This is a genomic window from Mesorhizobium sp. M9A.F.Ca.ET.002.03.1.2, from assembly GCF_003952365.1.
Classification (GTDB): Bacteria; Pseudomonadota; Alphaproteobacteria; order Rhizobiales; family Rhizobiaceae; genus Mesorhizobium.
In genome coordinates this window covers 2,246,651-2,360,305 of record NZ_CP034443.1, presented here as the reverse complement: position 1 = coordinate 2,360,305, position 113,655 = coordinate 2,246,651, and the positions used below count along the sequence as shown (strand labels likewise).

The 113,655-nt window shown below is 62.8% G+C and carries 99 protein-coding genes, 1 tRNA gene and 1 riboswitch (2 of these 101 only partly in view); of the genes, 47 read left to right on the top strand and 53 right to left on the bottom strand.

The genetic code is table 11. From position 1 onward, the window contains the following. Positions 1–292 carry the beginning of a gamma-glutamyltransferase gene (ggt, locus tag EJ066_RS11580; protein ID WP_126037944.1) on the bottom strand. It extends 1,448 nt beyond the left edge of the window, so 292 of the gene's 1,740 nt are visible here — the first part of the coding sequence; its start codon is at positions 290–292; its stop codon lies beyond the left edge, outside the window. Between the two features lie 435 nt (positions 293–727). Here ggt and EJ066_RS11575 point away from each other — a divergent pair, with 435 nt between their 5' ends. Then, positions 728–1,726, top strand: coding sequence for a carbon-nitrogen hydrolase family protein (locus EJ066_RS11575; protein ID WP_126037941.1), 999 nt, complete (start codon positions 728–730; stop codon positions 1,724–1,726). Positions 1,727–1,850: 124 nt separating this feature from the next. Here EJ066_RS11575 and rhaI read toward each other — a convergent pair whose 3' ends face one another. Both rhaI and EJ066_RS11565 read right to left on the bottom strand, forming a co-directional pair. Then, on the bottom strand, positions 1,851–3,143 hold the full coding sequence (rhaI, locus tag EJ066_RS11570) for an L-rhamnose catabolism isomerase (RefSeq protein ID WP_126037938.1): 1,293 nt from the start codon (positions 3,141–3,143) through the stop codon (positions 1,851–1,853). Between the two features lie 175 nt (positions 3,144–3,318). Further along, a complete protein-coding gene (locus EJ066_RS11565) occupies positions 3,319–5,421 on the bottom strand; it encodes a bifunctional rhamnulose-1-phosphate aldolase/short-chain dehydrogenase (protein WP_126037935.1) in 2,103 nt (700 codons plus the stop codon). A gap of 214 nt (positions 5,422–5,635) precedes the next feature. Here EJ066_RS11565 and EJ066_RS11560 point away from each other — a divergent pair, with 214 nt between their 5' ends. The 7 genes from EJ066_RS11560 to EJ066_RS11530 all read left to right on the top strand — a co-directional run bounded on the left by EJ066_RS11560 (position 5,636) and on the right by EJ066_RS11530 (position 12,816). Further along, entirely contained in the window at positions 5,636–6,445 is an 810-nt protein-coding gene (locus tag EJ066_RS11560) for a DeoR/GlpR family DNA-binding transcription regulator (protein ID WP_126037931.1), read from the top strand. A 49-nt stretch (positions 6,446–6,494) separates the two neighbouring features. Then, on the top strand, positions 6,495–7,490 hold the full coding sequence (rhaS, locus tag EJ066_RS11555; protein ID WP_126037928.1) for a rhamnose ABC transporter substrate-binding protein: 996 nt from the start codon (positions 6,495–6,497) through the stop codon (positions 7,488–7,490). 188 nt (positions 7,491–7,678) lie between these two features. Next, positions 7,679–9,160, top strand: a complete 1,482-nt coding sequence (locus EJ066_RS11550) for a sugar ABC transporter ATP-binding protein (protein ID WP_126037924.1) — start codon at positions 7,679–7,681, stop codon at positions 9,158–9,160. Further along, the gene (locus tag EJ066_RS11545; protein ID WP_126037921.1) at positions 9,157–10,134 is read left to right on the top strand and encodes an ABC transporter permease; all 978 of its coding nucleotides are present in this window, start codon (positions 9,157–9,159) and stop codon (positions 10,132–10,134) included. The genes EJ066_RS11550 and EJ066_RS11545 overlap by 4 nt, the downstream gene beginning before the upstream one ends. Continuing rightward, positions 10,131–11,132 (top strand): ABC transporter permease, encoded by a 1,002-nt coding sequence (locus EJ066_RS11540; protein WP_126037918.1) that lies wholly within the window; start codon positions 10,131–10,133, stop codon positions 11,130–11,132. The genes EJ066_RS11545 and EJ066_RS11540 overlap by 4 nt, the downstream gene beginning before the upstream one ends. Then, positions 11,132–11,449: an L-rhamnose mutarotase gene (gene rhaM, locus EJ066_RS11535; RefSeq protein ID WP_126037914.1), complete on the top strand. Its 318-nt coding sequence runs from the start codon at positions 11,132–11,134 to the stop codon at positions 11,447–11,449. The genes EJ066_RS11540 and rhaM overlap by 1 nt, the downstream gene beginning before the upstream one ends. After that, complete coding sequence (locus EJ066_RS11530) at positions 11,446–12,816, top strand: FGGY-family carbohydrate kinase (protein ID WP_126037912.1); 1,371 nt, start codon at positions 11,446–11,448, stop codon at positions 12,814–12,816. Before rhaM ends, EJ066_RS11530 begins: the two co-directional genes overlap by 4 nt. Here the strand turns inward: EJ066_RS11530 and EJ066_RS11525 are convergent, their stop codons facing one another. The 3 genes from EJ066_RS11525 to galE all read right to left on the bottom strand — a co-directional run bounded on the left by EJ066_RS11525 (position 12,817) and on the right by galE (position 16,996). Beyond that, complete coding sequence (locus EJ066_RS11525) at positions 12,817–14,643, bottom strand: alanine racemase (protein ID WP_126037909.1); 1,827 nt, start codon at positions 14,641–14,643, stop codon at positions 12,817–12,819. Between the two features lies 1 nt (position 14,644). Beyond that, the gene (locus EJ066_RS11520; RefSeq protein ID WP_126037906.1) at positions 14,645–15,895 is read right to left on the bottom strand and encodes a D-amino acid dehydrogenase; all 1,251 of its coding nucleotides are present in this window, start codon (positions 15,893–15,895) and stop codon (positions 14,645–14,647) included. Between the two features lie 105 nt (positions 15,896–16,000). Continuing rightward, positions 16,001–16,996: a UDP-glucose 4-epimerase GalE gene (galE, locus tag EJ066_RS11515; RefSeq protein ID WP_126037903.1), complete on the bottom strand. Its 996-nt coding sequence runs from the start codon at positions 16,994–16,996 to the stop codon at positions 16,001–16,003. A 267-nt stretch (positions 16,997–17,263) separates the two neighbouring features. Here galE and hemA point away from each other — a divergent pair, with 267 nt between their 5' ends. After that, complete coding sequence (gene hemA / locus EJ066_RS11510) at positions 17,264–18,541, top strand: 5-aminolevulinate synthase (RefSeq protein ID WP_126037900.1); 1,278 nt, start codon at positions 17,264–17,266, stop codon at positions 18,539–18,541. 54 nt (positions 18,542–18,595) lie between these two features. Here the strand turns inward: hemA and EJ066_RS11505 are convergent, their stop codons facing one another. Beyond that, positions 18,596–19,765, bottom strand: a complete 1,170-nt coding sequence (locus EJ066_RS11505) for a pyridoxal phosphate-dependent aminotransferase (protein ID WP_126037897.1) — start codon at positions 19,763–19,765, stop codon at positions 18,596–18,598. Between the two features lie 111 nt (positions 19,766–19,876). Then, entirely contained in the window at positions 19,877–20,296 is a 420-nt protein-coding gene (gene mscL, locus EJ066_RS11500) for a large conductance mechanosensitive channel protein MscL (RefSeq protein ID WP_126037894.1), read from the bottom strand. A gap of 223 nt (positions 20,297–20,519) precedes the next feature. On the opposite strand from mscL, the gene EJ066_RS11495 reads away from it, so the two are divergent. Further along, positions 20,520–24,008 (top strand): PAS domain-containing hybrid sensor histidine kinase/response regulator, encoded by a 3,489-nt coding sequence (locus EJ066_RS11495; RefSeq protein ID WP_126043828.1) that lies wholly within the window; start codon positions 20,520–20,522, stop codon positions 24,006–24,008. A 33-nt stretch (positions 24,009–24,041) separates the two neighbouring features. Here EJ066_RS11495 and EJ066_RS11490 read toward each other — a convergent pair whose 3' ends face one another. Together EJ066_RS11490 and EJ066_RS11485 are read right to left on the bottom strand one after the other, a co-directional pair. Next, a complete protein-coding gene (locus EJ066_RS11490; RefSeq protein WP_126043827.1) occupies positions 24,042–24,701 on the bottom strand; it encodes a response regulator transcription factor in 660 nt (219 codons plus the stop codon). Positions 24,702–24,823: 122 nt separating this feature from the next. Then, positions 24,824–25,261: a hypothetical protein gene (locus EJ066_RS11485; RefSeq protein ID WP_126037891.1), complete on the bottom strand. Its 438-nt coding sequence runs from the start codon at positions 25,259–25,261 to the stop codon at positions 24,824–24,826. A gap of 168 nt (positions 25,262–25,429) precedes the next feature. Between EJ066_RS11485 and EJ066_RS11480 the strand changes: the two genes are divergently transcribed. Together EJ066_RS11480 and EJ066_RS11475 are read left to right on the top strand one after the other, a co-directional pair. Continuing rightward, positions 25,430–25,780 (top strand): DUF952 domain-containing protein, encoded by a 351-nt coding sequence (locus tag EJ066_RS11480; RefSeq protein WP_126037888.1) that lies wholly within the window; start codon positions 25,430–25,432, stop codon positions 25,778–25,780. Further along, positions 25,777–26,853, top strand: a complete 1,077-nt coding sequence (locus EJ066_RS11475) for a quinone-dependent dihydroorotate dehydrogenase (protein ID WP_126037885.1) — start codon at positions 25,777–25,779, stop codon at positions 26,851–26,853. Before EJ066_RS11480 ends, EJ066_RS11475 begins: the two co-directional genes overlap by 4 nt. A 106-nt stretch (positions 26,854–26,959) precedes the next feature. Here EJ066_RS11475 and EJ066_RS31285 read toward each other — a convergent pair whose 3' ends face one another. After that, the gene (locus EJ066_RS31285) at positions 26,960–27,124 is read right to left on the bottom strand and encodes a hypothetical protein (RefSeq protein ID WP_189644477.1); all 165 of its coding nucleotides are present in this window, start codon (positions 27,122–27,124) and stop codon (positions 26,960–26,962) included. Positions 27,125–27,207: 83 nt separating this feature from the next. Beyond that, entirely contained in the window at positions 27,208–28,572 is a 1,365-nt protein-coding gene (locus EJ066_RS11470; RefSeq protein WP_245455119.1) for an MATE family efflux transporter, read from the bottom strand. Positions 28,573–28,684: 112 nt separating this feature from the next. Between EJ066_RS11470 and EJ066_RS11465 the strand changes: the two genes are divergently transcribed. Further along, on the top strand, positions 28,685–29,587 hold the full coding sequence (locus tag EJ066_RS11465) for a histone deacetylase (RefSeq protein WP_126037881.1): 903 nt from the start codon (positions 28,685–28,687) through the stop codon (positions 29,585–29,587). A gap of 111 nt (positions 29,588–29,698) precedes the next feature. Here the strand turns inward: EJ066_RS11465 and EJ066_RS11460 are convergent, their stop codons facing one another. Then, positions 29,699–29,962, bottom strand: a complete 264-nt coding sequence (locus EJ066_RS11460) for a DUF6460 domain-containing protein (RefSeq protein WP_126037878.1) — start codon at positions 29,960–29,962, stop codon at positions 29,699–29,701. 272 nt (positions 29,963–30,234) lie between these two features. On the opposite strand from EJ066_RS11460, the gene EJ066_RS11455 reads away from it, so the two are divergent. Further along, positions 30,235–32,106: an acyltransferase family protein gene (locus EJ066_RS11455; RefSeq protein WP_126037875.1), complete on the top strand. Its 1,872-nt coding sequence runs from the start codon at positions 30,235–30,237 to the stop codon at positions 32,104–32,106. 60 nt (positions 32,107–32,166) lie between these two features. Beyond that, a tRNA-Gly gene (locus tag EJ066_RS11450) sits at positions 32,167–32,240 on the top strand. Between the two features lie 4 nt (positions 32,241–32,244). On the opposite strand, the gene EJ066_RS11445 is transcribed toward EJ066_RS11450, so the two are convergent. Further along, positions 32,245–33,234 carry a LysR family transcriptional regulator gene (locus EJ066_RS11445; protein ID WP_126037872.1) on the bottom strand — a complete coding sequence of 330 codons (990 nt, stop codon included), beginning with the start codon at positions 33,232–33,234 and terminating at the stop codon, positions 32,245–32,247. Positions 33,235–33,551: 317 nt separating this feature from the next. Between EJ066_RS11445 and chvE the strand changes: the two genes are divergently transcribed. The 4 genes from chvE (at position 33,552) to araD1 (ending at position 38,725) form a co-directional block, all read left to right on the top strand. Then, a complete protein-coding gene (gene chvE / locus EJ066_RS11440) occupies positions 33,552–34,616 on the top strand; it encodes a multiple monosaccharide ABC transporter substrate-binding protein (protein ID WP_126037869.1) in 1,065 nt (354 codons plus the stop codon). Between the two features lie 100 nt (positions 34,617–34,716). Beyond that, positions 34,717–36,252 carry a multiple monosaccharide ABC transporter ATP-binding protein gene (mmsA, locus tag EJ066_RS11435; RefSeq protein WP_126037867.1) on the top strand — a complete coding sequence of 512 codons (1,536 nt, stop codon included), beginning with the start codon at positions 34,717–34,719 and terminating at the stop codon, positions 36,250–36,252. Continuing rightward, positions 36,249–37,541, top strand: a complete 1,293-nt coding sequence (gene mmsB / locus EJ066_RS11430; protein ID WP_126037864.1) for a multiple monosaccharide ABC transporter permease — start codon at positions 36,249–36,251, stop codon at positions 37,539–37,541. The genes mmsA and mmsB overlap by 4 nt, the downstream gene beginning before the upstream one ends. A 191-nt stretch (positions 37,542–37,732) precedes the next feature. Beyond that, a complete protein-coding gene (gene araD1, locus EJ066_RS11425) occupies positions 37,733–38,725 on the top strand; it encodes an AraD1 family protein (RefSeq protein ID WP_126037861.1) in 993 nt (330 codons plus the stop codon). Positions 38,726–38,897: 172 nt separating this feature from the next. On the opposite strand, the gene EJ066_RS11420 is transcribed toward araD1, so the two are convergent. Together EJ066_RS11420 and EJ066_RS11415 are read right to left on the bottom strand one after the other, a co-directional pair. Further along, the gene (locus EJ066_RS11420) at positions 38,898–39,671 is read right to left on the bottom strand and encodes an ABC transporter substrate-binding protein (RefSeq protein WP_126037858.1); all 774 of its coding nucleotides are present in this window, start codon (positions 39,669–39,671) and stop codon (positions 38,898–38,900) included. A 91-nt stretch (positions 39,672–39,762) separates the two neighbouring features. After that, a complete protein-coding gene (locus tag EJ066_RS11415; RefSeq protein WP_126037855.1) occupies positions 39,763–40,857 on the bottom strand; it encodes a 2'-deoxycytidine 5'-triphosphate deaminase in 1,095 nt (364 codons plus the stop codon). Between the two features lie 77 nt (positions 40,858–40,934). Beyond that, a riboswitch (SAM riboswitch) is annotated at positions 40,935–41,012 on the top strand. A 57-nt stretch (positions 41,013–41,069) separates the two neighbouring features. Here EJ066_RS11415 and EJ066_RS11410 point away from each other — a divergent pair. Next, positions 41,070–42,260, top strand: coding sequence for an O-succinylhomoserine sulfhydrylase (locus tag EJ066_RS11410; RefSeq protein WP_126037851.1), 1,191 nt, complete (start codon positions 41,070–41,072; stop codon positions 42,258–42,260). 36 nt (positions 42,261–42,296) lie between these two features. Here EJ066_RS11410 and EJ066_RS11405 read toward each other — a convergent pair whose 3' ends face one another. Further along, positions 42,297–43,451, bottom strand: a complete 1,155-nt coding sequence (locus EJ066_RS11405) for a ceramide glucosyltransferase (protein WP_126037847.1) — start codon at positions 43,449–43,451, stop codon at positions 42,297–42,299. 223 nt (positions 43,452–43,674) lie between these two features. Here EJ066_RS11405 and apaG point away from each other — a divergent pair, with 223 nt between their 5' ends. Further along, complete coding sequence (apaG, locus tag EJ066_RS11400; RefSeq protein WP_126037844.1) at positions 43,675–44,067, top strand: Co2+/Mg2+ efflux protein ApaG; 393 nt, start codon at positions 43,675–43,677, stop codon at positions 44,065–44,067. 6 nt (positions 44,068–44,073) lie between these two features. Here apaG and EJ066_RS11395 read toward each other — a convergent pair whose 3' ends face one another. From EJ066_RS11395 to EJ066_RS11385, 3 genes are all read right to left on the bottom strand, one after another. Continuing rightward, complete coding sequence (locus EJ066_RS11395) at positions 44,074–45,108, bottom strand: Hsp33 family molecular chaperone (RefSeq protein ID WP_126037841.1); 1,035 nt, start codon at positions 45,106–45,108, stop codon at positions 44,074–44,076. A 93-nt stretch (positions 45,109–45,201) separates the two neighbouring features. Further along, positions 45,202–46,113, bottom strand: a complete 912-nt coding sequence (gene argF, locus EJ066_RS11390; RefSeq protein WP_126037837.1) for an ornithine carbamoyltransferase — start codon at positions 46,111–46,113, stop codon at positions 45,202–45,204. Positions 46,114–46,130: 17 nt separating this feature from the next. Next, entirely contained in the window at positions 46,131–47,330 is a 1,200-nt protein-coding gene (locus EJ066_RS11385) for an aspartate aminotransferase family protein (RefSeq protein WP_126037834.1), read from the bottom strand. A gap of 354 nt (positions 47,331–47,684) precedes the next feature. On the opposite strand from EJ066_RS11385, the gene EJ066_RS11380 reads away from it, so the two are divergent. Continuing rightward, a complete protein-coding gene (locus EJ066_RS11380) occupies positions 47,685–48,203 on the top strand; it encodes a GcrA family cell cycle regulator (RefSeq protein ID WP_126037832.1) in 519 nt (172 codons plus the stop codon). 82 nt (positions 48,204–48,285) lie between these two features. Here EJ066_RS11380 and EJ066_RS11375 read toward each other — a convergent pair whose 3' ends face one another. From EJ066_RS11375 to EJ066_RS11365, 3 genes are all read right to left on the bottom strand, one after another. Further along, the gene (locus EJ066_RS11375; protein ID WP_126037830.1) at positions 48,286–49,293 is read right to left on the bottom strand and encodes a magnesium and cobalt transport protein CorA; all 1,008 of its coding nucleotides are present in this window, start codon (positions 49,291–49,293) and stop codon (positions 48,286–48,288) included. 110 nt (positions 49,294–49,403) lie between these two features. Further along, a complete protein-coding gene (gene phoU, locus EJ066_RS11370; protein ID WP_126037827.1) occupies positions 49,404–50,129 on the bottom strand; it encodes a phosphate signaling complex protein PhoU in 726 nt (241 codons plus the stop codon). Positions 50,130–50,240: 111 nt separating this feature from the next. Next, a complete protein-coding gene (locus tag EJ066_RS11365) occupies positions 50,241–51,509 on the bottom strand; it encodes an ATP-binding protein (RefSeq protein WP_126037824.1) in 1,269 nt (422 codons plus the stop codon). A 224-nt stretch (positions 51,510–51,733) separates the two neighbouring features. Between EJ066_RS11365 and ppk2 the strand changes: the two genes are divergently transcribed. Beyond that, positions 51,734–52,642, top strand: coding sequence for a polyphosphate kinase 2 (gene ppk2, locus EJ066_RS11360; protein ID WP_126037822.1), 909 nt, complete (start codon positions 51,734–51,736; stop codon positions 52,640–52,642). 68 nt (positions 52,643–52,710) lie between these two features. Here the strand turns inward: ppk2 and EJ066_RS11355 are convergent, their stop codons facing one another. The 3 genes from EJ066_RS11355 to EJ066_RS11345 all read right to left on the bottom strand — a co-directional run bounded on the left by EJ066_RS11355 (position 52,711) and on the right by EJ066_RS11345 (position 54,942). Further along, positions 52,711–53,460, bottom strand: a complete 750-nt coding sequence (locus tag EJ066_RS11355; protein ID WP_126037819.1) for an enoyl-CoA hydratase-related protein — start codon at positions 53,458–53,460, stop codon at positions 52,711–52,713. Between the two features lie 14 nt (positions 53,461–53,474). Then, positions 53,475–54,113 carry an acyl-homoserine-lactone synthase gene (locus tag EJ066_RS11350; protein WP_126037816.1) on the bottom strand — a complete coding sequence of 213 codons (639 nt, stop codon included), beginning with the start codon at positions 54,111–54,113 and terminating at the stop codon, positions 53,475–53,477. Between the two features lie 97 nt (positions 54,114–54,210). Continuing rightward, the gene (locus EJ066_RS11345; RefSeq protein ID WP_126037813.1) at positions 54,211–54,942 is read right to left on the bottom strand and encodes a LuxR family transcriptional regulator; all 732 of its coding nucleotides are present in this window, start codon (positions 54,940–54,942) and stop codon (positions 54,211–54,213) included. Positions 54,943–55,240: 298 nt separating this feature from the next. Between EJ066_RS11345 and EJ066_RS11340 the strand changes: the two genes are divergently transcribed. Continuing rightward, on the top strand, positions 55,241–56,053 hold the full coding sequence (locus EJ066_RS11340; protein WP_189644476.1) for a transporter substrate-binding domain-containing protein: 813 nt from the start codon (positions 55,241–55,243) through the stop codon (positions 56,051–56,053). A gap of 64 nt (positions 56,054–56,117) precedes the next feature. Here the strand turns inward: EJ066_RS11340 and EJ066_RS11335 are convergent, their stop codons facing one another. Continuing rightward, on the bottom strand, positions 56,118–56,528 hold the full coding sequence (locus tag EJ066_RS11335) for a tellurite resistance TerB family protein (protein WP_126037807.1): 411 nt from the start codon (positions 56,526–56,528) through the stop codon (positions 56,118–56,120). A 172-nt stretch (positions 56,529–56,700) separates the two neighbouring features. On the opposite strand from EJ066_RS11335, the gene EJ066_RS11330 reads away from it, so the two are divergent. Next, positions 56,701–58,350: a lysine--tRNA ligase gene (locus tag EJ066_RS11330; RefSeq protein ID WP_126037804.1), complete on the top strand. Its 1,650-nt coding sequence runs from the start codon at positions 56,701–56,703 to the stop codon at positions 58,348–58,350. On the opposite strand, the gene EJ066_RS11325 is transcribed toward EJ066_RS11330, so the two are convergent. From EJ066_RS11325 to EJ066_RS11295, 7 genes are all read right to left on the bottom strand, one after another. Then, a complete protein-coding gene (locus EJ066_RS11325; protein ID WP_126043825.1) occupies positions 58,313–59,143 on the bottom strand; it encodes a thermonuclease family protein in 831 nt (276 codons plus the stop codon). The genes EJ066_RS11330 and EJ066_RS11325 overlap by 38 nt on opposite strands. 8 nt (positions 59,144–59,151) lie before the next feature. Next, the gene (locus EJ066_RS11320) at positions 59,152–59,802 is read right to left on the bottom strand and encodes a helix-turn-helix transcriptional regulator (RefSeq protein WP_126037800.1); all 651 of its coding nucleotides are present in this window, start codon (positions 59,800–59,802) and stop codon (positions 59,152–59,154) included. Between the two features lie 97 nt (positions 59,803–59,899). Further along, on the bottom strand, positions 59,900–62,119 hold the full coding sequence (locus EJ066_RS11315; protein ID WP_126037797.1) for a 3-hydroxyacyl-CoA dehydrogenase NAD-binding domain-containing protein: 2,220 nt from the start codon (positions 62,117–62,119) through the stop codon (positions 59,900–59,902). Between the two features lie 14 nt (positions 62,120–62,133). After that, positions 62,134–63,342 (bottom strand): acetyl-CoA C-acetyltransferase, encoded by a 1,209-nt coding sequence (locus EJ066_RS11310; protein ID WP_126037794.1) that lies wholly within the window; start codon positions 63,340–63,342, stop codon positions 62,134–62,136. Between the two features lie 31 nt (positions 63,343–63,373). After that, entirely contained in the window at positions 63,374–64,543 is a 1,170-nt protein-coding gene (locus tag EJ066_RS11305) for an acyl-CoA dehydrogenase family protein (protein ID WP_126037791.1), read from the bottom strand. Positions 64,544–64,744: 201 nt separating this feature from the next. Further along, positions 64,745–66,544: an acyl-CoA dehydrogenase gene (locus EJ066_RS11300; protein WP_126037788.1), complete on the bottom strand. Its 1,800-nt coding sequence runs from the start codon at positions 66,542–66,544 to the stop codon at positions 64,745–64,747. 313 nt (positions 66,545–66,857) lie between these two features. Then, positions 66,858–67,319 carry a MerR family DNA-binding transcriptional regulator gene (locus tag EJ066_RS11295; protein WP_126043824.1) on the bottom strand — a complete coding sequence of 154 codons (462 nt, stop codon included), beginning with the start codon at positions 67,317–67,319 and terminating at the stop codon, positions 66,858–66,860. A gap of 491 nt (positions 67,320–67,810) precedes the next feature. Here EJ066_RS11295 and EJ066_RS11290 point away from each other — a divergent pair, with 491 nt between their 5' ends. The 4 genes from EJ066_RS11290 to EJ066_RS11275 all read left to right on the top strand — a co-directional run bounded on the left by EJ066_RS11290 (position 67,811) and on the right by EJ066_RS11275 (position 75,006). After that, positions 67,811–71,737 (top strand): peptidoglycan-binding protein, encoded by a 3,927-nt coding sequence (locus EJ066_RS11290; protein WP_126037784.1) that lies wholly within the window; start codon positions 67,811–67,813, stop codon positions 71,735–71,737. A 191-nt stretch (positions 71,738–71,928) separates the two neighbouring features. Further along, on the top strand, positions 71,929–72,852 hold the full coding sequence (locus EJ066_RS11285) for a sulfite exporter TauE/SafE family protein (protein WP_126037781.1): 924 nt from the start codon (positions 71,929–71,931) through the stop codon (positions 72,850–72,852). Further along, positions 72,852–73,643: a TIGR02186 family protein gene (locus EJ066_RS11280; RefSeq protein WP_126037778.1), complete on the top strand. Its 792-nt coding sequence runs from the start codon at positions 72,852–72,854 to the stop codon at positions 73,641–73,643. Before EJ066_RS11285 ends, EJ066_RS11280 begins: the two co-directional genes overlap by 1 nt. A 106-nt stretch (positions 73,644–73,749) precedes the next feature. Beyond that, a complete protein-coding gene (locus EJ066_RS11275) occupies positions 73,750–75,006 on the top strand; it encodes an Hsp70 family protein (protein WP_126037775.1) in 1,257 nt (418 codons plus the stop codon). Between the two features lie 7 nt (positions 75,007–75,013). Here the strand turns inward: EJ066_RS11275 and EJ066_RS11270 are convergent, their stop codons facing one another. Further along, a complete protein-coding gene (locus EJ066_RS11270) occupies positions 75,014–75,916 on the bottom strand; it encodes a LysR family transcriptional regulator (RefSeq protein ID WP_126037772.1) in 903 nt (300 codons plus the stop codon). 277 nt (positions 75,917–76,193) lie between these two features. On the opposite strand from EJ066_RS11270, the gene EJ066_RS11265 reads away from it, so the two are divergent. Genes EJ066_RS11265 through EJ066_RS11255 form a run of 3 tightly spaced genes read left to right on the top strand, consistent with a single transcriptional unit; the run spans position 76,194 to position 80,805 of the window. Further along, positions 76,194–79,124, top strand: a complete 2,931-nt coding sequence (locus EJ066_RS11265) for a molybdopterin oxidoreductase family protein (protein ID WP_126037768.1) — start codon at positions 76,194–76,196, stop codon at positions 79,122–79,124. Beyond that, positions 79,121–79,855, top strand: a complete 735-nt coding sequence (locus EJ066_RS11260) for a 4Fe-4S dicluster domain-containing protein (protein ID WP_126037765.1) — start codon at positions 79,121–79,123, stop codon at positions 79,853–79,855. Before EJ066_RS11265 ends, EJ066_RS11260 begins: the two co-directional genes overlap by 4 nt. A 14-nt stretch (positions 79,856–79,869) precedes the next feature. Next, complete coding sequence (locus tag EJ066_RS11255; protein ID WP_126037763.1) at positions 79,870–80,805, top strand: dimethyl sulfoxide reductase anchor subunit family protein; 936 nt, start codon at positions 79,870–79,872, stop codon at positions 80,803–80,805. A gap of 28 nt (positions 80,806–80,833) precedes the next feature. On the opposite strand, the gene EJ066_RS11250 is transcribed toward EJ066_RS11255, so the two are convergent. Further along, complete coding sequence (locus EJ066_RS11250) at positions 80,834–81,337, bottom strand: LysR substrate-binding domain-containing protein (RefSeq protein WP_348629323.1); 504 nt, start codon at positions 81,335–81,337, stop codon at positions 80,834–80,836. Next, on the bottom strand, positions 81,282–81,704 hold the full coding sequence (locus EJ066_RS32535; protein WP_348629309.1) for a LysR family transcriptional regulator: 423 nt from the start codon (positions 81,702–81,704) through the stop codon (positions 81,282–81,284). Before EJ066_RS32535 ends, EJ066_RS11250 begins: the two co-directional genes overlap by 56 nt. Before the next feature lie 99 nt (positions 81,705–81,803). On the opposite strand from EJ066_RS32535, the gene EJ066_RS11245 reads away from it, so the two are divergent. Next, positions 81,804–82,775, top strand: coding sequence for a quinone oxidoreductase (locus EJ066_RS11245; protein ID WP_126037760.1), 972 nt, complete (start codon positions 81,804–81,806; stop codon positions 82,773–82,775). 51 nt (positions 82,776–82,826) lie between these two features. Here the strand turns inward: EJ066_RS11245 and pdeM are convergent, their stop codons facing one another. The 5 genes from pdeM to EJ066_RS11220 form a co-directional block, all read right to left on the bottom strand. After that, a complete protein-coding gene (gene pdeM / locus EJ066_RS11240; protein ID WP_126037757.1) occupies positions 82,827–83,540 on the bottom strand; it encodes a ligase-associated DNA damage response endonuclease PdeM in 714 nt (237 codons plus the stop codon). A 1-nt stretch (position 83,541) separates the two neighbouring features. Next, positions 83,542–86,088: a ligase-associated DNA damage response DEXH box helicase gene (locus EJ066_RS11235; protein ID WP_126037754.1), complete on the bottom strand. Its 2,547-nt coding sequence runs from the start codon at positions 86,086–86,088 to the stop codon at positions 83,542–83,544. 99 nt (positions 86,089–86,187) lie between these two features. Then, positions 86,188–87,048 (bottom strand): NlpC/P60 family protein, encoded by an 861-nt coding sequence (locus EJ066_RS11230; protein ID WP_189644475.1) that lies wholly within the window; start codon positions 87,046–87,048, stop codon positions 86,188–86,190. Between the two features lie 13 nt (positions 87,049–87,061). Continuing rightward, positions 87,062–87,412, bottom strand: a complete 351-nt coding sequence (locus tag EJ066_RS11225) for a MarR family winged helix-turn-helix transcriptional regulator (RefSeq protein ID WP_123146547.1) — start codon at positions 87,410–87,412, stop codon at positions 87,062–87,064. 57 nt (positions 87,413–87,469) lie between these two features. Then, on the bottom strand, positions 87,470–88,837 hold the full coding sequence (locus EJ066_RS11220; RefSeq protein ID WP_126037748.1) for a leucyl aminopeptidase family protein: 1,368 nt from the start codon (positions 88,835–88,837) through the stop codon (positions 87,470–87,472). A 122-nt stretch (positions 88,838–88,959) separates the two neighbouring features. Between EJ066_RS11220 and EJ066_RS11215 the strand changes: the two genes are divergently transcribed. Further along, positions 88,960–89,781, top strand: coding sequence for a tetratricopeptide repeat protein (locus tag EJ066_RS11215; RefSeq protein WP_126037745.1), 822 nt, complete (start codon positions 88,960–88,962; stop codon positions 89,779–89,781). 119 nt (positions 89,782–89,900) lie between these two features. Here EJ066_RS11215 and EJ066_RS11210 read toward each other — a convergent pair whose 3' ends face one another. The 9 genes from EJ066_RS11210 to EJ066_RS11170 form a co-directional block, all read right to left on the bottom strand. Further along, complete coding sequence (locus EJ066_RS11210) at positions 89,901–90,917, bottom strand: type II secretion system F family protein (protein WP_126037742.1); 1,017 nt, start codon at positions 90,915–90,917, stop codon at positions 89,901–89,903. Between the two features lie 12 nt (positions 90,918–90,929). After that, a complete protein-coding gene (locus tag EJ066_RS11205) occupies positions 90,930–91,943 on the bottom strand; it encodes a type II secretion system F family protein (protein ID WP_126037739.1) in 1,014 nt (337 codons plus the stop codon). Between the two features lie 29 nt (positions 91,944–91,972). Beyond that, positions 91,973–93,478 carry a CpaF family protein gene (locus EJ066_RS11200; RefSeq protein ID WP_126037736.1) on the bottom strand — a complete coding sequence of 502 codons (1,506 nt, stop codon included), beginning with the start codon at positions 93,476–93,478 and terminating at the stop codon, positions 91,973–91,975. A gap of 29 nt (positions 93,479–93,507) precedes the next feature. Then, positions 93,508–94,791: a CpaE family protein gene (locus EJ066_RS11195; protein WP_189644474.1), complete on the bottom strand. Its 1,284-nt coding sequence runs from the start codon at positions 94,789–94,791 to the stop codon at positions 93,508–93,510. A 34-nt stretch (positions 94,792–94,825) separates the two neighbouring features. Then, entirely contained in the window at positions 94,826–95,563 is a 738-nt protein-coding gene (locus tag EJ066_RS11190; RefSeq protein ID WP_126037729.1) for a CpaD family pilus assembly protein, read from the bottom strand. Positions 95,564–95,576: 13 nt separating this feature from the next. Continuing rightward, positions 95,577–97,106 carry a type II and III secretion system protein family protein gene (locus tag EJ066_RS11185; protein WP_126037726.1) on the bottom strand — a complete coding sequence of 510 codons (1,530 nt, stop codon included), beginning with the start codon at positions 97,104–97,106 and terminating at the stop codon, positions 95,577–95,579. Further along, positions 97,103–97,915, bottom strand: a complete 813-nt coding sequence (gene cpaB / locus EJ066_RS11180; protein ID WP_126037723.1) for a Flp pilus assembly protein CpaB — start codon at positions 97,913–97,915, stop codon at positions 97,103–97,105. The genes EJ066_RS11185 and cpaB overlap by 4 nt, the downstream gene beginning before the upstream one ends. A 250-nt stretch (positions 97,916–98,165) precedes the next feature. Next, a complete protein-coding gene (locus EJ066_RS11175; protein WP_126037720.1) occupies positions 98,166–98,684 on the bottom strand; it encodes a prepilin peptidase in 519 nt (172 codons plus the stop codon). A gap of 156 nt (positions 98,685–98,840) precedes the next feature. Beyond that, positions 98,841–99,044, bottom strand: a complete 204-nt coding sequence (locus tag EJ066_RS11170) for a Flp family type IVb pilin (RefSeq protein WP_126037717.1) — start codon at positions 99,042–99,044, stop codon at positions 98,841–98,843. Between the two features lie 355 nt (positions 99,045–99,399). Between EJ066_RS11170 and EJ066_RS11165 the strand changes: the two genes are divergently transcribed. The 3 genes from EJ066_RS11165 to EJ066_RS11155 all read left to right on the top strand — a co-directional run bounded on the left by EJ066_RS11165 (position 99,400) and on the right by EJ066_RS11155 (position 101,184). Then, complete coding sequence (locus EJ066_RS11165; protein ID WP_126037714.1) at positions 99,400–99,822, top strand: pilus assembly protein N-terminal domain-containing protein; 423 nt, start codon at positions 99,400–99,402, stop codon at positions 99,820–99,822. A gap of 225 nt (positions 99,823–100,047) precedes the next feature. Beyond that, on the top strand, positions 100,048–100,527 hold the full coding sequence (locus tag EJ066_RS11160) for a pilus assembly protein (protein WP_245455118.1): 480 nt from the start codon (positions 100,048–100,050) through the stop codon (positions 100,525–100,527). 36 nt (positions 100,528–100,563) lie between these two features. Next, on the top strand, positions 100,564–101,184 hold the full coding sequence (locus EJ066_RS11155) for a TadE/TadG family type IV pilus assembly protein (protein WP_126037708.1): 621 nt from the start codon (positions 100,564–100,566) through the stop codon (positions 101,182–101,184). A 30-nt stretch (positions 101,185–101,214) separates the two neighbouring features. On the opposite strand, the gene EJ066_RS11150 is transcribed toward EJ066_RS11155, so the two are convergent. Then, positions 101,215–102,129: a PhnD/SsuA/transferrin family substrate-binding protein gene (locus tag EJ066_RS11150; protein WP_189644473.1), complete on the bottom strand. Its 915-nt coding sequence runs from the start codon at positions 102,127–102,129 to the stop codon at positions 101,215–101,217. Positions 102,130–102,277: 148 nt separating this feature from the next. On the opposite strand from EJ066_RS11150, the gene EJ066_RS11145 reads away from it, so the two are divergent. The 9 genes from EJ066_RS11145 (at position 102,278) to EJ066_RS11105 (ending at position 112,064) form a co-directional block, all read left to right on the top strand. Continuing rightward, on the top strand, positions 102,278–103,516 hold the full coding sequence (locus EJ066_RS11145) for a phosphopentomutase (protein ID WP_126037701.1): 1,239 nt from the start codon (positions 102,278–102,280) through the stop codon (positions 103,514–103,516). Continuing rightward, positions 103,509–104,417: a bifunctional DNA-formamidopyrimidine glycosylase/DNA-(apurinic or apyrimidinic site) lyase gene (gene mutM / locus EJ066_RS11140; RefSeq protein WP_126037699.1), complete on the top strand. Its 909-nt coding sequence runs from the start codon at positions 103,509–103,511 to the stop codon at positions 104,415–104,417. Before EJ066_RS11145 ends, mutM begins: the two co-directional genes overlap by 8 nt. 63 nt (positions 104,418–104,480) lie before the next feature. After that, positions 104,481–105,254 (top strand): enoyl-CoA hydratase, encoded by a 774-nt coding sequence (locus tag EJ066_RS11135; protein ID WP_126037696.1) that lies wholly within the window; start codon positions 104,481–104,483, stop codon positions 105,252–105,254. Positions 105,255–105,436: 182 nt separating this feature from the next. Continuing rightward, entirely contained in the window at positions 105,437–105,703 is a 267-nt protein-coding gene (gene rpsT / locus EJ066_RS11130) for a 30S ribosomal protein S20 (protein ID WP_126037692.1), read from the top strand. An 845-nt stretch (positions 105,704–106,548) separates the two neighbouring features. Further along, positions 106,549–108,093, top strand: a complete 1,545-nt coding sequence (dnaA, locus tag EJ066_RS11125; protein ID WP_126037689.1) for a chromosomal replication initiator protein DnaA — start codon at positions 106,549–106,551, stop codon at positions 108,091–108,093. 300 nt (positions 108,094–108,393) lie between these two features. After that, entirely contained in the window at positions 108,394–109,512 is a 1,119-nt protein-coding gene (gene dnaN / locus EJ066_RS11120; RefSeq protein ID WP_126037686.1) for a DNA polymerase III subunit beta, read from the top strand. A 27-nt stretch (positions 109,513–109,539) separates the two neighbouring features. Then, positions 109,540–110,709, top strand: coding sequence for a DNA replication/repair protein RecF (gene recF / locus EJ066_RS11115; protein WP_126037683.1), 1,170 nt, complete (start codon positions 109,540–109,542; stop codon positions 110,707–110,709). Positions 110,710–110,829: 120 nt separating this feature from the next. After that, the gene (locus tag EJ066_RS11110; protein WP_126037681.1) at positions 110,830–111,579 is read left to right on the top strand and encodes a molybdopterin-synthase adenylyltransferase MoeB; all 750 of its coding nucleotides are present in this window, start codon (positions 110,830–110,832) and stop codon (positions 111,577–111,579) included. 92 nt (positions 111,580–111,671) lie between these two features. Next, complete coding sequence (locus EJ066_RS11105) at positions 111,672–112,064, top strand: GNAT family N-acetyltransferase (RefSeq protein WP_126037678.1); 393 nt, start codon at positions 111,672–111,674, stop codon at positions 112,062–112,064. Positions 112,065–112,082: 18 nt separating this feature from the next. Here the strand turns inward: EJ066_RS11105 and EJ066_RS11100 are convergent, their stop codons facing one another. Then, positions 112,083–113,084 carry a D-glycerate dehydrogenase gene (locus EJ066_RS11100; RefSeq protein ID WP_126037676.1) on the bottom strand — a complete coding sequence of 334 codons (1,002 nt, stop codon included), beginning with the start codon at positions 113,082–113,084 and terminating at the stop codon, positions 112,083–112,085. Between the two features lie 158 nt (positions 113,085–113,242). Here EJ066_RS11100 and EJ066_RS11095 point away from each other — a divergent pair, with 158 nt between their 5' ends. Continuing rightward, positions 113,243–113,655 carry the 5' portion of an SH3 domain-containing protein gene (locus EJ066_RS11095; RefSeq protein ID WP_126037672.1) on the top strand. 145 nt of this gene lie beyond the right edge of the window, so 413 of the gene's 558 nt are visible here — the first part of the coding sequence; its start codon is at positions 113,243–113,245; its stop codon lies beyond the right edge, outside the window.

The window sequence follows — 113,655 nt, the reverse complement described above, 5'->3', positions numbered from 1 at the left end:
TCGAGCGGCCGTCCTTGAAGCGGACGGTCATGAAGCCGCCACCGCCGATGTTGCCGGCGTTCGGATAGACCACAGCCAGCGTATAGCCGACGGCGACCGCAGCATCTACGGCGTTGCCGCCCTTCTTCAGCACCTCGACACCGACTTCCGACGCCAGATGCTGGGCGGTCACCACCATGCCACGCTCGCCCTTCGCCGGCTGCGGCGAGGCGGCGAAGGCGGCCGCCAGCGGCGCAAAGGTCAAGGTGAGGGAAAGACTGACGGCGATCAGCGTTCGGCTTGTGTGGTGCATGGCCGTTCTCCGAGGGGCGTTGGATGTGCCTAGAAGACCCCGTCGGAGGGATTGAGTCCATGGCAATGGAACGGAAAGAGATTGGTGCACGCCTCACCGGCCGCTTCGCGTAGCGCGCTTCATCAATCCTATAAGTCTCATTCCGATCGAGGGCATTGCCACGTAGCTTCCGGGATCACCTCGACGAGCTCAGTTGACTAAGCGCCTCGGCAGGTCCGCGGCCCAAAGCAGACCTTCGTTACCCCCGAAGTTGACGAATCAGAGCCGCTTCGGCAGCATTGGTCCCGGCGTGGCCTACCGCCGAACCTCCCAAGACCTTCCTCAGCACGGTCTTAAACGGAGGCAAAGGGACTTAAGTCTCGGGTCGCTGTCTTGGTCCGATCGTTTCGGAAGCGGTTGCTGGGGAACTCCGTCCGAGACGTGAAAGGCCTGACAATGACGAAAAACGGAACCTTCAAACATCGTGTACGTGCCCGTGCCGCTAAAACGGGCGAGTCCTACACCGCCGCTCTCGCGCATGTTCGCCGCAGTTCGCGGCACGACCTGACTCCTGAAGCCAAGTCATTGCGTCTGGCTGTAGCGCAATCCAGCCTCTGCGATGATCCTCGCGACATAGCTGCGCTTCGCGCCAGCGGGCTGGAGATGCGACGCCTGATGCGTCAGGCACATCAGGCGGGAGCGAGAATCGTGCATTTTCCAGAGGGCGCGACCTGCTCCCCGAACAAGCGCATCATGTCGGTCAGCGGGCCCGAAGAAGTCGGTCCTTCCGATTGGGGGCGGTTCGAGTGGGCTGTCCTACGCGAGGAATTGAATGCTGCGAGGACGCTTGCGCGCGAGCTCGGGCTCTGGACGGTCTTCGGTTCAGTGCATCAACTCACCCAGCCCCACCGGCCGCACAACAGCCTGTATATCGTCTCCGATCGTGGGGAACTGGTGACGCGTTACGACGAGCGCATGCTGTCGAACACGAAGATCTCCTTTATGTACACGCCGGGTTCAATCCCGGTGACGTTCGAAGTTGACGGTGTCCGCTTCGGCTGCGCGCTAGGGATGGAAACGCATTTTCCGGAGATTTTCATCGAATACGAGCGGCTTGATGTGGATTGTGTTCTGTTCTCGACCACTGGCGGGGCCTCCCCCAATGACTTGTCGTTCGCTTCCGAGGCGCAGGGGCACGCAGCAAGCAACAGCTACTGGATCAGTTTCTCTGTGCTCGCTCGACATGGCATGACTGCCCCTTCGGGGATCGTTGCTCCTGGCGGCCAATGGGCCGCACAATGTGCAGCGGATGGAATACCCTCAATTGCCGTTGTCGATATCAACAACAATCCGGGAGACCTCGCCCGACCCTGGAGGCGAACGGCTCGGACCGGCATTTACGAATCGCACCTGGTGGACGACGACCCACGAAGCGACAGCCGCGATATATTCTGAGCATCCGCGGATCGACTGGGCAATTTCAACTTGACTGATGACGGCAGCTATGATAGGAATTTATTCATGGTGCTGATTCGCGCCAACGACCCGCCTGAGGCGGGTTTTTTGTTTCAGGCCGATATCAAACGATCCCGCCGCCGCCGCTCGCAACCGCCGGCCGTTCCGCCGCGACCTTGGCCCGGTAACCGGCGGCGCGGTAGGCGGCGACCGGATCGATGGCGCCGCCCGTGTTCAGCCGCGCCATGGCGAGGATCGGCTCGACATCGGTGCGATAGGCTATCTTCAGCGCCTGCGTCGCCATCAAGGCGTCATTGGCGTCCTGGAAGCCTTCCAGCGCCCTGCGGTCGACCAGCAGTGCCTGGGCGTAGGCGCGCTGCACCTCAACCGCCGACAGCATCAGGCTTTCGATCGGGTCGGTGACGTTGTGGCTCTGGTCGAGCATGTGGGCCGGATCGAAGCCGTTGGCGCCGGCAAGCTCGGCATCGACCAGTTCGTTGAAGACGAGGAACAGCCGGTAGGGATCGATCGAGCCGGCATCGAGGTCGTCGTCGCCATATTTGGAATCGTTGAAATGGAAGCCGCCGAGCTTCTTGAACTGGATCAGCCGCGACACGATCATCTCGATATTGACGTTGGGTGCATGATGGCCGAGGTCGACCAGGCAGAACGCCTTGTCGCCGAGCTCGGTGGCGATCATGTAGTTGGTGCCCCAGTCCTGCACGACAGTCGAATAGAAGGCCGGCTCGTACATCTTGTGCTCGGTGAACAGCTTCCAGTCGTCCGGCAGTCCGGCGTAGATCTCCTTCATCGCGTCGAGATAGCGCTCGAACGCCTTGGCGAAATTGACCTGGCCGGGGAAATTCGAGCCGTCGCCGATCCACACCGTCAGCGCCTTGGAGCCGAGCGTCCGGCCGATCTCGATGCATTCGAGATTGTGCTCGACCGCCTGGCGGCGCGTTGCGGCATCGGCATGCGACAGCGAGCCGAACTTATAGGAAAGCTCCTGGTCCCTGGCGTCGGAGAAGGTGTTGGAATTCATGGCGTCGAAGCCGAGGCCGAAGCGGGAGGCCGCCTGTTTCAGCCGCTTCGGATCGGCCTTGTCCCACGGAATGTGCAGCGAGACGGTGGGTGTGGCCTGTGTCAACTGGCGGATGACGGCGCAATCCTCGATCTTGTCGAAGATGTCGCGCGGCTCGCCGGCGCCGGGAAAGCGGGCAAAACGCGTGCCGCCGGTACCGACGCCCCAGGAGGGGATCGCCACGGCGAATTTTTCGACCTTGTCGCGGATGGTGTCGATGGCGATGCCGCGGCGGTCGAGGCGCTCGCCGAGCGATTGGTAGTCGCGCTGGAGATCGGCCTTGCGTGCGGCGTTGCTCTTTTCGACGATGTCGGCGGAGATGATCAATTCGGACACTGCACTTCCTCCCAAATACGTTCGGTCGGCGCTGCCCCTCACCCTTACCCTCTCCCCGTAACAACGGGGAGAGGGGGACGCCGACGCTGGAGCGCTTCCCTTCTCCCCGTCACTATACGGGGAGAAGGTGCCGGCAGGCGGATGAGGGGCAGCGCCGACCTCAAAGTGTGATCACTTATCGCGTAAAGCTCTGGGCGTTGCCCGCGTCGACATTGACGATGTTGCCGGTCGACTTGGCCGACATGCCGGAGGCGAAGAAATAGATCGCCTCGGCGATGTCTTCGGGGAACACCGAACGCTTCAGCATCGAGCGCGAGCGGTAATGTTCCTCGAGATCGTCGGTCGACATCTTGTAGGCGGCGGCGCGCTGTTCCTTCCACTCGCCGGTCCAGATCTTCGAGCCGCGCAGCACGGCGTCGGGATTGACGACATTGACCCTGATCTGCGCTTCCGCGCCCTCCAGCGCCAGGCAGCGCGCCAGGTGGATTTCGGCGGCCTTGGCCGTGCAATAGGCGGCGGCATTGGGCGATGCGGCAAGACCGTTCTTGGAGGCGACAAAGACGACGTTGCCGCCGATTTTTTGCGCGCGGAACAAGCGGAATGCTTCCCGCGAAACGAGGAAATAGCCGGTCGACAAGATGTCCATGTTCTTGTTCCACAGCGCCAGCGTGGTTTCCTCGATCGGCGCCGAGGTTGCCAGGCCGGCATTCGACACCAGGATGTCGATGCCGCCGAACTCGACCGCGGTCTCGGCGAAGCCTGATATCACCTGGTCCTCTGATGTGACATTGATGACCAGCGGCCGCACGAAATCCTTGCCATAGGCTTTCGCCAGTTCGTCATTGGCGCTGGCAAGGGCGGCTTCGTCGATGTCGGCCAGCACGACGCAGGCGCCTTCGCGCAGCAGCCGGTTGGCAGTCGCCCGGCCGATGCCGCCGGCGCCGCCGGTGACCAGCGCGATCTGGCCGGCAAGGGCCTTCGGTTTCGGCAGGCGCTGCAGCTTCGCCTCCTCGAGCAGCCAATATTCGATGTCGAAGGCCTCCTGCTCGGGCAGGCCGACATAGGTCGACACCGTCGAGGCGCCGCGCATAACATTGATGGCGTTGACGTAGAACTCGCCCGAAATGCGCGCCGTCGCCTTGTCGCCCGCGAAGGTGAACATGCCGACGCCGGGCATCAGATAGACCACGGCGTTCGGATCGCGCACCGGTGGCGAATCCGCATGCTTGCAGCGGTCGTAATAAGCCTGATAGCCAACGCGATACTCCGCCACGTCGTCGGCGAGACGAGCGATCACGGCATCGACATCGGGGACCTTGGGATCGAACTCGATGACCAACGGCCGGATCTTGGTGCGCAGGAAATGGTCCGGGCAGGAGGTGCCGAGCGCCGCCAACGGGCGCAAATCCTTCGAATTGACGAATTCGAGCACGGCAGGCGAATCGTCGAAATGGCCAAGCTTGTGGCTCATCTGCGAGATCAGGCCGCGGATCCTCGGCATCAGCTTTGCCGCCACGGCTCGACGCGCCGGCGCGTTGAGCGATTTGACCGCTTCGCCGCCGAAGATCGGCAAACCTTCGGACCGACGCTCGAACCACTCGATCGCCTGATTGATCACCGAGATCGTCGTCTCGTAGCATTCTTTTGGCGTGTCGCCCCAGCTGAACAGGCCATGGCTTTCGAGAATGACGCCCTTGGCCCTTGGATGTTCAAGACAGAATTTTTCCAGCCACAGGCCGAGTTCGAAGCCCGGACGCTTCCATGGCAGCCAGCCGATCGTGTCACCAAAAATCTCCCTGGTCAGCGCCTTCGAATCCTTGGCGGCGGCAATAGCGATGATGGCGTCGGGATGCATGTGGTCGACATAGGGCCTCGGCACGAAGGCGTGCAGCGGCGTGTCGATCGAGGCCGCGCGCGGGTTAAGATTAAATGTGCAATGGGGCAGATAGCCCACCATCTCGTCCTCATGCTCGAGGCCGCGATAGAGACCCTTCAGCGCCCTGAGCTTGTCCATGTAGAGCGTGGCGAAACCGTCGAGCCTGATCGAGGCGCTGTCGCCGCCCGAGCCCTTGACCCACAGCACTTCCACGCTCTCGCCAGTGAGCGGGTCCTTTTGCCAGATCTTGGAGGAGGTGTTGCCGCCGCCATAGTTGGTGACGCGCTTGTCGGAGCCGAGAACATTCGAGCGGTAGACGAGACGTTCCGGCTCGCTCATCGCCTGGGCTTTCGCCTCATCCCAAAGATTGGCAAGGCGCGTGCCGGAGCGCTTGTCGAGCATAGGTAATCCTCCCGTGACGTGAGACGCGCAAAACGATGCGGTCGATTGCCACCGCATAGCGGGTCAGCTTTGGTCGAATGTCCACGGAAGCGACGGCGTTGTCAATCACAAACGATCAAGATTGATCATATTGCACTGCACAATGAAATTATATGATCGGAAATGATTGACACTGCGCGTTTTGGGTGCCTAGATGTGCAGGCAGGGAGGAACCATGCACGAAAAAGAGCGCCACAGGATCATTTTGTCCGCCGTCCAGGAAAAGCCTGTGGTGACGGTGCAGGAAATGGTCGACCTGACGGACTCGTCCGAGGCGACGATCCGGCGCGACATCGCGGCATTGCATGTGCAAAAGCGCCTGCGCCGCGTGCGCGGCGGCGCCGAGGCGATCACCCCACCGCAGTTCATCGGCCTTGCCGGCCGGCCCTTTTCCGTCAACGAGACGATCAACGCTTCGCAGAAGCGGGCGATCGCGCGGGAAGCCGTGGAACTGTGCAAGGACGGCGAGCCGATCATCGTCAATGGTGGCACCACCACCTTCCAGATGGTGCATTTCCTGACCGGACGCCGCATGCCGATCTTCACCAATTCCTTCCCGATCGCCGAGCACCTGCTCAAGCACTCCAAGAACACGGTGATGCTGTCGGGCGGTACCATCTACCGCGAGCAGAACATCATCCTGTCGCCCTTCGACAATGACGTGACGCGCAATTTCTATGCGCGCCGCATGTTCATGGGCGCGCAAGGGCTTGGGCCATTAGGCCTGATGGAAGGCGATCCGCTGCTGATCCAGGCCGAGCAGAAACTGATCGACCAGGCCGACGAGCTGGTGGTGCTGGTCGACTCGTCGAAGTTCCGCAAACGCTCGAGCCTGATCCTGTGTGGTCTCACGCGCATCGCCACGGTCATCACCGACGACGGCATCGAGGATCGCGAGGCCAAGATGCTGGAAACCGCTGGTGTGACGCTGATCGTCGCCCGCACAACGCTTGGCAACAAGGAAGAATCTTCACTGCAGGCCTGAGACGACCCGCAGCGGCGATGGAATGCAACGCTCAAGGGAGGATATTCGAATGAGCATCTTGAAGAAATTGATGGTGACGGCGGCCCTGTCGGCCGCCATGTTCGTGAATGCCGCCTACGCCGAGAACGTCAAGATCGCGCTGGTGGTGAAGTCGCTCGGCAACGGCTTCTTCGATGCCGCCAACAAGGGCGCCGAAGAGGCGGCCAAGGAACTCGGCGACGTCGACATCATCTACACCGGCCCTACCAAGGCCACCGCCGAAGCGCAGATCGAAGTGATCAATTCGCTGATCGCCCAGAAGGTCAACGCCATCGCCATTTCGGCCAATGACGCCGACGCGCTGGTTCCGGCGCTGAAGAAGGCGATGGATCGCGGCATCACCGTTATCTCGTGGGATTCGGGCGTCGCTCCGGAAGGCCGCCAGCTTCACCTCAACCCATCCGACACCGACCTGATCGGCGAGACCATCATCAAGCTCGCCGCCGACTATCTGCCGGAAGGCGGCGATGTCGCCATCCTGTCGGCTTCGTCCACCGCGACCAACCAGAACGCCTGGATCGACGCGGCCAAGAAGGTGCTGCCGGAGAAATTCCCGAAGATCAAACTCGTCGCCACCGTCTATGGCGATGACGACTCCGCCAAGAGCACGGACGAGGCCAAGGGCCTCTTGAAGTCCTATCCGAACCTCAAGGCGATCATCGCGCCGACCACGGTCGGCGTCGTTGCCGCCGCTCAGGTGGTGACCGACGAGAACCTGATCGGCAAGGTCAATGTCACCGGCCTGGCACTGCCGTCGGAGTTCAAGAAGTTCATCGACAACGGCGCCTCGCAAGCCGTCGCGCTGTGGAACCCGATCGACTTGGGCTATTCGGCCGTCTACCTCGCCCATGATCTGGCGGTGAAGAAAGAAGAGGCGAAGCCCGGCGCGACGCTGTCGATCGGCCGCGTCGGCAAGGTCACGCTCGACGACACCAACTCGGCTGCGATGGCTCCGCCCTTCCAGTTCGACAAGACCAACATCGAAGAGTTCTCCAAGATCTATTGATCCTTGGACGCTCTAACCCTCCCCTTGTGGGGAGGGTCGGCGAGGCGGTCTTGCGAAGCAAAACCGGCGAGACGGGGTGGGGGTGGCGACATCTCCACACACCAGGACCTTGATATGCTAGTAGACCCCCATCCCGCTCAAATCGTTCGCGACCCTCCCCACAAGGGGAGGGTAAGGCGGCTCCGCGCCTGACGCTGTCCGGCATCTCGAAGAGTTTTCCCGGCGTGCGCGCGCTGCATGATGTCAGCCTGTCGCTTTATCCCGGCCAGGTGACCGCGCTGATCGGCGAAAACGGCGCCGGCAAGTCGACGCTGGTCAAGATCATGACCGGTATCTACCAGCCCGATGCGGGCACCATCAGCATCGACGGCCAAGCCGTCACACTTCCCAGCGCGCATGCCGCCTTCGGGCACGGCATTACTGCCATCCATCAGGAAACCATGCTGTTCGACGACCTCACGGTTGCCGAGAACATTTTTCTCGGCCACGCGCCGCGCACGCGCTTCGGCACCATCGACTGGCGCACCATGCGCAGACAAGCCCGTGAAGTCCTGAACACAATGGGTGCCGGCCATATCGACGCCGATGCGCGGCTGAAAGATCTCGGCATTGCCAACAAGCACCTCGTGGCCGTCGCCCGCGCAATGTCGATCGACGCGCGGATCGTCATCATGGACGAGCCGACCGCGGCGCTTTCGCTGAAGGAGATCGAGGAGCTCTTCCTGCTGGTCGAGTTCCTGAAGAGCGAAGGCAAGGCGATCCTGTTCATCAGCCACAAGTTCGACGAGATCTACCGCATCGCCGACCGTTACACGGTGTTCCGCGATGGCGAAATGGTCGGCGAAGGCTTGATCAAGGACGCCGGCCAGAGCCAGATCGTGCGCATGATGGTTGGACGTGCCGTCGACCACATCTTTCCGCAGCGCAAGGCCGAGATCGGCGCGCCGGTGCTCACAGTCTCCGGCCTGTCGCACCCGACCGAGTTCGACGATATCGGCTTCGAGCTGCACAGAGGCGAAATCCTCGGCTTCTACGGCCTTGTCGGCGCCGGGCGCAGCGAAGTGATGCAGGCGATATCAGGCATTACCCGCACCAGCGGCGGCACGATCGCGCTGGAAAGCAAGGCGATCGTACCGAAATCGGCGGCGGACTCGATTGATGCCGGCATCGTCTACGTGCCGGAAGAACGCGGCAAGCAGGGCGTGGTGATCGGCCTGCCGATCTTCCAGAATATCTCGCTGCCTTCGCTCAAGCGCACGTCCAAATCCGGCATGTTGCGGCTGGCGGAGGAGTTCGCGCTGGCTCGTTCCTACACCGAGCGGCTGGACCTGCGCGCCTCCTCGCTCAGCCAGGACGTCGGCACTTTGTCGGGCGGCAACCAGCAGAAGATCGTCATCGCCAAATGGCTGGCGACCGCGCCCAAGGTGATCATCCTCGACGAGCCGACCAAGGGCATCGACATCGGCTCCAAGGCCGCCGTGCACGGCTTCATGGCCGAGCTCGTCGCGCAAGGCCTGTCGGTGATCATGGTGTCGTCCGAACTGCCTGAGATCCTCGGCATGTCCGACCGCGTCGTCGTCATGCGCGAAGGCCGCATCGCCTCGGTCTACGACAACAAGGGGCTCGACGCCGAAACGCTGGTCAGGACGGCAGCGGGGATCGCGGCATGAAGATTTTTCTCAAGTACCGCGAAGTCTGGCTGCTTGCCGCCATCGCCGTGCTGATCGGACTGATCTCGATGCGCTTTCCGGGCTTTGCAGCCCCCGGCAATCTGCGCCAGCTGTTCAACGACACCTCGATCCTGATGATCCTGGCGCTGGGGCAGATGGCGGTGATCCTGACCCGCTCGATCGACCTGTCGATGGCGTCCAACCTCTGCTTCACCGGCATGGTGGTGGCGATGCTGAACGCCGCACATCCGGCAATCCCGATCCCGCTGCTGATCGTCATCGCACTTCTGGTCGGCTTGGTGCTCGGCGCGATCAACGGCCTGCTGGTGTGGCGGCTGAACATCCCGTCGATCGTGGTGACGCTCGGCACGCTCACCATCTACCGCGGTGCCACCTTCGTCATATCAGGCGGCGCCTGGGTCAATGCCGATCAGATGAGCCCTGAGTTCATCGGCCTGCAGCGCGCCGCTTTCCTCGGCATTCCGGTGCTGTCATGGATCGCCATACTGGTCATCGCGCTGTTCTTCCTCTTGATGACGCGCACCGCGCTCGGCCGTTCGATCTACGCCATCGGTGTCAATCCGACCGCATCGGTCTATGCCGGCATCGATGTCCGCCGCACCAAGTTCATCGTCTTCTGCATCTCGGGAATGACCGCCGGTCTCTGCGGCTATCTCTGGATCTCGCGCTACGTCATCGCCTCGGTCGAGGTCGCCAATGGCTACGAGCTCAACATCATCGCCGCCTGCGTCATCGGCGGCATCTCGATCGCCGGCGGCATCGGCTCGGTCGGCGGAGCGGTGCTCGGCGCGCTGTTCCTCGGCATCATCTCCAATGCCCTGCCGGTGATCAACATCTCGCCGTTCTGGCAGATGGCGATTTCGGGCAGCGCCATCATTCTTGCCGTGGTGCTCAACGCGCGCGGCGAACGCCGGCAGGGCCGCATCATCCTGAAGAAGGCGGAAGCGGCATGACCGACACCCCTGCACCACGCCACATTCCCGACCGGCTCGACAACCCGCTCAGCTCGGCGATCTTCTCCTGGGAGGCGCTGCTGGTCGCCGTGGCGGTCGCCATCTTTGCCGTCAACAGCTTCGCCTCGCCCTATTTCCTCGACGCGTGGTCGCTGTCGGACCTGACCTTCAACTTCACCGAAAAGGCGCTGATCGCGCTCGCCATGGCGCTGCTGATCATTTCCGGCGAGATCGATCTGTCGGTCGCCGCCATCATTGCGCTGGCTTCGACGATTATGGGCATGGCGGTGCAGGCCGGCGCCGGCACGCCGGTGCTGGTGGCGATCGGCATCCTGGTCGGGCTGGGCTGCGGCGCCTTCAACGGGCTGCTCGTCACCAGGCTGGGCCTGCCGTCGATCGTCGTCACCATCGGCACGATGAGCCTGTTTCGCGGCATCGCCTTCATCGTCCTCGGCGACCGGGCCTACAAGGGTTATCCCTCGAGCTTCGCCTTCTTCGGCCAGGGCTATGTCTGGTGGGTGGTGTCGTTCGAACTGGCGCTGTTCCTCGTCGCGGCGGTCATCTACTGGTTCCTTCTGCACCAGACGAGCTTCGGCCGCCGCATATTCGCCATCGGCAACAACCCGGTCGCGGCGCAGTTTTCCGGCGTGCGTGTCGGCCGCATCAAATTCATCCTATTCTGCCTGACCGGGCTGATGGCAGGCATCGCTTCGGTGCTGATCACCTCGCGGCTCGGCTCGACACGGCCGTCGATCGCGCAAGGCTACGAACTGGAGGTCATCACCATGGTCGTGCTCGGCGGCGTCAGCATCCTGGGCGGCGCCGGCAGCATTCTGGGCGTGGTGCTCGCCGCTTTCATCATGGGGCTGGTGACTTTTGGCTTGGGACTGCTCAACGTGCCCGGCATCGTCATGTCGATCTTCATCGGCCTGTTGCTCATCATCGTCATCGCGTTGCCCATCCTGTGGCGGCGCGTGCGAAGGGAGCGCTTCACCTGATGCCCGAGAAATACGCGTTCAAGATGAAGCTCAATCCGGGCATGAAGGCCGAATACAAAAGGCGCCATGACGAGATCTGGCCGTCGCTGGTGGCGCTGCTCAAACAGGCCGGCGTTTCCGACTATTCGATCCATCTCGACGAGGAGACTAACACCTTGTTCGGCGTGCTGTGGCGGCGTGACGGCCATGGCATGGACGAATTACCGAAGCACCCGGTGATGCAGCGCTGGTGGGCCGAGATGGCCGACATCATGGAGACGGAACCGAACAACGAGCCGGTGGCGGTGCCGCTGGAAACAATGTTCCATATGGAATGACCCGCCACGTCGCCGTCATCGATATCGGCAAGACCAATGCCAAGGTGGCGCTGGTCGATCTCGCCGAGATGCGCGAAGTCGCGCTGCGCCGCGTGGCGAACGCGCCCGTTGCCGACGGCCCCTACCCGCACCACGACGTCGAGCTTCTATGGTCGTTCATCCTCGACAGCCTCGCAGCGATCAACCGCGACCAGCGCATCGGTGCGATATCGATCACCACCCACGGCGCGACGGGCGTGCTGGTTGACGCGGCCGGCAAATTGGCGCTGCCAGTGCTCGACTATGAATTCACCGGGCCAGACGCCGTTGCCGAGGACTATGACGCGATCCGCCCGGCCTTCGCCGAGACGGGCTCGCCGCGCCTGCCGGTCGGCCTCAATCTCGGCGCGCAGCTCTTCTGGCAGCAGAAGCGGTTTCCGGCGGATTTCGCCAGGGCCGCCGCGATCCTGATGTATCCGCAATACTGGACCTTGCGCCTGACCGGCGTCGCCGCCAACGAGGTGACTTCGCTTGGCTGCCACACGGACCTGTGGAACCCGTGGAAGGCGGATTTTTCGTCGCTGGTCGACAAAATGGAATGGCGCCGCCTGATGGCGCCGGTGCGGCCGGCGAAGGATCGCCTGGGCCTAATCCTGCCCGCCCTTGCTGCACGAACCGGTCTCGACCCGCAAACGCCGGTGTTTTGCGGCCTGCACGATTCCAACGCATCGCTGCTGCCGCATCTCCTGTCCGACAGACCGCCCTTCGCCGTCGTCTCGACCGGCACCTGGGTGGTGTCGATGGCCGTCAGCGGCAACACGGTCGCGCTCGACGCGGCGCGCGACACGCTGGTTAATGTCAATGCGCTCGGCGATCCGGTGCCATCGGCGCGCTTCATGGGCGGCCGTGAGTTTTCGCTGCTGACGCAAGGCCAGTCGCAAGACTGGACCGGAGAGGATGTGGAGGCGGTGTTCACCAGGACAGCTCTGCTGCTGCCGGCAACGCAACAGGGTTCGGGGCCGTTTGCGCACCACACCGCCGCATGGCTCAACGCCGGAGGCTTGAGCAACGGCCAGCGCTTTGCCGCTGTCTCTTTCTACCTGGCGCTGATGACGGCGACCAGCCTCGAACTGATCGGCGCCGATGGTCCTGCCATCGTCGAGGGCCCGTTCGCCCGCAACCGGCTTTTCACGCAGATGCTGGCGGCAGCAACGGCGCGCGCCGTCGTTGCGTCCGAGGCCGCGACCGGCACCAGCATCGGCGCCGCCTTGCTGGCGTCGCACCAAAGAACGATCCAAGGCAAAGGCGACAGGATCGAACCGCCGATTGAGCCAGCCTGGGCGGACTATGCGCGCTCGTGGCGTGCGGCAGTCGACGCGTGTCGCTGACTACAAAATCCGCTTACCAAAAGCCGACATGACGAAATTGACCGTTTCCGTCGCCAATCGCGGTTCGAAACCTGACGTCAGGCCGGAGACGTCCATCGACAATAGCCCGCCGGAGAGCGCGATAGCCTCCATCGCCTGATGCGTTTCGCGCACCGTGAGGCCGCCGGAACCAGCCGCCCAGCCGGCGAATTCGGTCACATCAGGGGAATAGCTGACATGGAAGCCCTGCGTGCCGGAGGTGGCGATGCGGATCGCCTCGTGCATCAGGTCGCGCATGCCCATGGCGTCGATGTCGGTCATGGTGAAGGCTGTGACGCGCGAATCCTTCAGCACCCGCACCTCGGCCGGATCGGCATGGCGCAGCCCAACGATGACGACGTTTTCCGGCGACAGCTGCGGCAGCAAGGCGCCGGGCTTGTGGTCGAGGCCGAGCGCACGCGCCAGCACCGAGCCTTCCGGCAGATCGATGCTGTCTTCGCCTTCCGGCATGAGTGCTGCGATGGAATCGATCCAGATCAGGCCGAAGGAGTGTGTGGCCCGCGCGGTCGCTGTCAGCGCCTTGTGGGCGATGCGCCGGTCGCTCCCGGCGGTGAGCCGGATCAGGCCGGAGGGTGGCCGCTCGATATCGGCCAGTTCGACGACGTCGAAATTCATCGCCTCCAGCCGGGCGCCGGTCGCCTCCCTGGCGAGGATGCCGGCGGCGGCCGGTTCGGCCGATATCGACACCATCTTGCGGCCGGAAAAATCCTCGACGTCATGCATCGGGGCCTTTTCGACATATTCCGAGGTCATCGCCAGCAGCATGGCGCCATAGCTCATGCGGAAGGCGACGCGGTCGCCGACGGCGGGCGGCGGATCGGCGTCGTGCACGTCGAGCAGCAGATGGTCGCTGGAGGCGCCCAGCACCCGCACGCCCTTGGCGATCGGAATGAGCCCTTCGACCAGCACGTCCTCGCGGCCGATATTGGCGATGGCGCGCAACCTGTCGCCCTCGTCGGGAAACACCGGCTGGTTGCCGAACGCGTCGTAGCCGGATTGGCCGATCGGCCGCGACGGCTTCAGCTTGACCTCGATGAGTTCGCTGGTCAGCCGGCAGGCGTCGGGCTCGAGTTCAGCCCACGGCGTCTCGCGGAAGGTCTCGACGCCACCCTGCAGGATCGCCTCACCGACGCGCAGATTGTTGATGCCGGCGGGCAGCCTGCCTTCGAGCAGCAGCGTCAGCGACGACGACGCTCCGCCCGAGATCCAGTCGAGCCTTGCGCCGGAAAGCCGCTCGGTCTTGTAGGCATGGGCGACGAGTTGCCCGAGATTTTCTTCCGTCGGCATGATGGCGCCGAAGCAGCCGAGATTGGTGCCGATGCCGGCGATGCGCACGCCCTTGAGCGCCAGGATCTGCTCGACAGTCGGCACGAGATCGTTCGGCCAGATACCCTCCCTGAGGTCGCCGAGATCGATCATCAGCAAGATGTCATGGACGCGGCCCATGCGTTCGGCGATGCGCGATAGCTCTCGGATGGTGGCGAGTTCGGATTGCAGGCTGATGTCGACGGTGCGCACCACCTCCTCGATGCGCGCCATCGGCGGGCTGCGCAGCAGCATGATCGGGGCGGTGATGCCGCTGTCGCGCAGCCGGCGGATGTTTTCGAAGCGCGATTCGGCAATGCCGGCGACGCCGCCGCGCAGCATGGCGCGCGCCACTTGGGGCATGCCGCAAGTGCCCTTGGTGACACCGAAGACCTTGATGCCGGACAGGGCACAGCGTTCGACGATCGTGCGCGCATTGCGCTCGATGCGGCCAAGGTCGATGGCGACTTGCGGTCCCGACATTTTAGCCCCTGTAGACCAGCCCTTGCGGATCGATGTCCGGCTTGCGGCCGGCGACCACATCGGCGAGGAATTTTCCCGAGCCGCAGGCCATGGTCCAGCCGACATGACCGTGGCCGGTGTCGAGATAGAGGTTTCTGTAGCGTGCCTGGCCGATGACCGGCACCGAGTTCGGCATCATCGGCCGCAGACCGGCCCAGAGCTCGGCCTTGCTCTCATCGAAGGCGCCGGGAAAAAGCTCCTTGCCGGTCCTGAACATAGCGGCGAAATCGCTCGGCTTGTGGGTGCGGTCGAAACCGGTGAATTCGGCGGTCGACGCGAGCCGCAGCCGGTTGCCGAGCCGCGAATAGGCGATCAGTTGATCCTCGTCGGCGCCGCCCATGGTCGGCCCCTTGCTGTCGTCCTCCAGCGGCACCGTCGCGGTGTAGCCCTTGACCGGATAGACCGGCAGATCGATGGCGTAGCGGCGGCCGAGCAGGCCGCTTTCCGGCCCCATCGAGATGACCACGGCGTCGCCGGCTATCGGGCCGGCCGAGGTCGTCACCGCGCGCACCCGGTCGCCTTCGATGTCGAGGCCTTCGACCGTCGTACCGTAGAGAAACCGAACACCGAGTTTCTCGGCGGCATAGGCAGCGAGGTTCCGGGTGAACTGGTTGGAGTCGCCGGTCTGGTCGATCGGCGAATAGACGCCGCCGGCTATTTTGTCCCTGGCTCCGGCAAGGCCGGGCTCGAGTTCGACCAGCCGGTCGCGGCCGACGATCTCGATCGGCAGACCGTGTTGGGCAAGATAGCGGTAATTGTCGGTGCCGGTATCAAGACTCTGCTGCGAGCGAAAGAAATAGAGGATGCCCTTCTTGCGCTCGTCATAGTGAATGCCGGTGTCGGCGGAGATGGCGTTGATGCAGTCGCGCGAATAGAGCGCCAGGCGCAGCTTGATGTCGGTGTTGGCGCGCAAACGCGCATGCGTGCATTGGCGCAGGAAGCGCAAGCTCCAGGCGAAGAAATAAGGATCGAAGCGCAGCCGCACCTTGATGCCGAGATCGTGATTGTAGAGCGCGCGCAGGAATGTCCTCAATGCGGCGGGCGAAGCCCAGGCGGTGGCGTCGCCCGGCGACACCAGGCCGGCATTCGACTGGCTGGTGCCGCACGCCGCCATCGGATGGCGCTCGATCACCGTGACCTCGTGGCCATCGCTGGCCAGATAATAGGCGGCTGCCGTGCCGACGACACCGGCTCCGAGCACCAATATTCTCATGCCGCCCCCCCAAAAGGTCACACGCGGCCAAATGCGTTCACGCTTCGCCGCGCAGTTCCTTCAATAGCGCTTCTGTGCGGGGCTTTCGAGCCTAAGAACTTGGCCTCAGCTCCGCGCTGAATTCTTACCGGTCAGGATGCGCTCCCAGGCCAGCGCGTCGGCGACGATCAGGTCGAGGTCGTCGCGTTGCGGGGTCCAGCCGAGCTCGCGGCGCGCCAGCTCCGAATTGGCGACTACCGCCGCGGCGTCGCCTGGACGGCGCTCGCCCATCCGCACCTCGAAATCATCGCCGAAGACGCGGCGCACGCTGTCGATCACCTCGAGCACCGAATAGCCGTGGCTGTAGCCGCAATTGGCAACGAGGCTTGCTCCGCCGGCGCGCAGCCGCTCCAGCGCCAGCCGATGCGCCGCCGCCAGGTCGCTGACATGGATGTAGTCGCGCATGCAGGTGCCGTCGGGTGTCGGATAGTCGGTGCCGAACACCTGCATGAAGGGGCGCTTGCCGAGCGCCGTCTCGCTGGCGACCTTGATCAGATGCGTGGCGCCCGGCGTCGACTGACCGGTGCGGCCCTTCGGGTCGGCGCCGGCGACGTTGAAGTAGCGCAGCGCCGTATAGCGCAAGCCATAGGCGGTTGCGGCGTCGCGCAGCATCCATTCGCTCATCAGCTTGGACAGGCCGTAGGGCGATTCCGGTGCAAGGCGGGCATCCTCGCGCACCGGCTCCAGCCCAGCGCCGCCATAGACGGCGGCGGTCGAAGAAAAGATGAAATTGGGCACGCCTTCGCGCACCGCGGTTTCGATCAGCGTGCGCGTCTTGCAGGTGTTGTTCTCGTAATAGCCGAGCGGGTCGGCAACCGATTCGGGAACCACGATGGAGCCGGCGAAATGGATGATCGCGTCGACATGATTGTCGCGGATGATCGAACCGACCAGCTCCTTGTCGGCGACATCGCCGACGACCAGCTTCGCCTCGGGCGCCACCGCCCATTCGAAACCGGTCGAAAGCCGGTCGAGAACGACAACACTGTCGCCAGCATCCAGCAGCTCCCAGACCATGTGACTGCCGATATAGCCGGCACCGCCTGTCACCAAAACCGTCATCCCATGTCCTCGCTATTCCTGATTTATCGGAACTGTCTCAATATCCGCCTTACTGGAAAGCCGGCCGCCAGGCCATTGGTACCTGCGGTAACCAGTCTCATCGGCGCGTGGCATCGTCTTGAAACAAAATTGATCCACATCAAGGGAATAGGCCATGATCCGTGGTCGTTAGGAACAGGCTTGGGGCGTGGCATTTTGACCAAAAAGGCCAGGTGGACGTCGAATAGGGCAGTGATTATGATCCCACGCAAAAATTGGGAAGCCGAAATGAACTATCAGCGGTTCTTCGAAGATGCGATCGACCAGCTCCATGCAGAGCGTCGCTACCGCATCTTCGCCGACCTCGAGCGCATCGTAGGGAAATTCCCGCGCGCGATCTGGCGCGCCAACGGCCGCGCCCAGGAAATCACCGTCTGGTGCTCCAACGACTATCTCGGCATGGGCCAGCATCCCGACGTCATCACGGCAATGCAGAACGCCGCCGGCAAGATGGGATCTGGCGCCGGTGGCACCCGCAACATTTCCGGCACCAGCAACCCGCTGGTCGAGCTCGAACTGGAGCTGGCCGACCTGCACGACAAGGAAGCCGCATTGGTCTTCACCTCCGGCTTCGTCTCCAACGAAGCCTCGATCTCGACCATTGCGCGACTCCTGCCCAACTGCCTGATCATCTCGGACGAACTCAATCACGCCTCGATGATCGAAGGCGTGCGGCGTTCGGGCGCCGAGAAGAAGATCTTCCGCCATAACGACGTTGCGCATCTCGAAAGCCTGCTACAGGCGGCGGGCCGCGAGCGTGCCAAGCTGATCGTCTTCGAGAGCGTCTATTCGATGGATGGCGACATCGCGCCGATCAAGCAGATCGTCGAGCTTGCCGAGCGCTACAACGCCATGACCTATATCGACGAGGTCCATGCCGTCGGCATGTACGGACCGCGCGGTGGCGGTATCACCGAGCGCGAAGGGCTGGCCGGCCGTATCGACATCATCGAAGGTACGCTGGCCAAGGCATTCGGCACACTCGGCGGCTATATCACCGGCACAAGTGCCGTGATCGACGCCGTGCGCTCCTATGCGCCGGGCTTCATCTTCACCACGGCGCTGCCGCCGGCCATCGCCGCCGCCGCGACCACGTCGATCCGCCATCTGAAGCGCTCGCAGGCCGAGCGCGACGCACAGCAGCGCCAGGCCGCGCGGACCAAGCATGTCCTTGCCGCCGCCGGCTTGCCGGTGATGGACTCCGCCACCCACATCGTTCCGCTGCTCGTCGGCGATCCCGAACTCTGCAAGATGGCCAGCGACCGCCTGCTCGGCGTCCACGGCATCTACATCCAGCCGATCAACTACCCGACCGTGCCGCGCGGCACCGAACGGCTGCGCATCACGCCGACGCCGTTCCATTCGGATCAACTGATCGCGGAACTTCAGGACGCGCTGGTCGAGACCTGGGATGCTTTGGGCATCCCTTACGGCTCCGCCGGCCGGCCTTCGGTAGCCGAGAGCGACCGCGTCATTCCGTTGCTGGTGCCGAAGTCCGGCGGCTGAAGCCGTTTGAAACTCTGCTCCGACGGCGACCTTACCCGCCGGAGCGTACTCGCCTCAAGCAGTTCTGATCCACTTCGCCAGCCGGTGCGCCGCTTCCTCGAGCTGGTCGAGACGACGGTGGAAACACAGCCTGAAAAAGGCTTCGCCGCCGGGACCGAATGCGGTTCCGGGTGCCAGGCCGACATTGGCGCGGTCGACAATGTCGAAGGCGGCAGCACGTGAATCGGTGATACCGTCGACCGCGAAGAACAGATAGAACGCGCCCTGCGGTACGGTGAAGCGCGCCCTGCCAGTCTCGGCGAGGATCGCGCAGACCAGGTCGCGCGCTGCCCTTGCCCGCTCCACCTGCTCGACGATGAAGGCGTCGCCTTCATCGAGGGCGACGACCGCGCCACGCTGCATGAACTGGGCGACGCCCGAGGTCGAATACTGGACCAGATTCTCGAACACCTGCTGCAGCGACGGATGGATCTTGATCCAGCCGACCCGCCAGCCGGTCATCGCCCAGTTCTTGGAAAAACTGTTGACGAACAGGATGCGATCCTCGTCGGCCATGATGTCGATGAAGGACGGCGCGCGACTATCGCCGTAGTGGAACAGCGAATAGATCTCGTCGGCGATGATCCACAGGCCCCTTGCGCGGGCAAGGTCGAGGATCGCCTGCAGCGTCTCCCTGTCGGCGGTCCAGCCGGTCGGGTTGGACGGCGTGTTGACGAACAGCGCCTTTGTCCTTGGCGTGATCGCCGCCTCGATCTTGCCGACGTCGCAGGACCAGCCATTGCCTGACTGGTCGAGCGTGACAGCGACCGGGATGGCGCCTGCCAAGCCGGCGGCAGCGGCGAAATTCGGCCAGGCCGGCGACAGATAGACGACCTCGTCGCCCTTGCCGGCGACCGCGTCGAGCGCCAGTTGGATGGCCTGCATGCCCGAACCGGTGACGATGAATTCCTCCTCGACGAAGGATTTGCCGAAATGCCTGACGTAATAGCGGGCGAGCGCCTGTCGCAGTTCGGGAATGCCCCTCTGCCGCCAGGTATAGAAGGTTTCGCCGCCGGCCAGCGCCCGGGCGGCGGCATCGGTGATGAAGGCTGGCGTCGGCAGGTCGCCTTCGCCCGCCCAAAGCGGGATCATGCCGTCGCGCCCGCGGCCGCGGTTCATGACGGCGACAATGCCGCTTTCAGGCGCGGCCCGGGCCTCGGCGCGCAAATTCTCGATCAGGGTCATGGATAAATCCGTTTTCGTCTTCTGGACTGCTAGCGTGTTTTACGACAGGCGAAAACAGAAAACCCCGGCCGAAAACGACCGGGGTTTTGGTCCAGGGACTCTGGCTTCGGACTATTTCCTGGCAAGGAGATCGCGAATTTCGGTAAGCAGCGCAACGTCGGCCGGCGGCGGAGCCGCAGGCGCAGGCGGTTTCTCGGCTTCCAGCCGCTTGCGCAGATTGTTCACCGCCTTGACCATCAGGAAGATGATGAAGGCGAGGATGATGAAATTCAGCGCCACGGTGATGAAGTTACCATAGGCAAACACCGCGCCTTGCTTGCGCGCGTCGACGAGGTTGGTTGCGTTTACCGCGGACGACAGACCTATGAAATAGTTTGAGAAATCGACGCCTCCAAGGGCGCCGATGAAGGGCATGATGATGTCGTTGACCAGCGAATCGACGATTCTGCCGAAGGCAGCGCCGATGATGACGCCGACCGCCAGGTCCATCACATTGCCCCTGGAAATGAACTCCTGGAATTCTTTCAGCATTCGACCCTCCTTCATGACGTGCTACTTCCAGCCGTCCGGCGCCGCCCCAAGGCAAGATAGCAAAAACCTGCGGTTGCAACAGAAGCAAAAGACCGGTTTCCACCGGCCATGGTTGCCCAGCCGCGGCCATCATGCGCCGAAAGCCGCGATGGACTTGATCGCCAAGCTGTGATTGCGTCTCATCAGGCCGGGTGAAAAATCGGCAAGGGAGGATTTCCAGGGCGTGCAGGGCTGGTTCATCGTCATCATCGCGATCGCCTATGTGACGTTGCTGTTCGCCATCGCCAGCCTCGGCGACCGGCGCTCGACGACATCCGGGCCTGGCCAGGCCCGGCCCTTCATCTATGCGCTCAGTCTCGCCATTTACTGCACCTCCTGGACCTTCTTCGGTTCGGTGGGGCTGTCCTCCGAGCGCGGCCTCGAATTCCTCGGCATCTATACCGGACCGGTGCTGGTGTTCGTGTTCGGCTTTCCGCTGCTTCGGCGCATCGTCAGGCTGGCCAAGACCGAGAAGATCACCTCGATCGCGGATTTCCTCGGCGCCCGCTACGGCAAGAGCTTTACCGTTGCGGCGATCGCCACTCTGATCGCGACGATCGGCGCGGTGCCCTATATGGCGCTGCAGCTGAAGGCGATTTCCGGCTCGGTCAGCCTGATGGTCGAGCATTATACCGGCTCGCCGCCGTCCTTCGATCCCTTCGTCAGCGACATCTCGCTGGTCGTCGCCATGCTGCTTGCGCTGTTTGCGGTGCTGTTCGGCACGCGCCACGCCGACGCCACCGAGCACCAGGATGGGCTGATGCTGGCGGTGGCGGTCGAAACCGTGGTCAAGCTCGCCGCCTTCCTGGCGATCGGCCTGCTGGTGACCTTCCTGATCTTCGGCGGGCCAGGCGATATGGTCGACAAGCTCGCCCAGAACACGCAAGTGCAGCAAGCGATGGGTTACAGCACGTCGCTCGCAACCTGGCTGGTACTGACATGTTTGAGCGGTTTCGCCATCATCATGCTGCCGCGCCAGTTCTACGTCACCATCGTCGAGAACCGCAGCGAGGCCGAGTTGCGCACCGCGACATGGGTGTTTCCGCTCTATCTGGTGGCGATCAACCTTTTCGTGCTGCCGATCGCGCTCGCTGGCCTGGCGCTGGTCGGCACCAGAACCAGCAGCGACCTCTACGTCTTGTCGCTGCCGCTGCTCAGCGGTCACGATTTGCTGGCCATGGCGGCCTTCATCGGCGGTCTGTCGGCGGCGACCGCGATGGTGATCGTCGAAAGCGTCGCGCTGTCGATCATGATCTCCAACGACCTCGTCATTCCGCTGTTCGTGCGCCGCCTCCTCAAGACCACGACATCCGAGAACGAGGACTGGTCGACGCTCATCCTCAACGTGCGGCGGGCGGCGATCTTCATCATGCTGTTCATCGCCTTCCTCTACTATCGCGAGAGCACCGACAGCGCGCGGCTCTCGTCCATCGGCCTGATGTCCTTCGCCGCAATTGCGCAGTTTGCGCCTGCCTTTATCGGCGGACTGATCTGGCGCGGCGCCAACGGCAGGGGCGCCGTACTCGGCATGGTTGCCGGCATCGTCGTCTGGGGCTACACGCTGCTGCTCCCCTCGCTTGCCGTGCCGGATACCGGCATCGTCGTCCACGGCCTTTTCGGTTTCGAAGCATTGCGCCCACAAGCGCTGTTCGGCACCGTCGCCGAGCCCCTGAACCACGGCGTCTTGTGGAGCCTGTCGATCAACACGCTGTTCTTCGTGTTCGGCTCGCTGTCACGCGCGTCGGTGCCGCTGGAGCGCATCCAGGCGTCGATTTTCGTGCCGCGCGAGGCGAGCCCTATGCCGAGCCTGCGCCGCTTCCGGACCACCGTCACCGTCAACGATCTCAAGGACACCATCGCGCGCTACCTTGGCGTCGAACGCACCGAACGGTCCTTCCAGTCGTTCGAAGAGAGCAGTGGCACTTCGCTGCACGGCAACGAGCAGGCCAGCATGGACGTCATCCGCTTCTCCGAGCAGCTTCTGGCGAGTGCCGTCGGCTCCTCCTCGGCGCGGCTGATCCTGTCGCTGCTCCTACGCCGCAACGACCGCGAATCCAAGGATGCCTTCCGCCTGCTTGACGACGCCACCGAGGCGCTGCAGCACAACCGCGACCTGCTGCAGATCGCGCTCGACCAGATGGAACAAGGCATCACCGTCTTCGACAGGGATTTCCGGCTGATCTGCTGGAACCGTCAGTATCGGGCGCTGTTCGACCTGCCCGATGAGATGGGCCAGGTCGGCGTCTCGCTCGATCGCATTCTGCGCCACCTTGCCGAGCGTGGCGACATTCCGGCAGATCAGCGGGTAACAATGCTCAACCGCCTCACCAGTTTCGTCAGCCCGTGGCAGATGGAACTGAAGACCAGCGGCCGCATCCTGGAATTGCGCTCCAACCCGATGCCGGACGGCGGCATCGTCGCCACCTATGCCGACATTTCAGGTCGCGTCGAGCAGGATCTGGCGCTGAAGCGTGCCAATGAATCGCTGGAACAACGGGTCAAGCACCGCACCGTCGAACTGACCCGTGTCAACGAGGAGCTGGCGCAGGCGCAGATGCTGGCGGAGGAGGCCAATCTCGGCAAGACGCGTTTCCTCGCTGCCGCCGGTCATGACATCCTGCAACCGCTGAACGCTGCCCGCCTTTATTGCTCATCGCTGATCGAAAAGGCCGGCAAGGGCCCTGCCGGCAGGGCCGCGATCAACATCGAATCCTCGCTGGAATCAGTCGAGACCATTCTCGGCGCTGTGCTCGACATTTCCCGTCTCGATGCCGGCGCGATGAAACCGGACGACACTGTCTTCAGCCTGGACGAACTGCTGCGCCAGATCGGCAACGACTTCCAGCCGCTTGCCGCCGAGAAGAAACTCGGCCTGACGATCATGCCGTCGTCGCTCAGCGTGACGACTGACCGCAATCTGTTGCGCCGCCTGATCCAGAACCTCGTCTCCAATGCCATCAAATACACCCGCCATGGCCGCATCCTGGTCGGCGTGCGGCGGCGCGGCGAATTGGCCGAGATACAGGTGATCGATACCGGCATCGGCATTGCCGGCGACAAGCTGAACACGGTCTTTCACGAATTCACCCGGCTCGACGAGGGCGCGCGCGAGGCTGAAGGCCTCGGTCTCGGCCTTTCAATCGTCGACCGCATCGCTCGCGTCTTGCGCCTCGAACTCCGGATATTTTCGAACCCCGGCAAGGGCACGCGCTTCTCCGTCATCCTGCCGGTCGCGACGGTGCAGGAGCCGCGGCGCGAGGTCGAGGCGAAGGCGCCCGTCCGCGCCGCGGCTTCGCTTGCCGGGCTGCGCGTGCTCTGCATCGACAATGACGCCCGCATCCTCGGCGGCATGCGGCTGCTGCTCGAGGGCTGGGGCTGCAGCGTCGACACTTTTTCCGGCTCAGATGATCTTGAGGGCTCCAGCATGCATCGCCCCGACATCGTGCTTGCCGACTATCATCTCGACGGCGAGACCGGTCTCGAAATGATTGCTAAACTACGCGCGATCCACGGCCAGGACCTGCCGGCCGTGCTGGTCACCGCCGACCGCTCGAGCGAGGTGCGCACTGCTGCCGGCAGGCTCGACGTGCCGGTGATCAACAAGCCGCTCAAACCAGCGGTGCTGCGGTCGATGATGGCCAGGGTCAGGCCGCTGGCGTCGGCTGCCGAGTAGCGGTCATATCTTTCTGTAGACCGGATGCCGAGGTCAGCCCGCTGCCGGCAGCGGGTCGCTGCCGATCTTGGACAGCAGGATTACCGCCTGGGTGCGGCTGTCGACGCCAAGTTTCTGCAGGATGGCCGAGACATGGGCCTTGATCGTCGCTTCGGAGACGCCGAGTTCGTAGGCGATCTGCTTGTTGAGCAGTCCTTCGGCCAGCATGCCGAGCACACGCGTCTGCTGCGGCGTCAGCGCCTGCAGCCGCTTGATCAGATCGGAGATCTCGGGATCGCGCTCGACGCCGAGATCGATGCCGGTGGGCGCGGCGATGTCGCCGGCAAGCACCGACTGCACGGCGCCGCGGATCTCCTCCATGCTGGCCGATTTGGAGATGAAACCCGAAGCGCCGAGATCGAGCGCGCGACGGATGGTCACCGGGTCGTCATGCGCCGACACCACCACCAGCGGCACCGTCGGATGGATGCCGCGCAGCGAGATCAGACCGGAAAGGCCGCTCGCGCCCGGCATGGACAAGTCGAGCAGCACCAGATCGACATCCTCATTGGCCGCAACCAACGCCTTGGCGCTTTCGAAATCGCCGGCCTCGTGAATGCCGGCGACGTTGCCGATGCCGGCAAGCGCCTCTCTCAGCGCGCCGCGAAAAAGCGGATGGTCGTCGGCGATGACGAAAGTGTAGCCTGACGGCACATGTCCCTCCCCGAATCCCATTGATTGTCTGCTTCTTGCGGGATCAGTCGAACGATTATGCGGCGATATCAGCCATTTTCAAGCATAAAGGTCATGGGCCGGGTTTTCCCCGGTGAACGTGCTCAGGTCTTTTGCGAATTGGGCCTGGCGCCATCCTCGCCGCTGTCCTCTTCCATATCCTTGACGATGCCCATGAAGCCGCGCAGGAAGCGCTCCATGTAGCTCATCGTCTTGTTGAAATCCTCCTCGCTGGGCAAGGTCGATTCGAAGCGGGCGGACAGCGAGTTTTCTAGCTTGACGACGCGCTCGTCGAGCGCCTTCACCGAACTCTCCAGCCGGTCGATCTCGTCCTGGAAGGCGGCGCGTTCGTCGGCCGCCATCTTGCAGACGAGCTGGCCGGCGCGCTCCTCGCAGATCGACATCGCCCCGGTCTGCGTGTCCATGCGAACATAGCCGTTGGCCGACTTTTCCAGACGGTAGCGGTCCGCTTCCGCGGAAAAAGATGATGCCGCGACGAGCGAGACGAGTGCTGCGGGGATCAAGACGTGCTGCGGACGCATATTGTCCTCCATGAGCCAGTAAGCGCAATCTATCGCATATTTGCGCCGGAAATGGGGAAGAACTCTGCCTTTTATCCTGACGCAGGTTCTTGTCGGAAAACCGTATGACACTTTTCCGGAACCTGCTTGCCCCTTCCCCGCATGGTTGGTTCGGACTATAGCGGAACCATGTCTCAGATTATCTACAAGATAGTGCCTGAAGCGCTGTGGCGTGAGGCCGAAAGAAATGGCCGCTTCATCGGCGCGCCTGTCGATGCCGCCGACGGCTTCATCCATTTTTCCTCGGGCGACCAGGCCAGGGAAACGGCGGCAAAACACTTTGCCGGCCAGACCGGGCTGCTGCTGGTCGCCATCGATGGGGCAAAACTGGATGATGCGCTGAAATACGAGGTCTCGCGCGGCGGCGCGCTGTTCCCGCATCTTTACGGCCCGCTCGACCTCGAGGCCGTCGTCTGGGTGCAGCCATTGCCGCTTGGCACCGATGGACTGCACCAATTCCCGATGCTGGAGGCCGAATGAGCGTGCTCGACCGGCTCGGCCAGAAGTTCCTGTTCACATTTGATCCGGAAACAGCCCACGGCCTGTCGATCGCAGCGCTGAAATGCGGGCTGCCGGTCGCCCGGCGCCCCGTGCGCGACGATAGGCTGACTGTCAGCGTCTGCGGCATCGATTTCCCCAATCCGCTCGGCATGGCCGCCGGCTACGACAAGAACGCCGACGTTCCGGATGCATTGCTCGGCCTCGGCTTCGGCTTTGCCGAGGTCGGCACGATCACGCCGCTGCCGCAGGCTGGCAACCCGAAGCCGCGCATTTTCCGGCTGACATCGGACGAAGCAGTGATCAACCGGCTGGGCTTCAACAATGAGGGTCACGAAGCGGCCGAAAAACGGCTCGCCGCCCGCAAAGGCCGCGCTGGCATCGTCGGCGTCAATATCGGCGCCAACAAGGACAGCACCGACCGCGTCAGTGACTATGAGCGCGGCATTGTCAGGTTTGCGCCGCACGCCTCCTATCTGACGGTCAACATCTCCTCGCCGAACACGCCCGGCCTGCGCAACATGCAGGCGCGCGAACAGCTTGGCGAGCTTTTGTCCCGGGTCATCGCAGCGCGATCGGCGGTATCAGTGAAACCGCCGATTTTCCTGAAAATCGCGCCGGACCTGGTCGAACCCGAGCTCAAGGACATCGCTGCCGAGGTTACCGAGAAGCAGATAGACGGCATCATTGTCTCCAACACCACCATTTCCCGGCCTCTGCTGCGCAGCGCCGGCGTTGCTCGCGAGGCCGGAGGGCTTTCGGGAAAACCTTTGTTCGAGCGCTCGACCATCGTGCTGGCCAAAATGCGGAAATTGCTTGGCCCGGACCGCGCCATCGTCGGCGTCGGCGGCGTCGATTCCGCTGAGACGGCACTGGAGAAGATCCGCGCCGGCGCCGATCTCGTCCAGCTCTACACCGGCATGATCTATGCCGGGCCTTCGCTGCCGGGCCGCATTCTTTCCGGGATGATCCGTTTTGTGGAAAAAGAGCGGCTCAAATCCGTCCGAGATCTACGTGACAGCCGCCTCGACTTCTGGGCGTCGAAGCAACTCTAAAGCGCATCGCGTTTGAACGGATTCATGCGAGGCGCTTGTTTTTATAAACTGCGCTAAAAAGCCCAATGTCCCGGTTCGAGACGCATCTGCGCTCGTGCGACCGTGGTCAATTGCGACTGACGGTCCGCTCGCAGATGGCGCCGCCGATGGCAGGCAACAACCCAAAAAGCAGTAACTGGGGCGTTCCGCCGACGTCGAAAATTGCGGAGAGGATGAACGCGACGAGCAGCCCCAGCGCCGCGCCCAAGACATATGGCAGGTAACTTCGCACAAGCTTTCCCCGGAACGAATTGGTGATCGGGCTGCTGGAAAACGTAACGAAATCGACCCGAAGTGCAAGCGCGTCGGCGACGCTCAGGACACGGCCTGGAACGCGGTCCGCACCCGCAGCCGCAATATGGCCAGCAGGCTGAAGCCGCGCACCAGCAGGAAGACATGCAGCGCCGCCCACAGGCCGTGATTGCCGAACGCCGGCGCCAAGATCAGCAGCGCCGCGCAGAAGACGAGGAATGACACGAGCATCATGTTGCGCATGTCGCGCGACCAGGTCGCGCCGATGAAGACGCCATCCATCTGAAACGCCAGCACGCCGCTGAGCGCGGTGAACGCCGCCCAGGGCAGATAGATGTCGGCAACGGCGCGAACGTCTTTTGAGGTCGTGATCAGGGCGACCAGATCAGTACCGCCCAGCAAAAGGACAAGCGTCGCCGTGGCCGCCAGCCCGAAGCCCCACAACAGGGTCAGCCGCACCGCCTGGCGGAATTGCACGGCGGCACGCGCGCCGATAGCCCGTCCGGCAAGCTGTTCGGCCGCCGTGGCGAAACCGTCGAGGAAATAGCCGGCGATGAGAAAGAAATTCATCAGCACCGCGTTGGCGGCCAACGTCACCGTGCCGAATTGTGCGCCTTGGCGGGTGAACAGCGCGAAGGCGGCGAGCAGCGAAAACGACCGGATCATGATGTTGCGGTTGAGCGACAGCATGCGCAGGAATGCCGCCAGGTCGAGGAGGCGATGGCGCGGCAGGCGAGGTACTGCCCGGAAACGCCTGATGACGATCGCCAGGCCGAGCAGCATTGCGACGAATTCGCCGGCGACGGTGGCCCAGGCGACACCGGAAACGCCCCAGCCGAGCTTCAGCCCGAGCAGGATGCAGAGCGCGATGTTGATGCCGTTCAACACCAGTTGCAGCATCAGTCCCAGCCCGCCCTCGCCACGCCCCAGCACGTAGCCGAGGATGGCGTAGTTGATCAGCGAGAATGGTGCGGCGAGCAGCCTGATGCGGATATAGAGCGCCATCGCCTCGCTGACGCGCGGCTCGGCGCTCATGAACCATTGCCCGGCGATGGCGACCAGTGGTGCAAGTGCGGCAAGCACAATGCCGGCGACGAAGGCTATCAGCATGGCGCGCCAGAACACCGCTTGTTCCTCCAGTTCGTCGCCGCGTCCGACCGCCTGGGCGACAAGGCCGGTGGTGCCGGAGCGCAAGAAATTGAAGGAGGTGAAGACGACGTCGAAGACCAGGGCGCCCGCCGCCAAGCCACCGAGAAGGGCAGCGTCGCCGAACTGCCCGATCACCGCGGTGTCGACAATGCCGAGCAGCGGCGTCGTCAGATAGGCGAGCGTCATCGGCACCGCGATGGCGAGCACCGAGCGGTTGGTGACGATGAAGGGCCGGCTGTTGGCCGTTGCTGATACCTGGTCCAGGATCCGCTTTCCCATGCGGCTTGATCGAACAGCCGATGTGCCCCAGTTTCCGGAAGCCGCGCAACAACTCATCGCGCCGCGGCCAACCGAATTCCAGAGCTGGCGCAGGCCTGTCGGACACCACCTCATGCCCCTGCAGATCGTCCATCATCCCGACTACGACGCCGGCTTCGCCGTCAACCATCGCTTCCCGATGAGCAAATACAAGCTGCTGATGGAAGCGCTGGGCGCGCGCGGACTGGCTGGGCCCGCCGCACTCAACGTGCCCGAACCGGCGCCGGCGTCATGGCTGAAGCTTGCCCATGCCGCCGGCTATGTCGACCAGGTTCTGGCTTGTGAAGTGCCTGCAAAAATCGAGCGCGAGATCGGCTTTCCGGTGAGCCCGCGCGTCTCGCTCAGGGCGCAGCTCGCAACGGGCGGCACGGTACTGGCGGCGCGGCTAGCGTTGCTGAACGGTATTGCCTGCAACACCGCCGGCGGCAGCCATCACGCGCGACGCGCGCAAGGCGCCGGCTTCTGCACCTTCAACGATGTTGCCGTGGCCGCACTAGTGCTGCTTGCCGAAGCTGTCGCCCGCAACATTCTGATCGTCGATCTCGACGTGCATCAGGGCGACGGCACGGCGGACATTCTCGGCGACGAGCCGCGCGTGTTCACCTTTTCCATGCATGGCGACCGCAACTATCCGGCGCGCAAGATCGCCTCCGACCTCGACATCGCGCTGCCCGACGGCACCGGCGATGCTGCCTATCTCCAACGGCTGGGCGGCATCCTGCCGGAACTCACCGCCTGGGCGCGCTGGGACATCGCTTTCTACAATGCAGGGGTCGACATCCATGCCGAGGACCGGCTTGGCAGGTTGTCGCTGTCGAACGACGGGGTGCAGGCCCGCGACAACATGGTGATCCGTTATTTCCGCGCCCTCGGCATCCCGGTCTGCGGCGTTATCGGCGGTGGCTATTCGACTGACGTGGCGACCCTCGCCGCGCGCCATGCCATCCTGTTCGAAGTGGCTTCAGGCTTCGCCTGATAGCCTTGTCGTTTGGGCATGATCCTTTCCGCAAACCGGTTTCCACTTTTCGGGATCATGCCTTGCCGCTTGGGCATGATCCTGACGCGGACCTTCGGTCCGGGCCATGCTTTATTTGCGGTAGTTGGCGATCCTGAGCAAGATGAAAACCGGAACGACGATCGCCGCGCCTAGCAGAATATAGCCGAGGAAACGGTCGATGGCGCGGAAGCCCAGATTCCAGAGGTCGACAAAGAATCCCCGGATGCCGTAAAGCACATCCATCGGCGACCAGCCGAAGGCGTTCATGACGAGACCGACGAGGAATGACACCACCAGCAGCTTCAGGATCACCCGGAGCGGCGTATCGCCGAGAAAGCGCGTCAGTGCGGACAAGGCCTGTCTCCAGATTCGGTTGCCCGATTCTTCGGGTACAGGTCCAGAAATACGCACTTGCCGCGCTAGCATCAAGGCGGCCGCCGAATCCAGTTGCCCCGGACGGCGGTTTGCCGGATTGTCTGCTCGCCAGTCTTGACACTTATGTTGCAGTGCAGCAAAATTGGACAGAGGGTAACCAGTTGATATCGATCTGCCGGACATACTCGTATCGCCCGGTTATGGATGGACTGTGCTGTCTTGCCGCAATCTGCGAACACAGGACTTATTGAATGAAGTACAGGCGCGATATCGATGGCCTTCGGGCCGTTGCGGTACTGCCGGTTGTACTCTTCCATTTCGGAATTTCGGCAATTCCCGGCGGCTTTACCGGCGTCGATATCTTCTTCGTCATATCTGGCTACCTGATCACCGGAAGCCTTCTGGACGACCTTGAACGCGGCCGGTTTTCGATCGTCAGCTTCTACTGGCGGCGTGCCCGGCGCATTCTGCCGGCTTTGATCTTTGTCACGCTTCTCGCATCCATTGCAGCCTTGTTCATTCTTCTGCCGTCGGATCTGCACGAATTCAGTCTCAGCGTCATAGCGGCCTCGACGTTCTGGTCGAACATCTACTTTTGGAAAACGTCAAACTACTTCTCCATCGATGCCGAGCTCCGACCGCTTTTGCACACGTGGTCGCTTTCGGTCGAGGAACAGTACTACATCTTCGCCCCAATCCTGATGTTCCTGATCTATCGCTATTTTGCGAAGCGCTGGCTGATGATACTGCTGCCGATCATTCTCGGCAGCTTCGTGCTGGCGATCATGGCGACATGGCTGGCGCCAAATGCGGGTTTCTACCTGCTGCCGACACGGATCTGGGAACTTATGCTGGGCGCCGTGCTCATGCTGAAACGGCCCCCTCCCTTGAGCAACCGGTTTCTTATGGAACTGGTCGGGTTGGCCGGATTTGGCCTTCTCGCCATCGGATTCTTCACGATTTCGGAGAGCGATCCGTTCCCGGGCTATAACGCCTTGTATCCGTGCCTGGGGACGGCCCTCCTTATCTATGTTGGCCAAAACACCCCCTCGGTGATGGTTACCCGCATACTCGAAGTCCGACCGCTGGTCTGGATCGGTCTCATCTCGTATTCGTTGTATCTCGTTCACTGGCCGATCAATGCGTTCGCGCACTATCTTTCATTGCAAAAACTGGACCCGTCGGTGACCGTCGCGATGACGGTTGCAAGCTTCGCACTGGCTGCATTCTCCTGGAAGTACATCGAGCAGCCGTTTCGGCAGAAAAGGGCCTTCACCGCCCCGGCACCGATCTTCGCCTTTTCAGCGGGCGCGATCGCTCTCCTTTGCGTTGGCGGGGTGGCCGGGGCGCTCGGCAACGGCTTCCCGCAACGCTTCCCCGACTATGCCCAGCAACGGATTCCTGTCGGGGACTGGCGTAACGGCATCTGTTTCAACGAGGGCTCCAGCCGGATCGAAAGCTGGAATATCAAGGACTGCACGCTCACCAGCGGCTTTCCTACGACCGTCTTGCTGTGGGGCGACTCGTTCGCCGCCCACTATGTTTCAGGCCTGGAGGCCAACGTAAATCACCTTCAAGCCAACATCGTGGAATATACCTACGCAGGCTGCCCGCCGATTCTCTCCTACTTCTCCTATGCGCGCCCGGATTGTAAGCGGTTCAATCAGCGGGCTCTGAAGGTCATCCGGGACGTCGGCATCAAGACGGTTGTGCTCAGCGGTCGGTGGACCGACTACGAGGCCAGAAGTTTCGACGGCCTCCAGCAAACGATCGATACGCTTGGCGGCATGGGCGTGCGCGTGTTCGTCATCGGCCAGTCTCCGCAGTTCATAACCGACGTTCGGAAAATTGCGTTCTTCGCAAAGCGCGAAAATCTCGACGATACATCCTGGCCAATGGCCATGGATCCCGACATCAACGAGCGTGTGCGCTCATTCACCAAAGGCGCCACCTTCATCGATCCGCTGAAATTCCTCTGCAGCGCAGGACGCTGCTCCTATACCGACGCGGGTCAGTTTCTCTATTTCGACTATGGCCACTTCTCTTCGATCGGGGCCACGCTGGCGATTTCGAAATACTGGCCGGCTTTTGCCGCTGACAACGCCCTTGCCACGACGGAGTAACGGGTTGGGCGCGCTTAACGATTGCCCGAACGCCGGCTTGCGTGGTAACGAGGCTGCTGCGCGGGTATGATGTAATGGTAGCTTGTCAGCTTCCCAAGCTGAACGCGCGGGTTCGATTCCCGCTACCCGCTCCAGCCTTCAGCCCACCTCCCTTAAAATGAAGTCGTGCAGCATCTTGGCCGCCGGCGACAGCACGCGGTTCTTCACGGTGATCAGGCTGTAGGGCCTGACTTCGATGTCGAACTCTGTCTGGACGACGTCGATGGCGCCGGCCAGCCCTTCGGGGTTCTGGATGAATTTCGCCACCTGGACCGACACCGGCGCGATGGCGTCCGACTGCGCGACCATGACCAGGGTCAGGAGCAGGGAGCTGGTGTTGAGGATGCGGTCCGGCAACGCGATGTTGCGGTTCAGGAAATTGCTTTCCATCGCTTGGCGCAGCGGCGAGCCGCCCGACTGGAAAACCCAGTCGTAGGCGGCGGTCTCCTCCAACCGCACCGCCTTGCCTTTGGTGAGCGGGTGGCCGCGGCGCACGATCAGGCAGGCTTTTTCGACGCCGATGACGCGGGCCTCGAACAGCCGTGGATTGAGGTCGTCGGGGATGCGCGCGATGATGAAATCGTGACGCGTGGCGATCAGCTCGCGCGCCAGCACATTGGAGGTCTCGACCTGCATGGTGATCTCGATGCGCGGATAGATGCGCCGGATTTCGCGGATCGCCGGTACGGCAAGCTCGATCGCCGGCGCCGTCACAGCACCCAGGAACACCGAACCGCCCTTGCCCGCCTTGAGCTCGGATATCTCGCGGTCGACCTCACGCATCTCGAGCAGTATCGAACGCGCGCGCCTCGCTAACGCCTTGCCATAAGGCGTCAACGTGATGCCGCGCGGCAGTCTTTCGCACAGCTTCACGTCGAGCACCGCCTCCATCTCGGCGATCATGCGCGAGGCGGCGGGCTGCGAAATGTTCATGACCTGGGCCGCCGCACTCACCCGGCCATGGTCGTCGAGGGCTGCGATCATGCGCATGTGACGCAGGCTGAGGCCGCTGCGCAGCAGGGTCTCGCCGTTACCTGGAATTCCTTCGTAACCGTCTGAAAGCCCGCCAGAATTCCGCAACGCCGCCATGATCTCCGTTTACTCCCACGCTCGTGGCCGGCCGGCAATCCGACCAAGTTTCCATCCACCTTCAATACATATCAGTTTCGATATAGCAACCATCAAAGATCGCATTTGACAGTTATGGCAAAGGACCACACCCTCCGCGCGTCCTGAGGCTTGACCGTCGCCAGCGAAAAAATCGCACCGACTGGAACCAGAGTCTCAGGGCCGATTGGGAGGATACCGGAGATCGATATGACGGCAGCGGCGCGTTTTGGCGCTCCTACACGATCGCGCGGCCCACGAAACCCAGGGTGCGCGTCCATCAACCAGGGAGAGTTAATGTGAAGATCATCAAGACACTGGCCGCCGTCGCGGCCCTTGGCATCGCGGCCATGACGGTTCCGGCACAGGCAGGCGAAGGCCTCGTCGGCGTGCTGATGCCCACCAAGACCTCGCAGCGCTGGATCAACGACGGCGACGCCGTCAAGTCCCAGCTGGAGGCTCTGGGCTATAGTGTCGACCTGCAATATGCGCAGGACGACATTCCGAACCAGCTCAGCCAGCTGGAAAACGAAATCACCAAGGGCCCGAAGGCGCTGGTCATCGCCTCGATCGACGGCACCACAATGTCGGACGCGCTGCAGAAGGCGGCTGACGCCGGCGTCGTCGTCGTCGCCTATGACCGCCTGATAAAGAAGACCGGGAACGTCGACTACTACACCACCTTCGACAATTTCGGCGTCGGCGTCATCCAGGCCAAATCGCTACTCAAGGGCCTCGGTTATCCGGAGAACAAGGGTCCGTTCAACGTCGAGCTGTTCGGCGGTTCGCCGGACGACAACAACGCCTTCTTCTTCTACGACGGCGCCATGTCTGTGCTGCAGCCGCTGATCGACGACAAGACCCTCGTCGTAAAGTCCGGCCAGATGGGCATGGACAAGGTCGGCACGCTCCGCTGGCTGGCAGCAACGGCCCAGGCCCGCATGGACAATCTGCTCTCCGCCAACTACTCGGATGGCAGCCGCGTCGATGGCGTGCTTTCGCCGTATGACGGCCTCTCGCGCGGCATCATCGCCTCGTTGCGCGCCGTCGGTTACGGCACGGCCGATCAGCCGTGGCCTGTCGTCACCGGCCAGGACGCCGAGACCGCTTCGGTCAAGGCGATCATCGCCGGCGAGCAGTACTCGACCGTGTTCAAGGACACCCGCGAACTCGCCAAGTCGACCGTCGAGCTCGTCGACAAGGTGCTCTCGGGCGGCAAGCCGGAAGGCCTCGACACCACGACCTACAACAACGACGTCAAGGTCGTTCCCTCGATCCTGCTGACGCCGCATGATGTCGACAAGTCGAACTACCAGGCCCTGGTGGTCGACTCCGGCTACATCAAGGCCGACGAGCTGAAGTAACCGCAGTTGCAAAGCCTGGGGTCCTGCGCAACGCAGGACCCCTTTTCGTTAGCGAGCGAGCCCGGTATTGTTTCCGGACCTCGGAGGAGTGGTGTTCCCGATGGCCTCGAAGATTTTGGAGATGCGTGACATCACCAAGACGTTTCCCGGCGTCAAGGCGCTGTCGAATGTCAATCTCAGCGTCGAGGAAGGCGAGATCCACGCCGTGGTCGGCGAGAACGGCGCCGGCAAATCGACGCTGATGAAGGTGCTGTCAGGGGTATACCCATCCGGCACTTATGACGGCCAAATCATCTATCGCGGGGATGAGTGCCATTTCAAAGGCATCCACGATAGCGAGCGCCACGGCATCGTCATCATCCACCAGGAACTCGCGCTGGTGCCGATGCTGTCGATCGCCGAGAACATCTTTCTCGGCAACGAGCGCGCCAGATACGGCATCATCGACTGGAATGCCAACGAGACGCGCACCAGCGCTCTGCTCAAGAAGGTGGGTCTCAAGGAGGATCCCAAGACGCTGATCACCAATATCGGCGTCGGCAAGCAGCAACTGGTCGAGATCGCCAAGGCGCTCAGCAAGGAAGTGCAGCTGCTGATCCTCGACGAACCGACGGCGAGCCTGTCCGAAAAGGACAGCCAGGCGCTGCTTGACCTGCTGCTCGAATTCAAGCGGCAGGGCATCACCTCGATCCTGATCTCGCACAAGCTCAACGAGGTCAACCGGGTCGCCGACAAGGTCACGATCATCCGCGACGGGCGGACCATCGAGACGCTGGTCAAGAAAGACATCCGTGAAGACCGCATCATCACCTCGATGGTCGGCCGCTCGCTCGATAACCGCTTCCCGCCGCGTGAGCCCAAGATCGGCGAGACCGTGCTCGAAGTGAAGAACTGGTCGGTCTATCACCCGATCCATGCCGAGCGGCAGGTGATCAAGGGTATCGATATCGACGTTCGCAAAGGCGAGGTGGTCGGCATTGCGGGGCTGATGGGCGCCGGCCGCACCGAATTCGCGATGAGCCTGTTCGGCCGGTCGTATGGCCGCCACATCACCGGCGAGGTGCGCCTCAAAGGCAAGCCGATCGATATCTCTTCGGTGAGCAAGGCGGTGGAACACGGCATTGCCTACGTCACCGAGGACCGCAAGACCTACGGGCTCAATCTGATCGATCACATCAAGCACAATATCACGCTGGCCAATCTCGGCGGCGTGTCGCGGCATAGCGTCATCGATGATCTGCGCGAGCTCAGCGTTGCCAACGACTATCGCAAGAGGACCAATATCCGCGCCTCGAGCGTCTATCAGATGACCGGCAATCTCTCAGGCGGCAACCAGCAGAAAGTGGTGCTGTCAAAGTGGTTGTTCGCCAATCCGGAAGTGCTGATCCTCGACGAGCCGACGCGCGGCATCGATGTCGGCGCCAAGTACGAAATCTACACCATTATTGCGCGTCTCGCCGCGGAGGGTAAGGCGATCATCGTCATCTCATCGGAAATGCCTGAATTGCTCGGCATCACCGATCGCATCTACGTCATGAACGAAGGGCGCATCGTCGGCGAAATGGCGGCGAGCGACGCCAGCCAGGAAAAGATCATGCGCGCCATCGTTCGCGGAGAAGGAAAAAAAGCATCATGAGTACCGAGAGCGCTCCCGGACCGCAGAGCGGTGTCGCCCAGGACCTACAACAGACACCTCGCGTTGCCGTCTCGGCGCTGGTTACCAATCTGCGCGAATACGGCCTGATCCTGGCGCTGATCGCCATCATGGTGTTCTTCCAGTTCACGACGTCCGGAACGCTGTTCAAGCCGGTGAACCTGAGCAATCTGGTGCAGCAGAACAGCTTCATCATCGTTATGGCGCTGGGCATGCTGCTGGTGATCGTCTCCGGCCATATCGATCTCAGCGTCGGCTCCGTCGCCGGCTTCATCGGCGCGCTGGCGGCGATGATGATGGTCATCTGGCCGCTCGGCCCCTTGAGCAATCCGCTGGTGGTGTCGATCATCTGCCTGATCGTGGGTGGCGCGATCGGCGCCGCTCAAGGCTACTGGATTGCCTATCACCGAATACCGAGCTTCATCGTCACGCTGGCGGGGATGCTGATCTTCCGCGGCATCTGCCAGGCGCTGCTGGGTGGCGGATCTTCCGTGGGACCGCTTCCAGTCGGCTTCAAGGCGCTCAGCTCCGGCTTCATCCCGGACCTGATCGGCCCATTGACGCTGATACCGCCGACCGTGAACGCGGCTGGCAAGACCATAGTCGGCAGCGGCCTGACGCTGCACATTACGACGCTCTTGATCGGCCTCGTCGCCGTGCTCGCCTACGCCTATTTCGGGCTCAGGGCACGGCGCACCCGCGAACGGCATGGCTACGAAGCCGAACCTTTCTCGCTGTTCGTCGTCAAGACCTTGGTGATCAGCGTGCTGGCGCTGTTCCTGGTGTACCAGTTCGCCACCTACAGGGGCCTGCCAATCGTCCTCATGGTGATGGGCGTGCTGATCGCCCTGTTCGTCTTCGCCACCAAACGTATGACAATCGGCCGCCGCATCTACGCGATGGGCGGCAATGCCAAGGCGGCACAGCTTTCGGGCATCAAGACCGAGCGGCTGACGCTGATGGTGTTCATCAATATGGGCGTGCTGTCGGCGCTTGGCGGACTGATCATCGCGGCGCGTCTGGGCCAGGCGGTGCCGGCGGCGGGCCTCGGCAGCGAGCTCGACGTCATTGCCGCCGTGTTCATCGGCGGCGCTTCGGCGATGGGCGGCGTCGGACAAGTCATCGGCGCGGTGGTCGGCGGTTTCATCATGGGCGTCATGAACAACGGCATGTCGATCATGGGTGTCAATGTTGACTGGCAGCAGGTTGTCAAAGGCCTGGTGCTGCTCGGCGCCGTGGTGTTCGACGTCTACAACAAGAACAAGGCTTAGGGGCGAGGGAGCAGGAAGCATACGGGTCACATCGCGGCTGCCGGGCGACGCAAAGAAGTCCCTGACGGACCAGGCCCGCGAGCGCAATCCGGACGAAGAGTTTCACCCGTGGCGCGGATTGGTTCCGAGCCGCGCAGGTTAAGGTTTGCCAAGCGGGCGACCAGGCCAAGGCACTAGAGAGAGGGCATATCATGCTGATTTCCCAGATCCTCGATGACGCGGAGACCATCCGCGTCGTCGCCCGTAACGGCGGCAAGACCCGGATCATCAACGGCGCCCGCAGCGTCTATTCGCTGGCGATGGAGGCTGCGCGCACCGGCACCGGGCTCGCCGCCCTCATCGAGCGCAAGGGATTCGGTGAAGCGGTCGACCTCGACGCCGCCTACAAGAAGGGGCGGCTCCTGTCGCCGATCAACCATCCGGACCCGGCGCATCTCCACCTCACCGGCACCGGGCTGACGCACCTCGGCTCCGCCGCGACCCGCGATTCCATGCACAAGAAGCTCGATACAGACGGCGAAGAGCAGCTCACCGATTCCATGAAGATGTTCCGCATGGGGCTGGAGGGCGGCAAGCCGGCCAAGGGCCAGACGGGCGTGCAGCCGGAATGGTTCTACAAGGGCAACGGCACCATGGCGGTGGCGCCCGGTGCGGCGCTGCTGTCGCCCGCCTTCGCCCAGGATGCCGGCGAGGAGCCAGAGATCGCCGGCATCTACGTCATCGGCGACGACGGCGCACCGTTCCGCGTCGGCTTCACCCTGTCAAACGAGTTTTCCGACCACGTCACCGAGCGCGTGAACTATCTTTTCCTCGCGCATTCCAAGCTGCGCAACGCCTCGTTCGGGCCGGAGATCCTGATCGGCGACCTGCCGTCCGACGTCAGGGGTTCCTCGCGCATCATCCGCGACGGCAAGCTGCTGTGGGAAAAGCCGTTCCTGTCGGGCGAAGCGAACATGTCGCACACCATCGCCAATCTCGAACATCACCACTTCAAGTATTCGGCCTTCCGCCAGCCGGGCGACGTGCATGTGCATATGTTCGGCACGGCGACGCTGTCGTTCGCCGACGGCATCAGGACGGAGGCCGGCGACGTTTTCGAGATCGAGGCCAAGGATTTTGGCCTGCCGCTGCGCAACCCGCTCGAAATCGAACAGCCGATGAAAGTGGCGGTGAAGGCGTTGTAAGAGGGGTGATCTCCCCCTTGAGGGGAGATGTCGCCAAAGGCGACAGAGGGGGTCGTCTCACATAAATCGCCAACGCCGTCGCTGGTGGCGGAACGGCGATGGCACTTTACGCGCAGCGACCCCTATGGCCTGCCGGCCATCTCCCCTCAAGGGGGAGAACGACGCCTCAACCTCAGTAAATATCGAAGTCGAAATACTTGGCCTGGATCTTCTTGTAGGTGCCGTCGGCGACGATGGCGTCTATTGCCGCGTTGAGCTTTTCGCGCAACGCATTGTCTTCCTGGCGCACGGCGATGCCCGCTTCCGTCTCGGTTCCCTTGACGTCGCCGACCATCTTGCAGCAGCCGTCGCTCGACTTCTTCATCCAGTCCATCAGTACGAATTTGTCTGAAAGGACGGCATCGAGGCGGCCGTTCACCAAGTCGGCGACCGCCTCTTCCTGGGTTGGATAGAGTTTCGCCTCCGCGCCGGCCTTGCCGTAGACGTCCTGCGCATAGTCGGCCTGGGTGGTCGAAGCCTGGGCGCCAACTATCTTGCCGGCGAGCGCGGCGGGTTCGGTCGAGGCAATATCGGTGTCCTTCAGGGCCACCAGCGAAAGCGGCGTCGTATAGTATTTGTTGGTGAAGGAGACCTGCTTCTTGCGCTCCTCGGTGATGCTCATCGAGGCGACGATGGCGTCGAACTTTCTGGCCTGAAGCGCCGGAATCATGCCGTCCCAGTCCTGCGTGACAAGTTCGCATTCGACCTTCATCTGCGCGCAAAGCGCCTCGGCGATGTCGATATCGAAGCCGACAAGCTTGCCATCCGCGGTCATGGTGTTGAATGGCGGATAGGCACCCTCGGTGCCGATCTTCAATTTTTCCTGTGCATGCGCCGACAAGGACCCGGCCGATATCACCAGCATGGCAGCTGTTGCTGCTGATGCGATCCATCTTGAAATCTTCATTTTTGTTCCCTTTTCCAGTCACCTTGACGGCCGAGCACAGCCAAGCACGACCCGCAAGGTCAGGCAAGCACGGTTTGATTGTGATGAGCGATCAGCGCGCGGCGCGGAAATGCTTGGACAGTTTCAGGCCCTGTGCCTGATAGTTCGAGCCGAGATCGGTGCCGTAGAGCGCCTGCGGCCGCTTCAGCATATGCTCGTAGACCAGCCGCCCGACGATCTGGCCGTGGTCGAGGATGAACGGCACTTCGTGGCTGCGCACTTCGAGCACCGCCCGGCTGCCGGTACCGCCTGTCGCCGAATGGCCAAAGCCCGGATCGAAGAAACCGGCATAATGGACACGGAACTCGCCGACCAGCGGATCGAAGGGCGTCATCTCGGCGGCGTAGAGCGGCGGTACGTGCACCGCCTCCTGGCTGACGAGGATATAGAATTCGTCCGGATCAAGCACCAATTCGCCGGCGCCGCTCTTATAGAGCGGCTCCCAGAAATCGACGACATCCTGTGCGGCGCGCTTGTCTACATCGACCAGCCCGGTGTGGTGCTTGCCGCGGTAGCCGACCAGGCCGTCCTTGTCGCCATCGAGATCGATCGACAGCGCGATGCCGCCGCCGGAAATGTTGGGCGGCTCTGTGGCGACGAGCGTCTCGGCGCGGTGCAATTCGTGCAACTCGCTCTCGGACAAAAGCGCATTGCCGGTGCGGAACCTGATCTGCGACAGCCGCGAGCCGGCGCGGACGACGATCGGAAAGGTGCGGGGGCTGACTTCCAGATAGAGCGGGCCGTTGTAGCCGGCGGCGATCTTGTCGAACTCGTGGCCGCGATCGGTCATCACGCGAGTGAAGATGTCGAGCCGTCCGGTCGAGCTCTTCGGATTGGCCGAGGCCGAAATGTTTGCCGGAAGCGCCAGGCTTTCGAGCAGCGGCACGATATAGACGCAACCCGTCTCCAGCACCGCACCGTCAGCGAGATTGATTTCGTGCAGCTTCAGCCGGTCGAGCTTTTCAGCGACCCTGTGGTTCGGGCCCGGCAGGAAGGAGGCGCGCACCCGCCAGGCCTTGTCGCCAAGCCTGAGGTCGAGACTGGCCGGCTGGATCTGGTCGGCATCGAGCGCGCGCGGCGACTTCAGCGCGCCCGACTGGAACAGCGCGGAAATATCCTGATCGGGAAGAATGCCTGTCTGCCGCAAAGTCTGACTCCGCTCTGCTGGTACAAACCTCTTAATCAAGCCGGCAATTGACGCAAGCGCGGTGCGGGTCTAAAGGGTCGTTATCCCGTGGTGATTTGGCCGGTCGGCTTGCAGCCACGTTAAACAAGTCGCTAAAGGACCGTCGGGCCGCAAGGCCGTATGGACCGGTTGCGACTTTCGCGGCCGGTTTTTTTGTGTCTGGAACAAAAGCGATGAGCACCAAGAAGCGTAACTGGAAGCCTCAAACGGCACTCGTGCATGGCGGAACGCTGCGTTCCGGCTTCGGCGAAACCTCGGAGGCGATGTATCTCACCCAAGGCTATGTCTACGAGACGGCGCAAGCGGCGGAAGCGCGCTTCAAGGGCGAGGAACCGGGCTTCATCTATTCGCGCTACGCCAATCCGACGGTCGACATGTTCGAAAAGCGCATGTGTGCGCTGGAAGGCGCCGAAGATGCCCGCGCCACCGCATCCGGCATGGCGGCGGTGACGGCGGCGTTGCTGTGCAGCGCCAGGGCCGGCGACCATATCGTGGCGGCGCGCGCGCTGTTCGGCTCCTGCCGCTGGGTGATCGAGACGCTGGCGCCGAGGTACGGCATCGAGGCGACGCTGGTCGACGGCACCGACATCGCCAATTGGGAAAAGGCGGTCAGGCCCAACACCAAGCTGTTCTTCCTGGAAAGCCCGACCAATCCGACGCTGGAAGTCGTCGACATCGCAGCTGTCGCCTCGCTTGCCAATTCGATCGGCGCGCGGCTGATCGTCGACAACGTCTTCGCCACGCCCTTGCAGCAGAAGCCGTTGCAGCTCGGCGCCCATATCGTCGTCTATTCGGCGACCAAGCACATCGACGGCCAGGGGCGCTGCCTTGGCGGCATCATCCTGTCGGATAAGAATTGGATCGACGAGAACCTGCACGACTATTTCCGTCACACCGGCCCCAGCCTCTCGCCCTTCAATGCCTGGACGCTGCTGAAGGGCCTGGAAACGCTGCCGCTGCGCGTGCGCCAGCAGACGGAAAGTGCCGGCCGGATAGCGAACTTCCTCGCCGAGCGGCCGGAGATTGCCCGTGTCATCTATCCCGGCCGCGACGATCACCCGCAGGCGGCCGTCGTCAAGAGGCAGATGTCGGGCGGCTCGACGCTGATCTGCCTCGATGTCCAGGGCGGCAAGCAGGCGGCTTTCGCCTTCCAGAACGCGCTGGATATCGTGCTGATCTCCAACAATCTCGGCGACGCCAAGAGCCTGATCACTCATCCGGCGACGACGACGCACAAGAACCTCAGCGATGAGGCGCGCGCCGAACTTGGCATCGGACCAGGCACGCTCAGGCTGTCCGTCGGCCTGGAAGACACCGACGACCTGCTCGAGGACATCGAGCGGGCATTGAAAGCCGCCAGATAGGGATAAGCGGCCGTCTCGCCTGATCGGCGGCGCCATTCAGGCGCCTGACGGCGTCTCTTCCAGCTCCGCAACGGCCTTGGTAGGAATGGTCATCGTGTTGCCGCGCCAGTCGACGGCGCCGCCGAGCCAGCCACGCGCCCATATCGCCGGCAGGATCAAGTCTCGCATAATCATTGCCGGGATCATGCGCAGCGACAGGTGCCAGCCCTTGTCCGAGGCCAGGGCGCATTCCGGGAGATAGGCAGCCACCAGCACGGCAAGGGCGGTTGCCGGCAAGCTGAAGCCGGCGCCGGCCGCCGCAACCAGCGCAAACACCAGCGGCGGCATCGCTCCGACCAGGATTTCGGGCGCGAAGAACAGCGGAAAGGTGACGCGGCGCAGGCGCGCCCAGCGGGCCTGGCGCGACCAGATCTCGCTAAATGTGCGCAAACCGAGCGGCTGCTCGAAGGGCGAGGCGACAAGATTGACGCGCAGCCCGAGCCCATTGACCAGCTTGGTCGCAGCGGCATCCTCGGCAATCTCGGCGGCAAGCGCGCGGATACCGCCATTGGCGTCGAGCAAGGGCTTGTTCCACAACATGCTCTTGCCCTGGGCGAAACCGAGGCCGAGCGCCTCCCCGGCATATTGCCAGCGCGCCTGCAGCGTGTTGAGGAAAGCGCATTCGACCTCCGCCCAGAACCCGTCCGGCCGCGAACCGATCGGCGTCGAGCAGACAAGGCCGGTGTCCGGCTGCCATGCGGCCATCAGATGCTGAACATAGTCCTTCGGCATCAGGACGTTGGAATCGGCAAGAACGACCCATTTGTGACGCGCCGCTTGCCAGCCCTTGACGCAATTGTTGAGTTTCGGATTGCCGCTGATGCGATCATCGCCTACGAGCAACCGTGCCGGCACGGCTGGAAAACGGGCGATGGCCTTGGTGATCAGGTCGACCACCGGATCGTCGGCATGGGCGACGCAGAAGATGAGTTCATAACGCGGCCAGTTGAGCGAAAAGGCGCGCGCAAGCGTTTCTTCGGTGAACGGCTCGACCCCGCGCGACGGCACGACGATCGACACGGGCGGCGCCTTGCCGGTAGGCGGCGCGACCTTGCCTGGCCGCTTCAGCTTCAGCGAGGCGAGCAGGATGCTGGCGAGATTTGAAATAAGCAGGGCTGTCGAAAGCAGGGCGGCTGTGACTGTCAGTTCCATCGATATCTGGTCACTCCGGAAAGACCGGCCGCATGATGGCCGTCTTCAGCAGTTCGGCAGAATGCTGAGTCGCCCGGCTCTGCACACCATCATTGTCATGTGTCACTTAAATGACATTGTTCTTCGGCACCTGCCCTTGAGGTCGGGCAACGACGGGAAGCACCCCGTTGACCAAGCCACGGAGAGCGTCGAAAGTCCCGTTCGTATTGCTTTGGAGTAGCCCATGTATAGCGCCGTTACGCGCAACATCGAAGTGCAGGTCAGGCCGTTCTATCTGGAGGATCGCTCGGAACCGTCGGAGAACCGTTACGTCTGGGGCTACCAGGTGACGATCGACAACCAGTCGGACGAATTCGTGCAGTTGATGTCACGCTACTGGCACATCACCGACGGCACCGGCCGGGTCGAGGAAGTGCGCGGCGCCGGCGTTGTCGGCGACCAGCCCGAACTCAACCCCGGCGACAGCTATCAATATACGTCCGGCTGCCCGCTCTCGACGCCGTCCGGCATCATGGTCGGCCACTACACGATGCGCAACAAGCGGGGTGAGATGTTCGACATCGCCATCCCCGCCTTTTCGCTGGACCTGCCAGGCACGCGGCGCACGGTGAACTGACGCTCGTTATTGAGCCGCTGCAAACTCCGCCGGGTCGAAGTCATATTGCTTCGAGCAGAATTCGCAGGCGACGTGAATGCCGCCATCCTCGGTGCTGTCGCTGATCTCCTCGGCGGAAAAGCCTTCGAGGATGCCGCGGATCTTCTCCCTGGAGCATGAGCACTGGTCGGCGACCGGAACGCCGCCGAAGACGCGAACACCTTGCTCATGGAACAGCCGGTAAAGCAGCCGCTCGGCGCCAATCGTCGGGTCGATCAGTTCGGTCGGCTCGATGGTGCCAAGCAACGCCAGCAGTTCCTGCCAGGAATTGTCGGCCGGATCGTGGATCTCCTCGCGTGGATCCCCGTCGCCGCCCGGAAGATCGGGCACACGCGTACGCTCCGGCGATTGCGGCAGGAATTGCGCCAGGATGCCGCCGGCGCGCCACTGCTCGCGAGCGCCGCCGGCGCCAGGTGTCAACAGCTTGGCCACCGAAAGCCTGAGATCGGTCGGAATCTGTTCCGACTGGCGGAAATAGGTGCGCGCGGCCTCCTCCAGCGTCTCGCCATCGAGCTGGACGATGCCCTGATAGCGCTGCGTGTGGGCGCCCTGGTCGATGGTCAGCGCCAGGACGCCACTGCCGAGCAGCGTCTGCTGCGACGTCTCGCCGGCAGCAGTCAAGGCCCCAAGCCGGTCGGCGTCGAAGCGCGCATAGGCGCGCAGCGCATGCGGCGTGGAAAAATCCGCGACCAGCATGTCGACCGGCCCGTCGGTGCGGGTCTGCAGGATGAACTTGCCCTCGAACTTGAGCGAGGTGCCAAGCAGCACCGTCAGCACGCAGGCTCCCGCGAGGAGGCGGGCGACCGGTTCGGGATAGTCGTGGCGGCTGAGGATCGCATCGAGCATCGGCCCGAGTTGGACAGTACGGCCGCGCACGTCGAGCGGGCCGACCTCGAAGGGCACGACGTGATCGTCGCCGGCGTAGCCGAATTCGCCAAGTTTGGGTTGATGTTCAGCCAACTGATGAGTTTCCAACATGACAAAGCTCCGGGGCGCGGCCATGCCGCCCTCCGGGGCGCATGCGTCGAAACGCGCTCGATTTGCGTGATGCGCCTGAGATAGGCATCACGCGTTGCCGGATCAAGGTTGCCCGGATCAAGCGCCCAGACACCAGGCCAGAACTGCCTTCTGGGCGTGGAGCCGGTTCTCGGCTTCGTCGAACACCACCGAATGCGGCCCGTCGATGACCTCGTCGGTGACCTCCTCGCCGCGATGCGCCGGCAGGCAGTGCATGAACAATGCGTCCGGCTTTGCCTTCGCCATCAGCGCCGCATTGACCTGGTAGGGCAAGAAGACGTTGTGGCCGCGGGCACGGTGTTCCTGGCCCATCGACACCCAGCAGTCGGTGACGACGCAATCGGCCTCGTGAACGGCCTCCTCGGGCGAGCGGGTGAAGTTCAACTTGCCGCCATGCGTCTTCGACCAGTCGACATGCTTCTGTGCCGGCTCGCTGCCTTCCGGCACCGCCACATTCAGATTGAACCGAAATCGTGCCGAGGCTTCCAGCAGGGAATGCAGCACATTGTTGCCGTCACCGGTCCAGGCGATGGTCTTGCCGGCAACCGGACCGCGATGCTCCTCGAAGGTCATGATGTCGGCCATCAGCTGGCAGGGATGGGTATCGTCTGTCAGCCCATTGATGACGGGAACGGTGGCGTTCTCGGTCAGTTCCAGCAACCGGTCATGCGATGTGGTGCGGATCATGATCGCATCGACATAGCGCGACAGCACCTTGGCCGTGTCGGCGATGGTTTCGGAGCGGCCGAGCTGCATCTCGGTGCCTGTCAGCATGATGGTCTCGCCGCCGAGCTGGCGCATGCCGACGTCGAAGGACACACGCGTGCGCGTCGACGGCTTGTCGAAGATCATCGCCAGCACCTTGCCTTCGAGCGGTTTTGTCCGCTCGCCAGCCTTGAGCCTCGCCTTTCGCACGACCGCATCGTCCAGCATGAAGCGCAGATCGCCCTCGGAAACGGCGGAAAGATCGGTGAAATGGCGAAGGTTCATCAGGGCTGGTTCCAGGATTACTTCGCGGCAGCCGCGGCGATGGCATCGGCCAAGCCCCGGGCGCCGGCGCGGATGCGGTCGAGCGCCTCATGGATCTCGGCGTCGGTGACGGTGAGCGGAGGCAGCAGGCGAATGACGTTGTCGCCGGCCGGAACCGCCAGCAGATGCTGGTCGCGCAACGCCGCGTTCACCTTGGTGTTGGGCATGACGCATTTCAGGCCGAGCATCAGGCCGGTGCCCCTGATGTCTCCGATGACATCAGGAAATTCGTCGGCGATACCCGCCAGCCCCTGCTTCAGCAACAACGCCTTGCGCTGGACATCCTGCAGGAAACCCTCTTCCAGCACCACATCGAGCACAGCGTTGCCGACCGCCATCGCCAGCGGATTGCCGCCGAAAGTGGTGCCGTGCACGCCAGCGGTCATGCCGGCGGCCGCCTCGCCGGTGGCGAGGCAGGCACCCATCGGGAAGCCGCCGCCGATACCCTTGGCGATAGCCATGATGTCGGGTGTGACGCCAGCCCATTCATGCGCGAACAGCTTGCCGGTGCGGCCGATGCCGCACTGGACCTCGTCGTAGATCAGGAGCAGGCCATGCTGCTCGCAGAGCTGCCTCAACCGCTTCAGCGACTGCGTCGGCACCGGGCGGATACCGCCCTCACCCTGCACCGGCTCGATCAGGATCGCGGCGGTTTCGGGCGTTATCGCCTTTTCGGCGGCGTCGATGTCGTCGAAACCGACCTGGTCGAAGCCTTCGACCTTGGGCCCGAAGCCTTCCAGGTATTTAGGCTGGCCGCCAGCGGCGATGGTCGCCAGCGTGCGGCCATGGAAGGCGCCTTCGAAGGTGATGATGCGAAAGCGCTCGGGATGGCCCTTGACGAAGTGGTAGCGCCGCGCCGTCTTGATGGCGCATTCCAGCGCCTCGGCGCCGGAATTGGTGAAGAACACCTTGTCGGCGAAGGTGGCGTCGGCCAGCCGCTCGCCCAGCCGGCTCTGCTCTGGAATCTCGTAGAGGTTGGAAACATGCCAGAGCTTGGCAGCCTGTTCAGTGAGCGCCGCGACCAGGTGCGGATGGCTGTGGCCCAGCGAATTCACGGCGATGCCGCCAGCGAAATCGAGATATCGCTCGCCCTTGTCGGTGAAGAGCCAAGTGCCTTCCCCATGGTCGAAGACCAGAGGTGCGCGGGCAAAGGTCTCGTAAAGCGCCGAACCGCTCATTATATGCGTCTCCGGAACCGGAAAATCAAAAAGCCGCCAAAGCGGCGGCCTTTGCGGCTTATCGTGTTTTTCGGCCATGAAGTCAACGAAAACGTCGCGCAAGGACGCGCGGCAAGCCCTCCAGCGAGGCGCCGGCTCATAAGCGACCGGGCAAGTTGGGGAAAACCGAAAAAACCGATTCGTGTTGGCCCTCGGACTCTTGTCACCGAGTCAGCGCATAAGGTATTTGTAGTCGAGAAATAACTAGATTTCGTGCGGCGGACCTAATCACCCGATATATGTGGTGTCTGCCCGGCGGAAGCCGGATCGTGGAAGGATTCCGATCGCCGCATGTTTCAGCAGGAGCGCGGTCTCATGAATTGGACTGACGAGCGGGTCGAACTTCTTAGAAAATTGTGGTCGGAGGGGCTGAGCGCCAGCCAGATCGCCGCACAGCTCGGGGGTGTCAGTCGCAATGCGGTCATCGGCAAGGTGCATCGGCTGAAGCTGTCGGGCCGCGGACGCTCGACCGCCGCGCCAGCACGCCAGAAGAAGAGCGTACAGGGATCGAGCGTTCAGAAATCGGTGTCGCGGGCGGCAAGCACTGCGCGGCACATCACCACGTCGATCGGTGCGACCGCGCTGCAGGCGCAATTCAACGCCGAACCGGTGGCACGTCATTACATCCGTCCGGTCGAGAACGTCGTCGTGCCGATCTCGCGGCATCTGCAACTCGTCGAGTTGACCGAGCGGACATGCAAATGGCCGAATGGCGACCCGCTTTCGGAAGACTTCCATTTCTGCGGCAACGACGCGGCCGAAACCGGACCCTATTGCAAGTACCACGCCCGCATCGCGTTCCAGCCCGCTTCGGAGCGGCGCCGCAACAGGTGAGCGAATAGCGAATGGCTCGATCCCCTGTGCATGAGGAGCAAGGCCGTTCTTGTCCTATTCGCTACTCCCTATTCGCTCATTTTCACAGCCAGCCGCTCCTGCGGAAGCGCCAGTAGAGAAACGTGCAGACCAAAATAATCGCCGCCAGTACGATCGGATAGCCATATTCCATCCTCAGCTCCGGCATGTCGCTGAAATTCATACCGTAGATGCCGGCGAGCGCCGTTGGCACCGCCAGGATGGCAGCCCATGAGGCGAGCTTCTTGGTGATCGCCGTTTCCTGGCTCTGGCCAACCAGAAGGCTCGCCTCGAAGGCAAAGGCGAGAACCTCCCGCAAGCTGTCGATCTTTTCCTGGACAGTGCGGATGTGGTCGGTGACGTCGCGGAACAGCGGGTGCATGGCTGTATGGATCTGCGGCAGGTCGGCGCTGGTCAGCCGGCGGCAGACTTCCACCAGCGGCAGCGCTGCATTGCGCAGGCGTAAGAGATCGCGGCGCAGCATGTAAAGCCGTTCTATATCGGAGCCGGTCATCGGCTTCAGCAGAATCTTGTCCTCGATCGCCTCGACCTCATCCTCGATCTGCTCGAGCACCGGCATGTAGTTGTCGACGATGAAATCGAGAATGGCATAGAGGACGAAATCCTCGCCCTTGGCCAGCGAATGCGGGCAGCTTTCCCAGTGCTGACGGACGGCGGCATAAGAAGTCGATGGGCCGTGCCTGACGCTGACGATGTAGCCGGCACCGACGAACAGATGGGTCTCGCCGAAGGTGACACGACCATCGATCAGTTGAGCCGTGCGGGCAACGATGAACAAGGCGTCGCCATATTGCTCGATCTTAGGCCGCTGATGCGGATGCTCGGCATCCTCGATCGCCAGATCGTGCAGGTTGAATTGCGCCTGAACGCGAAGCAACAGGTTGCGGTCGGGCTCCAGCAGGCCGATCCAGACGACATGGCCTGGCTTCTTGGCCCATTCGCCAGCCTCCTCGATCGGAATGTCGGCGATACGCCGGCCGGCCGTGTAGACGCTGGAAGCGATGATGCTGGACGTCGGCGGCGCGGGCTTGAACGCCCGAACATATTCCATCGCAGCCTCCTGAAAGCATGGCCTTCATCGAGGAATTGAGAAGCTTAACGTCCGGATAGTTTAGCGCAATTTCATGAAGCGTTCGAGGGGCAGAGCGAGATGAACCCGGACTACTTCGCGGGTAGCGCTCCAGGGACAACAATCTTGTCAGTCTTGTCGCCCTTCGGCCGCTCGGCCGGCATCTGGTCGCCGGTGACGATGTAGTAGATCGTCTCGGCGATGTTGGTGGCGTGGTCACCGATCCGCTCGATGTTCTTGGCGCAAAACAGCAGGTGCGTGCAAGGCGTGATGTTGCGCGGATCTTCCATCATGTAGGTCAGCAACTCGCGAAACAGCGAGGTGTACACGGCGTCGATCTGGTCGTCGCGATCACGTACGAAGCCGATCTTTTCCACCGAGCGCGACGCGTAGACGTCGAGGACTTCCTTAAGCTGCGTCAACGCCAGGTCGGCCAGGGCCTCGATGCCGCGGAACAGGCTGGTCGGCTGGCGCCCTTCTATGACGGCAACCACGCGCTTGGCGACATTCTTGCCGAGGTCGCCGACCCGTTCGAGATCCGCCGAGATGCGGATCGCGCCGACGATCTCGCGCAGATCCGTCGCCATCGGCTGGCGCTTGGCGATGATGACGATTGCCTTGTCATCGATCTCGCGCTGCCCCTCGTCCAGAACGAGATCGTCACGGATGACCTTCTGGGCAAGGCCGGGGTCGGCGTTGACCAGGGCCGCGATCGCTTGTTCGACCATGCGTTCGGCATGCCCGCCCATCGCTGCGATGCGCTTAGACAGATACTTCAACTCCTCGTCATAGGCGCTGACGATGTGCACGGATTGCATGGAAATGCCTTCCCCGGGGTCTTTTGATCCTGAGTCGTCTCCTCGAATCCCCGCTGATACGCTAGCCGGATGACAGAAAAAAGAAAAAGCCGGTTAATAGATAGTGCGGCGTCAGTGCGCCGGCAAATGAACCGTGAAAGCTGCCCCCTTGCCGACCTCCGACTTGATCGAGAGCCTGGCGTTGTGGCGCGTCAGGATATGCTTGACGATCGACAAGCCAAGGCCAGTGCCTTTCTGGGTCCGGCTGTTTTCGACATCGATGCGGTAGAAGCGTTCGGTGATGCGCGGGATGTGTTCCTCGGGAATGCCGGGGCCGAAGTCCCGGATGGTAACGTCGATGCCCGGTTCGGGACCGTCGTCGCTGTGGGTAATCGTCACCATGACACGTCCACCCGACTGTCCATATTTGCAGGCGTTTTCCAGCAGATTCTCGAAAACCTGGAAAAGCTCGTCGCGATCCCCGGGCACGTCGAGCGGTCCTTCCGCGAAATCGCGCTCGATGGCGACGCCGTTCTCCCTGGCAAGAGGTCCGAGCGAATCGATTACGCTGTCGAGGATCTGGCGGAGATCGACCTTGGTTCCCGGCTTCAGGTAGGGCTTCATCTCCAGCCGCGACAGCGACAGCAGGTCATCGATCAGGCGTGCCATGCGGCCGGTCTGGTTCTGCATGATCTGCAGGAACTGCTCGCGCGCCCCCGGGTCGTTTCGGGCCGGGCCGCGCAGCGTCTCGATGAAGCCGGAGATCGAAGCGAGCGGGGTGCGCAGTTCATGGCTGGCATTGGCGATGAAATCGGCGCGCATCCGGTCGATCCGGCGCGCCTCGCTCTGGTCCTTGAAGACCAGCACATAGAGGTCGGTGCCGTGGCCGACCGAAGACGCACTCACCCGATAGGCCCGCTCGACCGGCAGCTTTTCAGTATAGTCGACGACATCCGAAGCGGCTGCCCCCGACAAAATACTGTCCAGCAAGGCCTGCATTTCGGGCGCACGGAATTTCAGCGACAGCGACATGCCCGGCGCGATGCCGCCGAAGGCGGCGAAGGCGGCGGCGTTGGCATGGACGAGCGTGGCGGTGCGATCGAAGATGATCAGCGGATCGGCAACGGCCGCCGCCAGATATTCTCCAGACAGGTGTTGCAGCCCGTCCGCCTCGATCGCCGCGGCATCGTCGGCCGATTGGCGCGCAACGCCGGCTGGCGGCATCGCGGCGGCAAGCAGCAGCACGGCACATGCCAGGAGCACCACATAGCCGGACATATCTGCGAAAACATAGACCATCAGGACCGCGACGATGGCGGCCGCCAGCAGCCAGCGGCTGTTCCACAGCCGGATGGCGACGGCTTGCACCGTGCTTCGCTGTCCTGCGCCCATGTCAGCCATTGTCAACCATTCGCGCGCCGCGCCTCCGCCCTCAGTCGGCCGGCCTGTTGGAAACTTCCCGCTGGACCGGCGCCAGAGCGCCGTACGTCCAATTGGGCGCACAAAGGACGCTCTACCACTTTCAATCTGCTGCATCGTGCTTTCCGAAAATCGATTCCGATTTTCGGGCCGATGCAGTAAGGCTCCCAATAGCATGAGTCCTAGAGCTGGAAAGGTTCGTCTCGATGAAAAACCCTAGGGAAAATGCCGCCGCGCCCGTTGCAGGTCCGCTGAAGGTCCGGATCGACGGCAAGGAGTTCACCTTCGACATCGAGGATCCCAAGCTTCCGGACTGGGTCGACAAGAACAAGCTGACCGCCGGCGGCTACCCCTACGACAAGAAAATGAAAAGCGACGAGTATGACGAGACGCTCGAGCGGCTGCAGATCGAACTGGTCAAGGCGCAGGCGTGGCTGCAGTCGACGGGCGAGCGGGTAATGTCGCTGTTCGAAGGACGTGATGCCGCCGGCAAGGGCGGCACGATCTTCGTGCTGCGCCAGTACATGAACCCTCGGACGGCGCGCAACGTGGCGCTGACCAAGCCGACACCGACTGAGACAGGACAATGGTATTTCCAGCGCTATGTCGCGCACTTTCCGACATCCGGCGAGTTCGTCACTTTCGACCGCTCCTGGTACAATCGCGCCGGCGTCGAGCCGGTCATGGGTTTCTGCACGCCCGAACAGCACGAGAAATTCCTGGACGAGACGCCGTATTTCGAACGGATGATCTGCAACGAGGGCATCCATTTCTTCAAGTTCTGGCTGAACATCGGCCAGGAAACGCAGCTCGAACGATTTCACGATCGCCGTCACAGCCCATTGAAGAGCTGGAAATTCTCGCCGATCGACATTGCAGGCATCACGAAATGGGACGACTACACCAAGGCTCGCGATCTCATGATCGAGCGCACGCACAAGGAGTGCGCGCCCTGGACTATCGTGCGGGCCAACGACAAGCGGCGCGCGCGGCTGGCCGTCATACAGCGCATCCTGTTGTCGCTTCCCTATGAGGGCCGCGATCTCGACGTCATCGGCAAGGAAGACAAGAAGATCATCGGGGAAGGGCCTTCGTTCCTGGGAACACGGGCCTGAAGCACTGCCGCGCGCCGGAAGGGACGCGCGGCACGATTGCGGATGCTGTCATCCTTCCGGATGACTTCTCATGCCGCCAGCCGGGCAATCCGCTGCAGCCGCCGCAGCGTGGTGTCGTCCTGCAAGGCCTGCTGAAACAGCGAAATCTCCTGGTCGATGCGATCGCAGAGCGCGCCTGTGTCGCCCTTGAGCAGGTCGCGCGTCTGCAGCAGTGCGGCGGCCGGCTTCTTGGCCAGTTGCCTGGCTCTGCCAAGTGCCGCTTCCTCGACACTGCCCTCCACAATGATCTCCGTGACCAGTCCAAGCATCCTGGCGTCCTCGGCACTGAGCGTGTCGCCCAGGCAGAAGAAGCGGAAAGCGCCGGCATAACCGAGTTTCTGCGGCGCCAGGATGCTGGTCGCCGCGTCCGGCACCAGGCCGAAATCGACGAACGGCACCCGGAACGTGCTTTCATGAGATGCGATCACCATGTCGCAATGGAACAGGATGGTGCAGCCGACACCGACCGCGTCGCCATCGACACAGGCAAGGACCGGTTTTGGAAACGTCGCCAGCGTGCGGAACATGTCGGTGACGGCGGCAATCAGTCGTTGATGCTTGGTTGCATCGAGGAACTCGGAAAAGTCGCCGCCGAGGCAGAAGCAGCCGGCGAGGCCGCGCAGCACCACGACGCGTACGTCGTCGTCTACGGCGGCTTCATGGAAGGTCTTGGCCAGGCTTTCATAGGCCCGCCTGTCCAGCACCGGCCGGCCGTCATCGGACGAAACCGTGACGATCAGCGTATGGTTGCGGAATTCTGTTTGCGTATGGACGTTCATGACTGCCTCCAATCTCACGAGGCCCGCCTCAGTCCGAGCCTGTCGGGATATCCCCTGGCCAGAACCGAAGCGAAATAGTTGCGACGCGAACGCACCACCTGCAATGTGTGCTCGTTGAAGGTGAGCAGCGTGGCGACGACCTGCTGGTTGCCATAAGTGCGCTGGTAGCCAAGCGGCTTCGCCAGGAAGTGCAACTGCAGTGCCCGCAGGACCCACATCGGCTCGAACTCGATAATCACCTGATTGACGTTCCGGCTCAGCCCCCACTCGACGAAACCGGCAATGAGCTCTGTGCCGACCGTCGATACGCCGCGCTTGCCGTCACGAAAGCCCGGCGCCACGGCATAGCGGGTCAGTTCCCAGACGTTCGGCCCGGAGGGCGGCGTCCCTTCAAAGAGGTCCGCCAGCACTTCGGTCAGAAGATGCGGCCGCGTTGTCGGCAACATCCTCTGATAGCCGGCGAGTTCGCCGTTGCGGATGACGATCTGATGTACCGCCTCATCGTGATCGAACTGATCGATCTCGAGGCCATCGGGGCGCTGCAGATCGCTCCACCCCATCTCCTCGACGAAGATCTTGTAGCGCAAACGATGAACGGCCTCCCAAAGGTCGGGACGTTCCATCAATTCCTGTGTGGTAAGGGAAAAAAGCATTAGCCGTCTCCTGGGTTCAAGAGGAAGATACGGCCGGGCTTTCCCGAGAAAATTACGTGATCACGTAGGCAAGAATTTCTAGGCCGGCGCGGCCGAGCTAGCTAATATAGCCGCGCCTTATCGCTTCCGCGACTGCTTGAACCCGGTTGACGGCACCGAGTTTGCCTTTGGCGTTAAGAAGGTGTTTCTCGGACGTGTGTTCCGAGATGCCGAGGATTTGCGAAATCTCCCATTCGGACTTGCCGACGGCGGCCCATTGCAGGCATTCGCGCTCGCGTGGCGTCAACTCGATGTGATCGATGGTCTTGTCCGCCATCGTATGGAGCTGCATGGCGCGGCCGATCGCGTAGGTCGATACCAGCGACACCTGCCCGAACTCGGCTTCCGACAGTTCCACAGCCTCGCCACCCAGCGACACCATGACGATCTGACCATCGAGCGTGACCAACGGGAAGGCCATGCCGTCGCGCAGTTTGAATTCGCTAGCGTCGCCCATCACCTCGCCGCTGCTCTTGTCGACGCGAATGCCCTGAGACGCTTCCCGCCACTGGAACGGCGCCTGCAGCTGCTTCATGTGGCTGACGACGGGGTCATGGTCGACATAGTTGCGCGCCACATAGCGCTCCAGCCATTCTCCTGGCCAGTCGCAAAGCAGCACATGGTCCTTTTGCTGGCCTTGCGGCGTGCCTGGTTGCGGGACAGTTCCCGCCATCAGTGCCGTCAGGCCGAAACTCGACGTGACGCCAAGCAGTTTCTCGCAGACCGCGGCTGCCGTGTTGGCGTGCTGCAGCTGGTCTATGAATTCCAGAGTGCGATCGAACTGACTCATCGCAACATCAACCCCATGTTGCCTTCCGCATTGAGTTCAACGGTCCAGTGCTGACCTGCACTTTACCGTCGACCTGGATTGCAAATCTGCCTCCGTGTTTGCAGTGCCCGTCGGCTGCCCCTCCAGCCAGCCCCGCTCAGTCATTTGCAAGCTCCGACTAACCATATCCCTAAATCGACGTGATGAAATCAAAAACCGTTGTGCCTATGTCATTTTCGTACCAAAAGCCAATCTCGACGGAACAGGACGGAGCTTGATCTTGGCAATTCGGTGGATATCCATCGTCTTGGCGCTGGTAATGACGGGAGTACAGTCGCTCTCCGGCGTTGCGCTCGCCGCGGAGCCGCAAGTGCCGTTGCTGTGGGACGCCAAGGAGCGGCTGCCGAAGCCTGATCTTGCCGCGCTGCCGCGTCTGAGATTCCTGACCACCACCGATTTCCCACCGTTCAATTTCCTCGACGAGGCAGGCAGGTTATCCGGATTCCATGTCGATCTGGCGCGCGCGATCTGTGCCGAACTCGGCATCGCGGCAAAATGCCAGATCCAGGCGCTGCCCTGGGCCGAGCTCGAAGGGGCGTTGCAGAAGGGCGAAGGCGAAGCGATTATTGCCGGCATCGCTGCCACACAGGAGTCGCGGTCGAAATATGCCTTCTCACGCTCCTACCTGCAGTTTCCGGCGCGCTTCATCATGCCGAAGACAAAGGCGCTCACGGAACCGATCTTCGACAGACTGCGCGGCAAGCGCATCGGCGTGGTCGCCGGCTCCGCGCATGAGCGGATGCTGCGCGATTATTTCGGCGCCGTTCAGGTCATCCCCTTCGACCGGCCGGAAGCGCTCTACGATGACCTCAAGGCCGGCAAGGTCGACGCCGCCTTCGGCGACGGCATGCGCTTCGCCTTCTGGCTGGGTGGTTCGGATGCCGCAGCCTGCTGCCGCTTTGCCGGCGGCCCCTATCTGGCGCCCGAATATCTGGGCTCGGGCATGGCCATCGCCACCAGGGCCGACGATCCAGCGCTGGCCGCGGCATTCGACTATGCGCTGCAGGAGATTTCGGTGAAAGGCATCTTCACCGAATTCTATCTGCGCTATTTCCCGGTCAGTTTTTTCTGATCCGGTCCGGTCAGTTTTTTCTGATCCGGTCCGGTCGGTTTTTTCTGATCCTTCAGGGCCTGGATCAAGTCAGCGTGCGAAGGCGAGCCTTGGCGGCGCGGCCGATCGCGGCGACGGTCAGCGCGTCGAGATCGAGCTGGCGGCGGATGAGCTGCAGCACCCGCACCTCCTCCATCCGCATTTCGAGGTCGATAGCCGCAACCTCGAAAGCGGCGGCATAGGCGGTGTCGTGGAGCCGCTCAGGCAGCGCCTCGGCGACGCGCGTCAAGACACCTTCCAGCCCGTCCTTTTCATGCAGCGTCTTCTGGCAGTCCTGGGCGACGCCGACCACTCGGTCGTCGTTAAAATCCTCGAACACCGGCCACGTGCGGACGACGTCACCAATCCGCGCCAGTTCGACATCGGTCATGTCGCGGTCGGACGCCGAGGTGATGACCATCAGATAGATCAGGGCTTCATGCGGTGACAATGGCATTCACAACTCCTCGAAACGGCTTCCGAACGTAGGAACGCGGTATCTGTGCCGCAAGGAAAAAGTGCTGCGATCGTTGACGCTACGGTCAGGCACGCCTAGAGACCGGTTGAAAAAACCTCTTCCGGCCCCCTTTCTTGCGGCGACGCCGGCGAATGATTTGGAAAACAGTGACATGACGGGATCAAACATCATCGATCTCAATCCCGAGGTGCTTGCGGCAGCGGCCGAAAGCAAAGCCTGGCCGTTCGAGGAAGCCAGGAAGATCGTTGAGCGCTACAAGGGCACCGACTTTCCCGAGACCGTGCTGTTTGAGACCGGCTATGGTCCGTCGGGGCTGCCGCACATCGGCACTTTCGGCGAGGTCGCACGCACCTCGATGGTGCGTCACGCCTTCCGCGTCCTCACCGGGGACATGGTCAAGACCAAGATCTTGTGCTTTTCCGACGACATGGACGGCATGCGCAAGATTCCAGACAACGTCCCCGATCGCGCCGCACTCGAGCCGCACCTGCACAAGCCACTCTCATCCGTTCCCAATCCTTTCGGCGGCGACTATGCGAGCTTCGCAGACCACAACAACGCGATGCTTTGCCGCTTCCTTGACACGTTCGGCTTCGACTACGAGTTCGCCAGCGCGACGGAATACTACAAGGCTGGCCGTTTCGACGAAGTTCTGCTGCGCGCCGCCGAACGTTTCGACAAGATTATGGACGTGATGCTGCCGACGCTCGGCGAAGAGCGTCAGGCGACCTACAGCCCGTTCCTGCCGATTTCCCCCAAAAGCGGGCGCGTGCTTTACGTACCCATGAAGCATGTCGACGCCAAGGCCGGCACCATCACCTTCGATGATGACGGTACCGAGACAACGCTTTCCGTGACTGGCGGCAAGGTGAAGCTGCAATGGAAGCCGGATTTCGGCATGCGTTGGGCGGCGCTCGGCGTTGATTTCGAAATGTTCGGCAAGGACCACCACACGAATGCGGTGATCTACGACCGTATCTGCAACATCCTGGGCGGGCGGGCGCCGGAGCATTTCGTCTATGAGCTGTTCCTGGACGAGAACGGCCAGAAGATTTCGAAGTCGAAGGGCAACGGGCTGACCATAGACGAGTGGCTCACCTATGCGCCGACCGAAAGCCTCGGGCTCTACATGTACCAGCGGCCGCGGCAGGCCAAGAAGCTCTATTTCGACGTCATTCCGAAGGCGGTGGACGAGTATTACGCCTTTCTGTCCGGCTATCGCCGGCAGGAGTGGAAGGAGCGGCTGGGAAATCCCGTCTGGCACATGCATGACGGCAATCCGCCCGTCGTCGACCTGCCGGTGTCGTTCGGGCTGCTGCTCAATCTGGTCAGCGCCTCGAACGCCCAGAACAGGGATGTGCTGTGGGGGTTCATTTCGCGCCATACATCGGGCGTGACGCCGACGACCCACCCCGAGCTCGATCGGCTGACCGAATATGCGATCCGCTATTTCGACGATTTCGTGAAGCCGGCCAAGGTGTACCGGGCTGCCGACGCGATCGAGCGCGAGGCGCTGACGAAGCTCTCCGAAGCGCTCGCCGCATTGCCGCCAGACGCCGATGGCGAGGCGATCCAGAATGCCGCTCTCAACGTCGCGCGCAAGATCGAGCGCTATCAGGACCATTCGAAGCAGAGCCCGGAAGGCGGGCCGGGCGTTTCGGTCGCCTTCTTCCAGATGATCTACCAGGTGCTGATCGGACAGGAGCGCGGCCCGCGCTTCGGGTCCTTCGCGGTGCTCTATGGCATTGCAGAAACCCGCGCCCTCATTCAGAAGGCGCTGGCTGGTCAGCTGGCGGCGTAGCCGTCGTCTCCGACGGATCGAGAATCGGCTGCGATGTGGCCGCGACAGGGGCTGGTGCCGGAGGCAGGCCGGAGAGACTGGGCGCCGGCCCGAAAATCCCCTTCCGCGCCGTACGCGCCTTCTCACCGGCCTCGACGTAAGGGCCGCCGTTGGCGGCACGCGCCCAGCCGTTTTCGATCAGCCACTGGCCGACATCCTGGTTGCCAACCCGGCATTCGGCGGCGATCAGGTCGCGACCGCCCTCGGGCGGCACCGTGCAGACCACCGCCCGGCCGCGCAGGAAGGCACGGAATGCCGTTCGCGCCCGGGTACCGCACGTCCACGACTTGCCGTCGTCGGTGCAAGTCTCGTCCTGCCCGACGATGTCGATACCCGAAACCGCGACCGAGTAGCCGTTGGCCTCGATCACCCCTGCGGCCAGCGCAACAGGCTGGAACAGTTTTGTCCCGTTCCAGTCGTCGGGCATTTTCGTTTTGGGCGGCCTGGGCGGTGCAGCCAGCGCCAGGTCACTCAGCGGCGCGCGCGGCTCGACCCGTTCAAGCTCTTCGGCCTGAAGCTGCGGCGGCGCGACGACCTCGGGATCGACGGCCCTGGAATGCGCCTCCGGCGTTGCCGCCTCGGGGCGTGGGATCGCGGCGGTGGCGGACGCTTCGGATTGCGCCGCCATGCCGGCCTGCGCCAACGCTGCGACGCGGTCATTTTCGCCATGGGGCAGGGCGCGGCCACCGACGACGATCGCGGCCGCGATCGCCAGGATCGTCAATACCGCGGCGGCTGCATGAAGCGGACGCACCGGCGGCCCTACTGGCTTGCCCAGACAATTCGCGCCACCCATTCGACATCACGCATGGGGATGTCGCGGTCCGGATGGTCGGGATTGAGCGAGATCAGCACGATCGAGCTCGCCGTCTGACGGTCCAGAACCTTGGCCATCACCTCGCCGGCATTGGTTTTGACGACGACCCGGTCGCCCTTACGGGTGGCAGCGCCCGGCTCGACGATCAGCACGTCGCCGTTGCGGTAGAGCGGCAGCATAGAATCGCCCTGGACCTGCAGCGCGTAGGAGGTCTCGGTCGCTCGCGCCGGAAGCTCGACCAGGTCCCAGCCCTGCCCTGCCGGAAAGCCGGCATCGTCGAAGAAGCCGCCGGCGCCGGCCTGGGCGAAGCCGAGCAGCGGCACCGAAGACCTCTGCGCGGGCAGGTATCCAGGGGCGAGCTTGCCCCGGCCTTCGACCAGCCCCGTGAATTCGTCGAGCGAGGCGCCTGTCGCCTCGATGATCTTGGCCAGCGATTCGGTCGACGGCCAGCGCGGCCGCCCGTCCGAGGACAGTCGCTTCGACTTGTTGAAGGCGGTCGAATCAAGCCCCGCGCGCCTTGCCAGCCCGGAGGCCGAAAGCGAATAGCGCTCGGCGAGAGCGTCGATGGCGGCCCATACGCGGTCATGCGAGAGCACTTTTTGCTCTCCTTCAAACAGGAAAAAATACCTTCCTCTTTCTAGTCCTCGATCACTGATTTGTCCATCGGCCGCGCCAGACATAGATCGGGTTGCGTCAGGCTGCCTTCTTTACCTCGCCCTTCGCGTAAGGATCGAAGCGCTGGTAGAAGGTCTCGCCCTTCTCCGCCATGTCTAGCAGCAGCTTGGGCGCCTTGAACTCGGCGCCATATTTTTTCTGCAGGACCTTGGCAATCTTGATGAATTTCTTCGCGCCGATGCCGTCGATGTAAGACAGCGCGCCGCCGGTAAAGGGCGCAAAGCCGAAGGCGAGGATCGAGCCGACATCGGCCTCGCGCGGATCGGTGACGATGCCTTCCTCCATCACCCGCGCCGCCTCCAATGCGATGGTGACCAGAAGCCGCTGCTTCAGTTCGTCATAGTCGACCTTCTCCGGCGCAAGCTGCGGATAGAGATCCTTCAGGCCCGGCCACAGCTTCTTCTTGGCAGGCTTTTGCGGATAGTCGTAAAAACCCTTGCCGTTCTTGCGGCCGAAGCGACCATGCGTGTCGACCAGCGTGTTGATCAGCGCCATCTGCTTCGGGTCGACCGCCTTTTCGCCGATATCCCTGATGGTCTGCTTCATGATCTTCTGGGCAAGGTCGATCGCCGTTTCGTCGGTCAGCGCCAGCGGACCGACCGGCATGCCGGCGGCCTTCGCCGCATTCTCGATCATCGGCGCCGGGACGCCCTCGATCAGCATCTTGTAGGCTTCCGACATGTAGCGCAGCACGCAGCGGTTGACATAGAAGCCGCGCGTATCGTTGACGACGATCGGCGTCTTCTTGATGGCACGGACGAAGTCGATCGCGGTAGCCAGCGCCTTGTCGCCGGTCTTCTTGCCGAGGATGATCTCAACCAGCATCATCTTGTCGACCGGCGAGAAGAAGTGGATGCCGATGAAATTCTTCGCCCGCGCCGAATTCTTGGCCAAAGCTGTGATCGGGATGGTGGAGGTGTTGGAGGCGAAGATCGCCGACGGCTTCAGCACGGCTTCCGCCTGTTCGGTGGCGCTCTTCTTGACGCCCGAATCCTCGAACACCGCCTCGACCACCAGGTCGCAGCCTGCGAGGTCGGCATAGTCCGCTGTCGGCGTGATCAGCGACAGCAGCCTGTCCTTGTCCTCTGGCTTGGCGCGGCCCTTCCTGACCTGATCCGAGATCAGGCTGTCCGAATGCGCCTTGCCCTTGGCGGCGGCATCCATGTCGCGATCGAGCAGAACCACCGGTATGCCGGCCTTGGCCGTGGCATAGGCGATGCCGGCGCCCATGAAGCCGGCGCCGAGCACGCCGATCTTCCTGAATTTGGTTTCCGGCACGCCGGCCGGGCGGCGCGCGCCCTTGTTCAGTTCCTGCAGCGACACGAACAGCGAGCGGATCATCGCCGCCGCTTCCCGGGTCTGCATGATCTCGGTGAAATAACGCTGCTCAATGCGCAAGGCGGTGTCGAACGGCACCAGCAAGCCTTCATAGACGCATTTCAGGATGGCGGCGGCGGCAGGATAGTTGCCGTAGGTCTCGCGGCGCAGGATGGCGATGGCCGGCGGCCAGAGATTGGCGCCGGCCACCGAATAGATAGGGCCGCCGGGCAATTTGAAGCCCTTTTCGTCCCACGGCGCCACCGGTTTCAAGCCATTTTTGATCATGGCCTTGGCGGTCTCGACCAGCTTCCGCGGCTCCGCGATCTCGTGGATCAGGCCCATCGACTTGGCCTTCTGCGGCGACAATGTCTGGCCGGAGGTCAGCATCTGCAGCGCCTGCTGCTGGTCGGTCAGCCGCGGCACGCGCTGGGTGCCGCCGGCGCCTGGGAAGATGCCGATCTTCACTTCGGGAAGCGCCATCCTGACTTTGTCGGAATCGGCCGCGACACGGCCATGGCAAGCGAGCGACAGCTCGAACGCGCCGCCCATGCAAGTGCCGTTGATCGCCGAAATCCATGGCTTGCCCGAGGTTTCCAGCTTGCGGAACAGGCCGGTCATGTACCCGGCATTGTCGAACAGCGCCTTGGTCGCCTTTTCGACGTCCTTGCCCTTTTCGGCGGCGAAGGTCGTCAGCATCTTCTGCAGCATGGTGATATCGGCGCCGCCGGAGAACGTATCCTTGCCGGAGGTAATGACCGCGCCCTTGATAGCCGCTTCGCTCGCCACCTTGTCGACGATGGCGTTCAGTTCCAGCATCGCCTCTTCGGTGAAGACGTTCATCGAGCGATCCGGCATATCCCAGGTGATCAGCGCGATGCCGTCCGCGTCGATGTCGAGGGTGAAATTGGTGTAGTTCATCTTTTCTATCCCCGTCAGACGCGTTCGATAATGGTGGCGGTGCCCATGCCGGCGCCGATGCAGAGCGTCACCAGCGCGGTGTTCAGGTCGCGGCGCTCCAGTTCGTCCAGCACCGTTCCGAAGATCATCGCGCCGGTGGCGCCGAGCGGATGGCCCATGGCGATGGCGCCGCCATTGACGTTGATCCTGTCGTGCGGAATGTCGAACGCCTGCATGTAGCGCAGCACCACCGAGGCGAAAGCCTCGTTGAGCTCGAACAGGTCGATGTCCGACAGTTTCATCCTAGCGCGCTTCAACAGCTTCTCGGTCACGTCGACCGGACCGGTCAGCATCAGCACCGGCTCCGAGCCGATGTTGGCGAATGCACGGATACGTGCACGTGACTTCAGGCCGAGCGTCTTTCCTGCTTTCTTCGAGCCGAGCAGGACGGCGGCCGCGCCGTCGACGATGCCCGAAGAATTGCCGGCGTGATGGACGTGGTTGACCTCCTCCACCTCGGGATGCTTCTGCACCGCGACGGCATCGAAGCCGCCCATTTCGCCAGGCATGATGAAAGACGGGTTGAGTGCCGCCAGCGACTGCATATCGGTCGAAGGCCGCATGTGCTCGTCATGATCGAGGATGGTCAGGCCGTTCTGGTCCTTGATCGAGATCACCGAATTCTTGAAGCGGCCTTCGCCCCAGGCTTTGGCGGCGCGCTTCTGGCTTTCGACCGCATAGGCGTCGACGTCGTCGCGCGAAAAGCCGTATTTCGTGGCGATCAGGTCGGCCGAGATGCCTTGCGGCACGAACCAGCCCGGCAGGCCGACCGAGGGGTCCATGAACCAGGCGCCGCCGGATGCGCCCATGCCGACGCGCGACATCGATTCGACACCGCCGGCGATGACGATCTCGTCGGCGCCTTGCGCGATCTTGGCTGCACCGAAATTGATGGCGTCCAGTCCCGAGGCGCAGAAACGCGAGATCTGCATGCCGGGCGCCGAAGTCGCATAGCCGGCCTCGAAGGCGGCGGCGCGCGGAATGACAGACCCCGCCTCGCCGACCGGATCGACGCAGCCGAAGATGATGTCGTCGACGGTGCCGGTGTCCAGCCCGTTGCGGTCGCGGATCGCCTGGAGCACCTTGGCGCCGAGCCGCACCGCCGGCACCTCGTGCAGCGAGCCATCCTTCTTGCCCTTGCCGCGCGGCGTGCGCACGGCGTCGTAGACATAAGCTTCGGCCATTTTTCTGCTCCTTGGGTTTGCTGAGTGCCGCTCAAAGAGAGCGCCCAATCAGCAATTTCATGATCTCGTTGGTGCCGCCGTAGATGCGCTGGACGCGGGCGTCGCGGAACATGCGGGCGATCGGGTATTCATTCATGTAGCCATAGCCGCCATGCAATTGAAGGCATTCGTCGACGACTTTTCCCTGCAGGTCGGACAGCCAGTATTTGGCCATCGAGGCCGTCACCGGGTCGAGACCGCCATTGATATGGCGGGCGACGCAGTCATTGTAGAAGACGCGGCCGATGGTCGCCTCGGTCTTCAGTTCGGCGAGCTTGAACTGGGTGTTCTGGAAATCGATGATCGCCTTACCGAAGGCCTTGCGCCCCTTGACGTAGTCGATGGTCAGCGCCAGCGCCCGCTCGACCATGGCGATGGCGCCGGTGCCGATCTGCAGCCGCTCCTGCGGCAATTGCTGCATCAGCTGGACGAAGCCCTGGCCTTCCTCGTGGCCGAGCAGATTGGAGGTCGGCACGCGCATATCGTTGAAGAACAGTTCCGACGTGTCGTTGGCCTTCAAACCGATCTTGTCGAGGTTGCGGCCGCGCTCGAACCCTTCCACCTCGTCGGTTTCGACGACAATCAGCGACGTGCCCTTGGCGCCCTTCTCCGGATCGGTCTTGGTGACGACGATGATGAAGTTGGCGAGCTGGCCGTTGGTGATGAAGGTCTTCGAGCCGTTGACCTTGTATTGGTTGCCATCCTTCTCGGCTCGCGTCTTGACGCCCTGCAGGTCGGAGCCCGCGCCGGGCTCGGTCATGGCGATGGCGCCGATCAGCTCGCCGGTCGCCAGTTTCGGCAGCCATCTCTTCTTCTGCTCTTCGGAGCCGTAGTGGAGGATGTATGGGGCAACGATCGAATTGTGCAGGCCGATGCCGAAACCGTCGACGCCGACATGGCCGATTGCCTCGATGATGGCGCTCTCATGCGCGAATGTCCCGCCCGAACCGCCATATTCCTCCGGCATCGAGGCGCAGAGCAGGCCGGCCGCGCCTGCCTTCAGCCAGCTCTCGCGGTCGACCATCTCGTTCTTCTCGAACTCGTCGTAGCGCGGCGCGATCTCCTCCGACATGAAACGGTGCGCCATGTCGTAGAGCATGCCGACCTCATCCGCCGCCCAGGCGGGCTTGGGGAGGCCAAGGATTTCAGCTGGGCTGGTCATGTTATTCCTTCCCTGGCGTCGACGTTCTCCTCCCCCTCGAGGGGAGGGTGGCCGCGAAGCGGCCGGGCGGGTCGCCGATGACGTGCTCGACCTTATCTTTTATAACCTGCGCCATATGATGATCCTCCTGCCAGGGCACATCAGTGGAGCGGACGCCGGCGCACTGCCGCTATGCCCCTCCCCTCAAGGGGAACGTCGAACCTAGAACGCTTCCGCCGGCAGTGCCATCAATGTATCGGCGCCGCTGGAAATGCGGGCAAGATGCGCCGACGTCTCCGGCATGATCCGTTCCATGAAGAAGCGCGCCGTCACCAGCTTGCTGTCGTAGAAAGCCGAAGACCCATTGGCGCCATTCGCAAGCTTCGCGCCAGCCGCCTTGGCCATCTGCGCCCACATGTAGCCCAGGGCCACCAGGCCGAAGAGATGCATATAGTCGGTCGAGGCGGCACCGGCGTTGTCGGGCTTGGCCATGGCGTTCTGCATCAGCCACGTCGTCGCCGCCTGCAGATCGTTGAGGCCCTTCTTCAGCGCCTTGGTGAAGGGCGCCATCTTCTCATCGGCGCGATTCTCCTCGCAGAACTCGCCGACCTCCTTGAAGAAGGCCTGCACGGCGCGGCCGCCATTCAAGGCCAGCTTGCGGCCGACGAGATCGAGCGCCTGGATGCCGTTGGCACCTTCATAGATCATGGCGATGCGGGCATCGCGCACGAACTGGCTCATGCCATGCTCTTCGATATAGCCATGGCCGCCGAACACTTGCTGCGCCATCACGGCGTGGTCGAAACCCTTGTCGGTGAGCACGCCCTTCACGACCGGCGTCATCAGGCCGGTGTAGTCGTCGGCGGCCTGGCGGTCCTTGTCGCCACTGGCGGCGCGGTGGGCAATATCGGACTTGATCGCCGTCCATAGCGCCAGCGCGCGACCGGCCTCGTTAAAGGCCTTCATGGTCATCAGGCCGCGGCGAATGTCCGGGTGGACGATGATCGGGTCGGCCTTCTTGTCCGGCGCCTTCGGCCCGGATAGCGAGCGGCCCTGCAGGCGGTCCTTGGCATAGGAGACCGCGTTCTGGTAGGCGACTTCGGAGAGCGAAAGCCCCTGCAGGCCGACGCCGAGCCGGGCCTCATTCATCATCGTGAACATCGCCTTCAGCCCGCCATTGGCCTCGCCGAGCAACGTCCCTTCAGCCTCGTCATAGTTCATGACGCAGGTCGAATTGCCATGGATGCCCATCTTCTCCTCGATCGAGCCGCAGGAGACGGTATTCTTGTCGCCCGGACTGCCCTCGGCATCAAGCTTGAGTTTGGGCACGATGAACAGCGAAATGCCCTTCACGCCTTCCGGCGCGCCCTCGATGCGGGCGAGCACGAGATGGACGATGTTGTCCGACATGTCGTGCTCGCCGGCCGAGATGAATATCTTCTGGCCAGAGATCTTGTAGGTTCCGTCACCGTTCGGAACCGCCTTGGTGCGCAGCAGGCCGAGATCGGTGCCGCAATGCGGCTCGGTCAGATTCATGGTGCCGGTCCAGATGCCCTCGACCAGCTTCGGCAGCCAGGTCGCCTTCTGCTCGTCGGTACCGTGGGTGATGATCGCCGCGATCGCGCCCTGCGTCAGGCCGGGATACATCATCAGCGACATGTTGGCCGACACCATATATTCGGAAACCGCGGTGTGCACCGTGTAGGGCAGGCCCTGCCCGCCATATTCGACGGGTGCGGCCAGCCCCATCCAGCCGCCCTCGCGATACTGGTCGAAGGCTTCCTTGAAGCCTTTCGGCGTCGTCACCGAACCGTCGTCATGGCGCACGCAGCCTTCCATGTCGCCGACGCGGTTCAGCGGCTGCATGACATTTTCGGCGAGCTTGGCGCCCTCGGCGAGGATGGCCTCGACCACGTCCGGCGTCGCATCGGAAAAGCCCGGAAGATTGGAATAGCGCTGGTAGCCCAGCACCTCGTTCAGCACGAACAGCGTGTCCTGGACCGGCGCCCTATAGATCGGCATGCTTTTCCTCCACCATGCGGACTTGGCTCCGAAATCAAGCCCCCAAAAATGATGTGGAGACAGCATGCGGACCAATGTTCAGGTCGGGATAGCAAAAATTGACGTTTGCGTAAACGTCAATTTTTTGATGCGACAAATTTTCCCGGCACCTCGCCCGGGAACGTAGCGGCGCAACGCCCTTGAAGCCGGTGCGGAACAGATTGAAATAGCTTCTTCCCCGACGCAGCCGGAAGACAACGCAAAGAGCCGCGCGGCAAAGCCACGCGGCTCTCATTCGTCAGAAGGCCGTTCACCGGAAGCCGGCGAGGCCGAATTATCCGGCGGCGCTGGCCTGCGGCGCCGAACGCTCGACCAGCATCTGGCGCACCGCCGCCATCGAGTTGCTCAACTCGTTGATGGCGTCTTCGATCAGCGCCCGCTGCTTCTGCAGGCGGGCAAGCTGCTTCTCCGACTTGTCGAGCGCCAGCCGCAACTGCTTGGTGTTGGAGCCGGTCGGGTCGTACAGGTCCATCATCTGCTTGACGTCGCGCAGCGAGAATCCGACCTTGCGGCCGAGCAGGATCAGCTTCAGCCTCGCCTTGTCGCGGCGCGTGTAGAGACGGGTCGAGCCGTCGCGTTGCGGATTGAGAAGGCCCTTGTCCTCGTAGAAACGCAGCGTGCGCAGCGTTACTCCGTATTTCTTGGCCATCTCGCCGATGCGGACAAGATCCTCTCCGGCTTTATCAGACATATCATTGGTATTGGCCGCGGCTTCGCCGGGCGAAACAAGTTTCATGGTCACTGGCTTCCCCGTCTGGTGGCGTCGCGGTCCCGGACCTTGCGTCGCCTGAGTGGAAGCAGGGGCGTGCTCCCAGTCGTGGTTTCAACAAACAAAATCGCAAACGGCACGTCTGTGCACCTTTTACGTTTACGTCAATTCTATACCGATAGCCGCCTCACGAAGCAAGGGCGTTGTGCTGGAGGAACTTTTTGCCGCATCCGCCAGCGCATGACCCGGCGGCGTTTAGGTGGTCCGCCAACAAGTTGCAACTTCTTAAGTTTGGTTAACGCGTTGTTTACCACGTTGGGCGAAATGTGCGCATGTCGGTTACCCGTGTTTATCCTGTAGCGAATTTTTCACGGTTTTTCGGAGCGCGGGTGAACCCCGGGAAGTTCGTCTTCCACCGCAGCAAAGCCGCGCGGCCGCCTTCGTTTCCGGCAGGACTTTGGGAAACTGGTCATAAACCAGCAATAGACGGACCCAGTAATTCTGAAACGGGCGCATCGATGAACAGCAAGCGGTCCTATCTCGATACACTCAACGCCGGCAGGCAGCGCAGGTCACACACCACGCTTGAACAGCTCAACCGTTCCCTGGAAACACTGGAGCAGCGGCTGGAGCGCACGCGCGAGGACATAAGCGAGCGTCCCGATCCGCGCCGGCCGGGCGCGGATCCGCGCTATGCCAGCGCCCGGCCCTATGAGGATCCGCTCCCCGCGCGGCCGCCGAAAAGCCCGGCGCCGGCTGCCTTCGACCAGAACTATCAGGCGATCGCCCGCGACATCGACCGCGTGCGCGGCCAGGAAGACGGCGTCGCCGTGGTCGGCAAGATCGCCGGCGAATTGCGCGGTCTGCGCGAGGAACTGCGCCACCAGATGACCGCCGGCCTGCAGCGCGAATTCGAAGCGCTGCGCAGGGACATCGAGCGGGCCTTCCAGGCAAGCGCTCAGCCGGGCGGCCAGTCGGGCGGCAGCAAAGGCAGCGCCGAACTCGGCGTCGAGTTCGAGCGGCTTTCCGGCGCCATCCAGACTCTGGCCGAAAAGAGCGACGACAGAAGCGTCAACATGCTTCGGCTCGAACTGGAGCAGGTCAAGGCAGCGCTCGATACGCTGGCGCGCGAGGAGAGCGTGCAGGCGGTCGGCCGTCGCTGGGACGATTTCGACCGCCGCTGGACCGCTTTCGAGGACCGCGTCGATGCTGATCAGCGCAAGCGGTCGGACGCGCCCGGCCTTTCGATGCTGACCGACCGGCTCGAACAGATCAGCAATGCCGTCAACAATCTGCCGGAATCGCTGTCGCTGCGTTCACTCGAAGACAAGGTCCGCACGCTTGCCAGCGCCGTCGATCATTTCGCCAATCAGCAGGACAATCGCGGCAGCGGTACATTCGGCATGATCGACGAGCGGCTGGACGAGATTTCCCGCGCCATTGTCGCCTCGACCGTCGTCGCGCAGGCCAATTCGTTCGACCCGGAACCCTTCGAGCGCATCGAAAAGCGGATCGCCTCGCTTGCCCAACAGATCGAGGAAGTCACGCAGGTTCCTCCGAGCGGCGAGGTCATCGATCGCCTCAACATGCTGTCGAGCCGGGTCGACGATCTTGCCGGCCGGGCCAATCTGCCTGTGCAGGCGATGGAGCGGCTCGACAAGCAGATCGCGCTTATTGCCGACAAGATCGACAGGGCACCTGCCATGCCGGATGCAGACTATATTTTCCAGGGGCTGGAACAGCGTTTCGACATACTGTCCGGCATGCTGGAGCGCCGCCAGGGCGACGCGATCGAACAGGGCAACATGCTGTTTCGCGATCTCGAGCGCCGGCTGGACGAAGTCGCCGACAGACTGGACCAGCGCATGCCGCAGTTCGACGGCTCCGGCATCATGGACGCGATCGACGCCCGTTTCAGCGCGCTGGCCAAGCGCATGGAAGTGCATGTTCCAGATCCCGCGGGCGAAGCGGCGATCCGTGGCCTGGAAAGCCGGCTCGAGGACATTTCAAACCGACTGGATTCGTCCGCGGCTCAAGTCGCCGGCATCGACCCGGCCCTGATCCGCAGCCTGGAAGCGCAGGTCGCGGGTCTGTCGGCGCATCTTTCGAAACCCGGCACGCCACTGCCGGAGTTCGAGGACATCAGCCCGCGTCTAAATGAGATCGAGAAATCACTGGCTGGAACCCGCGATTCCATCCTCAGCGCGGCGCGAGAGGCAGCCGAGAGCGCCGTCCGTTCGCTGGCCGACTCCAGCGCCAACACGGCGGCCGTTTCCGGCCTCGCCCAGGATCTGAAGACGCTGGAAGCACTGACGCGCCGTTCCGACGAGCGCAATTCGAGGACTTTCGAGGCCATCCACGACACGCTGCTCAAGATCGTCGACCGACTGGGATCGCTGGAAACCAGCGAGCCGACCGACGTGGTGAGCGAACTTCTGAATGCGCAACCGGCCGCGCCGGACAGCTGGCGCGGCGCGCGATCGTCAAAGATCGCCGTTCGGAACGCGCCGTCCATGGATATCGACCAGCCACTGCCGCTGACGGGAGACATGGCCGACCTCGACAGCCGTGCCGCTGCCATCATGCGCAATGAACCAAGCCCGCGCACGCCGGCCGAAGCCGCTGCGGCCGCGGCGATGGCGGCGCTTGGCTCCGACACGTCACCAGAGAGAAGCGAGCAGAGCGGCGGCCGGAAGTCGATGCTCGGCGGACTGGCGCGCGCCTTCAAGGGCAAGAAGGAGGCGGACGTTCCGCCGCTTGCCGGCTTGGCGCCTGATGTCGAGATACCGAGTGCCGATCTCGACGAGCCGCTGGATCCGAAGCTTGCCAACCGGCCGCTGGAGCCCGGCTCCGGCCCACCCGACCTCAACGCCATCATGAAACGCGTGCGCGACGAACGCGGGCCGCCCGTCAGGGCCGGCGATGCCGATGCATCAAAATCCGACTTCATCGCCGCAGCCAGACGGGCGGCGCAAGCGGCCGCCGCCGAGGCCGAGATTCTCAAGCGGCAATCGACGAAGAGCGGCCCGGTGAAGGCGCTCAGGATCGGCGACCTGCTCAAGGCGCGGCGCAAGCCGATCCTGATGGCGGCCGCCGCAGTCATGCTGGCGCTCGCCGGCCTGCAGCTGGGCAAGGCCTTTTTCTCCGACCCCGTCGAAATAGCCAGCAACGACGCGGCGCCGATTGTGGCCACGCAGCCGGCGGATACCGCGTCGGCCGATGTCGTCAGCGAGCCGAAGGCGGATACGCAAACCGCAGCGCAGAACAGCGAGCCGGCCCGCGCCGTCAGACAGGCAGAACCCTCCGAACCGGTAGCCGAGGACGACATGCCGGCGCAGACCGTCGTCGCCGCACCGATGGACGCCAAAACGCCGATGGGCACTGGCCCTGAGGCCGAACCTGTTCCTGCGCCCATGGCTTCTACGGCGTCGCCTGATCCGGCGACGGACGCAACAGTCTCGGCATCTGGAGAACCGGATACCGACCCAGTGGCCGCAGCGCCGGCCAACACCGCGGCCGCCCGGGATACGACCCCGGACATGACCGGCACGGTTATACCCGCGGATGCTTCGACAGCGACAACTGCCAAGATGGACATCCCAGCCGACGCCGGCCCGGCGGCCTTGCGTGCGGCAGCGGCCGGCGGCGACGCCAAGGCGTTGTTCGAGATCGGCTCGCGCTACGCTGAATCGCGCAGCGTCAAACAAGACATGGCTGCGGCCGCCAAATGGTATGAGAAGGCCGCCGAGCTCGGCTTTGCACCGGCGGAATACCGCATCGGCAATTTCTATGAGAAGGGCATCGGCGTCGCGCGCGATGTCAAGAAGGCGAAGACCTGGTACCAGCTCGCCGCGGAGCAGGGCAACGCCAGCGCCATGCACAATCTCGCCGTGCTCTTTGCCATGGCGGCGGACGGCGTGACCGACAATGAATCGGCCGCGCACTGGTTCCAGGCCGCCGCCGATCTCGGCGTCAAGGATAGCCAGTTCAATCTCGGCATCCTGGCGGCGAAGGGCGTCGGTATGAAGCAGAATCTCGAGGAATCCTACAAATGGTTCGCCCTCGTCGCCAAGACCGGCGACAAGGACGCGGCCGCAAAGCGCGACGAGATCGCCAATGCGCTCAGGCCCGAGCAGCTCGAACGCGCACGCGCCGCCGCCGAACTGTGGAAGGCAAAGCCGCTCGATCCTGCGGCCAATTCGGCCGACATTCCCGAATCGTGGCAGGACGGCACGCCGCAAACGACCGCCAGCATCGACATGAAGAAGGCCGTTGGGAACATCCAGCGCATTCTCAACAAGAACGGCTATGAGGCCGGCAATGCCGACGGTGTAATGGGCCAGAAAACCAAGAACGCCATCATGGCTTTCCAGACCGACAACGACATGAAGGCGACGGGTACGGTCGACGAAAAACTGGTCAAAGCGTTGCTTGCGCGCAAATAACGGCAGATGCGTCGTTTACACGACGCCCTTGCCACACATTTGCCTGTTAACTGATTGAGTTGTTTTTTGTTTCGGCGGCGCGGAGCAGTTTGACTTCGCCGTCCTGCCGGCGCAAGAACAATTTAGCTTTTTGGCGCAAGATGCCCGCAACGGTTGCATTCGCCTGGGGGCAAACTGATCGAGACTGACGGGTGGGCATCTATCTCCCGATCGCGGAAATTTCCGTCAACATCTTCGTGCTGCTGGCCATGGGCGCGGCGGTGGGCTTCCTGTCGGGCATGTTCGGAGTGGGCGGCGGCTTCCTTATCACGCCGCTGCTGATCTTCTACAACATACCGCCGGCGATCGCGGTCGCCACCGGCGCCAACCAGGTCATCGCCTCCTCCTTCTCCGGCGCATTGTCGCATGTGAAGCGCGGCACGCTCGACTTCAAGCTGGGCGGGGTGCTTTTGGCAGGCGGCGTCGTCGGATCGACCGGCGGCATCTTTGTCTTTGCCTTCTTACGCCGGCTTGGCCAGCTCGACCTGTTCATCTCGCTGCTCTATGTCGTGCTGCTCGGCACTGTCGGCGGGCTGATGCTGGTCGAGAGCGTCAATGCGCTGCGCGCAACCCGCAGCGGCGCGGCACCGGTGCTGAAGAAATCCGGTCAGCACAACTGGATCCACCGCTTGCCGCTAAAAATGCGGTTCAGGGCCTCGAAGCTTTTTGTTAGCGTCATCCCGGTACTCGGGCTGGGCGCAGGCATCGGCTTCCTGTCGTCGATCATGGGCGTTGGCGGCGGCTTCATCATGGTGCCGGCGCTGATCTATCTCTTGAAAGTGCCGACCAACGTCGTCATCGGCACCTCGCTGTTCCAGATCATCTTCACATCGGCCTACACCACGCTGGTCCACGCCACCACCAACCAGACGGTCGACGTCATGCTCGCCTTCCTGTTGATGGCGGGCGGCGTCGCCGGCGCGCAATACGGCGCCAAAGCCGGCCAAAGGCTGCGTGGCGAGCAGCTCAGGGCGCTGCTGGCACTGCTGGTGCTGGCGGTCGCCATCCGGCTGGCGATCGACCTGTTTGTAACGCCGCCCAACCTCTATTCTCTGTCCGGCGTGGATCTGACCTGATGGCAGGCTTGAGGGCGTTCTTGGCCGTTGCCTCGCTGTCGCTGTTTGCTGCCTCGTCACCGGGAAAGGCGCAGACGCCGCCGACCGAAAACATCCAGATCGGCCTGTCCACCGATCATGTCTCGATCACCGCCGGCTTTTCCGGTGCCGACCTCACCATCTTCGGCTCATTGGAAAATGCCAACCCGCTCGTCGCGCGCCAGGGGCGCTACGACGTCATCGTCGTGCTGGAAGGCCCAGCCCGGCCCGTCGTCGTGCGCCGCAAGGACCGGGTGCTCGGCGTCTGGATCAACCTGGAGTCCGAGACGTTCGAGAATGTGCCGGTGTCCTATTCGGTGGCGACGACGCGCCCGCTGCAGGACGTCACCGATCCCAACAGCTACAAGCAACTGTCGCTCGGCGCCGCCAACATCTACATGCAGCCGGCCGATGACACCGACAGTCCGGCGACGATCCAGGAATTCACCGCAGCGCTGCGCGACCGCAAGTCTGCGACCGGCCTCTACAGCGAGAATGTCGGCGGCGTGCGGTTCCTGTCACAGAACCTGTTTCGCGCCACTGTCAGGCTTGCCCCCAATGTTCCGGTCGGCACCCACAAGGCCCGCGCGTTCCTGTTCAAGAGCGGCCTGTTCATCAAGGAAAGCTCCGCCCAGCTCGAAATCCGAAAGTCCGGTTTCGAACAGTCGATCTTCCGCGTCGCCCACGACTATTCCTTCCTCTACGGTATCTTCGCCGTGTTGCTGGCCATGCTGACAGGTTGGCTCGGAAGGCTCGTCTTCCGGAAAGACTGAAGCTCTCATAAAAGTGGTTTCCCTTTTCAGGGGCATGCGATAGATCGCAACCCCGGCTTGGCCGTACACAAGCTATTGCTCCCCCAAAATCACCAGGACATTTGCGATGCGACCAGCATTCGGCGGTATCGACTTCGGCACTTCGAACTCCACCGTGGGTGTGGTCAGGAACGGGCAGCCGAGGCTCGTGGCGCTGGAAGACGGCCAGGTTACGCTGCCCAGCGCCGTGTTCTTCAACTTCGAGGACAACCGCACCACTTTCGGCCGCCGCGCCATCGCCAACTATACCGACAGCGTCGAAGGCCGCCTGATGCGCTCGCTGAAGAGCGTGCTCGGCAGTTCGCTTGTCCATGAGAAGACGCGGATCAAGGCACGGTCGATCGCCTTCACCGAGATCATTGGCCTGTTCGTCGGCCATCTCAGGAAAAGGCTGGAAGAGGATGCCGGCGATGTGGTCGAGAGTGTGGTGCTCGGCCGGCCGGTGCAGTTCGTCGACGACGATGCCGGGGCCGATGCCAAGGCCGAAGGTGAGCTCGAAAACGCGGCCCGCATCCAGGGCTTCAAGCATATTGCCTTCCAGTTCGAGCCGATCGCGGCGGCGCTCGACTACGAGCAGAAAGTGGTGCGGGAAGAACTGGCCCTGATCGTCGACATGGGCGGCGGCACCTCCGATTTCTCGATCGTGCGGGTCTCGCCGCAGCGTGCCCGCTCCCTCGATCGCAAGGGCGACATTCTGGCGAGCCGAGGCATCCACATCGGCGGCACCGATTTCGACCGGCTGTTGAGCATCGCCCACGTGATGCCGCAGCTCGGCTATCTCTCGCCGACCAAGGACGGCAAGCGCAACTTGCCGGCCAGCTACTTCATCGACCTGGCGACATGGCAGCGCATCAATCTGGTCTACACCGCCCGGGCGATGACGCATCTGCGCCAGATCCGCTACGAGGCGGAACGCGCCGACCTGGTCGACCGTTTCATCCACATCGTCGAGCATCGCTACGGGCATGCGCTGGCCGCCTTGGTCGAAAAGGCCAAGATCGCGCTGACGGAGCAATTGTCCGCCGATGTCGTGGTCGCGCTGCCGGGGGTGGAATTCGCAGCCGAAATCACGCGCGCCGGGCTCAACGCCACGATCGCCAGGGACATAGAACGGGTTACTGCCACTGTTGGTGAGACCCTCCGTGACGCCCAGGTGAAACCGTCCGCCATCACCGCGGTGTTCCTGACCGGCGGATCGACCGCGATCCCGCTCGCCAGGCAGCAGATCCTGGCCTTGGTGCCGCAGGCGTCCATCGTCGAGGGCGACATGTTCGGCTCGGTCGGGCTTGGCCTGGCGCTCGACGCGCAGCGGAAATTCGGCTGACTTCTGCCTACCCCGGAACGGTCTCGCCAGCCTTCGCACTGAGATGCGCCTTGAGCGCCATCTGGGCCAGGCTTGCCTGCCGGTCACGATGCGTGATCATGGCGAAATCGCGCTTCGGCAAGTCGATCGGCACGGACCGCAAGCTGCCTTCGGCAACCGCGCGCGCGACGACGAGCTCCGAAATGATGGTGGCGCCAGCACCGGCCTCGACTGCCTGGCGGACTGCCTCGTTGCTCGGCAGCACCAGGAATATCTGCAGGTCCGCGAACGAGATTCCTTCGCGGCGGGCAAGGTCTTCCAGCACCTCGCGCGTGCCCGACCCGCCTTCCCTGATGATCCAGCGAAGCCCCTTGATGTCGGGATGTCCGCACGAGACTTCTGCGATTTCGGGATGCGAATGCGCCACGACTAGCATCAGACGATCCACATCGAGCTTGGCGCGCCGCAATATGTCGGATTCGGTACGCCCCTCGACCAGGCCAAAATCGGCCGTGCCGTCGAGGACATTGGTCTCGACCTGTCTGGTGTTGCCGATGGTCACGCTCAGCCTGACGGCGGGATAGGCGTCGTGGAAGGAGGCCAGCCGGCGCGGCAGCCAGTAGCTGGCGATGGTCTGGCTGGCAGCGATCGAAAGGCTGCCGGTGATCGTCTGCGAGACGTGCTTCAGCACATTATGAGCGGCAGCAGCCCGCTCGAGAACGGCCTTGGCCTCGGGCAGGAACCTGCGACCGGTCTGCGCAAGCTCGATGTTGCGGCCGACCCGGTTGAACAGTTGGACACCGTGCTGCTGTTCGAGCGAGCGGATGGCAGCCGACGCCGCCGATTGGGAAATGCCCAGCAGCTCGGCCGCCTTGGTCATATGTCCTCGTTCCGCGACGGCAACGAAAATCCGCAATTGGTCCAGGGTCATGAGAGGATTAAGAAACAAATTCGATTGGAATTACAAGAGCAACTTGTTAGACAGATCAATTGCTTTGTTCTAAATTTTTGAGGGAAATTGGAAAAATATCGCGGCTAAGCAGTAGAGGATAGAAAGTGGTCGGGCGGTTCAAATCCCTTTTTGCCCATTGGACCCGCAGCCTGCGGCGCCGGCTGACCGGCGACCGCTACCACCCGGAAGAGCACTACATGCGCGGTCCCGGGCCGAAGACGAGAGCCAAATCCACGGACCGCAAAAGCACCAGATCATGAGCCACGGAGCGCTGCGCGGCGCCAATTCCGCACCGTCCCAACGGCCGCTAGCCGACACGCGTGCGCCCGACGAAGGCGACGGCGTCGACACTTCGCCTGACGTCTCCGACAGCATCGCCAAGACTACCTGCTACATGTGCGCCTGCCGCTGCGGCATAGACGTCCACATCAAGGATGGCAAGGTCCGCTACATCAACGGCAACAAGGACCATCCGGTCAATCGCGGTGTGCTCTGCGGCAAGGGCAGCGCCGGCATCATGCAACACTACAGCCCAGCCCGGTTGAAGAAGCCGCTGCTGCGCACCGGTCCGCGCGGCTCGGGAGAGTTTCGCGAAATCGAGTGGGAGGAAGCATTTTCCATCGCCACGGAGCGGCTTTCAAAAATCCGCCGGACCGATCCAAAGCAACTCGCCTTCTTCACCGGGCGCGACCAGTCGCAGTCGCTAACCGGCTGGTGGGCAAGCCAGTTCGGCACACCAAATTTCGCCGCCCATGGCGGCTTCTGCTCGGTCAACATGGCGGCCGGCGGCCTCTATACGATCGGCGGCTCGTTCTGGGAGTTCGGCGAACCCGACTGGGACAACACCAAATACTTCATGTTGTTCGGCGTTGCCGAGGACCACGATTCCAATCCGATCAAGATCGGCCTCGGCAAGCTCAAGGCGCGCGGCGCCAAGGTGGTCTCGATCAATCCATGCCGCACTGGCTACAACGCCATTGCCGATGACTGGATCGGCATCCGGCCGGGCACCGACGGCCTGCTCGTGTTTGCCCTCATCCATGAACTGTTGAACGCCGGCCGCGTCGACCTCGATTATTTGCTGCGTTACACCAACGCCCATGGCCTCGTCATCCAGGAGCCGGATGCTGCTGACGACGGCCTATTCGCGCGCGACGGTGAGGGCAATCTTCTGGCTTGGGACAGAGTGGCGAAGACGCCGGTCAAGGCCACCGATGCCGATGCAAAACCGGCGCTCACCGGCAGCTTCACGATCGGTGGTCGCCGCTGCGTGCCGGTGTTCCAGCTCATCGCCGACCGCTACCTGCACGAGAGCTATTCTCCCGATGCGGTCGCCGAACGCTGCGGCATTTCAGCTGACACCATCCGCCGGATCGCCGCCGAACTGGCGCATGTCGCTTTCGAACAGGCGATCGAGCTGCCGATAGCGTGGACCGACTGGGCTGGCCGCAAGCACGAGACGATCAAGGGGCGGCCTGTGTCGATGCATGCAATGCGCGGCATCTCGGCCCATTCGAACGGCTTTCACACCTGCCGTGCTATCCACCTGCTGCAGGTGCTTCTCGGCACGGTGGACGTGCCGGGCGGGTTCCGCTTCAAACCGCCCTATCCCCGTTCGGCGCCACCGGGGCCGAAGCCCGCGGGAAAGACCGTCAGGCCGATGACGCCGCTGGAGGGCATGCCGCTCGGCTTTGTCTGCGGCCCGGACGACCTGTTGGTCGACGAGGCCGGCACGCCTCTTCGCATCGACAAGGCCTATTCCTGGGACGCGCCGCTCGCCGCGCACGGGCTCATGCACACCGTCATCCGCAACGCCTGGGCCGGCGATCCCTACAAGATCGACACGTTGATGATGTACATGTCCAACATGGCCTGGAACTCGTCGATGAACACCGTCGAGACGATGGCGATGCTGACCGACTGCGACGAGGCCGGCAACTACAAGATCCCGTTCATCATCTATTCCGATGCCTACTATTCCGAGACCGTGCCGTTCGCCGATCTCGTGCTTCCCGACACCACCTATCTCGAGAGGCATGACTGCATCAGCCTGCTCGACCGGCCGATCAGCCATGCCGACGGGCCGGGCGACGCCATCCGCCATCCCATCGTCGAGCCGGACCGCGACGTCAGGCCGTTCCAGTCGGTGCTTATCGAGCTCGGCGCGCGGCTCGGCCTGCCCGGCTTCGTCGATGACGACGGCGCGGCCAAATACCGCGACTATGCCGATTACATCGTCAATCATGAGCGCACGCCGGGCATCGGCCCGCTTGCCGGTTGGCGCGGCAGGGACGGAACCTCGATCGGCAAAGGCGAGGCCAATCCCGATCAGCTTCAGCGCTACATCGACAATGGCGGCTTCTGGCATCACGATTTCGCTGACGACCAGCGCTACTACAAGATGGCCAACCGTTCCTATCTCGCCTTCGCCGAGAGCATGGGCTTCATCCCGAAAGCCGAGCCGATCGTCTTCCAGCTTTATTCCGAGCCGATTCAGCGGTTTTGCCTCGCCGCGCGCGGCCATGGGCGGGTGCTGCCGCCGGAAGCGGAGCGCAGCCGCATCGAGACCTATATGGACCCGCTGCCGTTCTGGTACGCGCCGTTCGAGGAAGCCACTGCCGACACCCAGACCTACCCACTGCATGCGCTGACGCAGCGGCCGATGCACATGTATCATTCCTGGGGCTCGCAGAACGCCTGGCTGCGGCAGATCACCAGCCAGAATCGGTTGTTCGTGCACAACCGGACCGCCGCCGGGCTCGGCCTTGTCGATGACGACTGGGTTTGGATCGAGAGCATCAACGGCAAGGTCAAGGGACAGATCAAGCTGGTCGACGGCGTCAACGCGGACACGGTGTGGACGTGGAATGCCATCGGTAAGCGGCGCGGCAGTTGGGGTCTGAAGGACAATGCTGCCGAATCCAATCGCGGCTTCCTGCTCAACCATATCATCGGCGACCAGACTTCCGCTGACGCCAATGGCAAGCGCTATTCGAATTCGGACCCGGTCACCGGCCAGGCGGCATGGTTCGACCTCAAGGTGCGCATCGTCAAATGCGCGGCTGAGGAAGCCGGCTTCACGGAGCCGCAGTTCGAACGGTTCCAGCAGCCACCGCGTTTCGAGCCTTCGCCGGACAAGCTCAGTTTTGGCGCCGAGTTCCGCATGAAAAGAGAAGCTGCCGAATGACCTGCCTTCCCACCCATACCGACAGGAAGCTCGGCCTGGTCATCGACCTCGACACCTGTGTCGGCTGCCAGGCCTGCGTCACCGCCTGCAAGGAATGGAACACCGGCGGCCACATGGCGCCGCTGACCGACATCGATCCCTATGGCGGCAATGTCGACGGGGTCTGGTTCAATCGCGTGCACAGCTATGAGCACACGACCGAGATGGGTGGGCGCACGGTCAACTTCCCGCGCTCCTGCCTGCATTGCGAGACGCCGGCCTGTGTCATCGTCTGCCCGACCGGGGCCTCCTACAAACGGGCCTCGGACGGCATCGTGCTGGTCGACGAGGACAAGTGCATCGGCTGCAAACTGTGCAGTTGGGCGTGCCCCTATGGCGCGCGCGAATTCGATACCGATGTCGGCGTGATGAAGAAATGCACGCTCTGCGTCGACCGCATCTACAACGAAAATCTGGCGGAAGAAGACCGCGTGCCGGCCTGCGTTGCCGCCTGCCCGACCAGCGCCCGGCATTTTGGCGACCTTGGCGATCCCTCGTCGGCAGTGTCGCAACTGGTGGACGAGCGTGGCGGTGTCGACCTGATGCCGGAACTCGGCTATCGTCCGACGAACAAATACCTGCCGCCGCGCGCCCAGACACAGCGCGCCGCATCGGTGCCGGCGCCAGCGCTCGGGCCGGTGCGGGCCGAAGGCGGCTTCCTCGGCTGGGTCGACCGCATGCTTTCGCACTGACTGCAACCAGCCTCATGCATCCAGCCTTCTCCGTCATCTTTTTCACCACCGCCACGGGCGCCGGTTACGGCTTGCTCGCGCTGCTTGGCGTGCTCGCCGGACAGGGGTTCGTCCCGCCCGATTTCTGGCTCGGCCTTGTCGGCATGGGGCTGGCGCTCGGCCTGATCTCGGCCGGCCTGCTGTCGTCGGCCGGCCATCTCGGCCGGCCAGAACGCGCCTGGCGCGCCTTCTCGCAATGGCGCAGCTCATGGTTGTCACGCGAAGGCGTTGCGGCGGTCGCCACTTTCGCGCCGGCAGGGCTGTTCGCCATCGGCTGGGTGTTCCTCGGCCGCACGGACGGCTGGATGGCCATCGCCGGGCTGCTGTCTGCCATCGGCGCGGTCGTCACCGTTTGCACCACCGGCATGATCTACGCCTCGCTGAAGCCGATCGCCCAGTGGCACAGCCGCTTCACTCTGCCCGGCTATCTGATCTTTTCGGCGATGACCGGCAGCGTGCTTTTGAATGCGCTGCTGCAGGGTTTTGCCATCGGCTCGAACACCCTTCTGGCGGTCTCCGTGCTGCTGATCCTGCTCGGCTGGAGCTGGAAACTGGCAAGCTGGCGATACAATGACCGGCTGGAAATCCCGACAACCGCCAACACCGCGACGGGTTTGGCCCACGGTACGGTGCGATCGCTGGAATGGCCGCACACCGAGGAAAACTACCTGCTCAAGGAGATGGGCTTTCGCATCGCACGCAAGCACAGCGCGAGGCTCCGCCGGATCGCGCAGGTTCTGGCCTTTGCCTTGCCTGTTGTGCTGCTTGCCGCCGCGTTCGCCTTGCCATGGCCGTATGCGGCGGTGCTATCGGCACTCGCCGCAATCATCCAGTTCGCCGGCATGCTGGTCGAACGCTGGCTGTTCTTCGCCGAAGCGAAGCACACTGTCACGCTCTACTACGGCAGGTAGCGCGTCCCGTTTTGAGCCGTCACGCCGCTCATGGTCCGGGTGTCGCCGGTATGTCCTTCAGCAGTACGTCGATCGCGGCATCGACAACGGGGGTCCGCCGGTCGTGAGCGTAGAGACCGTATTGGACTGTGAGCGGCTCGGGTACGCCGGCCGATGTCTTCAGCACCCGCATTGAACCCGTGCGAACGGATTCGGGCGGAAGCAGTCCGATGCCCAGCCCGTTCTCTATCGCTGCCTGCAAGGCGGTGACGCTGTGGCTCGACAAGGCGACCCTGTGCTCCCGGCCCGCGGCGACCAGCGCAGCTATCATGCGCCGACGCCAAAGGCAGGGTGCGGCGAAGGCGACGAGATCAAGAGGCCGTTCCTGATCCGGGACATAGTCCAGGTCACACACCCACTGCAGGTTGACGTTCCACGTAATCAAGGCATCGGCTACCACGACGGAAGTCGGGGCGATCATAATATCCAGCCCGTCTTCACTCCAAAGCCGTCCCAGAGAGACACTGTGCTCGACCACCACGTCGAGGCTGATGTCGGGATAGGCACGATGAAGCCGCCCGAGCGCTGCCGGGAGCGCCGCAGTGGCGACCTCCTCGGCGAGAACCGATGCGCACGCCGCCGCTGATTTCAGTCTGGCGCAGACACGCTACAGCTTCATCGCTCAGGGCGAGGATACGGGTCGCGTAACCCAGAAAAAGTTCTCCTTCGGCGGTTGGCACAACGCCGCGGCCAGTGCGCTGAAACAAGTGCCGCTTCAGCAGGCCCTCGAGCCGGCGCATCTGCATGCTCAACGCCGATTGGGTTCGGCCGGTCTGCGCGGCGACCCTGCTCAAGCTGCCTTGCCGGCAGACCGCCACATAGGTGCGAAGAAGGTCGAGGCTGATTTGCTCAGATATCATATTCTCTGAACTCTGATGTCACCGATATCAGTCTACAATCATATCTCGCCACACGCTATCTCCCAGACACGAGAGCAGCGCAACGAGAGAAACGAACCCATGAAAGCAATCCGTGTTCACCGCCATGGCGGGCCAGATGTGCTCGCCTATGAGGACGTCGACATCGGCCAACCAGGACCCGGCGAGGTCCGCGTCCGCAACAGGGCGATCGGCCTCAACTTCGTCGATGTCTACTTCCGCAGCGGCGAATATGTGCCGCCCAGCCTGCCGTTCACGCCCGGCAACGAGGGCGCGGGCGAGGTCGTGTCGGTCGGCGAAGGCGTCGCCGACTTCGCCCCTGGCGACCGCGTGGCCTATGTCGAGACGCTCGGCGCCTATGCCGAGGAGCGCATCGTGCCGGCCCACTTCCTCATGCACCTGCCCGACGCCATCGATTTCGAGACTGGCGCAGCCATGATGCTGAAGGGGCTGACGGCACAATATCTCCTGCGCCGCACCTTTCGCGTCGAGGCCGGGCACACCATCCTCGTGCACGCCGCGGCGGGCGGTGTCGGCCTTTTCCTGACGCAATGGGCAAAGCACCTCGGCGCGACCGTCATCGGCACGGTCGGTTCACCCGGTAAGGCCGAGCTCGCCCTCGAGAACGGCTGCGACCACGTCATTGAGTACCGCTGGCAGGATTTTGCTGGGCGCGTCAGGGAAATCACGAACGGCGAGGGCTGCCACGTCGTTTATGACGGTGTCGGCAAGGCGACCTTCCCGGCCTCGCTCGACTGCCTGCGGCCCTTCGGCACTTTCGTCAGCTTCGGCACGGCATCGGGACCGATCGAGCCGTTCGACATCATGCTCCTGATGAAGAAGGGCTCGCTCTTCGCCACATGGCAATTGCTGTTCGCGCATCTCGCAAGGCGCGAGGACGTTCTGGCAATGAGCGAGGAGCTTTTCCATGTCGTTTCGAGCGGCGCGGTGAAGATTCCCGTCCATGCCCGCTTGCCACTCGCCGAGGCGGCCGAAGCGCACCGTCGGATCGAGGCGAGGCAGACGACCGGCGCGACAATCCTGCTGCCGTAGGATCCGGTTGAAAGCGCTGGGGTACTTGTAGCCTATCTCCCCTGTATTGGGTCAGCCGGGCCTGAGCATCGTGTGGGAAATCGCAAAAATGCGCTCAGCGCCCAGCATGTAGGCCATCAGCGTTTCCAGGCGAAACAGCCCGGCGTAGGCGCGGTCGAGCACATTGAGCGAGCCGGTATAGGCACCGAAGGCCGGCATGATCATGCGGCCGCCGTCTCCGGCAAAGCAGCGTCGCCTGACCGAGCGGCCGCGCTGCACGATGCGGGCGCAAGGGTGCAGATGGCCTGATATCTCGCCCTCCACCCTCACCGCCGAAGGCTGATGCCGGAAGACCAAGGAGCCGACGGCCAGTTCGCGCACCGTCTCGCCAGGCAGGTCGGCTGGCGCGTCCGGATCGTGATTGCCGGCGACCCAGAACCAGTCGCGGCCGGCCATCAGCCCTTCTAGCCGTTCGCGAAAGCTTGAATGCATGCGCTCGGCGCCGCCGCCATCGTGAAACGAGTCACCAAGGCTGATGACGATCGCCGGCTGATAATCGGCAATCACCGCCTGCAGCCGCAGCAATGTCGCGCCGGTGTCGTAAGGTGGAATCAGCGCGCCGCGCCGTGCCAGGGACGAGCCCTTTTCCAGATGCAGGTCCGACACCGCCAGCAATCTCAGCTCGGGGAAGTAGAGCACGCCACGCGGATCGCATACCGCGCGCTCATCGGCGATGCCGACCCGGTCGGCTTGCGCGAATGTCGATGCCCTCGCCGCGAAATTCATATCAAACCAAGCTCATTCCCGGACCCATGGCCTCCTCGACCAGATCAGCCGCCTCCATCAGCAGCGTCTCGTTGGCGCCGCCGTTCACCGATTCCTTGCCGATCTCCAGCATGATCGGCACGGCGAGCGGCGAAATCTGCTCAAGGTGCTTATGCACGATTCGACCGCGGACACGCGAGAGCATCTCGGCAAGTCTGCTGACATCGAGCAGTCCGGCCGCGGCATCCGTCCGCGTCGCCTGCAGCAGGATATGGTCAGGCTCGTGACTGCGCAGCACGTCGTAGATCAGGTCGGCCGAGACCGTCACTTGCCGCCCGCTCTTCTCCTGCCCTGGGAACCGCTTCTCGATCAGTCCGGCGATCACCGCGCAGGTGCGGAAGGTGCGCTTCAGCATCCAGCTGTCGTTCAGCCAGGCTTCGAGATCGTCGCCCAGCATGTCTTCGTCGAACAAGGCAGCCAGCGAAGGCTTCTCGACCTTGAACAGCGATGCCATGTCGTCCAGCGCCCAGACGGCCAGCGAATAGTCGGTGGCGACAAAGCCGAGCGGCCGCGCACCCGCCCGCTCCAGCCGCCGCGTCAAAAGCATGCCGAGTGTCTGGTGCGCCAGCCTTCCCTCGAACGGATAGGCGACCATGTAGTGCCGGTTGCCGCGTGGAAAGGTCTCGACCAGCAGGTCGCCGCGCTTCGGCAGCACCGATTTTTCCTTCTGCAACCTCAGCCAGTCGGCCACCTGTTCGGGCAGCGCCTGCCAGCGATTGGAATCGGCCAGCATGCCGCGCACCTGGTCGGCGAGATAGGTCGACAGCGGGAATTTGCCGCCGGCATAGGACGGCACGATGATGTTGGCGCCGGCGCCGTTGGAGACGACGCATTCGTTCTCGCGGATGCCCTCGAAACGAAGAACTTTGCCGGCAAATAAAAAGCTGTCACCGTGGCGCAGTGTCTCGGCGAAATACTCCTCGATCTTGCCGAGCACCGGCCCGCCGCGCCCGGCAAGACCACGCCCTTGCCTGACATAGCGCACGTTCAGCTCCGGCATCTCGACGATCGTGCCGACATTCAGCCGATACTGCTGGGCGATGCGCGGATGCGAGACGCGCCACAACCCGTCGCTTGTCTTTCGGATGCGGGCATAGCGCTCGTAACTCTTGAGCGCATAGCCTCCGGTGGCGACGAAATCGACGACACGGTCGAAAGTCTCGCGCTCCAGCCCGGCATAGGGCGCGGCACCGCGCACTTCCTCGAACAAAAGGTCGGCGTCGAAAGGTGCCGCGCAAGCGCTGCCCAGCACATGCTGCGACAGCACGTCGAGCGCGCCGGCGATCAGCGGCGGCGTGTCCTGGGCGCCGAGATAATTGGCGTCGAGCGCCGCCCGGCATTCCAGCACTTCGAAGCGGTTGGCCGGGATCAGGATCGCCTTCGACGGCTCGTCCATGCGGTGGTTGGCGCGGCCGATACGTTGCGCCAGCCGGCTCGCGCCCTTCGGCGCGCCGACATGCACGACCAGGTCGACGTCGCCCCAGTCGATGCCGAGATCGAGCGTCGAGGTGGCGACGATGGCGCGCAGTGCATTCTCGCCCATCGCCTTTTCGACCCGCCGGCGCTGGCCGACATCGAGCGAGCCGTGATGCAGAGCGATCGGCAGCGAGTCCTCGTTTGCCCGCCATAGTTCCTGGAACAGCAGCTCTGCCTGGCTGCGTGTGTTGACGAACAGGAGCGTTGTGCGATGGCGCTTGATCGCCTCGTAGATCTCAGGAATGGCGTAGCGGGCCGAATGCCCGGACCACGGCACGTGCTGTTCCGAATCGAGTATGGAGATGTCGGGTTTGGCGCCGCCGGCGACAGTGATCAGCCCGGCCATCGCGGGGCCTGTCGAGTTTTTGGGTGGATTCTGGCCAACCAGCCAGCGGCGCAACTCGTCGGGTTCTGCCACGGTGGCGGAAAGCCCGATCGTCTGCAGGCCGGGCACGAAACCGCGCAGCCGCGCCAGGCCGAGCGCCAGAAGATGCCCGCGCTTCGATGTCACCAGCGAATGCAATTCATCGAGCACGACATAGCGCAGATCCTCGAAGAAACGCCTGGCATCGGGCGCGGCAATGAGGAGCGCCAGTTGCTCGGGCGTGGTCAGGAGAATGTCGGGCGGCACCAGCTTTTGCCGCTGGCGTTTATGCGCGGGCGTGTCGCCGGTGCGCGTCTCGATGGTGACAGGCAGGCCGATCTCTTCCACCGGCTTGCCGAGATTGCGCTCGATGTCGACGGCCAGCGCCTTCAGCGGCGAGATGTAGAGCGTGTGGATGCCGCGACGCGCCTGCCCCGGCCTTCTCCTTGGCCGACCGGCCAGCTCGGTCAACGAGGGCAAGAAACCAGCCAGCGTCTTGCCGGCACCAGTCGGCGCGATCAGCAACACCGACTGCCCGGCCTCAGCCCTTGCCAGCAATTCGATCTGATGGGCGCGCGGCGACCAGCCTTTTTCCGCGAACCATTTGACGAATGGCTCGGGCAAGTGCACGGCGGCATTCTGTTCGGCGAGGCGCGGCTGCTCTGTCACGCGCCAGAGGTAGCGCGACGGCGCGCAATCGCCAAGAAGAATCGGAACAAAAGGTGATCGAGGGCCCTCTTTCTCCCTTGAGAAGGAACCGCTCTCGCACTACGGCCGCCGAAACCCGGTCGGCCCGCCATAGAGATAGCCGATGCGGGCGACGGCCTCGTTGAGTCCCTCTCGCGAGACCATCATGGTGTGGCCGCTGGCGTGGATCATCGTCTTGGCGTCGGTCATTACAGCGACATGGCCCTTCCAGAACACTAGGTCGCCGCGCCGCAACCCGGCAAAATCCGGCCCCGGATCGAGCGGCTCACCGATGGTCGCCGCCTGCATGTCGGAATCGCGCAATACATTCTTGCCGGCCATGCGCATCGACAATTGCACAAGGCCGGAACAGTCGATGCCGAAACCGGACGTGCCGCCCCATAGATAGGGTGTGCCGAGGAACGTCTCCGCGACCGTGACATAGTCAGGGGCAGCCTCGGCGACAGACCGCAAATGGCCCGATATGATCGCCTCGCCGGACGACAGCAGCGCATAATGCGTGCCGCGCGTTTCGGCCGCGCCGGTCACCGTCACCGCCGATCCCATCGACAACTGTCCGCTCAGCGGAAACCGCAAATCCGGTCCCGGATAGAGGAAGGTGCGCGGCACTGAGACGACATGGGTGGGCGCATGGTCCCGCCCGCCCAGCGCGGTGTCGGCGACATAGCCGACATAGCCGTCGCGTTCGGCCTGGATCCAGGCCCAGCCCTCGACGTGCTCGAAGACGAGGACGTCGTCGCCGAACAGGGCTTGCGTGTTGACGCCGGCATCCGGGCGCGGTGCCTTGCGCATATCGGCCACGGAGGCTGAAATCCGCGCGGGCCGGCCGGCCACGAAGCGGTCGGCGGTCACCTCGCCTTTCAGCCTGGCATCGGCGAGATCGGAACGGAAGGCGTGAAGGCGGGCATCCCTGGCGGTCAAATCGGCAACTCGTTCAAATGGGCAATTCCTGGGCTCTGGCGATGATAACATCGCCGAAGCGCTCGACAAAGAGCGCGCCCTCGACGGTGCGCTTGACCAGCACGTTGCGCTTGTCGAGTTCGTCGCGGTGGCGCGACACCAGCTTCAGCGCACCCATCGTATCGAGCGCGCGGGTGATGACCGGCTTGGTGACATTGAGCCGGGCGGCGAGCCCGCGCACCGTATGCGGAGGCGGGTCGAGATAGATGGTGAACAGGATCGCCGTCTGGCGCATGGTGAGGTCCGGCGCGTCGTCGCGCACCTGAGACAGCATCACCTGCTGCCACAGTCGCAAGGCCTGACTCGGGCGCATCGAAATCGACATCCCGCCAGCATGACGGCAAATTGTTTCGGTTCCGTTTCAGTCGCAAACCTTCGTTGGCTATGACCGAAAGCGTTTCGAGATGACCTTTTCCAGCGCGCGGATGCCTTGCGCCTCGCCACCAGCCAGCCCATGAGGGCGATCGGACGGGTTCCAGGCGAAGATGTCGAAATGCGCCCAGGCGACGGTCTTCTCGACGAAGCGCTTCAGGAACAGCGCCGCGGTGATCGAGCCGGCGAACCCGTCCGACGTGACGTTGTTGATGTCGGCAACCTTCGAGGACAGTTTTGCATCGTAGGGCTGCCATAGCGGCATGCGCCACAGCGGGTCCTCGACCGCGATGGAAGCCGCCGTCAGATCGGACGCCAACGCTTCATCGCCGGTGTAAAAGGGCGGCAGGTCGGGACCGAGCGCAACGCGGGCGGCCCCCGTCAAGGTCGCCATGTCGATCAGCAGATGCGGCTCGTCGTCGTCGGCCAGCGCCAAGGCATCCGCCAGAACCAGCCGACCCTCGGCGTCGGTGTTGCCGATCTCGACGGTGATGCCCTTGCGGCTCACCAGCACGTCGCCGGGCCGGAAGGCGTTGCCGGCAATCGAATTCTCGACCGCCGGGATCAGCACGCGCAGCCGGACCTTCAACCCGGCGGCCATGATCATCGAAGCGAGGCCCAGGACATTGGCGCCGCCGCCCATGTCCTTCTTCATCAAAAGCATGCCCGAGGACGGCTTGATGTCGAGACCGCCCGTGTCGAAGCAGACGCCCTTGCCGACCAGCGTCACCTTAGGGGCGTTCTTCGGCCCCCAAATCATGTCGATCAGCCGCGGCGCGCCGACCGATGCGCGGCCGACCGCATGGATCATCGGGAAATTCTTCTTGAGCAGGTCGTCGCCCTTGGTCACCGACATTTCGGCCTTGTGCGTCCTGGCCAGGATCCGGACCGCCTTCTCCAACTCGTCCGGCCCCATGTCGTTGGTCGGCGTGTTGACCAGATCGCGCGTCAGGAAGACGCCTTCGGCGATGCTGCGAACACGCGCCGCGTCGGCGCCGGACGGCAGGGAAAAACGTAGCGCCTTACCGGGCTTCTTGCCGTAGCGGGTGAAAACATAGCCGCCGAGCGCCAGTGCGATGGCAGCGAGCTCCGGTTCGGCGGGCGCCGAGGCGAAATGCCAGTCGCCTTCCGGCAAGGCTCTCGCCAGCGCGCCGATAATAAGCGCGCCTTCGCTGTCGCCCATGCCGAACAGTGCCCCGGCAACCGCACCGTTTGCGCCAGGCACGACCAGCGTCCTGCCCGCCTCGCCGGAAAAGCCGTTGGCCCTGGCCCAGGAGAGCGCGGACGACGCCAGGCCTGCCGCCTCCAGTCTGTCCTTCGCCACGAGATGGACCGGCAGCGCCATCTTCAGTTTTTTCTCGACGAGTTCGACAGGCATTCAGTGGTCTCCAGCTTCCGAGTCAGCGTTTCTTAACTATGCGTTAGGGTTAACAGAATATTTCTGCGGGAGGGAAGATGGCCGTTCAATGGCTACGCCTACGACTGGAGGGTCCGGTGCCGATGTCGATCAAACGCATGATGAACGCCACGGGAAAGCGGCTGATCACCACGACGTTCACAATGGCGCTCGCGGCCAGCGTTGCCGGCTGCGGGACCAGCAAGTTGACGACCGGCTCTATCTCTCGCACCAGCGGCAAGCCGCTGGAAACCATGTCGGCCGGCGAGTTGCACAACGCGACGGTCGCGCTCGGTCAGTCCTACGCCAAGAATCCGAACGACAAGCGGATCGCGACAAACTATGCAGCGGCGCTGCAGATGGATGGCGACGCCGATCAGTCGCTCGCCGTGATGCGCAAGCTGGCGATCGCCCTGCCGAAGGACCGCGACGTGCTCGCCGCCTATGGCAAGGCGCTCGCTGCCAACGGCCAGTTCGAGCCGGCGCTCGATGCCGTGCGCCGCGCGCAGACGCCGGAATATCCCGACTGGAAGCTGGTGTCGGCGGAAGCCGCGATTCTCGACCAGCTCGGCCAGAGAGACGAAGCACGCCAGAATTACCGCAAGGCGCTGGACCTCAAGCCGAACGAACCCTCGATCCTTTCCAATCTCGGCATGTCCTACCTGTTGGAAGGCGATCTGCGCACGGCAGAGACCTATATGCGCTCGGCCGCCCAGCAGCCGAACGCCGACAGCCGCGTCCGCCAGAACCTGGCGCTGGTCGTCGGCCTGCAAGGCCGCTTCGACGAGGCCGAGAAGATCGCCTCGCAGGAGCTCTCGGCCGAACAGGCGCAGGCGAACGTAGCTTACCTTCGCCAGATGCTCGCCCAGCAGAACGCCTGGAGCCAGCTCAAGGACCAGGACAAGGCAAAGCCTGCCACGAACTGACCGCGTGGCCCTCCGCATCGAAACGGTCCGTTCCGTTAACACTCACTCGACATGACGTAATGCCAAGCCGCGTCGCATCAGCACTGCGGCTTTCGCATGTATTTGCCGCCTTGGCGAGGCTACTCGCTGCTGGATCTCGACTGGTCGCCGAAGACGCCACGCTGGCTCACCTGGATGCCTGCAGGACCCAGAATGATGGCGAACAGCACTGGCAGGAAGAACAGGATCATCGGCACGGTGAGCTTCGGCGGCAAGGCCGCTGCTTTCTTCTCCGCGGCGTTCATGCGCATGTCGCGGCTTTCGCTGGCAAGCACGCGCAGCGCGTGCGCCACCGGCGTGCCGTAGCGCTCGGCCTGGACCAGCGCCTGCGACACCGACTTGACCGACTCCAGGCCGGTGCGGCTTGCAAGGTTCTCGTAAGCCTGTTTGCGTTCCTGCAAGTAGGAAAGTTCGGCATTGGTCAGGATGAACTCTTCCGCAAGCGCCACCGATTGCGAGCCGATCTCGTCCGCGACCTTACGAAACGCCGCCTCCACCGACATGCCGGATTCGACGCAGATCAACATCAGATCGAGCGCGTCCGGCCACGCCATCTGGATCGACTGCTTGCGCTTGGTGGCGCGGTTGTTGACATAGAGCACCGGCGCGTAAAAACCCGCATAGGCGACGACGACGCAGACGAACAATTTGATGAGAGGCGGCTGCTCGGATAATCCTCCGAGCACGAACATATACATCGCGGCCAACGCGAAGCCGACAAAGGGCAGGACCAGACGGAAGAAAAGGAACCGCGTCAGCGGATTCTGCCCGCGAAAGCCCGCCACTTTGAGTTTCTGCAACGTGCCTTCATCGGCCAGCGCGCGCCTCAGGTCCAGCCGGTCGACAATATTGCGCATGCCTATCGACTGTTCCTCGCGCAGGCCCTTGCGGCGGCGATCGGCCTCGACGGCAAGCCGCGCACGCTGCTTGGCGCGCAGTTCGTCACGCTCCAGCGCCACGGATTTCATGCGCGCCTTAAGCTGGTTTCCGCCAAAGGCCGGCAGCAGCGTGAAGACGGTCGCAAACACCGCGATGCCGACCAGCAAGGCAATCAGGAATGCCGGATCCGTAAGGGTTTTGACGACTTGGTCGGTCATGCCATCTGAGTCCTAAACCTCGAAGTTCATCATCTTGCGCATCACCAGGATGCCGATCGACATCCAGACCGCTGAACAACCGAGGATCAGATTGCCGACGCTGGTGGTGAACAATGGCATGATGTAGTTCGGGCTTGTCAGGTAGACGAGAAAAGCGACGACGAAAGGCAAAGCGCCGATGATCACCGCGGACGCCTTCGCCTCCATGGACAGCGCCTGGACCTTGGCTTTCATTTTCTTGCGGTCGCGAAGCACGCGCGAAAGATTGCCCAGTGCCTCGGAAAGGTTGCCGCCGGCCTGTGACTGGATCTGGATGACGATGCCGAAGAAGCTTGCCTCCGTGCATGGCATCGTTTCGGCCATGCGGAGGCTGGCGTCGGGGATCGACAGGCCCATCTGCTGCGAATCGACGATGCGGCGAAACTCGGTCTTGACCGGTTCGGGAGATTCGTTGGCGATCAGGCGGATAGCGTCGTTCAGCGGCAGGCCGGATTTGACAGCACGCACGATGATGTCGAGCGCGTTCGGAAATTCGTTCAGGAACGCCTTGACCCGGCGAGCACGGCAAAACGAGACGAACCAGCGTGGCAGGCCGAGGGCGCCGACCAGCAGAACACCCGGCAAGATAAGCAGCGGTGCGCCGATGAAATAGGCAAGAAACGTCAGGACAACGCCGCAAACAGCCGAGTAGAGATAGAAGCGCTCGAGCGAGACCTTCATGCCCGCCTGACGGATCTGGGCCTTCAGTGGCGGCTTCTTGACGACGCGCTGGTTGGTTTTCTGCTTCTGCTCAAGATCCTTCAGAGAATCCTGTACCGACTTGCGCCGCTTGGCCGCTTCCGCCACGCGATCACGCGAGGCCTTGATGACGGCACCATCCGTCTCCGCGGTCTTGATCGTCTCAAGCCGCCTGCCGACCTGCTTCTCGGTGCTGATCCGGTTGAACAAAAGAGCATAGGCGACCGCGCCGGCGCTGAAGCCGGCGAGCACGATGAACGCCAATACGGTGCCGTCAATTCCGAACATCGACCCTGGCCCCTACGCCTCCAAACGCATCAGTCAGCACGTTTCTCCATCGCCTCGAGCGCATTGGCGAGGCGCTGTTCCTCGCCATAGTAGCGGGCGCGCTCCCAGAAATGCGGGCGACCAATGCCTGTCGACACGTGCTCACCCAGCAGCCTGCCGTTCGCGTCCTCACCTTTTATGTTGTAGAGGACGATGTCCTGCGTGATGATGACGTCGCCCTCCATTCCGATCACCTCGGTGATGTGGGTGATACGCCGCGATCCGTCGCGCAGGCGTGCAGCCTGGATGATCACGTCCACGGAACCGACCACGATTTCACGCACGGTTTTCTGCGGCAGCGTGTAGCCGCCCATCGCGATCATCGATTCGATGCGGTTCAGGCATTCGCGCGGGCTGTTCGAGTGGATCGTGCCCATCGAGCCGTCATGGCCGGTGTTCATCGCCTGCAGAAGGTCGAACACTTCAGGTCCGCGCACTTCACCGACGATGATGCGCTCGGGCCGCATGCGCAGGCAGTTCTTGACCAGATCGCGCATGGTCACCTCACCCTCGCCCTCGAGGTTGGGCGGGCGGGTTTCCAGGCGCACGACATGCGGCTGCTGCAATTGCAGTTCGGCCGAGTCCTCGCAGGTGATGACGCGTTCGTCGCGGTCGATGTAGTTGGTCAGGCAATTGAGCAGCGTCGTCTTGCCCGAGCCGGTACCGCCTGAAATGACGATGTTGCAGCGGACGCGGCCGATGATCTTGAGAATCTCGGCGCCATGCGGCGAAATGGCGCCGAACTTGACCAGCTGATCGAGCGTAAGCTTGTCCTTCTTGAATTTGCGGATGGTGAGCGCGGTGCCGTCGATGGCGAGCGGCGGCGCGATGACGTTGACGCGGGAACCATCGGGAAGGCGTGCGTCGCAGATCGGGCTCGATTCATCGACGCGGCGGCCAACCTGGCTGACGATGCGCTGACAGATGTTGAGGAGCTGCTGGTTGTCGCGGAAACGAATGCCGGTCTGCTCGACCTTGCCGTTGACCTCGATGTAGACGTTCTTGGAGCCGTTGACCATGATGTCGGCAATCTCGTCGCGGGCGAGCAACGGCTCCAGCGGCCCGTAACCCAGCACGTCATTGCAGATATCCTCGAGCAGTTCTTCCTGCTCAGCGATCGACATCGCGAAATTCTTGATCGCGATGATGTCGTTGACGATATCGCGGATTTCCTCGCGCGCGCTTTCGGGATCGAGCTTGGCAAGCTGCGACAGGTCGATCGTGTCGATGAGCGCGGAGAAGACCTGGCTCTTGGTGTCGTAATAGGTTTCGCTCTTTTCCCGCTGAAGCCTCTTTGGCTCCGGCGCCAATGGCGGCGCCTCGACCGCACGGCGCACAGGCGGCGGCGCGGCAGACGCGCCAATCGTGCCGGATGGCGGCGGCGCGGGCTTGGCAAGAATCGCCGTTTCCACAGGGTTTGCGGCAGGCGCGGGTGCCGGCTGACGGAATTCCGGGGTGAACCGGCTGCCGTCGTCGCTGCCTCTTTTACCAAACATGATCGACTACCAACTCCGCTACGGAAGCATCACTTCTTGTTGCGCGAGAGCTTGCCAAGGAAATTGCCGAGGCCCGCCTTCTTTTTTACCTTGATTTCGCTGCGTCCGGTCAGCACATGCGCAATCTCGTTGATTGTGCCGACGATCGGATTCTTCGCATCCATTTCGCCGAGCATGCGTCCGTTGTTGGCGGCGTTTCCAAACAGCAGCGGCTCGAAGGGAATGACGGACATCGGTGACAGGCCGAGCGAGTCGGCGAAGTCGGATGACGCAATCTCCGGACGCTTTGGCACGCCGGCCTGATTGATGATCAGCTTCGGCGGCGGATCATTCGGACGAAGCCGCTTGAACATGTCGACCAGATTCTTGGTATTGCGCAGATTGGCCAGTTCCGGCGTCGCCGTGATCACGATGTCGTCGGCCTTGACCAGCGTGTTCTTGGTCCAGCCTGTCCAGATGTGCGGGACATCGAGCACCAGAAGCGGCACACTGCGCTGGGCCATGTCGATAAGCTGCGTGAAGGCATCGGGATCGAAATCGTAGACGCGGTCGAGCGTTGACGGCGCCGCAAGCAGCGACAGGTGCTCGGCGCACTGGGCAAGCAGCCGATCGAGATAGACCTCGTCGACGCGTTCCGGTGAGAAGACGGCCTCGGCAATGCCTTGCGCCGGATCCTGATCGAAATTGATGTTGGCCGTTCCGAAAGCCAGGTCGAGATCGGCGACAACCACTTCGGACTTGAACAGGGACGACATCGCCCAGGCCACATTGTGGGCAATGGTCGAGGAGCCGACGCCACCCTTGGCGCCGATGAAGGCGATCGAGCGGCCGATCGGCTCGGCTTCCGGGTCGACGAAAATCGACGATATCACGCTGACGATGTCGGCCATCGACACCGGCGCGATGACATATTCGGAAATGCCGGACCGGATGAGCTCGCGGTAAAGGCCGACATCATTGTAGTGGCCGATGACCACGACCTTCGAGGTCGGATCGCAATATTCGGAGAGCTGCATGAGTTGCTCCAGCAATTGCGTCGGCTCGCTGCGCGATTCCAGCAGGATCAGGTTCGGTGTCGGCGCCGATTGATAGAACTCGATGGCGGTGGCGATGCCGCCCATATGGACCTTCAGATGGGCCTTCGCCATGCGGCGATCCTCGCCGGCGCGCTCGACCGGATTGGCAACGCCCTCGGTCTCGCAAAATGCCTGGATCGAAATGCGCGGAACCGGCCGCAACGCCTGCATGGCGGCGATATCCTGCTGCGAGATTTCGCCGCCATCCACCCCTGTATCGTAGGCAAGATTGCTCATCGTCATTTCTTTCCGTGACTTGCGCGGCTCAAGCTCAATAATCCACTTCCGAATTGCCGAGGAACTCGTCCGAAATGCCTCTCTGGCGGTAGACGTCGATCACCTCGCCTCGATTTTCCGCGTCGATATCGGATTGCTTGCGCGGCCCGATCAGATCGGCCGGATTGGCCATCTGGGCGGCAAGATTGTTCTGATAAGAGCAGCCGAAATCGGCATAATGCTTGTTTTCCGACGTCTGCAGCAGATCTTCGGGCCAGCGCCCGCATCTGTCGGTCTGGGCCTTCACCGAGACATAGGCGACGCGGATCGGCGCGGACGCTTCGGCCGAAGCCGACTGGTAGGTGATCATGACGATCCGGTTCCGGCTGATGCCGCTGGCAATCGCCAGCCTGGCAAAATCGCGACCGGCGGCGGTCGCGGCGATCTCGTTGGCCGAACCGCTCGGGATCGAGATCGTCAGGGTCGGAGCGGCGCTCTTGTCATAGCCGTCCAGGAAGCCCAGAAGCGTCTCGCGCTGAGATCGGGTCATGCCGCGATCGCCGGCGCCCACCGGAAGATCGATCTTCTCGTTTTTTTCGGCGATCACGATCGGATGGTTGGTGCGATAGTCGTCCGGAACAGCGCCGACCGTGATGCTGTCCCGCTTGGCGCAGCCCGCCAGCAATGCCGCGACCGCAACCACCAGGACCGGAATGGCCGGCCGAGAGATCCGCGAGCGGGTGGACGGCATCGCTGCGGTGATCGTGCTTGCCTTCAACGCTGACTGCGACATGTCGCTTCCCCGTTTACTTGTAGATGAAGCCGACAACGCCGTGATAGCGGCCGTTGGGCTTATCGGTCTGCATGGTGCCGTAGACGCGATTGACACGGCCAAGGAACATGCCGGCGCCATCGCTGGCGGCGTTGAAATTGTCGTCCGGCTTGGCAAGCGCGTTGCGCGCCACCGGCTTCACCAGGTAGGGCGTGATGAGGATGACAAGCTCGGTCTCGTTGCGGACGAAGTCCCTGCTGCGGAACAGCGTGCCGAGCACCGGTATCTTGGTCAGCCCGGGCAAGCCGTTGACGGCTTGCCTGAGATCGTCGCGGACAAGGCCGGCGATCATCATTGAGCCGCCGGAAGGCAGTTCCACTGTCGTGTCGGCCAAACGTTTACGGAGCGACAGGGCATTCATACCGGGGCTTGTTACGCCGTTGGAAAAAGACACAGATCCCTCGGTCGTCGGCTCGGAAACCGAGGTCCTGACCTTCAAGCTGATACGGCCGGGAGACAGTACCACCGGCTGGAATTCCAGGCCGATGCCGTATTCGATCGTCTCGACCGAATAGGTCCTCTGGCCGGTCTGATTGTCGTCGGATACATTCGACGTCACGCCGCTTACCAAATTGTATTCACCGCCGACCCTGAAGGTTGCCTTCTCGCCGGACACGGCAGTCAACGTCGGCTCGGCCAGCGTTTTCATGACACCGGACTGTTCCATGGCGTTGATGTACGCCTGCAGCGTCGAGGTGCCGATAGCGAGGCCTGAGTTCGACAGCGGCTTGCCCAAGCCTGTGAAATTGTCGCTGATCGCGCTCCAGCTGATGCCGTTGCTGCTGCCGTCGCCAATCATGTTGACGCCGAGCTGCTTCATCACCGAGCGGCTGACTTCCGCGACCGTCACCTTCAGCGTCACCTGGTCGTCGCCGATGATCTGCAGCAGGTTGACGATCTTGCTGACGCGACGCTCGGAATCCGGATTGTCGATGTCGACACCGGATTCGGCCGAGCCGCCGGAGGCGGTCTGCGAATATTGTCCCGTGGTCGCTTCACCGCCGGACACGAAGATGGTCGCCAGATCGACCGCGCGCTTGGCATCCAAGGGGGTGTCCACCGTTCCAGTCAGGACGACGTTGTCGTTCAGCAATTCGACCTTGATGGTCGATGACGGGATGAAGCGCCTGATATAGTCTTCCAGTCCGGCGACGTCGCGTTCGACTGCCAGATCCAGGCTGACGATCTGTTCGCCATTAGGGCCGAAGACGAAGATGTTGGTATCGCCCACCGCCTTTCCGAACAGATAGATGCGCCTGGCGGTGCGGGTCACCGCATCGGCGACCGCCGGGTTGGCGACGAGAATATCATAGGCATCGCTCGGCAGGTCGATGACCACCGATTTGTTGAGACCGAGCTTGACGCGCTGGGTGGCGGTCGAAGCCGACACCTGGGCATTCTTGCCTGCCGCATTCGCCTCGATCAGGCTATGCGCATTCGTTCCAAGGAGAAAAAGGCCGATTGTCACAGCCAGGGTGACCGGCAGTCTAGCGTTTAGCCTCATTGCCTTGCCCCCACTTCGGAAACTTCGCCCGACTTGATCAATCGCACCGTTCCACGCCGCCCATTGCCGGAAACGAGATAGTCGGCCTCGCCCGGATTCTCCTCCTGGGTGTCGCTGATCGACCGCAGCGCCAATGTCAGGCGATCAGCCATCTGCTGGGCGACGGTGATGATCTCCGCCTGCTGCGGTGTCAGTTCCAGCGTAGCGGTCTGGCCGACCCTGGTCCTCTTGCCTTCCTCGTCCTCCTGGATGGTCTGGTCGATCGCCAGGACGCGAATGTTCTTGAGGATGGTTTCGGTCGTAAAACCGCTGCCGCCGCTCCCGGCATCGGATCTGCGGGTCATGATGACGTCGACGAAATCGTTGGGAAGAATGAAGCCGCCGGCCGACGTGTCGGCCGATACGGCTGTGGCGACGGCCCGCATGCCGGAGGGCAGGATCGACGACATGAAGCTCTGTCCCTCGCCGATCAGCTTGGAGCGCCGCAGCGGCTCACCGGCATACATCGCCACGCGGGCGACGCCGCCTTTCAGCTTCTCCAGTGCTTCGGGCTCCGCGGCGCGGGTGATGAAATTCGCGTTGATGCCGTCGGCCGGCCAGGACTGCCATCTGATGTTGTTCTCGAGCGGACTGCCCATCGGAACGTCGCCGGACAGGACAAGCACGTCCTGCAACGCGATTGCCGGCGCCTTGGGGCCGGAATCGACGATTTGCGGCGGCGGAGCCGCCACCATGTTTTTCGCAACATATCCTGCGCCACCCGCCGCGGCCACCGCCACGCCCAGAATGATCAGTCGGGATGCTGGCATTCGTCCGAACCTCGCCTTGGCAAACCACCTAGCCAAGCCGGACCTTGCAGCGGCAATCGTCAAAACAAGGTTAATTTAATACTTACGATCGTGATTAATTTAAGGTTTACATAAATTGGAGCGATCCGGCCGGCGTATAAAAATGGCGCCAAGCCGCCTGTTTTGCACCGCCAAATTCGAGTGCGGAAGTCTGGCAAATTCGAGTGCGGAAGGCTGGTCTGACGAGGGACGGTCGGCGGCTGGAATTAGACTAGGCCGCCAGCCTTGCCAGTGCCCACGCCATCAACGGCGAATTCGGAAAGGTAATCAGCCCGCCAATGCCAAGCGCGATGCCATAGGGGACGCCGGTCGTCTCGTCGGCGAAGTGGCGCAAGAACGGGTTGTGGCTTGTAATGGCTGCAAGCGGCGATTTCCGATAGACGAGAATGGCCAGCGTCAGCAGGCCACCGATGAATGTCGAGACCACGAGATATTGAATGAGATGGACATTGAGCCCCATCCAGATGGCTGTGGCGGCCAGTAGCTTGGCGTCGCCGCCTCCCATGCCGCCGAGCGCGAACAGACCGAAGGTCACGGCGAGAACCAGGCCGCCGGCGGCGAAATGCCAGCCATAGGTTGCCCAGTCCATGCCCGTCAACGGCGCGACCAGGGCGAAGACAGCCACAAGCAACAGCGGCACGCGATTGGCGATCGTCATCGACAGCATGTCGGAGATCGCGGCAAAAAGCATGCAGAACGGAAAGACGACGAAGATCAGGGCTTCAAGCATGGGCGTGGCGCCTGTGGTCGAACTGTGCCTGGTCCCAGCCTAGGCATGTTCGATTAACGATTGATGAGGCCGAAATTTCAAATCGCGCGGTGCGATTGGAAAAGGGCCGCCAGCGTGGCGGCCCTTATCTGGAAAACAACTGAACGTCGTTGTCTATTACGGGGTGGCAGGGGCCGGCGCGGCGGTCGTGCCGGCGTTGTTGAGGGTGTCGGCAATATTCTCGAACTTGTCGTTGATGCTATTGCCCAGCGCGCCGGCGCCGACCATGATGGCGAGTGCGATGAGGGCGGCGATCAGACCATATTCGATGGCGGTCGCGCCGGATTCGTCTTTCACAAAACGTGCAATGAGATTAGACATTTGAGAGCTCCTACTCCACGTGTTACAGCAAGTCCGTCAACTTCTCTTGGCGGCTGATCGGATGCTGCCAATGTATGGAGAAGCTCTTTCGATCGGCTTAATAAACAGCCTTACTGATTCCTTTCCCGCGTCGAATGCATTGCGTGGTTAACCGTAAACTAAGTGACGTCCTGGAGCTCGACAGGCTCGTAAAAGGCCGCGAAAAGCGCAATTTGGCGATTCGAGAAATGGAGTGGCCCGCTCCAGGCGATCACGATGCCGATCCCTGCATCATCATCGGCCCCATCCGCTTAACCGTTGGTTCACCAATCTCGTTCATGTTCCGTTGAGCAGTTTGCCGCCGTGGAGCGCTTCGATGACCGGGCCGAGATCGTCATTTCCGATTGCCGCGCTTCTTGCCGCCGCAGCCTTCGTCGCGCCGGCCAATGCTGGCGCCGGCATCGAGGTCACGATGAACCAGGCGAAGATCGTCAAATTGTCGCGCGCGGCCGACACGATCGTCATCGGCAATCCGGCGATCGCCGACGCCTCCGTGCAGGATGCATCGACGATCGTGCTGACGGGCAAGGGCTTTGGCGTCACCAACCTCGTCGTCCTCGACCAGGAGGGCCAGCCGATCGTCGACGAGCAGGTTACCGTCGTGCGGCAGGACGCGTCGTCGGTGCGCATCTATCGACGTGCCGAAATACAGACCATGTCCTGCACGCCGTATTGCGAGAGCTCGTATAAAAGCGATGCGGAAAAGGCCTCAGAAGCCGAGATGAGCGCCGGCCGGTAGGCGACTGGCCGTCTCGCTCGCAAAATGCCGCTTCGGTTATCGGCCGGTTAAAACCTACCCGTCGAATTTAAAGATCATCCAAACCGCACTTCAATGGGTTTCCGCTAATGTTTCCTCCGACACCTCTTCAGGATCGGTAGACGGGACATGAGCAAAGCAGGACGAGCAAGCCTTTCCGCGCGGTTCCTTGGCGACCGGCGCGGCAGCACGGCTTTGGAATTCGCGATGCTTGCGATGCCGTTTGCGCTCCTCGTCTTTGCCATCCTGGAGAGCTGCATTTCATTTGCCGGGCAGGAGGTGATGGCCAACATCACCGACGATGTCGCGCGCCAACTGCGAACGGGCCAGATAAGGCAAGCCGACATGACCGAAGCGACGCTGAAGGACATGATCTGCAGCCGGCTGGAGATCATGGTCGCCAAGGACTGCCCCGGATTGGAGGTGGATCTGCGCGAATATCCGACCTTTGCCGATGCGGCCAAGGCAGGCTTCAAGATACAGGACCGCGAAATCGTGCTGACGGGGACGAACCCCGCAACTTTTACGGTATCGCCAGGATTGGCTGAATCAATAAACATGCTGCGGGTTTTTTACAAATGGCCTGTCATGACCGATTTCATGGCCAAGTCGATGGCCAATCTGAAAGACGGCAACACGCTGCATTTCACATCGGTAACCTGGCAGAACGAGCCGTTCAACAACTGAAAGCGCACCGTTTCGTGAGTGGGAAAGGACGAGGGCATGGGGCGTGCGGGGGCACATGGGGGAATCGCCGGGATTTGCACGAAAGCAATCCGGTTCTGCAGCGATCGCCGCGGTGTCGCGGCCGTTGAGTTTGCCTTCATCGTGCCTGTGCTGCTGGTCATGTACTTCATGACCATGGAAGCCTCGCAAGCCATCGAGACCAGCAAGAAGGTCAGCCGCGTCGGCAGCATGGTGGCGGATCTCGTCACACAGCGGCAGACCGTCGAGGCAGCCGAACTCGATGCGATCATGCAGATCGGCAACTCCACGCTTCAGCCCTACAATCGATCGACCCCGGAAATCACCATCACCGCGATAGAGGTCACCAACGAAACGACGCCGAAGGTGCTGGTCGTGTGGTCACGCAAGATGGTCGGCGGTGCTTTTAGCGCCGGCGCCGCCAAGGACTCCGTCACCACGGTTCCACCGGCGCTCAAGATCAAGGGCACCTTTCTCATTCGCGTCGAAGGCAATCTCGCATACAAACCGATCATCACCTGGTCGGCGGACAGTGAGAAGCGGCTTGGATTGAGCTCGGCCTTCGACACGATATCGATGGGCGAAACCTATTATCTCAGGCCCCGCAGGAGCCCGACGATTCCCTGCGGCTCCTGCTGAAACGACCGCTTCCGACCCCGATCGCCATTGCTATCGACCGTTGCCTGACACAAAGCGCACCATGGCCGCCGCCATCGCGTAATCCTTTGGGCTGGCGACGGCGAAGCCGCCGGAATGCTTCTGCTCCAGAAGATCGTAGACATCCGGCGTCATCGATCTGAGATTGGTGAGGAACACGGTGAGCCGACGCTTGGCCTCAGGGTCGAGGTCGCTGCGGACAGCATGGGGACCATATCGCAGCAGGCCGGACGTCCACACGACCTGAAGCGCTGCTTTCGAAAGCCCTGCAACTTCCAGTCTGGCCATCGTGCCGCCCGGGACTTCAGGCTGGCCGTCGGCCACCGCCGGCATCCAGCCGAACATGGCATCGGCCCCACCGTCGACCAGCATCGTTTCAGCCGCCGCAGTTGAACTGGCGTGCGTCAGAAATGACGCGTTCTCAGCGACCTTGACGCCTTCGGCGGCCAGCCCGGCAAGCGGCAAGAGAGAACCGACGCTGTCCGCAGGCGCCATGGCGACCCGATATGCTTCCATCGCGGCCAGATCGGGGACCTTGCCGTCCCGCGTCAGCAAAACGGAGCGGATGCCGATCGCGCCGTCGGAATCGACAGGCGCCACAAGAGGCTCGACGCAGCCGCAGCGTTCGGAGGCGGTGGCGTAGGCCATCGCCGAATAGACCGCATAGTCGACGCGGGCGTCGGTCTGCGCCTCGATCAGCGCCGCGTAGTCGCGGGCAACGACAAACTCCACCTTCATGCCGAGCGCCTTGGTGTAGGCATCCGCCAACAGCGCCAGCCCCGGAACAGTGCCGCCGGCGCCAGGCTCGGCGACGATGCCGACACGAAACGTGCCGATGTCATCCCGCCAATCGGCGCGTCCCGGGTTTGACCAGGACGCACTCAGTATCGTCATGACGGCTGCAGATGCCTTCAGGGCACGCGCCATATGAATCCCGCCTGTTTTTCGTCGATCCTGCATATGCAGGCATTTCGCCACATCTCAACTATCGCGCCAAGCCGCCTGGTTCCGAATTGCCAATGGCGGCGCAGATCCCTATGTCTGGGCGGACAGACAATAATAACGAATCCCCGCAATGGCGCGCGCCTTCCTTTTCGTTCTCGATTCCTTCGGCATCGGCGGCGCGGCCGACGCCGAGCGCTATGGCGACGCCGGCTCCAATACGTTCGGACACATCGCTGAAGCCTGCGCGGAAGGGCGCGCGGATCGCTTGGGGCTGCGCAAAGGACCGCTCTTCGTACCCAACATGCTCTCGCTCGGTCTGGGCCACGCGGCGAAAACCGCGACGGGCTTTAGCTTCGGCGACGGCGCCAAGGCTCAGCTCGCCTCCGCCTTCCATGGCGCGGCGCAGGAGATTTCGAGCGGCAAGGACACGCCATCGGGCCATTGGGAAATCGCCGCCCTGCCAGTCCGCTTCGACTGGGGCTATTTCCCGGACACGGTTCCCGCCTTTCCGGCCGAACTGACCGAAGCGATCATCCGCGAAGGAGGGGTGCCGGGCATTCTCGGCAATTGCCACGCCCCGGGCACCGAGATCATCGAGCGGTTCGGCGAGGAGCATATCCGCACCGGCAAGCCGATCTGCTACACTTCGGTCGACTCCGTGCTGCAGATCGCCGCGCATGAAATTCACTTCGGCCTGGAACGGCTCTACGAATTCTGCAAGGTGGTGCGCAGGCTGGTCGATCCGCTGAATATCGGACGGGTGATCGCGCGGCCTTTCATTGGGGAAACCGCCGCCAGCTTCGAACGGACGCACAACCGCCGGGACTATTCGGTGCCGCCGCCGGAGCCGACGCTGCTCGACCGGCTGACGGCGCGCGGCAGCCGGGTCATCGCGGTCGGCAAGATCGGCGATATCTTCGCCCATCGCGGCATTTCGGAGGTGCGCAAGGCCGCCGGCAACATGGCGATGTTCGACAAGGCACTGGGCGCGATGAACGACGCGGGCGACGGCGATCTCGTCTTCGCCAATTTCGTCGATTTCGACACAGAGTATGGCCACCGGCGCGACGTTGCCGGCTATGCCGCCGCGCTGGAGGCTTTCGACCGGCGGCTGCCGGAGGCGCTTGCGCAGTTGAGGCACGGCGATCTTCTCATCCTCACGGCCGACCACGGCAACGATCCGACCTGGCACGGCACCGATCATACGCGCGAACGCATTCCGGTGATCGGCACGGGACCGGGTTTTAGCGGCGATATTGGGCTCCGGGCGACGTTCGCCGACATCGGTGAAACCGTCGCCGAACACCTCGGGCTGGCACGCGGCCGCCACGGCACTTCCTTCTATGCAACGATAGGCGGCCATGCCTGAGTTGCCTGAGGTCGAAACGGTCCGGCGCGGCTTGCGGCCGGTCCTGGAAGGCGCCCGCATCGTCCGCGTCGAGGCACGCCGGCCCGACCTGCGTTTTCCATTCCCCGAAAAATTCTTGGAGAGGCTGACCGGCAAGACGATCACGGCGCTCGGTCGCCGCGCAAAATACCTGACGATGCACCTGGAAGGCGGCCCGGTGCTGATCTGCCATCTCGGCATGTCGGGATCGTTCCGCATCGAGACGTCCGATGGCAGCGAAATGCCCGATAGCAGCGAAATGTTGGGCGAGTTTTATCACGAGCGCTCGAAAAATGCGGTGCACGATCACGTCGTCTTCCATGTCGTCTCTCCCGAAGGCGCCCGATCCCGCGTGATCTTCAACGACCCGCGCCGTTTCGGTTTCATGCTGTTTTCGGAAGGGGCGCCCGACACGCATCCGATGCTGGCAGGGCTGGGCGTCGAGCCGACGGGCAACACGTTGGACGGCGGGCTGCTCGCCTCGCTGTTGAAAGGCCGGAAGTCGCCGCTGAAGGCAGCACTTCTCGACCAGCGGCTGATCGCCGGGCTCGGCAATATCTATGTGTCGGAGGCCCTGTGGCGGGCCGGCTTGTCGCCGTTGCGCGAGGCAGGCACTGTCGCAAAACCCGGAAAGAAGGCCAGGCAGCAGAGCGACGCCTTGGCCGAAGCAATCCGCTCGGTGATCGCCGATGCGATCGCTGCCGGCGGATCGTCGCTGCGCGACTATATGCAGACCGACGGGTCCCTGGGTTATTTCCAGCATTCCTTCGCGGTCTATGATCGCGAGGGCGAACCCTGCTCCAAGCCCGGCTGCGGCGGCCAGATAGAGCGTATCGTGCAAAGCGGGCGTTCCACCTTCTATTGCCGGGCCTGTCAGTTGTGAGTTAGGTGCCAGGTATGAGCAGGTGCCGGGTGCGAGCTAGATGACCGAGCGAGGAGATAAGTCATGGCCTATGAAACGATCATCGTGGAGACCCGCGGCAAGGTCGGGCTGATCACACTGAACCGGCCGAAGGCGCTCAATGCGCTGAACTCCCAGGTCCTGGCGGAAGTGGTCGCGGCCGTGAACGGCTTCTGCGCGGATGCCAACATCGGCGCGATGGTCATCACCGGCTCCGAAAAAGCCTTCGCGGCGGGTGCGGACATCAAGGAAATGCAGGCGATCTCCTTTGTCGACGCCTATGTCCAGGATTTCTTTGTCGGCTGGGAAGAGCTCGCCCGGGCGCGCAAGCCTGTCATCGCGGCGGTGGCCGGCTATGCGCTCGGCGGCGGCTGCGAACTGGCGATGATGTGCGATTTCATCATCGCCGCCGACAACGCCAAGTTCGGCCAGCCCGAGATCACGCTCGGCGTGATGCCGGGCATGGGCGGATCGCAGCGCCTGACGCGCTTCGTCGGCAAGTCGAAGGCGATGGATATGTGCCTGACCGGGCGGATGATGGATGCTGCAGAGGCCGAACGTTCCGGCCTGGTGTCGCGCGTCGTGCCTGCCGGCGAGCTGATCGAGGAAGCGCTGAAGGCGGCGGCCAAGATAGCCGATTTTTCGCTGCCGTCGGTGATGATGGCGAAAGAGGCCGTCAACCGCGCCTATGAAACGACACTGGCCGAAGGGCTGCGGTTCGAGCGCCGGCTGTTTCACTCACTGTTTGCGCTCGACGACCAGAAGGAAGGCATGGCGGCCTTTGCCGAGAAGCGGAAGCCGAATTTCACGAACCGGTAGATCGTGATGGCGGCGGCCGGAAGCGAGCGACAGCAGCAGTCAAAAAGAAGCCGAAGCAGCGTTGACGCGCCGGAAAAGCTGAACTATAAGCCGCACCAACCGAGGCGGCCCTGTGGCTGCCCGTTTGTTTTTTGCGCCCTGCGGCATCCCGCAAGCGCCCACCAGATCAGAAGAGAGGCATCATGGCCAATACCTCCTCGGCCAAAAAGGCAACGCGCAAGATCGCCCGCCGCACGGCGATCAACAAGAATCGCCGCTCGCGCGTACGGACTTATGTCCGCCAGGTTGAAGAGGCGCTCGCCTCGGGCGACCAGGCTGCCGCGCAGGCTGCTTTCAAGGTGGCGGAGCCGGAGTTGATGCGCGCCGCGACTAAGGGCGTGATACATAAGAATACAGCGTCCCGGAAGGTGTCGCGCCTGGCCCAGCGACTCAAGGTGCTGTCGGCCTGATATCCCTTTCCTGAACTGGTCTTCTTCAAGCCCGGCCGCTAGCGCCGGGTTTTTTCGTTTGCCGGCAAGTACTTAAAAAGAAAGCCCGCGAACGACACTCTGCATGGATTTCAAAGTCCGAAATGCTTTGCCGGCATATACATGCCCGCTGATATTCGCAGCCGCTGAACGCGCCCATGGCGAAAACATCCACTGTCAAAAACTTCCATTATTTTTCAATAACTTATAGATGGTCATCCACAACTTGTTCACATCGTGCGCAAGGGATGGGGGACAAGTGGCTGTCAAGAAAATTATTTCAGAAAATTTCGCGCGGTGTGGCCTTTTTCACATTCGCCGGAAAAGGGTTTGAATCACAATGGCTTTGTCAAAATACGCCGGTGCAACGCAGGCTTCGAACCGGTCTGGGGTAACCACATTCCTTAAAAATCCGTTAGTCGTGGCCTTGCCCTATCCACAACGATTTCGCTAATGTCGGTCTATCGAGAGGGACGGGCCGTTGGCCCTTAACTCAGCCTGAATCGGCCAGCTCAAAATGGCAGAATTCACGACGTGGATCATTTCCGCGCCGGGTTTGGTTTGTCTTTCGATACGGTAGGGGATTGGCGTAACTGTAAATGGCAGGTCAATGACGCACCGGCGTTTTCGCCGGACGGAATTGTATTGCCCTGACATGACCCAAACGGGCTGGCTCTGAGGAAGCCGGCGCCGGTTCCCGACAACGAGGCGACATCATCTGCCGGCGGCGGCGATGGTGTCGCAGCGAAGACACGGTCGCCGGAAACATGGATGCAGGAGGCGCATTCCCGGCGGAAAACAGGTACAAAAGGACAAGGAACTCGATCATGCAGAGCGGCATCGAAAGGGAGCTTACGGGCGACCTCCCATTTCCTGGAACCTTAACCGGAGGGGACGCTGTATTGGCTTCCAGCGACGCGGAACAGAAGTTCGATCGGGTCAAGGCCCAGTTGAAGGCGCGTCTGGGAACCGAGGTCTATTCGAGCTGGTTCGGACGCATGAAGGTCGCTGAGGCGTCCCGCGGCATTGTCCGCATCTCGGTGCCCACCGCCTTCCTGCGCTCGTGGATCAACGGCCACTATCTCGACCTCATCGCCGAGCTGTGGAAACACGAGGATCCCGAAATCCTCAAGGTCGAGATCGTCGTGCGCACCGCTACCCGCCCGGGGCGCAACAGCGTCGAGCCCGAAGTGGCCCCGGTGCGCAAGATGACCAGGCAAGCACAAACGGCGCTGGCCGCCGGCACAGCGGGTCCCGGCAGGGTGGAGCGGGTACCGGCACCTCGCCCGGGAATGCCGGCAGAGACCGAGTTCAGGCACAATGTGCTCGGTTCGCCGCTTGACCCGCGCTACACGTTCGGCTCCTTCATCGAGGGACCGTCGAACCGGGTCGCCTTCGCCGCCGCCAAGGCGGTCGCCGAATCGCAGTCGAGCGCGGTGCGCTTTAATCCGCTCTTTCTTCACGCGACGGTGGGGCTGGGCAAGACGCACCTGTTGCAGGCGATCGCGGCGGAATCGCTGAAGCAGAACCCGAAGTCGCGCGTCGTCTATCTCACGGCCGAATATTTCATGTGGCGGTTCGCCACCGCGATCCGCGACAACAACGCGCTGACGCTGAAGGAACAGTTGCGCGACATCGACCTGCTCATCATCGACGACATGCAGTTCCTGCAAGGCAAGTCGATCCAGCATGAATTCTGCCATCTGATCAACATGCTGCTCGACAGCGCCAAGCAGGTGGTGGTCGCCGCCGACCGGCCGCCGTCAGAACTGGAATCGCTGGAGCCCCGCGTCCGCTCGCGCCTCAACGGCGGCGTGGCGCTCGAAATGTCGGCGCCGGATTTCGCCATGCGCATCGGCATGCTCAAGCTGCGCCTTGCCACCGCCAAGGCCGACGATGCGTCGCTCGACATCTCGGAGGAGATCCTCAACCACGTCGCCCGCACGGTGACCGGCAGCGGGCGCGAACTCGAAGGCGCGTTCAACCAGCTTCTGTTCCGCCAGTCGTTCGAACCGCAGATCACCATTGACCGCATCGACGAGATCCTCGGCCACATCTATCGTTCGGGCGAACCGAAGCGGGTGCGCATCGAGGACATCCAGCGCATCGTCGCTCGCCACTACAACGTCTCGAAGACAGAACTTCTGTCCAACCGGCGCACGCGCACCATCGTCAAGCCGCGGCAGGTCGCCATGTACCTGTCGAAGGTGATGACGCCGCGCTCCCTGCCGGAGATCGGGCGGCGTTTCGGTGGCCGCGACCACACGACGGTGCTGCATGCCGTGCGCAAGATCGAAGATCTTTCGGGCGTCGACAACACGCTGGCGCAGGAACTCGAATTGCTGAGAAGACTGATCAACGATCAGGCCTGACCGGCCCGAAAAACGAAAGCGCGTCGCGTTTGGATGGCCATGCGACGCGCTTGAAATCTTTGTTTTCATGCATGTCGCTGTCCCAAAACCGCTGTGCACTTTTGGGCGACAAGCATTGGCTTGCGGGCTTCGCCAGCTTTATCCCCAGAAAGCCCGCGTAACCAGCCCGAACCGGTGGCGCGGGCTTGCGCTTGCAGGGTTTTTCCTATCAGTTTATGCAGATTCTGAGCCTGTTCAGACCTTTCGCGGGGCGCCGCTTGCCGGAGACCCGCTCATTCATTCAAGCGAGCCTGTTTCGTCATGCGTGTTATCCTGGAACGGTCAAATCTCCTGAAGTCGCTGAACCACGTTCATCGCGTGGTCGAGCGGCGCAACACCATACCGATCCTGTCGAACGTGCTGCTGAGCGCCGAGGGCGCCACTCTCGAAATGAAGGCGACCGACCTCGATCTGGAGGTGACCGAAGCAACGCCAGCCAAGGTCGAGCGCGGCGGGGCGACGACGGTTCCCGCGCATCTGCTCTACGATATCGTGCGCAAGCTCGCCGACGGCGCGGAGGTCATGCTGAAGACCGACGAGGACGGCAATGCCATGACGGTGACCTCGGGCCGCTCGAGTTTCCGTCTCCAATGCCTGCCGCAATCCGATTTCCCGGAACTTTCGGCCGGATCGTTCTCGCATATTTTCCGGCTCGATTCGGTTGCGCTGAAGGGCCTGATCGAGAAGACCCAATTCGCCATCTCCACCGAAGAGACGCGCTACTACCTGAACGGCATCTATCTGCACACGCATGACGCGGACGGCAAGCTGAAGCTGCGCTCGGTAGCGACCGACGGCCATCGGCTGGCGCGCGCCGAGATCGACGCGCCGGCAGGGTCCGAGGGCATGCCGGGCATCATCATCCCGCGCAAGACGGTCAGCGAGTTGCAAAAGCTTGTCGACGACCCGGACGTCGCCGTGACCACCGAATTGTCCGACACCAAGATCCGCTTCACCATCGGCAGTGTCGTTTTGACCTCGAAGCTGATCGACGGCACCTTCCCGGACTATCAGCGGGTCATCCCCACCGGCAACGACAAGAAGCTGATCATCGACCGCCAGAGTTTCGCCGCCGCCGTCGACCGCGTCTCGACCATTTCCTCCGAACGCGGCCGCGCGGTGAAGCTTTCGATTGGAGAAGGCCAGGTCACGCTTGCGGTCAACAATCCGGATTCGGGCAGCGCCACCGAGGAACTGGCCGCGGACTATTCGTCCGACCCGATCGAAATCGGCTTCAACGCCAAATATCTGCTCGACGTCGCCGCTCAGTTGACCGGCACGGAGGCAAGATTCATGCTGGCGGATGCCGGTTCGCCAACGCTGATCCACGACATGGCCGACGAAACCACGCTCTACGTGCTGATGCCGATGCGGGTATAGGCCCCGAACGAGGCCCATCTTGCTGTCATGACCGGAGTTGCGAAGCAGTCTGAGCGCGGCCAGCAGCAGACCTATATAAGTAAGCTGTCACTTACGAATTTTCGCAATTACGCAAAATTGTCGATCGACCTCGACCCCGGCGCGGTGGTTTTTTCCGGCGACAATGGCGCCGGCAAAACCAATTTGCTGGAAGCGATTTCCCTGCTGACACCTGGACGCGGCCTGCGCCGTGCACCCTATGCCGACGTGGCGCATGAAGGCGGCGACGGCGGCTTTGCCCTCTATGCCAGGCTCGACGGGCCGGACGGCCCGGTCGAGATCGGTACCGGGATTACGGGCGGCGACACCGCTGGCGAGGGCGGGCGGCGGGTGCGGATCAATGGCGCGGCTGCGCGCTCGGCGGAGGACATGCTGGAATGGCTGCGCGTCGTCTGGTTGACACCGGCGATGGATGCATTGTTCACCGGGCCGGCCGCAGACCGTCGGCGCTTTCTCGACCGGCTGGTGCTGGCGATCGATCCCGGCCACGGCCAGCGCGCGCTCGACTACGAGAAAGCGATGCGCGGCCGCAATCGGCTGCTCGCCGAGGGCTCCCGTGACAGCGGCTGGTTCGACGCGATCGAGACGCAAATGGCCGAAACCGGCGTGGCGATTGCGGCGGCGCGTGCCGAACTGGTGCGCCTGCTCGCCGCCATGATCGACAGGCTGCCAAGCGCCGGTCCGTTTCCGCAGGCCGACATCGGCCTGTCGGGCACGTTGGAAAGCGAAGTCGGCACCGCTGCGGCTGTCGATGTCGAGGAGCAGTTCCGCCGCACCTTAGCCGAAGGCCGTGATCGCGACCGCGCCGCCGGGCGCACGCTCGACGGCCCGCACCGTTCAGATCTCGTGGTGCGGCACCGGCCCAAGGCGATGCCGGCCGAGCTCTGTTCGACCGGCGAGCAGAAGGCGCTGCTGGTCGGCATGGTCCTGTCGCATGCCCGGTTGACCGGCGAGATGTCGGACATGACGCCGATCCTGCTGCTCGACGAGATCGCCGCCCATCTCGACAGCGGCCGGCGTGCCGCACTGTTCTCAATCCTGGAAGAGCTGAACTGCCAGGCTTTCATGACCGGGACCGACGCGGCGCTGTTTTCCAGTCTCAAGGGACGCGCGCAGTTCCTGACCGTCGATCACGGCACGGTTGGGCCAACTGTTTAAACCTTTGCATGTCGTTGTCCCGAAACCGCTGCGCACCCTCGGGTCAGGCCCGAGGGCAGGCTTTTGGGCGACTTGCATGAGACCCCTGACAAGGCTTTTGCGCCGCTATAAGGTTTGGCCATGACCGCCTTCACCGACGAAGAACTCGAACGCTACGCCCGCCACATCGTGCTGCCCGAAATCGGCGGCGCCGGCCAGCAAAGACTGAAGCGTGCGCGGGTCCTGGTCATCGGCGCCGGCGGGCTGGGGGCGCCGGTGCTCGAATATCTTGCCGCCGCCGGCGTCGGCACGCTCGGCATCGTCGACGACGACAGCGTCTCGCTGTCGAATCTGCAAAGACAGGTGATCCATGGCACCGACACTGTCGGCATGGCGAAAACCGACAGTGCCAAAGCGGCGATCGCCCGCATCAATCCCAACGTCACTGTCGAACTGCACAATCTCAGGCTGACGGCGGACAACGCCCCTATCCTCGTCGCCCGCTATGACATCGTCGTCGACGGCTCCGACAATTTCGAAACACGCTTTGCGGTGGCCGACGCCTGCGCCGCGGAAAAGCGGCCGCTGGTGCATGCCGCCGTTGGCCGTTTCGACGGCTCGGTGACGGTGCTGAAACCGTTCGAGACGGGCACGGACGGCGGGCCGAATCCAAGCTATCGCGATCTTTTTCCGGAACCGCCGCCGCCCGGCCTGGTGCCATCCTGCGCTGTGGCCGGCGTGCTCGGCGTGCTGACCGGCGTCGTCGGCACGTTGCAGGCGATGGAGGCGATCAAGCTGATTACCGGTATCGGCGAGCCGCTGGTCGGCCGGCTGCTGCTTTACGATGCGCTGGCGGCGCGCTTCGACACGATCCGCTACAAGAGAAACTGATCTTGGTCAGCGTGGTCTCCGTTGCACAGTTTCCGGCCGATTTCGACCGTTGGGACGAGGTGCTGGCACTGATCACGCGCGCCTTCGCCTCGATGGACGGCGTCATCGATCCGCCATCATCGGCGCACCGGCTCACCGTCGAAAATCTCCGAAATAAAGCCCGACAAGAGACGGGCTTCGCGGCGCGGAAGGATGGCAGGACCGTCGGGTGCATTTTTGTTCTGGAGCGGACCAACGATTTCTATGTCGGAAAGCTCGCGGTTGAACCGAACTTTCAGGGACAGGGCATTGGCAGGCAGCTGATGCAAGCTGTCGAGGATCTCGCCCGCAGCCGCTGCAAGCCTGCGATCGAGCTTCAGACGCGGGTCGAACTGACCGGAAATCACGCTGCCTTTGCCCGCCTCGGCTTTCGCGAAACGGAACGGACGGCGCACAAGGGCTACGATCGCCCGACCTCGATCACCATGCGCAAGATTATTTCGTAAGTTTTCGCTAACTTGATGTCACGTCCGCAGCGGCAGTACGCGATCCGGCGGACGGTGACCGTCGAAGAAGGCGCGGATGTTGATGATCACTTTCTCGCCCATGTCGATGCGGCCTTCCAGCGTCGCCGATCCCATATGCGGCAACAGCACGACCTTGCCCTTGGCGGCGAGCTTCAGCAATTTGCTGTTCAGCGCCGGCTCATGCTCGTAGACGTCGAGGCCGGCGCCGGCGATCTTGCCGTCCTGGATCAGCTTGACCAAAGAGTCCTCGTCGATGATGTCGCCGCGCGCGGTGTTGACGATGTAAGCGGACGGTTGCAGAAGCGCCAGCCGCCGCGCCGAAAGCAGATGGAAGGTTGCCGGCGTCGACGGGCAGTTGACCGAGATGATGTCCATGCGGGCAAGCATCTGGTCGAGGCTTTCCCAGTAGGTCGCCTCCAGCTCATCCTCGACCGCCGGCAGCACGCGATGGCGGTTGTGGTAGTGGATCGACAGGCCAAAGGCCTTGGCCCGCCGGGCGACGGCGGTGCCGATGCGGCCCATGCCGACAATGCCGAGACGTTTGCCCCAGATACGCCGGCCGAGCATCCAGGTCGGTGACCAGCCGGCCCATTTCTTGTCGCCGGTCAGCACATTGGCGCCTTCCGCCAGCCGCCGCGGCACCGCCAGCATCAGCGCCATGGTCATGTCGGCCGTATCTTCGGTCAGCACGTTCGGCGTGTTGGTGACGGTGATTCCCCGCTTTGCCGCTGCCGCCACGTCGATCTTGTCGACGCCGTTGCCGAAATTGGCGATCAGCTTGAGGTTGTCGCCGGCCTGGGCGATCAGCGCCGCGTCGATATGATCGGTTATGGTCGGCACCAGAACGTCGGCTTCCTTGACCGCTGCTACCAGCTCCGGCTGCGTCATCGGCCTGTCCTCGACATTCAGCCGGGCGTCGAACAGCTCGCGCATACGGGTCTCGACCGGATCGGGCAGCTTGCGCGTGATGACGACGAGGGGCCTTTTTCTGCCTGCCATTGTTTCCTCAAACCCGATCTCGTTGAGACCTCTTTAACCAAGACGGGCGAAACTGGAAGCCGGTCGCGGTGCCAGTTATCCATGTAACAAGAGGTTCCGCCGAAGACAAAGAAAAAGGGGCGCCAAAGGCCGATAGGCCGGCGCCGAAAGGAATGAAAGTGTCTGGTTTCGCGTCGCTTCGCCTGATCCTCAGCGCAGCATTTCTCGGCGCTCTCCTCTACTCCCAGCTTGCGGCGGCACAGGGTGCGGCAGCACCGGCCCAGAGCGTCACGCTCGGACCGAGCGGCCTGCCGCTGCCGCGTTTCGTCAGCCTGAAAGCGGCCCGCGTCAACTCCCGCGTCGGACCAGGCGTCAACTATTCCGTCGACTGGATGTACATGAAACCCGGCCTGCCTATGGAAATCATCCAGGAATTCGACACCTGGCGTCGTGTGCGCGATGCCGACGGCTCGGAAGGTTGGATCAACCAGTCGCTGCTTTCAGGTCGCCGCACGGCGATAGTGGCGCCCTGGCAGCGCGGCAAGGATGCCCGAATCAACCTTCTCGACGACCCGCAAAAGGATGCCAGCAT

What these genes read in the sequence shown, in the direction of transcription:
- EJ066_RS11575 (WP_126037941.1), top strand. Translation starts at nt 728, where the DNA reads ATGACGAAAAACGGAACCTTCAAACATCGTGTACGTGCCCGTGCCGCT.
- EJ066_RS11565 (WP_126037935.1), bottom strand. Translation starts at nt 5,421, where the DNA reads ATGCTCGACAAGCGCTCCGGCACGCGCCTTGCCAATCTTTGGGATGAG.
- EJ066_RS11560 (WP_126037931.1), top strand. Translation starts at nt 5,636, where the DNA reads ATGCACGAAAAAGAGCGCCACAGGATCATTTTGTCCGCCGTCCAGGAA.
- rhaS (WP_126037928.1), top strand. Translation starts at nt 6,495, where the DNA reads ATGAGCATCTTGAAGAAATTGATGGTGACGGCGGCCCTGTCGGCCGCC.
- EJ066_RS11545 (WP_126037921.1), top strand. Translation starts at nt 9,157, where the DNA reads ATGAAGATTTTTCTCAAGTACCGCGAAGTCTGGCTGCTTGCCGCCATC.
- EJ066_RS11540 (WP_126037918.1), top strand. Translation starts at nt 10,131, where the DNA reads ATGACCGACACCCCTGCACCACGCCACATTCCCGACCGGCTCGACAAC.
- rhaM (WP_126037914.1), top strand. Translation starts at nt 11,132, where the DNA reads ATGCCCGAGAAATACGCGTTCAAGATGAAGCTCAATCCGGGCATGAAG.
- EJ066_RS11530 (WP_126037912.1), top strand. Translation starts at nt 11,446, where the DNA reads ATGACCCGCCACGTCGCCGTCATCGATATCGGCAAGACCAATGCCAAG.
- EJ066_RS11525 (WP_126037909.1), bottom strand. Translation starts at nt 14,643, where the DNA reads ATGTCGGGACCGCAAGTCGCCATCGACCTTGGCCGCATCGAGCGCAAT.
- EJ066_RS11520 (WP_126037906.1), bottom strand. Translation starts at nt 15,895, where the DNA reads ATGAGAATATTGGTGCTCGGAGCCGGTGTCGTCGGCACGGCAGCCGCC.
- galE (WP_126037903.1), bottom strand. Translation starts at nt 16,996, where the DNA reads ATGACGGTTTTGGTGACAGGCGGTGCCGGCTATATCGGCAGTCACATG.
- hemA (WP_126037900.1), top strand. Translation starts at nt 17,264, where the DNA reads ATGAACTATCAGCGGTTCTTCGAAGATGCGATCGACCAGCTCCATGCA.
- EJ066_RS11505 (WP_126037897.1), bottom strand. Translation starts at nt 19,765, where the DNA reads ATGACCCTGATCGAGAATTTGCGCGCCGAGGCCCGGGCCGCGCCTGAA.
- mscL (WP_126037894.1), bottom strand. Translation starts at nt 20,296, where the DNA reads ATGCTGAAAGAATTCCAGGAGTTCATTTCCAGGGGCAATGTGATGGAC.
- EJ066_RS11485 (WP_126037891.1), bottom strand. Translation starts at nt 25,261, where the DNA reads ATGCGTCCGCAGCACGTCTTGATCCCCGCAGCACTCGTCTCGCTCGTC.
- EJ066_RS11480 (WP_126037888.1), top strand. Translation starts at nt 25,430, where the DNA reads ATGTCTCAGATTATCTACAAGATAGTGCCTGAAGCGCTGTGGCGTGAG.
- EJ066_RS11475 (WP_126037885.1), top strand. Translation starts at nt 25,777, where the DNA reads ATGAGCGTGCTCGACCGGCTCGGCCAGAAGTTCCTGTTCACATTTGAT.
- EJ066_RS11470 (WP_245455119.1), bottom strand. Translation starts at nt 28,572, where the DNA reads ATGGGAAAGCGGATCCTGGACCAGGTATCAGCAACGGCCAACAGCCGG.
- EJ066_RS11465 (WP_126037881.1), top strand. Translation starts at nt 28,685, where the DNA reads ATGCCCCTGCAGATCGTCCATCATCCCGACTACGACGCCGGCTTCGCC.
- EJ066_RS11455 (WP_126037875.1), top strand. Translation starts at nt 30,235, where the DNA reads ATGAAGTACAGGCGCGATATCGATGGCCTTCGGGCCGTTGCGGTACTG.
- EJ066_RS11445 (WP_126037872.1), bottom strand. Translation starts at nt 33,234, where the DNA reads ATGGCGGCGTTGCGGAATTCTGGCGGGCTTTCAGACGGTTACGAAGGA.
- mmsA (WP_126037867.1), top strand. Translation starts at nt 34,717, where the DNA reads ATGGCCTCGAAGATTTTGGAGATGCGTGACATCACCAAGACGTTTCCC.
- mmsB (WP_126037864.1), top strand. Translation starts at nt 36,249, where the DNA reads ATGAGTACCGAGAGCGCTCCCGGACCGCAGAGCGGTGTCGCCCAGGAC.
- araD1 (WP_126037861.1), top strand. Translation starts at nt 37,733, where the DNA reads ATGCTGATTTCCCAGATCCTCGATGACGCGGAGACCATCCGCGTCGTC.
- EJ066_RS11420 (WP_126037858.1), bottom strand. Translation starts at nt 39,671, where the DNA reads ATGAAGATTTCAAGATGGATCGCATCAGCAGCAACAGCTGCCATGCTG.
- EJ066_RS11410 (WP_126037851.1), top strand. Translation starts at nt 41,070, where the DNA reads ATGAGCACCAAGAAGCGTAACTGGAAGCCTCAAACGGCACTCGTGCAT.
- EJ066_RS11405 (WP_126037847.1), bottom strand. Translation starts at nt 43,451, where the DNA reads ATGGAACTGACAGTCACAGCCGCCCTGCTTTCGACAGCCCTGCTTATT.
- apaG (WP_126037844.1), top strand. Translation starts at nt 43,675, where the DNA reads ATGTATAGCGCCGTTACGCGCAACATCGAAGTGCAGGTCAGGCCGTTC.
- EJ066_RS11395 (WP_126037841.1), bottom strand. Translation starts at nt 45,108, where the DNA reads ATGGCCGCGCCCCGGAGCTTTGTCATGTTGGAAACTCATCAGTTGGCT.
- argF (WP_126037837.1), bottom strand. Translation starts at nt 46,113, where the DNA reads ATGAACCTTCGCCATTTCACCGATCTTTCCGCCGTTTCCGAGGGCGAT.
- EJ066_RS11385 (WP_126037834.1), bottom strand. Translation starts at nt 47,330, where the DNA reads ATGAGCGGTTCGGCGCTTTACGAGACCTTTGCCCGCGCACCTCTGGTC.
- EJ066_RS11380 (WP_126037832.1), top strand. Translation starts at nt 47,685, where the DNA reads ATGAATTGGACTGACGAGCGGGTCGAACTTCTTAGAAAATTGTGGTCG.
- EJ066_RS11375 (WP_126037830.1), bottom strand. Translation starts at nt 49,293, where the DNA reads ATGGAATATGTTCGGGCGTTCAAGCCCGCGCCGCCGACGTCCAGCATC.
- phoU (WP_126037827.1), bottom strand. Translation starts at nt 50,129, where the DNA reads ATGCAATCCGTGCACATCGTCAGCGCCTATGACGAGGAGTTGAAGTAT.
- EJ066_RS11365 (WP_126037824.1), bottom strand. Translation starts at nt 51,509, where the DNA reads ATGGCTGACATGGGCGCAGGACAGCGAAGCACGGTGCAAGCCGTCGCC.
- ppk2 (WP_126037822.1), top strand. Translation starts at nt 51,734, where the DNA reads ATGAAAAACCCTAGGGAAAATGCCGCCGCGCCCGTTGCAGGTCCGCTG.
- EJ066_RS11355 (WP_126037819.1), bottom strand. Translation starts at nt 53,460, where the DNA reads ATGAACGTCCATACGCAAACAGAATTCCGCAACCATACGCTGATCGTC.
- EJ066_RS11350 (WP_126037816.1), bottom strand. Translation starts at nt 54,113, where the DNA reads ATGCTTTTTTCCCTTACCACACAGGAATTGATGGAACGTCCCGACCTT.
- EJ066_RS11345 (WP_126037813.1), bottom strand. Translation starts at nt 54,942, where the DNA reads ATGAGTCAGTTCGATCGCACTCTGGAATTCATAGACCAGCTGCAGCAC.
- EJ066_RS11340 (WP_189644476.1), top strand. Translation starts at nt 55,241, where the DNA reads ATGACGGGAGTACAGTCGCTCTCCGGCGTTGCGCTCGCCGCGGAGCCG.
- EJ066_RS11335 (WP_126037807.1), bottom strand. Translation starts at nt 56,528, where the DNA reads ATGCCATTGTCACCGCATGAAGCCCTGATCTATCTGATGGTCATCACC.
- EJ066_RS11330 (WP_126037804.1), top strand. Translation starts at nt 56,701, where the DNA reads ATGACGGGATCAAACATCATCGATCTCAATCCCGAGGTGCTTGCGGCA.
- EJ066_RS11315 (WP_126037797.1), bottom strand. Translation starts at nt 62,119, where the DNA reads ATGAACTACACCAATTTCACCCTCGACATCGACGCGGACGGCATCGCG.
- EJ066_RS11310 (WP_126037794.1), bottom strand. Translation starts at nt 63,342, where the DNA reads ATGGCCGAAGCTTATGTCTACGACGCCGTGCGCACGCCGCGCGGCAAG.
- EJ066_RS11305 (WP_126037791.1), bottom strand. Translation starts at nt 64,543, where the DNA reads ATGACCAGCCCAGCTGAAATCCTTGGCCTCCCCAAGCCCGCCTGGGCG.
- EJ066_RS11300 (WP_126037788.1), bottom strand. Translation starts at nt 66,544, where the DNA reads ATGCCGATCTATAGGGCGCCGGTCCAGGACACGCTGTTCGTGCTGAAC.
- EJ066_RS11295 (WP_126043824.1), bottom strand. Translation starts at nt 67,319, where the DNA reads ATGAAACTTGTTTCGCCCGGCGAAGCCGCGGCCAATACCAATGATATG.
- EJ066_RS11290 (WP_126037784.1), top strand. Translation starts at nt 67,811, where the DNA reads ATGAACAGCAAGCGGTCCTATCTCGATACACTCAACGCCGGCAGGCAG.
- EJ066_RS11280 (WP_126037778.1), top strand. Translation starts at nt 72,852, where the DNA reads ATGGCAGGCTTGAGGGCGTTCTTGGCCGTTGCCTCGCTGTCGCTGTTT.
- EJ066_RS11275 (WP_126037775.1), top strand. Translation starts at nt 73,750, where the DNA reads ATGCGACCAGCATTCGGCGGTATCGACTTCGGCACTTCGAACTCCACC.
- EJ066_RS11270 (WP_126037772.1), bottom strand. Translation starts at nt 75,916, where the DNA reads ATGACCCTGGACCAATTGCGGATTTTCGTTGCCGTCGCGGAACGAGGA.
- EJ066_RS11265 (WP_126037768.1), top strand. Translation starts at nt 76,194, where the DNA reads ATGAGCCACGGAGCGCTGCGCGGCGCCAATTCCGCACCGTCCCAACGG.
- EJ066_RS11260 (WP_126037765.1), top strand. Translation starts at nt 79,121, where the DNA reads ATGACCTGCCTTCCCACCCATACCGACAGGAAGCTCGGCCTGGTCATC.
- EJ066_RS11255 (WP_126037763.1), top strand. Translation starts at nt 79,870, where the DNA reads ATGCATCCAGCCTTCTCCGTCATCTTTTTCACCACCGCCACGGGCGCC.
- EJ066_RS32535 (WP_348629309.1), bottom strand. Translation starts at nt 81,704, where the DNA reads ATGATATCTGAGCAAATCAGCCTCGACCTTCTTCGCACCTATGTGGCG.
- EJ066_RS11245 (WP_126037760.1), top strand. Translation starts at nt 81,804, where the DNA reads ATGAAAGCAATCCGTGTTCACCGCCATGGCGGGCCAGATGTGCTCGCC.
- pdeM (WP_126037757.1), bottom strand. Translation starts at nt 83,540, where the DNA reads ATGAATTTCGCGGCGAGGGCATCGACATTCGCGCAAGCCGACCGGGTC.
- EJ066_RS11225 (WP_123146547.1), bottom strand. Translation starts at nt 87,412, where the DNA reads ATGTCGATTTCGATGCGCCCGAGTCAGGCCTTGCGACTGTGGCAGCAG.
- EJ066_RS11220 (WP_126037748.1), bottom strand. Translation starts at nt 88,837, where the DNA reads ATGCCTGTCGAACTCGTCGAGAAAAAACTGAAGATGGCGCTGCCGGTC.
- EJ066_RS11215 (WP_126037745.1), top strand. Translation starts at nt 88,960, where the DNA reads ATGTCGATCAAACGCATGATGAACGCCACGGGAAAGCGGCTGATCACC.
- EJ066_RS11210 (WP_126037742.1), bottom strand. Translation starts at nt 90,917, where the DNA reads ATGACCGACCAAGTCGTCAAAACCCTTACGGATCCGGCATTCCTGATT.
- EJ066_RS11205 (WP_126037739.1), bottom strand. Translation starts at nt 91,943, where the DNA reads ATGTTCGGAATTGACGGCACCGTATTGGCGTTCATCGTGCTCGCCGGC.
- EJ066_RS11200 (WP_126037736.1), bottom strand. Translation starts at nt 93,478, where the DNA reads ATGTTTGGTAAAAGAGGCAGCGACGACGGCAGCCGGTTCACCCCGGAA.
- EJ066_RS11195 (WP_189644474.1), bottom strand. Translation starts at nt 94,791, where the DNA reads ATGAGCAATCTTGCCTACGATACAGGGGTGGATGGCGGCGAAATCTCG.
- EJ066_RS11190 (WP_126037729.1), bottom strand. Translation starts at nt 95,563, where the DNA reads ATGTCGCAGTCAGCGTTGAAGGCAAGCACGATCACCGCAGCGATGCCG.
- EJ066_RS11185 (WP_126037726.1), bottom strand. Translation starts at nt 97,106, where the DNA reads ATGAGGCTAAACGCTAGACTGCCGGTCACCCTGGCTGTGACAATCGGC.
- cpaB (WP_126037723.1), bottom strand. Translation starts at nt 97,915, where the DNA reads ATGCCAGCATCCCGACTGATCATTCTGGGCGTGGCGGTGGCCGCGGCG.
- EJ066_RS11175 (WP_126037720.1), bottom strand. Translation starts at nt 98,684, where the DNA reads ATGCTTGAAGCCCTGATCTTCGTCGTCTTTCCGTTCTGCATGCTTTTT.
- EJ066_RS11170 (WP_126037717.1), bottom strand. Translation starts at nt 99,044, where the DNA reads ATGTCTAATCTCATTGCACGTTTTGTGAAAGACGAATCCGGCGCGACC.
- EJ066_RS11165 (WP_126037714.1), top strand. Translation starts at nt 99,400, where the DNA reads ATGACCGGGCCGAGATCGTCATTTCCGATTGCCGCGCTTCTTGCCGCC.
- EJ066_RS11160 (WP_245455118.1), top strand. Translation starts at nt 100,048, where the DNA reads ATGCTTGCGATGCCGTTTGCGCTCCTCGTCTTTGCCATCCTGGAGAGC.
- EJ066_RS11155 (WP_126037708.1), top strand. Translation starts at nt 100,564, where the DNA reads ATGGGGCGTGCGGGGGCACATGGGGGAATCGCCGGGATTTGCACGAAA.
- EJ066_RS11150 (WP_189644473.1), bottom strand. Translation starts at nt 102,129, where the DNA reads ATGGCGCGTGCCCTGAAGGCATCTGCAGCCGTCATGACGATACTGAGT.
- EJ066_RS11145 (WP_126037701.1), top strand. Translation starts at nt 102,278, where the DNA reads ATGGCGCGCGCCTTCCTTTTCGTTCTCGATTCCTTCGGCATCGGCGGC.
- mutM (WP_126037699.1), top strand. Translation starts at nt 103,509, where the DNA reads ATGCCTGAGTTGCCTGAGGTCGAAACGGTCCGGCGCGGCTTGCGGCCG.
- EJ066_RS11135 (WP_126037696.1), top strand. Translation starts at nt 104,481, where the DNA reads ATGGCCTATGAAACGATCATCGTGGAGACCCGCGGCAAGGTCGGGCTG.
- rpsT (WP_126037692.1), top strand. Translation starts at nt 105,437, where the DNA reads ATGGCCAATACCTCCTCGGCCAAAAAGGCAACGCGCAAGATCGCCCGC.
- dnaA (WP_126037689.1), top strand. Translation starts at nt 106,549, where the DNA reads ATGCAGAGCGGCATCGAAAGGGAGCTTACGGGCGACCTCCCATTTCCT.
- dnaN (WP_126037686.1), top strand. Translation starts at nt 108,394, where the DNA reads ATGCGTGTTATCCTGGAACGGTCAAATCTCCTGAAGTCGCTGAACCAC.
- recF (WP_126037683.1), top strand. Translation starts at nt 109,540, where the DNA reads ATGACCGGAGTTGCGAAGCAGTCTGAGCGCGGCCAGCAGCAGACCTAT.
- EJ066_RS11110 (WP_126037681.1), top strand. Translation starts at nt 110,830, where the DNA reads ATGACCGCCTTCACCGACGAAGAACTCGAACGCTACGCCCGCCACATC.
- EJ066_RS11105 (WP_126037678.1), top strand. Translation starts at nt 111,672, where the DNA reads ATGGACGGCGTCATCGATCCGCCATCATCGGCGCACCGGCTCACCGTC.
- EJ066_RS11100 (WP_126037676.1), bottom strand. Translation starts at nt 113,084, where the DNA reads ATGGCAGGCAGAAAAAGGCCCCTCGTCGTCATCACGCGCAAGCTGCCC.